At 39.7% G+C, this 115343-nt stretch carries 101 protein-coding genes, 1 tRNA gene, 2 pseudogenes and 1 riboswitch (1 of these 105 cut by a window edge); of the genes and pseudogenes, 45 read left to right on the top strand and 59 right to left on the bottom strand.

What is annotated here, in order from left to right:
* Positions 1–207, top strand: partial view of an SDR family oxidoreductase gene (locus tag B1C82_RS03335; protein ID WP_086446194.1) — the 3' end only. The gene continues 492 nt to the left of window position 1, outside the view; the window shows 207 of its 699 coding nt (coding positions 493–699); the start codon falls outside the window, past its left edge; the stop codon is at positions 205–207.
* Between the two features lie 200 nt (positions 208–407).
* Here the strand turns inward: B1C82_RS03335 and B1C82_RS03330 are convergent, their stop codons facing one another.
* Positions 408–1148: a LytR/AlgR family response regulator transcription factor gene (locus tag B1C82_RS03330; protein ID WP_086446193.1), complete on the bottom strand. Its 741-nt coding sequence runs from the start codon at positions 1146–1148 to the stop codon at positions 408–410.
* Complete coding sequence (locus B1C82_RS03325) at positions 1145–2110, bottom strand: sensor histidine kinase (protein ID WP_086446339.1); 966 nt, start codon at positions 2108–2110, stop codon at positions 1145–1147. Before B1C82_RS03325 ends, B1C82_RS03330 begins: the two co-directional genes overlap by 4 nt.
* Before the next feature lie 305 nt (positions 2111–2415).
* Here B1C82_RS03325 and B1C82_RS03315 point away from each other — a divergent pair, with 305 nt between their 5' ends.
* Positions 2416–3858 carry a TonB-dependent receptor gene (locus B1C82_RS03315; protein ID WP_086446191.1) on the top strand — a complete coding sequence of 481 codons (1443 nt, stop codon included), beginning with the start codon at positions 2416–2418 and terminating at the stop codon, positions 3856–3858.
* A gap of 10 nt (positions 3859–3868) precedes the next feature.
* The gene (locus B1C82_RS03310; RefSeq protein WP_086446190.1) at positions 3869–4603 is read left to right on the top strand and encodes a FecR family protein; all 735 of its coding nucleotides are present in this window, start codon (positions 3869–3871) and stop codon (positions 4601–4603) included.
* Positions 4604–4666: 63 nt separating this feature from the next.
* On the opposite strand, the gene B1C82_RS03305 is transcribed toward B1C82_RS03310, so the two are convergent.
* The 6 genes from B1C82_RS03305 to B1C82_RS03280 form a co-directional block, all read right to left on the bottom strand.
* Complete coding sequence (locus tag B1C82_RS03305) at positions 4667–7807, bottom strand: Ig-like domain-containing domain (protein WP_086446338.1); 3141 nt, start codon at positions 7805–7807, stop codon at positions 4667–4669.
* A 225-nt stretch (positions 7808–8032) separates the two neighbouring features.
* A complete protein-coding gene (locus B1C82_RS03300; protein ID WP_086446189.1) occupies positions 8033–11143 on the bottom strand; it encodes an Ig-like domain-containing domain in 3111 nt (1036 codons plus the stop codon).
* 32 nt (positions 11144–11175) lie between these two features.
* Entirely contained in the window at positions 11176–14799 is a 3624-nt protein-coding gene (locus B1C82_RS03295; protein ID WP_086446337.1) for a hypothetical protein, read from the bottom strand.
* 429 nt (positions 14800–15228) lie between these two features.
* Positions 15229–16299: a TMEM43 family protein gene (locus B1C82_RS03290; protein WP_086446188.1), complete on the bottom strand. Its 1071-nt coding sequence runs from the start codon at positions 16297–16299 to the stop codon at positions 15229–15231.
* A 355-nt stretch (positions 16300–16654) separates the two neighbouring features.
* Complete coding sequence (locus tag B1C82_RS03285; RefSeq protein WP_086446187.1) at positions 16655–17407, bottom strand: beta/alpha barrel domain-containing protein; 753 nt, start codon at positions 17405–17407, stop codon at positions 16655–16657.
* A gap of 3 nt (positions 17408–17410) precedes the next feature.
* Positions 17411–17749, bottom strand: a complete 339-nt coding sequence (locus B1C82_RS03280; protein ID WP_086446186.1) for an STAS domain-containing protein — start codon at positions 17747–17749, stop codon at positions 17411–17413.
* A gap of 74 nt (positions 17750–17823) precedes the next feature.
* Between B1C82_RS03280 and murD the strand changes: the two genes are divergently transcribed.
* Positions 17824–19173, top strand: coding sequence for a UDP-N-acetylmuramoyl-L-alanine--D-glutamate ligase (gene murD, locus B1C82_RS03275; protein ID WP_086446185.1), 1350 nt, complete (start codon positions 17824–17826; stop codon positions 19171–19173).
* Positions 19174–19175: 2 nt separating this feature from the next.
* On the opposite strand, the gene B1C82_RS03270 is transcribed toward murD, so the two are convergent.
* From B1C82_RS03270 to B1C82_RS03245, 6 genes are all read right to left on the bottom strand, one after another.
* Positions 19176–21158, bottom strand: coding sequence for an HD family phosphohydrolase (locus B1C82_RS03270; protein WP_086446184.1), 1983 nt, complete (start codon positions 21156–21158; stop codon positions 19176–19178).
* 95 nt (positions 21159–21253) lie between these two features.
* Positions 21254–23605 carry a patatin-like phospholipase family protein gene (locus tag B1C82_RS03265; RefSeq protein ID WP_086446183.1) on the bottom strand — a complete coding sequence of 784 codons (2352 nt, stop codon included), beginning with the start codon at positions 23603–23605 and terminating at the stop codon, positions 21254–21256.
* A 158-nt stretch (positions 23606–23763) separates the two neighbouring features.
* Complete coding sequence (gene flgE / locus B1C82_RS03260; RefSeq protein WP_086446182.1) at positions 23764–25158, bottom strand: flagellar hook protein FlgE; 1395 nt, start codon at positions 25156–25158, stop codon at positions 23764–23766.
* A gap of 30 nt (positions 25159–25188) precedes the next feature.
* Positions 25189–25914, bottom strand: coding sequence for a flagellar hook capping FlgD N-terminal domain-containing protein (locus B1C82_RS03255; protein WP_086446181.1), 726 nt, complete (start codon positions 25912–25914; stop codon positions 25189–25191).
* Between the two features lie 10 nt (positions 25915–25924).
* Complete coding sequence (locus B1C82_RS03250) at positions 25925–27403, bottom strand: flagellar hook-length control protein FliK (protein ID WP_086446180.1); 1479 nt, start codon at positions 27401–27403, stop codon at positions 25925–25927.
* 123 nt (positions 27404–27526) lie between these two features.
* Positions 27527–27724: a hypothetical protein gene (locus B1C82_RS03245; RefSeq protein WP_086446179.1), complete on the bottom strand. Its 198-nt coding sequence runs from the start codon at positions 27722–27724 to the stop codon at positions 27527–27529.
* A gap of 308 nt (positions 27725–28032) precedes the next feature.
* Here B1C82_RS03245 and B1C82_RS03240 point away from each other — a divergent pair, with 308 nt between their 5' ends.
* Together B1C82_RS03240 and B1C82_RS03235 are read left to right on the top strand one after the other, a co-directional pair.
* The gene (locus B1C82_RS03240) at positions 28033–28455 is read left to right on the top strand and encodes a hypothetical protein (RefSeq protein ID WP_086446178.1); all 423 of its coding nucleotides are present in this window, start codon (positions 28033–28035) and stop codon (positions 28453–28455) included.
* Positions 28452–28850 (top strand): hypothetical protein, encoded by a 399-nt coding sequence (locus B1C82_RS03235; protein WP_086446177.1) that lies wholly within the window; start codon positions 28452–28454, stop codon positions 28848–28850. The genes B1C82_RS03240 and B1C82_RS03235 overlap by 4 nt, the downstream gene beginning before the upstream one ends.
* An 8-nt stretch (positions 28851–28858) precedes the next feature.
* Here B1C82_RS03235 and carB read toward each other — a convergent pair whose 3' ends face one another.
* From carB to B1C82_RS03210, 5 genes are all read right to left on the bottom strand, one after another.
* On the bottom strand, positions 28859–32170 hold the full coding sequence (carB, locus tag B1C82_RS03230) for a carbamoyl-phosphate synthase large subunit (protein WP_086446176.1): 3312 nt from the start codon (positions 32168–32170) through the stop codon (positions 28859–28861).
* 70 nt (positions 32171–32240) lie between these two features.
* Entirely contained in the window at positions 32241–34502 is a 2262-nt protein-coding gene (locus B1C82_RS03225) for a sulfatase family protein (protein WP_086446175.1), read from the bottom strand.
* Entirely contained in the window at positions 34483–35067 is a 585-nt protein-coding gene (locus B1C82_RS03220) for an RsmD family RNA methyltransferase (protein WP_086446174.1), read from the bottom strand. Before B1C82_RS03220 ends, B1C82_RS03225 begins: the two co-directional genes overlap by 20 nt.
* The gene (locus tag B1C82_RS03215; RefSeq protein ID WP_167373744.1) at positions 35064–35666 is read right to left on the bottom strand and encodes a hypothetical protein; all 603 of its coding nucleotides are present in this window, start codon (positions 35664–35666) and stop codon (positions 35064–35066) included. Before B1C82_RS03215 ends, B1C82_RS03220 begins: the two co-directional genes overlap by 4 nt.
* Positions 35636–35827 carry a hypothetical protein gene (locus tag B1C82_RS03210; RefSeq protein WP_086446172.1) on the bottom strand — a complete coding sequence of 64 codons (192 nt, stop codon included), beginning with the start codon at positions 35825–35827 and terminating at the stop codon, positions 35636–35638. Before B1C82_RS03210 ends, B1C82_RS03215 begins: the two co-directional genes overlap by 31 nt.
* A 106-nt stretch (positions 35828–35933) precedes the next feature.
* On the opposite strand from B1C82_RS03210, the gene B1C82_RS03205 reads away from it, so the two are divergent.
* Entirely contained in the window at positions 35934–36926 is a 993-nt protein-coding gene (locus tag B1C82_RS03205; RefSeq protein WP_086446171.1) for a hypothetical protein, read from the top strand.
* 4 nt (positions 36927–36930) lie between these two features.
* Positions 36931–37290 carry an LIC12806 family lipoprotein gene (locus B1C82_RS03200; RefSeq protein ID WP_086446170.1) on the top strand — a complete coding sequence of 120 codons (360 nt, stop codon included), beginning with the start codon at positions 36931–36933 and terminating at the stop codon, positions 37288–37290.
* A 44-nt stretch (positions 37291–37334) separates the two neighbouring features.
* Here the strand turns inward: B1C82_RS03200 and B1C82_RS03195 are convergent, their stop codons facing one another.
* Both B1C82_RS03195 and B1C82_RS03190 read right to left on the bottom strand, forming a co-directional pair.
* Complete coding sequence (locus B1C82_RS03195; RefSeq protein WP_086446169.1) at positions 37335–37745, bottom strand: type II toxin-antitoxin system VapC family toxin; 411 nt, start codon at positions 37743–37745, stop codon at positions 37335–37337.
* The gene (locus B1C82_RS03190) at positions 37746–38033 is read right to left on the bottom strand and encodes a type II toxin-antitoxin system Phd/YefM family antitoxin (protein ID WP_234008459.1); all 288 of its coding nucleotides are present in this window, start codon (positions 38031–38033) and stop codon (positions 37746–37748) included.
* Positions 38034–38187: 154 nt separating this feature from the next.
* On the opposite strand from B1C82_RS03190, the gene B1C82_RS03185 reads away from it, so the two are divergent.
* A complete protein-coding gene (locus B1C82_RS03185) occupies positions 38188–40248 on the top strand; it encodes an adenylate/guanylate cyclase domain-containing protein (RefSeq protein WP_234008458.1) in 2061 nt (686 codons plus the stop codon).
* 36 nt (positions 40249–40284) lie between these two features.
* On the opposite strand, the gene B1C82_RS03180 is transcribed toward B1C82_RS03185, so the two are convergent.
* From B1C82_RS03180 to B1C82_RS03170, 3 genes are read right to left on the bottom strand one after another with little or no spacing between them, the layout of a single operon-like run.
* Positions 40285–41220, bottom strand: coding sequence for an energy transducer TonB (locus tag B1C82_RS03180; RefSeq protein WP_086446167.1), 936 nt, complete (start codon positions 41218–41220; stop codon positions 40285–40287).
* Positions 41198–42229 (bottom strand): Holliday junction branch migration DNA helicase RuvB, encoded by a 1032-nt coding sequence (gene ruvB / locus B1C82_RS03175; protein WP_086446166.1) that lies wholly within the window; start codon positions 42227–42229, stop codon positions 41198–41200. The genes B1C82_RS03180 and ruvB overlap by 23 nt, the downstream gene beginning before the upstream one ends.
* A 9-nt stretch (positions 42230–42238) precedes the next feature.
* Positions 42239–43378: a S1C family serine protease gene (locus tag B1C82_RS03170; protein WP_167373743.1), complete on the bottom strand. Its 1140-nt coding sequence runs from the start codon at positions 43376–43378 to the stop codon at positions 42239–42241.
* 93 nt (positions 43379–43471) lie between these two features.
* On the opposite strand from B1C82_RS03170, the gene tmk reads away from it, so the two are divergent.
* A complete protein-coding gene (tmk, locus tag B1C82_RS03165) occupies positions 43472–44065 on the top strand; it encodes a dTMP kinase (RefSeq protein WP_086446335.1) in 594 nt (197 codons plus the stop codon).
* Here the strand turns inward: tmk and B1C82_RS03160 are convergent.
* Both B1C82_RS03160 and omp85 read right to left on the bottom strand, forming a co-directional pair.
* Positions 44059–44403 (bottom strand): LIC10421/LIC12816 family protein, encoded by a 345-nt coding sequence (locus tag B1C82_RS03160; protein ID WP_086446164.1) that lies wholly within the window; start codon positions 44401–44403, stop codon positions 44059–44061. The genes tmk and B1C82_RS03160 overlap by 7 nt on opposite strands.
* 109 nt (positions 44404–44512) lie before the next feature.
* Positions 44513–45955, bottom strand: coding sequence for an Omp85 family outer membrane protein (omp85, locus tag B1C82_RS03155; protein ID WP_086446163.1), 1443 nt, complete (start codon positions 45953–45955; stop codon positions 44513–44515).
* Between the two features lie 143 nt (positions 45956–46098).
* On the opposite strand from omp85, the gene B1C82_RS03150 reads away from it, so the two are divergent.
* Positions 46099–46170 (top strand) — tRNA-Arg (locus B1C82_RS03150).
* A 33-nt stretch (positions 46171–46203) separates the two neighbouring features.
* On the opposite strand, the gene vapC is transcribed toward B1C82_RS03150, so the two are convergent.
* Together vapC and vapB are read right to left on the bottom strand one after the other, a co-directional pair.
* Complete coding sequence (vapC, locus tag B1C82_RS03145; RefSeq protein WP_086446162.1) at positions 46204–46605, bottom strand: type II toxin-antitoxin system tRNA(fMet)-specific endonuclease VapC; 402 nt, start codon at positions 46603–46605, stop codon at positions 46204–46206.
* Positions 46602–46832: a type II toxin-antitoxin system antitoxin VapB gene (vapB, locus tag B1C82_RS03140; RefSeq protein ID WP_086446161.1), complete on the bottom strand. Its 231-nt coding sequence runs from the start codon at positions 46830–46832 to the stop codon at positions 46602–46604. The genes vapC and vapB overlap by 4 nt, the downstream gene beginning before the upstream one ends.
* A 340-nt stretch (positions 46833–47172) precedes the next feature.
* On the opposite strand from vapB, the pseudogene B1C82_RS20920 reads away from it, so the two are divergent.
* The 5 genes and pseudogenes from B1C82_RS20920 to B1C82_RS03120 all read left to right on the top strand — a co-directional run.
* Positions 47173–47568 (top strand): annotated as a pseudogene (locus tag B1C82_RS20920) (ATP-binding cassette domain-containing protein); the annotation flags it as partial.
* Between the two features lie 444 nt (positions 47569–48012).
* Positions 48013–48535 (top strand): annotated as a pseudogene (locus tag B1C82_RS20915) (ATP-binding cassette domain-containing protein); the annotation flags it as partial.
* Positions 48536–48748: 213 nt separating this feature from the next.
* Positions 48749–50392, top strand: coding sequence for a DUF3556 domain-containing protein (locus tag B1C82_RS03130; protein WP_086446159.1), 1644 nt, complete (start codon positions 48749–48751; stop codon positions 50390–50392).
* The gene (locus B1C82_RS03125; RefSeq protein ID WP_086446158.1) at positions 50392–51843 is read left to right on the top strand and encodes a phytoene desaturase family protein; all 1452 of its coding nucleotides are present in this window, start codon (positions 50392–50394) and stop codon (positions 51841–51843) included. Before B1C82_RS03130 ends, B1C82_RS03125 begins: the two co-directional genes overlap by 1 nt.
* A 2-nt stretch (positions 51844–51845) precedes the next feature.
* Positions 51846–52487, top strand: a complete 642-nt coding sequence (locus B1C82_RS03120) for a TetR/AcrR family transcriptional regulator (RefSeq protein WP_086446157.1) — start codon at positions 51846–51848, stop codon at positions 52485–52487.
* Between the two features lie 5 nt (positions 52488–52492).
* On the opposite strand, the gene B1C82_RS03115 is transcribed toward B1C82_RS03120, so the two are convergent.
* From B1C82_RS03115 to B1C82_RS03100, 4 genes are all read right to left on the bottom strand, one after another.
* The gene (locus B1C82_RS03115; protein WP_086446156.1) at positions 52493–53161 is read right to left on the bottom strand and encodes a hypothetical protein; all 669 of its coding nucleotides are present in this window, start codon (positions 53159–53161) and stop codon (positions 52493–52495) included.
* 75 nt (positions 53162–53236) lie between these two features.
* Positions 53237–53674, bottom strand: coding sequence for a TIGR04452 family lipoprotein (locus tag B1C82_RS03110; protein WP_234008457.1), 438 nt, complete (start codon positions 53672–53674; stop codon positions 53237–53239).
* 50 nt (positions 53675–53724) lie between these two features.
* The gene (locus B1C82_RS03105) at positions 53725–54396 is read right to left on the bottom strand and encodes a hypothetical protein (RefSeq protein ID WP_086446154.1); all 672 of its coding nucleotides are present in this window, start codon (positions 54394–54396) and stop codon (positions 53725–53727) included.
* Positions 54397–54398: 2 nt separating this feature from the next.
* Entirely contained in the window at positions 54399–61598 is a 7200-nt protein-coding gene (locus B1C82_RS03100) for an RHS repeat-associated core domain-containing protein (RefSeq protein ID WP_086446153.1), read from the bottom strand.
* A gap of 437 nt (positions 61599–62035) precedes the next feature.
* Between B1C82_RS03100 and B1C82_RS03090 the strand changes: the two genes are divergently transcribed.
* From B1C82_RS03090 to B1C82_RS03080, 3 genes are read left to right on the top strand one after another with little or no spacing between them, the layout of a single operon-like run.
* Positions 62036–62905, top strand: a complete 870-nt coding sequence (locus B1C82_RS03090) for an LA_3334 family protein (protein WP_086446151.1) — start codon at positions 62036–62038, stop codon at positions 62903–62905.
* Positions 62902–64263, top strand: a complete 1362-nt coding sequence (locus B1C82_RS03085) for a Kelch repeat-containing protein (RefSeq protein ID WP_086446150.1) — start codon at positions 62902–62904, stop codon at positions 64261–64263. Before B1C82_RS03090 ends, B1C82_RS03085 begins: the two co-directional genes overlap by 4 nt.
* On the top strand, positions 64260–64871 hold the full coding sequence (locus B1C82_RS03080; protein ID WP_086446149.1) for a tetratricopeptide repeat protein: 612 nt from the start codon (positions 64260–64262) through the stop codon (positions 64869–64871). Before B1C82_RS03085 ends, B1C82_RS03080 begins: the two co-directional genes overlap by 4 nt.
* Here B1C82_RS03080 and B1C82_RS03075 read toward each other — a convergent pair.
* The 3 genes from B1C82_RS03075 to B1C82_RS03065 all read right to left on the bottom strand — a co-directional run bounded on the left by B1C82_RS03075 (position 64861) and on the right by B1C82_RS03065 (position 68857).
* Complete coding sequence (locus B1C82_RS03075) at positions 64861–65499, bottom strand: ankyrin repeat domain-containing protein (RefSeq protein ID WP_167373746.1); 639 nt, start codon at positions 65497–65499, stop codon at positions 64861–64863. The genes B1C82_RS03080 and B1C82_RS03075 overlap by 11 nt on opposite strands.
* A gap of 95 nt (positions 65500–65594) precedes the next feature.
* A complete protein-coding gene (locus tag B1C82_RS03070) occupies positions 65595–66755 on the bottom strand; it encodes a YncE family protein (RefSeq protein WP_086446148.1) in 1161 nt (386 codons plus the stop codon).
* Positions 66755–68857: a TonB-dependent receptor gene (locus B1C82_RS03065; RefSeq protein ID WP_086446147.1), complete on the bottom strand. Its 2103-nt coding sequence runs from the start codon at positions 68855–68857 to the stop codon at positions 66755–66757. Before B1C82_RS03065 ends, B1C82_RS03070 begins: the two co-directional genes overlap by 1 nt.
* Positions 68858–68883: 26 nt before the next feature.
* Positions 68884–69058, bottom strand: a riboswitch (cobalamin riboswitch).
* Between the two features lie 358 nt (positions 69059–69416).
* On the opposite strand from B1C82_RS03065, the gene lsa26 reads away from it, so the two are divergent.
* Positions 69417–70157, top strand: a complete 741-nt coding sequence (gene lsa26, locus B1C82_RS03060; RefSeq protein WP_086446146.1) for a surface adhesion protein Lsa26 — start codon at positions 69417–69419, stop codon at positions 70155–70157.
* A 135-nt stretch (positions 70158–70292) separates the two neighbouring features.
* On the opposite strand, the gene B1C82_RS03055 is transcribed toward lsa26, so the two are convergent.
* The 3 genes from B1C82_RS03055 to B1C82_RS03045 all read right to left on the bottom strand — a co-directional run bounded on the left by B1C82_RS03055 (position 70293) and on the right by B1C82_RS03045 (position 72420).
* On the bottom strand, positions 70293–70598 hold the full coding sequence (locus B1C82_RS03055; protein WP_086446145.1) for a hypothetical protein: 306 nt from the start codon (positions 70596–70598) through the stop codon (positions 70293–70295).
* Positions 70599–70808: 210 nt separating this feature from the next.
* Positions 70809–71855, bottom strand: coding sequence for a CapA family protein (locus B1C82_RS03050; protein ID WP_199775826.1), 1047 nt, complete (start codon positions 71853–71855; stop codon positions 70809–70811).
* A 61-nt stretch (positions 71856–71916) separates the two neighbouring features.
* Positions 71917–72420 (bottom strand): hypothetical protein, encoded by a 504-nt coding sequence (locus B1C82_RS03045; protein WP_086446144.1) that lies wholly within the window; start codon positions 72418–72420, stop codon positions 71917–71919.
* Positions 72421–72576: 156 nt separating this feature from the next.
* On the opposite strand from B1C82_RS03045, the gene B1C82_RS03040 reads away from it, so the two are divergent.
* A complete protein-coding gene (locus tag B1C82_RS03040; RefSeq protein ID WP_086446143.1) occupies positions 72577–73446 on the top strand; it encodes a class I SAM-dependent methyltransferase in 870 nt (289 codons plus the stop codon).
* A gap of 29 nt (positions 73447–73475) precedes the next feature.
* Here the strand turns inward: B1C82_RS03040 and B1C82_RS03035 are convergent, their stop codons facing one another.
* The 3 genes from B1C82_RS03035 to B1C82_RS03025 form a co-directional block, all read right to left on the bottom strand.
* Positions 73476–73997 carry a hypothetical protein gene (locus tag B1C82_RS03035; RefSeq protein ID WP_086446142.1) on the bottom strand — a complete coding sequence of 174 codons (522 nt, stop codon included), beginning with the start codon at positions 73995–73997 and terminating at the stop codon, positions 73476–73478.
* Positions 73998–74127: 130 nt separating this feature from the next.
* Complete coding sequence (locus tag B1C82_RS03030) at positions 74128–74859, bottom strand: LIC_13076 family protein (RefSeq protein ID WP_086446141.1); 732 nt, start codon at positions 74857–74859, stop codon at positions 74128–74130.
* A 37-nt stretch (positions 74860–74896) separates the two neighbouring features.
* Positions 74897–75397 carry a hypothetical protein gene (locus B1C82_RS03025; protein WP_086446140.1) on the bottom strand — a complete coding sequence of 167 codons (501 nt, stop codon included), beginning with the start codon at positions 75395–75397 and terminating at the stop codon, positions 74897–74899.
* A 105-nt stretch (positions 75398–75502) separates the two neighbouring features.
* Here B1C82_RS03025 and B1C82_RS03020 point away from each other — a divergent pair, with 105 nt between their 5' ends.
* Both B1C82_RS03020 and B1C82_RS03015 read left to right on the top strand, forming a co-directional pair.
* The gene (locus B1C82_RS03020) at positions 75503–76189 is read left to right on the top strand and encodes a hypothetical protein (protein WP_086446139.1); all 687 of its coding nucleotides are present in this window, start codon (positions 75503–75505) and stop codon (positions 76187–76189) included.
* Positions 76190–76192: 3 nt separating this feature from the next.
* Entirely contained in the window at positions 76193–77116 is a 924-nt protein-coding gene (locus tag B1C82_RS03015; protein ID WP_086446138.1) for a DMT family transporter, read from the top strand.
* Between the two features lie 11 nt (positions 77117–77127).
* Here B1C82_RS03015 and B1C82_RS03010 read toward each other — a convergent pair whose 3' ends face one another.
* Positions 77128–78858 (bottom strand): SpoIIE family protein phosphatase, encoded by a 1731-nt coding sequence (locus tag B1C82_RS03010; RefSeq protein WP_086446137.1) that lies wholly within the window; start codon positions 78856–78858, stop codon positions 77128–77130.
* Positions 78859–79000: 142 nt separating this feature from the next.
* Here B1C82_RS03010 and B1C82_RS20635 point away from each other — a divergent pair, with 142 nt between their 5' ends.
* From B1C82_RS20635 to B1C82_RS02995, 4 genes are all read left to right on the top strand, one after another.
* Positions 79001–79138 (top strand): hypothetical protein, encoded by a 138-nt coding sequence (locus B1C82_RS20635; RefSeq protein WP_165780257.1) that lies wholly within the window; start codon positions 79001–79003, stop codon positions 79136–79138.
* A 74-nt stretch (positions 79139–79212) separates the two neighbouring features.
* Positions 79213–79824, top strand: a complete 612-nt coding sequence (locus B1C82_RS03005; RefSeq protein WP_086446136.1) for a LemA family protein — start codon at positions 79213–79215, stop codon at positions 79822–79824.
* 14 nt (positions 79825–79838) lie between these two features.
* Complete coding sequence (locus B1C82_RS03000) at positions 79839–80735, top strand: TPM domain-containing protein (RefSeq protein WP_086446135.1); 897 nt, start codon at positions 79839–79841, stop codon at positions 80733–80735.
* A gap of 5 nt (positions 80736–80740) precedes the next feature.
* The gene (locus tag B1C82_RS02995) at positions 80741–81295 is read left to right on the top strand and encodes a TPM domain-containing protein (protein ID WP_086446134.1); all 555 of its coding nucleotides are present in this window, start codon (positions 80741–80743) and stop codon (positions 81293–81295) included.
* A 5-nt stretch (positions 81296–81300) separates the two neighbouring features.
* Here the strand turns inward: B1C82_RS02995 and B1C82_RS02990 are convergent, their stop codons facing one another.
* The 6 genes from B1C82_RS02990 to B1C82_RS20790 all read right to left on the bottom strand — a co-directional run bounded on the left by B1C82_RS02990 (position 81301) and on the right by B1C82_RS20790 (position 85723).
* Positions 81301–81699, bottom strand: coding sequence for a SufE family protein (locus tag B1C82_RS02990; RefSeq protein WP_086446133.1), 399 nt, complete (start codon positions 81697–81699; stop codon positions 81301–81303).
* A 153-nt stretch (positions 81700–81852) separates the two neighbouring features.
* Positions 81853–82746, bottom strand: coding sequence for a DUF4349 domain-containing protein (locus B1C82_RS02985; RefSeq protein ID WP_086446132.1), 894 nt, complete (start codon positions 82744–82746; stop codon positions 81853–81855).
* A 137-nt stretch (positions 82747–82883) separates the two neighbouring features.
* A complete protein-coding gene (locus B1C82_RS02980; RefSeq protein ID WP_086446131.1) occupies positions 82884–84299 on the bottom strand; it encodes a jacalin-like lectin in 1416 nt (471 codons plus the stop codon).
* 88 nt (positions 84300–84387) lie between these two features.
* Complete coding sequence (locus B1C82_RS02975) at positions 84388–85293, bottom strand: aldo/keto reductase (RefSeq protein ID WP_086446130.1); 906 nt, start codon at positions 85291–85293, stop codon at positions 84388–84390.
* Positions 85290–85445, bottom strand: a complete 156-nt coding sequence (locus B1C82_RS20795) for a hypothetical protein (RefSeq protein ID WP_234008455.1) — start codon at positions 85443–85445, stop codon at positions 85290–85292. Before B1C82_RS20795 ends, B1C82_RS02975 begins: the two co-directional genes overlap by 4 nt.
* Positions 85445–85723, bottom strand: a complete 279-nt coding sequence (locus B1C82_RS20790; RefSeq protein WP_234008454.1) for an LLM class oxidoreductase — start codon at positions 85721–85723, stop codon at positions 85445–85447. The genes B1C82_RS20795 and B1C82_RS20790 overlap by 1 nt, the downstream gene beginning before the upstream one ends.
* Before the next feature lie 108 nt (positions 85724–85831).
* On the opposite strand from B1C82_RS20790, the gene B1C82_RS02965 reads away from it, so the two are divergent.
* The 3 genes from B1C82_RS02965 to B1C82_RS02955 all read left to right on the top strand — a co-directional run bounded on the left by B1C82_RS02965 (position 85832) and on the right by B1C82_RS02955 (position 88528).
* The gene (locus B1C82_RS02965; protein ID WP_086446129.1) at positions 85832–86959 is read left to right on the top strand and encodes a TauD/TfdA family dioxygenase; all 1128 of its coding nucleotides are present in this window, start codon (positions 85832–85834) and stop codon (positions 86957–86959) included.
* 64 nt (positions 86960–87023) lie between these two features.
* Entirely contained in the window at positions 87024–87923 is a 900-nt protein-coding gene (locus B1C82_RS02960; RefSeq protein ID WP_086446128.1) for a bile acid:sodium symporter family protein, read from the top strand.
* The gene (locus B1C82_RS02955; protein ID WP_086446127.1) at positions 87923–88528 is read left to right on the top strand and encodes a 2-hydroxychromene-2-carboxylate isomerase; all 606 of its coding nucleotides are present in this window, start codon (positions 87923–87925) and stop codon (positions 88526–88528) included. Before B1C82_RS02960 ends, B1C82_RS02955 begins: the two co-directional genes overlap by 1 nt.
* Here the strand turns inward: B1C82_RS02955 and ygiD are convergent.
* Entirely contained in the window at positions 88521–89288 is a 768-nt protein-coding gene (ygiD, locus tag B1C82_RS02950) for a 4,5-DOPA-extradiol-dioxygenase (protein ID WP_086446126.1), read from the bottom strand. The genes B1C82_RS02955 and ygiD overlap by 8 nt on opposite strands.
* Positions 89289–89375: 87 nt before the next feature.
* Positions 89376–90425 carry an oxygen-dependent tRNA uridine(34) hydroxylase TrhO gene (gene trhO, locus B1C82_RS02945; RefSeq protein ID WP_086446125.1) on the bottom strand — a complete coding sequence of 350 codons (1050 nt, stop codon included), beginning with the start codon at positions 90423–90425 and terminating at the stop codon, positions 89376–89378.
* Positions 90426–90562: 137 nt separating this feature from the next.
* Between trhO and B1C82_RS02940 the strand changes: the two genes are divergently transcribed.
* The 3 genes from B1C82_RS02940 to B1C82_RS02930 all read left to right on the top strand — a co-directional run bounded on the left by B1C82_RS02940 (position 90563) and on the right by B1C82_RS02930 (position 94522).
* Complete coding sequence (locus tag B1C82_RS02940) at positions 90563–91321, top strand: DNA alkylation repair protein (protein ID WP_086446124.1); 759 nt, start codon at positions 90563–90565, stop codon at positions 91319–91321.
* A 185-nt stretch (positions 91322–91506) separates the two neighbouring features.
* A complete protein-coding gene (locus B1C82_RS02935; protein ID WP_086446123.1) occupies positions 91507–93057 on the top strand; it encodes a DEAD/DEAH box helicase in 1551 nt (516 codons plus the stop codon).
* A 112-nt stretch (positions 93058–93169) separates the two neighbouring features.
* Positions 93170–94522 carry a DNA recombination protein RmuC gene (locus B1C82_RS02930; protein ID WP_086446122.1) on the top strand — a complete coding sequence of 451 codons (1353 nt, stop codon included), beginning with the start codon at positions 93170–93172 and terminating at the stop codon, positions 94520–94522.
* A 9-nt stretch (positions 94523–94531) separates the two neighbouring features.
* On the opposite strand, the gene B1C82_RS02925 is transcribed toward B1C82_RS02930, so the two are convergent.
* Positions 94532–96613, bottom strand: coding sequence for an adenylate/guanylate cyclase domain-containing protein (locus B1C82_RS02925; RefSeq protein WP_086446121.1), 2082 nt, complete (start codon positions 96611–96613; stop codon positions 94532–94534).
* A gap of 104 nt (positions 96614–96717) precedes the next feature.
* Here B1C82_RS02925 and B1C82_RS02920 point away from each other — a divergent pair, with 104 nt between their 5' ends.
* Positions 96718–97686 carry an LIC12353 family lipoprotein gene (locus B1C82_RS02920; protein WP_086446120.1) on the top strand — a complete coding sequence of 323 codons (969 nt, stop codon included), beginning with the start codon at positions 96718–96720 and terminating at the stop codon, positions 97684–97686.
* A 60-nt stretch (positions 97687–97746) separates the two neighbouring features.
* Here the strand turns inward: B1C82_RS02920 and B1C82_RS02915 are convergent, their stop codons facing one another.
* From B1C82_RS02915 to B1C82_RS02890, 6 genes are all read right to left on the bottom strand, one after another.
* A complete protein-coding gene (locus B1C82_RS02915; protein WP_086446119.1) occupies positions 97747–98196 on the bottom strand; it encodes a MarR family winged helix-turn-helix transcriptional regulator in 450 nt (149 codons plus the stop codon).
* Entirely contained in the window at positions 98174–98614 is a 441-nt protein-coding gene (locus B1C82_RS02910; protein WP_086446118.1) for an EVE domain-containing protein, read from the bottom strand. Before B1C82_RS02910 ends, B1C82_RS02915 begins: the two co-directional genes overlap by 23 nt.
* Complete coding sequence (locus tag B1C82_RS02905; RefSeq protein ID WP_086446117.1) at positions 98611–99036, bottom strand: SRPBCC family protein; 426 nt, start codon at positions 99034–99036, stop codon at positions 98611–98613. Before B1C82_RS02905 ends, B1C82_RS02910 begins: the two co-directional genes overlap by 4 nt.
* Positions 99037–99195: 159 nt before the next feature.
* Positions 99196–100116, bottom strand: coding sequence for an esterase/lipase family protein (locus B1C82_RS02900; protein ID WP_086446116.1), 921 nt, complete (start codon positions 100114–100116; stop codon positions 99196–99198).
* Between the two features lie 440 nt (positions 100117–100556).
* The gene (gene typA / locus B1C82_RS02895) at positions 100557–102371 is read right to left on the bottom strand and encodes a translational GTPase TypA (RefSeq protein WP_086446115.1); all 1815 of its coding nucleotides are present in this window, start codon (positions 102369–102371) and stop codon (positions 100557–100559) included.
* A 126-nt stretch (positions 102372–102497) separates the two neighbouring features.
* Positions 102498–103355 carry a pirin family protein gene (locus B1C82_RS02890; RefSeq protein WP_086446114.1) on the bottom strand — a complete coding sequence of 286 codons (858 nt, stop codon included), beginning with the start codon at positions 103353–103355 and terminating at the stop codon, positions 102498–102500.
* Positions 103356–103532: 177 nt separating this feature from the next.
* On the opposite strand from B1C82_RS02890, the gene rplU reads away from it, so the two are divergent.
* The 10 genes from rplU to rsfS all read left to right on the top strand — a co-directional run bounded on the left by rplU (position 103533) and on the right by rsfS (position 110493).
* Positions 103533–103844 (top strand): 50S ribosomal protein L21, encoded by a 312-nt coding sequence (gene rplU, locus B1C82_RS02885; RefSeq protein WP_008593635.1) that lies wholly within the window; start codon positions 103533–103535, stop codon positions 103842–103844.
* Positions 103841–104161, top strand: a complete 321-nt coding sequence (locus B1C82_RS02880) for a ribosomal-processing cysteine protease Prp (RefSeq protein WP_086446113.1) — start codon at positions 103841–103843, stop codon at positions 104159–104161. The genes rplU and B1C82_RS02880 overlap by 4 nt, the downstream gene beginning before the upstream one ends.
* Before the next feature lie 2 nt (positions 104162–104163).
* The gene (gene rpmA / locus B1C82_RS02875; protein ID WP_086446112.1) at positions 104164–104418 is read left to right on the top strand and encodes a 50S ribosomal protein L27; all 255 of its coding nucleotides are present in this window, start codon (positions 104164–104166) and stop codon (positions 104416–104418) included.
* A 96-nt stretch (positions 104419–104514) separates the two neighbouring features.
* Entirely contained in the window at positions 104515–105570 is a 1056-nt protein-coding gene (gene obgE, locus B1C82_RS02870; protein ID WP_086446111.1) for a GTPase ObgE, read from the top strand.
* Positions 105551–106417, top strand: a complete 867-nt coding sequence (gene proB, locus B1C82_RS02865) for a glutamate 5-kinase (protein ID WP_199775830.1) — start codon at positions 105551–105553, stop codon at positions 106415–106417. Before obgE ends, proB begins: the two co-directional genes overlap by 20 nt.
* A complete protein-coding gene (locus B1C82_RS02860; RefSeq protein ID WP_086446109.1) occupies positions 106414–107676 on the top strand; it encodes a glutamate-5-semialdehyde dehydrogenase in 1263 nt (420 codons plus the stop codon). The genes proB and B1C82_RS02860 overlap by 4 nt, the downstream gene beginning before the upstream one ends.
* 19 nt (positions 107677–107695) lie before the next feature.
* Entirely contained in the window at positions 107696–108304 is a 609-nt protein-coding gene (locus tag B1C82_RS02855) for a nicotinate-nicotinamide nucleotide adenylyltransferase (RefSeq protein ID WP_086446108.1), read from the top strand.
* A gap of 24 nt (positions 108305–108328) precedes the next feature.
* A complete protein-coding gene (gene yqeK / locus B1C82_RS02850) occupies positions 108329–108922 on the top strand; it encodes a bis(5'-nucleosyl)-tetraphosphatase (symmetrical) YqeK (RefSeq protein WP_086446107.1) in 594 nt (197 codons plus the stop codon).
* Positions 108923–108964: 42 nt separating this feature from the next.
* Positions 108965–110113 carry an LCP family protein gene (locus tag B1C82_RS02845; protein WP_086446106.1) on the top strand — a complete coding sequence of 383 codons (1149 nt, stop codon included), beginning with the start codon at positions 108965–108967 and terminating at the stop codon, positions 110111–110113.
* A 2-nt stretch (positions 110114–110115) separates the two neighbouring features.
* Complete coding sequence (gene rsfS / locus B1C82_RS02840; RefSeq protein WP_086446105.1) at positions 110116–110493, top strand: ribosome silencing factor; 378 nt, start codon at positions 110116–110118, stop codon at positions 110491–110493.
* On the opposite strand, the gene B1C82_RS02835 is transcribed toward rsfS, so the two are convergent.
* Entirely contained in the window at positions 110490–112577 is a 2088-nt protein-coding gene (locus B1C82_RS02835; RefSeq protein WP_086446104.1) for a thioredoxin domain-containing protein, read from the bottom strand. The genes rsfS and B1C82_RS02835 overlap by 4 nt on opposite strands.
* 95 nt (positions 112578–112672) lie before the next feature.
* Between B1C82_RS02835 and B1C82_RS02830 the strand changes: the two genes are divergently transcribed.
* Positions 112673–114316 (top strand): TolC family protein, encoded by a 1644-nt coding sequence (locus tag B1C82_RS02830; RefSeq protein WP_086446103.1) that lies wholly within the window; start codon positions 112673–112675, stop codon positions 114314–114316.
* 14 nt (positions 114317–114330) lie between these two features.
* Here B1C82_RS02830 and B1C82_RS02825 read toward each other — a convergent pair whose 3' ends face one another.
* Entirely contained in the window at positions 114331–115269 is a 939-nt protein-coding gene (locus tag B1C82_RS02825; protein ID WP_086446102.1) for a cytochrome-c peroxidase, read from the bottom strand.
* Between the last annotated feature and the right edge of the window lie 74 nt (positions 115270–115343).

Raw genomic sequence — 115343 nt, 5'->3', positions numbered from 1 at the left:
CTGACTAGAATTCTTCATTCAGAATCTTCCGACAAAGATATTAAAGTGAATTCCGTATGTCCTGGTTGGGTTCGAACAGACATGGGCGGTAAATCAGCAACTCGTTCTGTAGAACATGGCGCTGAGACAATTGTTTGGGCGGCTCAATTAGACAAGAGTGGACCAAGTGGAATTTTTCTAAGAGATAAGAAGGAGATTCCTTGGTAAGGTTTTTGCGTACAGGATCACTTAGAAAGAATAGATTTTCCATTTGTTGGAATTCCAACATGGATTTGAAGTGAGGGATATTCTTGACGGAGAAATGGTTTTGTGATAGGGGTGTAAGCGCTCTCCCACGGGCCACTCCCCCCAATCCCAATGCAGGGCGGGGGCGCCCCCGAGCCCATGTTGGAATTCCAACATTCTCCCTACTTCCCGAAGAGGCCCTTGACTCCGTCCACGAATTCTCTTCCTACTGGAAGATTGGTCTCATCTTCGTCTTTCAGATAGATTGTATATGCCCCACCTGCTTGGGATTTTGCGGCAGAAACAAGATTTCGATTCACCATATGTTTTCTGTGGATGCGTAAAAAATCCGTTTTAGGTAATTCTTTTTCTAAGTCGCCCAATAGTTTGGCAGTTTCGTAATCTCCATCCTTAGTATGTAGAACAGAACGTTTTCCATTGGCGGTAAGATAATATAGATCTGCATACAAAACTCGGTGGATCAAGCCTCCATCACGAAAAACAAATACTGGATCCGGTTCTCCGCTTGCCCTGGAATTAGAAATGGACTTTAGCTGCAGATGATGAAGCGCCCTTTCCATACATGCGGAAAATCTTTCTTTTGTATAAGGTTTCAGAAGATAATCGCAGGCTCCCACTTCGAATGCTTTGAGTGTATGTTCTCTGTAAGCAGTTGTGAATACTAATACGGGAAGATTCTCCCCGATTTCTTCCAAAACTTGTAAGCCCGTTTTTTCAGGAAGATTAATGTCCAAAAACATTAAATCGAATTTTTCTTTTTTCAGAAGGTCAATTGCCTGGGAACCCGTTCTTGCGATCCCACCTACTTCAAACTGTGGCCAATATTCCAAAAATTTGCGGAGAAGGTCCCGAGCAGGGACCTCGTCTTCTATTACTAATACCTTATATAGCACGCTATTCATCTTGATGCGAATTCCAATCTTAATGTGGTGATTCCAGATTTATCTTTTTCTAATTTGAGTTCCGCTTCTCCGAAATTATACTCTAACCTGGATTTTATATTGTTTAAGGTGCGAGAAAATTCGGATTTTTTGTATTCCGGCAATAAATGATGTTCTTGCTTTTCGTTTCCGTTGTTTTTGATCTCTATTTTTATTCTTCCAAAACTTTCGGTAGCGCTAATCTCCAGGATCCCTGCCTCGGAGCGATTTTCTAATCCGTGCTTAAAGCTATTTTCAACTAATGGCTGTAAGGTGAGAGGAGGAATTCTAAGCCTAGAAAAGTCTCCCACTTTTTTGATCCTGATAGTCAGAGAGTCTGAAAATCGGATCCTCTGTAACTCCAAATAGTTCACAGTAAAGTCCCACTCTTCCGAAAAAGGGATCGTTTTTTCGAAGATCCTGTCAGATAAAAATCTGTAAGTTTCCGAAAGTAGAATGAGTGCGTTATCTGCTTTTTGTGGATCCGTTACGAGTAAGGAATGTATTGTATTTAAAGTATTGAACAAATAATGCGGATCCATCCGATTCTGAAAGGTCCGATATTGAATATCCTTCAACTCGCTTTCCATCTTCTTCCTTCTTTCGATCAGGATCTGCATGGATTTTTCTAAGAATGAAATAAATAAGGCTAATATTAAGCTACTTAGAAGAATATTGTATGATCCCCCATGAGGCCTCTCAACTCCTTCTCCAGCTAATAATAATACATGTATAATTCCCCCCGAAGCCACCCCCAACACAGAGGCGATCGCAGAGGCAACTACAAGAAAAGCACCTGTAAAAAATGCCCCTCTATTCATCCGATTTAGAAATTCTACCGAAAACTCCACTATCGAACATACACAATGTGTAGTTACCTGGGTAGCCAAGAACACCTTCCAAAAAGGAGCCTGGGAATTATGGGCGACTAACAATGAATTCATTGTGCCGATCACGGTGTTTATCGTTAACCAGAATAGTATCTTAAAAGTGCGCATAGAGAGAATGGTCGAAAATTTTTTTCCGGTTCCGACTCCACTGATCCTACATTCTTTTAACCCGTCGATTCCCTTTTTACAATCTTATTCCAGGGAAAGTATCGTTTATTCCAATCGAATAGAAACTACAGAAATCGGATCGACCCGTTTGTTAAATACAAAGTCTGGTAGACAAGAGAGTAAGGATAAGTTTATCTAAACGAAATTTTTTCTTTACGACTTTTGTCGGCAAGTAATCGAGGGGGACCTCTTTGAAAAGGACATCTATTCGAAAACTGATCACAGCTGCATGTTTTATTATGGGATCTGTACATTTATCCGCTGAGGAAATCGTTACCACTAAGAAAGACGAACCGGACGGTTTTTACGGTTTGAAGATAGGTGGTATCCTCTCCCCTTCTTATAATCAAAGAATGAAAGATGGTGGATCCGGTCTTACTAATGCTTATCCTAATGAAGAGCCGGGCTTCTCCACGCCTTGGACCCTTTTGACTATTAATAAAGAAATTAAGGAAACCGGGGTCAGCTTGGAATTATGGGGAGAATTATTACGTTCTGCTCAAGTAAGCGCAGATACGCGAATGGACGGAGGAGTGAAATCCAATCCGTATATTTTAGGGATCAGAAGGGCGCTTATCCGCAAGACCTGGGAGACTGGACTCGGAGAATATTCACTAACGTTCGGGATGCAGGAGCTTCCACATACATACACCCAATGGAAAAACTATTGGAGATGGAGATATGTAGACAAAGGGCCTCTCGAAAGTCTGGGGTTTGCACCCGCTCCCGCCGATGTTGGGTTAGGCGGTACCGGAAAGTGGGACACTTTATCCGCACAAGTTGTTCTTTCCAATGGAGAAGGTTACAGGCAAACCCAAAATACTGACTCCACTGGTTTCGATCTTTCTTCTAGACTTTCTTACGAGCCTAAGATTGGTGATGAGAACAGGATTGGTCTTCATTTTTTTTATAGATCCGCAAACTTAACAGGCACCACTTCTTCAGATTGTAAAGAAGGAACTGCATGTCTTGCCTCAGACAATAACCCATTAACCAACCTCAGAAAGGATGTTCGTTCCTTAGAAAGTGACTCTTATGCTGTTGAGGCTAATTTTGATCGTAAAAAAATTCTTAACTTCGGACTTGGATACGTGTTCAGAAAACAAAAAGGCGGAGAAGTCAGAGACGTTTCCAAACCATTCGGAGCTGTGACTCCAGGATTGGATTCTACAGGAACTGCAGCTTACGCCTGGTTGTCTTTAGGATGGGGGGATTTTAGGATCGTGGGCAGATTAGAAGGAGGGAGTGGAAGAGATGGAATGCTCGCCGCTAACCGAACTCGGATAAATCAGATCATGCCTGGAAGTCCTGAATCGGATTATTGGAATATACAAACCAATTCTATAGGGCCTTTAGTAAATTCTTCCGGCTACTCCGTCCGTTCCACTTTTAGAAGAGGTTCCGTATTCGCAGAATGGAATATTACGGATTCTTTACGTGTTTCTATTGGATACACTGAATCCAGGAATAGGGACAAAGACGGAGATAGAGAACAATCCTATGTGGATGGATCCGGAAATGAAAGGACCAAAGCGGAGTATTTACAACAATTCCAAGGCGGCGCAAATAACGGGATAGTATCCTACGGCCGCCTGACCAAAGAGTTAACTCTTTGGACCACCATCGAATTTTAAGGAGATATTTATGAAACTAAGAGTGTGGATGATCTTAAGCTTAATTCTTTCCATCGGTTCCTTGGTTTTAGTAAGCCAAGAGAACAAGGAGAAGGAGGCGAGAGTTTCTTTTCTGATTGGAAAAGTACAGTTACAAAAAGGCGGCAAGGGAAGTTGGAACGTTCTAAAACAAGGAGATATGGTTTCAGAAGGAGATATAGTTTCTACTGGAAACGCGTCAAAAACTACCCTTCTCTATAAAGGTTCCGAGTTCAAAGTCCTTCCGAATACAAAACTGAAAATTTCCAGTTTATACAACGAGTCAAAAGATGGCAAATTAGAAGTTCAAAGTGGATTTGCTTGGTTCCAATTGGTAAACCTGAAAGGTAGAAAATTCGAAGTTAGCACCCCTACTACCACTGCTGGAGTCAGAGGAACTGCATTCTCCGCATTCCATGATCATAAAACCAAGGATTCTTCCTTCTGCACTTGCGAAGGTAAGGTTTTAATGAATGGAACTGGAGATCCAAAAGATGGAACTATGCAGGAAAAAGGAAATGGCGGTTATTATCCCGGTAGCGGAGAAGAGCCTAAAAGAAGTTCTTATGATGGAATTATCGTAAAATTCAAATCTCTTCCTCCATTTAAGGACTTGATGAAAAAGAATATATCGTTAAAGAACTGTTTGTCCTGTCATACCCCTCAAGGTTGGACTCCGGAAGATTCTGTCCCAGGCGATGAGACTTACGGCGGCGGAAAAATGTAAATCTTTTATTAAGATTTTGGAATGTTTGAGAGGCTCAAGAATTCTTGAGCCTCTTTTTTTATCTTAAGGGCAGCTGATCGCATTTCCGGGGTTGGAAGCAAATGCGCCCTGGAACTGAAGTCCTCCGAATAGATAAGGATAAGCTTCCGAATTCGGAATCGGGATAGTAACCAATCTCAACTTATCTGTAGTAGATTGCAGATTACATTTATTTCCAGAGCTTACATTCGTAATTGCATCCAAGGTCAAGGAACTAGGTAAAGGGACTTGTCTCAATACGTTATTTACTAAAGGAACAATCAAAGAACGGATCAAAGGATCTACCACTTGGAAAATTCCCTTAGGATCCAAACCAAATGGATTAAATGTTGGTCCTTCCAGAATGTCCATTGTATAAGACATGCTAGCTTCATCTTTTCGGATCACAAGACTTAGCGCGTTCAAATTATTATATTGAGGTTTTCCTATAGGATCCGGATTTACAAAAGGTATGAAATTAAAGGATCCATCCCCTTTTATACTTACACGGACAGTATTCAAAAGATAACGACAACTATTTGCAGCATTATCTGCGGCAGCTGCACTACAAGGTACGACACTTCCATTACCTACATCAGTTCCTGGAAGTCTTCTGCCATATATCCTTAATTCCAAATCCGTAAAGTTCACTACCAGGGTAGGAAGAGAATTTGTTCCTCCAAATTTGAATTCACCGTTCGGAGCATGAATCGCATAGACATCAATGTCCACATCATCCATTGCACTTACGCTCGGAACAAACTTAGTGGGATCACCAGGTTTCAAACCTACTAAAGGCCTACCTGGAGATAAGATATTCAGTAAGGTCCCAACTTTCACTAACTCTTGTGTTAATTCAAAGAGAGGATCAGAACCCGCATACTGTTTGATCTGATTGATAAATTGTTTATTGATCCTTAAATTTAAGGCTCCATTTTGCCATAGGCTATAAGCTGCCTGCGTCACAGTATCCGCATTCAAAGTAAGGAGTAATCCAGGATTAGCATTACTTCTGGAGAATGGATATGTTTTTGCCATAGCAGTGCCCGTCGGAATAGGACGAGTACTGACAAAGCCAGTAGCTAATTGATGTCCATGATAATTAGGATCCGTATTAACAAGAGGAGTTTTGGCAACCAAAGATACACTTGCGGACGTTAAGATCCCTTTATTCGTTCCATCCGATTTTACTACTGCATCATTTTGAGCCATCAATCTTAGAGACAAAGGAAAATTGTTTAAAGGTGCGGGCAAATAATCCGGCAGAGTCACATCCAAGCCGGGATTATTCAAAGAAACTAATACTGCATTCATCGCCTCTACAGATACTCTTTCTACAATATCTCTCAACATGGATTGAGTGATGTAAGGTGTTGCCTGAGGAACTGCATTATTCGCTACACTTTCTGTAATCGGAGAAAGCCAAGAACCTAATGTGTCTGTAGCAGCGAGTAAATTTACGCCTGCTACATTTAAATTATTGGTCCACTCTGAAACGTAAAAGTTTCCATTGATCCCATCCGTAGGTGTATAAGGAGTTTTGATCGCGACTGCGATTTTTCCGGCAGAATCAAAACTTGCATTCGCTTTTGCTCTGGCTAAACGAGAAGTATACGGTGAGTTCGGATTCAAAGTTGCTGTGGTAGAAAATCCGTATGTATCATCATTTCCTAATAAACAAGCAAGACCCGTACAATCATGAGAATATCCGATCGTTGTGATATCTATCACTGACCTTTTCCCATTTAGGTCGACTCCCATTACTCCATCCGCCTGGACGTAGATTGAATCCGTAATATTTGTAGTATTATCTGGTGCTAAAGGCGGAACTACTACATTATTAATGTATACGTCCAACCACATTGGAAGATTTCCCAAGAAGCTTGCAGTAATATTAAATGCACCTGTATTTCCGGCAACCCCACAATAACCATTTCCGAATTGGCCTGCCATATCCCCATAGGTTTTTACGTAATTCACGGAGATCGGGAAATCGTTCGCAGTGATAGACCAAAAATCTATACACCTTCTATCCGAAAAGTTGCCATTACCATCAGGGTCCCGGAGAGGAGTAACATCCGTGGTTTTAGGAGATCCCGAAAAATCGTTAAATGTTTTGTTCGTGATCTTAAAATCGGCATGAGCAAATCTTTGAAGAATATTAGAGAATAGTTTTAAAGTCTGAGCCTCATCAAAAACTGCCGCAGAAGCATTGGTGATCAAAGCATATGGAGTAGAATTTACTTTTCCGTAATTAAATCCGAATGACCTGCGAAATGTTTTCCCATCTGCAGTGGAAATTTGAAATTCGTATGCATTTCCACCTTGGAAAGGTTTTAGCCCGGCCTTCGCTCCTGAAAAAGTATTCAAGTTCAAGGAAGAAGCCAGAGGTGCAGTCATGTCGCAAGGGGAAGCCGCACAAATCACATGCTCCGCAGTTGAACCCATATGTTTTAATTTGATACTTTGGATCTGGTTTGGATTACTCGGATTCGAAAAACTTGCATTCAGATTCATGGAGATCGTACCCGGAGTTGCATCCAAGTAAGTCAGGTCCTTTTGAGAATTTGCTGGACCTACCCCGGTACCATTTAAAGACATTGTAATATAATAATCTGGTTCGGTAGTAAAGCTAACTGTATAAGGCTGAAGACTTCCCCCTTCCAATCCTTTGGAGGCTGAAGTTAAGGTAAGCTTGTAAGTGGTATTTGCTTTTAATTCTCGATATGGATCAAATACCAATCTTCCTCCAGACTTCCAATAAAAAGTCCCTCCTTTTTCGGCAGAAGGTCCGGGGAGAAGTGTTCCGTTATCTTCAGTAAATACGAAGTCGGCCTTAACCGTACTTGAAACCATAGGTTCAGAAAAAACGATCTCTAAACTTTTGTAACGATCTACTTGAGTGAGACTAGCTAAGTTAAGAAGGACCTGAGGCCCGGTGGTTCCGAAATCTACAGGTAACGTTGCGGGTGTATCAGTTTCAGTATAATTAATATTATTAGAAGCTCCTGGGATTGAACCACCATCATCGATAGGGATTCCAATGGAACTTAAGAAGGAATCAAGCATACCTCCTCCTTTTTCGGAACCTTTACATCCCAAAAATAAAAGGGGTAACGCCAGACAGGTTATAACAACCGTCCGTTTAATATAAATTCTTTCTCTTTCACCCAATCCGGTAACCATCTTTTTTCTCCAGTTTTCAATCGCATGATTTCTTTCGAATTCGGCCAGAATCGGCACCCGTCAGTGCCTATCCAACCTCAGACCGGACCTTCTTCTTACGAAGAACTGCCCAGCCTTTAAGAGTTTATTTTCAATTTTGGAGAAAACTCTTGGTTTAGGATTTATTCTTTTTTTATAATATTACGTTTCTATACTTTATCCTCTTTTACTCACTCCTATATAACCTTAAGGACATTGCACCACTGTTCCAGGGTTTGTCGCAGCAGCTCCTTGGAACTGAAGACCGCCGAATAGATACGGATAAGGTTCCGTATTTGGGATCGGGATAGTGATCAGTTTCAATTTATCCGTAGTAGACTGAAGATTACATACGGCACCCGAAGAATAATTCGTGATCGCAGAAACATTCAGAGATTTAGGCAAAGGCACCTGTCTCAATACGTTATTTACTAATGGAATGATCAAGGAACGGATCAAAGGATCTACTACTTGAAAAATTCCTTTTGGATCCAATCCGAATGGATTCACAGAATTTCCTTCTAAGATATCCAGCGTATAAGCCATACTATTCTCATCTTTTTTGATCACGAGGCTCATAGCGTTCAAATTATTATACTGAGGTTTTCCAGTAGGATCCGGATTTACGAATGGAATAAAATTGAAGGAACCATCTCCCTTGATACTTACACGTACAGTATTCAAAAGATAACGGCAACTATTTGCAGCACTATCGGCCGCTGCAGAAGAACATGTAATCGAGTTTAAGTTAGGGTATCCGATTTGAGTACCATTTGGTCTTCTTCCATAAATTCTCAATTCTAGGTCAGTAAAGTTTACAACGAGAGCAGGAATAGAATTCGCTCCTCCGAACTTAAACTCACCGTTAGGTGCGTGGATCGCATACACGTCGATATCCACATCATCTCCAGATTTTACGTTTTGGATGAGTTTGGAAGGATCACTTGGATTTAAACCGACTAAAGTATTTCTTCCCGGAGCCAAGATATTCAACAAGGTTCCTACTTTTACCAACTCTTGCGTTAGCTGAAATAGAGGATCAGAACCTGCATACGCAGTAATTGAATCTATAAAAGGTTTATTGATCCTTAAATTTAAGGCACCATTTTGCCAGAGACTATAAGCAGCTTGAGTTACAGTATCCGCAGTCAGCGTTAAAAGAAGTCCAGGGTTAGTTGAACTTTTTGAGAACGGAAAAGTTTTGGTCAATGCATCTGCCGCAGGAATAGGACGGGTACTTACGAAACCAGAAGCCAATTGGTGCCCGTGATAATTCGGATCAGATATTCCAAGAGGAGTTTTTGCAACCAAAGCAACGGATGCAGAACCAACCAGTCCCTTGTTTGCTCCGGAAACAGTAGGAGCAACATCCGTCTGGAATTTCAATTTTAAAGAAAGCGGAAAACTTTGAAGTGGAGCAGGAAGATAATCCGGTAAAACAACATCCAATCCAGGGTTAGCCAAGGAAGTAACAACTGCATTTAACGCATTAGGTGCAACCTTCTGCACTACGTCTCTCAACATAGACTGAGTGATTGCAGGTTTTAAAGCAGGAACCATCCCATTCGCAATAGATGCAGTCACCGAGGATAAAAGGTCAGCTGCCCAAGAAGTGGAATCAATATAGTCTACAGAATCCAGATCGCCTGCGTTATTTTTCACACGTAAATGATCGGACCATTCTTTCGTATAAAAATTATCCGTAGCAACGTTTGTAGGAAGAGGAGCTGCAGTTAGAGGAGTTTTAATCGCAATATTAAATTCTCCATTAGTATCGACTAATGTGTTAGTGTTTGCGACTGCCGCACGAGGGTTAGCAGTTTCTCCCAAGTTTACTTCCGCAATTGTAGTAAAATAGAATCTATTTCCAGAACCAACCAGGCCCAAACCTATAGAGCTGCGGTTTCTTGCAATAATGGCAAGATTGATAATTGCCTTACGACCATTAATATTCACCTTCAGGTTATTGTTCGCAGGAACACTTAAACTTGCGGTAATCGTAGGGTCTGCCCCGGTAGTAGGAGGGATATTAACTCCAGTAATATACACGTCCATATCGAAGTCGGAACAACCCAAGAAACAACCGTTACCAACAAACGCTCCAGGATTTGCTCCCGCTCCACCGCAATAACCGTCTCCGTTTTCCGGATCAGTAGAATCTCCAAAGCTGCGGATAAAGTTCACCGCAGATCCGCCTGAGGAATAATAATCGATACAATGAGTAGTTCTTTTCGTTGTACTCTTAGGAGTATTCGAAAAATCTGAAAAAGATTTACCTGTGATTTTATAGTCATTCTTAGTAAATCTTTCCAAAATTTGGCCGAACAATTTTAAAGCCTGAGTTTCATCTACGATTACAGCAGCTCCATTAGTGATCATCGCATAAGGAGTGGTGTTTACTTTTCCATAATTGAATCCGAAAGATCTGCGGAATACCTTGCCGTTTGTAGTAGTGATCTCAAAAATATAAGCATTTCCACCTTGGAAAGGTTTCAGTCCCGCTTTTGCTCCAGAGAAAGTGTTCAAATTTAAAGAAGAAGCAAGTGGAACTGTCATGTCGCAGGGAGGAGCCGCACAAATAACGTGTTCTGCAGTAGAACTTAAATGTTTCAGTTTAATCGTCTGAATAGAATTTGTTCCGCTAATCGGAGAAGTAAAGCTCGCGTTTAAATTCATCGCGATTGTTCCAGGCGCAGCGTCTGTATAAGTTAAATCTTTAGAAGAATTCGCAGGACCAACTGCTGTTCCGTTTAACGTGGCTCCAATCAGATAATCCGGCTCTGTTGTAAATTCGATTGTATAAGGTTGTAGGTTTCCACCTTCTAAACCTTGAGAAGCATTAGTCAAAGTGAGCTGATAAGTGGTATTAGGTTTTAACTCTTTGTAAGGGTCAAAGATCAATCTTCCCCCGGATTTCCAATAAAAGGATCCTCCCTTTTCAACAGCGGGTCCTGGCAATAAGGTTCCGGTCTTTTCCTTCAGCACAAAATCAGAATTCACCGTGGATTGGGTCATTGGTTCAGAGAAAACGATCTCTAAACTTTTATAACGATCCACTTGGTCAGTAGAAGAAAGGTTTAATAATGCTTGGGGCCCTGCTGTTCCAAAATCAACAGGAAGAGTTGCAGGCTCATCTGTGTCCTTATAAGGAGTTAAGGATGCACTAGTAGGAAGACTTCCTCCGGAATCCGTAGCGATCCCCAGACTTGCAAAGATTGAATCTGAAAGGCTCCCCTGCTTTTCTGCTCCGCATCCGATGGATACGAAGAATACAGCGAAACTAATAATTAAAAATCCCTTAAATGTTTGCATCTTCATTTGTGTCGGTAGTCCCGTTATATATCTATTTTTCATCTTAGTGAGAATATCGCATTCATATCGTCCCAGTACGTCGACGTGGGCTGTCCATTATTCCAATTATCATAGAAGAAGGCATCAGATCCTGAGAAACGACGGCCTCTTTCATAAATATCTCCAAACAATCCAATCAACGTCCCTGCAGAATACAGGAATGCCCTGTTATCCATGAGTGGAGTTTGGATCATATCGGATCTTAGAAGTACTTTAGTATTTTCGAATAGTTCTTCTACAGAGTATTGAGAAGACATGTTCGCATTCTTTTCCAAGAAGGTAAAGAAGCTGCCAGGCTTACCTAATTGATAACCTGTTGCGTATAAATTCCTTCCGTAAGGAGCCATTGAATCCAAAACAGGAGGAAGGCTTGTTGTAACAATATCAGAAATAGTATAAGTTCTCGTATCCAGAGCAGAATTGTTCGGATCAGTATCATCTCCCACATAGAAGAGAGAAGAAAGAAGATCCAAAGTATTTGTAATTTCAGTCGCTGTGAGTTGGATATCCAACAAGAGATCCAGTAAGAAGTCCAAAGACTTCACCAAAGACCAACCGGAAGATCTGGAGATATAATCGCGAATTCTTCTGACTAGATCATCTACTTTCACCCAAGAAGGAGCGTATAGGTCGTTGCGAGGACGATCATCGTATTTATCTGCAACACGATATACCAACCAATCAATTCCTTCATCAATTGCGAATTGGTTCGGACAGTTGGTTTGAAAATTCGCCTCTCCGCCACAATCAGACCAAAGTTTTGTTTGGCCCAAAATCCCGGAAAGACCATCCATGATCTTATTTCTCGCATCTACCTTAGCAGGATCTCCAAGATTGGTAGTAAACTTGATCAGCCCGGAAAGAATATCAGTTTTACTTAATAGATCCAAAGGACCGTCAGTCATACGGTTACGATCAGTACTTGTAGGTGTAGATGTTCCTTCTATTAAAACGCTTAGGAGACTTCTGTAATTTTTAGAAGGTTTATATTCTACTGGAGTAGCAGCTGGGTTTCTCAACCCCGATCCAATTCCAACTACTCTGATCTGGATAAAACTAGGTTTTGCAGGAAGATTGTCGCCGGTTCTAAACGTCTCATCCTGGCCGAAAAAGACGTAAGGACGAGAGAATATTTCTGCAAGGCCAGTAAATAGTTTATAAGGATTTTTACCTGCAGTTCTGTTTGCAGGAATTTTAGCATCATCTCCTAAAGCCTTGGCCAAAGATACGATGAAAGGAGTAAGACGATTTCTTTTATTCCAGTTAGTATTAACTTGCGAAGCCGGAGTATCAGTAGTCCCCAAGAAACCAAGCTGCTTAATCACTCCAGCATTTTGAGATATTACGGGAGGAATCATTCCATACACAGTGGTAGGGTCAGGAATTAATAAAGGGAATAATGCAGAATATACAGCGGTGACCTGAAAACCTTCGTTACCAGCTAAACCATATCCCCAACCTTCTACTAAGAAAACGGAATCTCCAGGTTCATTAGAAAGATCTTGAAGGTCTGTATCCTGAACTACCCAAGGGCCTGCTTGGGTGCCTGAATCAAAGGACTTGAGTGGAGTTCCTTTTTTCTGCCAAAACCCATTAAAATTAGTACAATCATCTTTCAAAGGGCCACAATTAGGACTAAGGTTCATCATCCCCATGATCCCGTTTCCGATCGCAGTAATAAATAATGCTTCTTGGTAAGTAACCGTAGCGGCTAACTTAGCTCTTACAGGCAGAACTGCTACGAACCTTTTTTCGTAAAGGAGCCATTGTAGATTTTTATAAAACGCCTCTTCCGCACTTGCAACTAAGATAGGAGCGGGAGCAGTCTCAGTTATTGAATAATAACCTTTATTGGTTAACACAGCAGAAGCGGCAGTTTGATCCACTCCTCCAAGGTAAATTCTCCTTTCTCCACCTGTTCCCGGATCAATCTGTACGTAATATTTGGAAGTATTCCAGCTCGCTTGATACTGTAGAGGATTTCCGTTCGGAGCAATTGGCTGTCCACCGCCATCAGTTTGACTATAATAAGGACCATAACCTTCTAAGGTAACCTTAACGATCCAGTCGAGCATCCAAGGAACCGTTTTATTGTACAACTTATCGAAGGTTGCCTCTGAACTCGGATCAGTAATTTGTTGAGCTTCTCCGCGAGAAGCGGCTTCTAAAATAGAAAGTACTCTTGTATTGAAACCTATTTTATAAACGGAGCCATCGCGGAAAACCTTAGAACTCGTACGACTAAGTTCTGTAATATTCTTAAAATTGAATGAATCGTCAGATCCTATAACGGATCCCATGCTAAACATCGCATCACCCAATGTTAGCTCACCACCCGTCGTCACGGAGCCGGTATCAGTTAAAGCATTATTGTGGATTTGAGTCGTAGCTGGATTCCCGGAATCAACTGGATTCCATCTATAACCGTAATTATCAGCAAGAGTAAGAACGATAAACAGAGTTTCCAAGGAAGAAACCGGGCGACTTTCCACATCTGTTTGGCGATTTCTTCCGTCTCCATCTAACTGCAAAAGATCTTTAAAAGTTTGGCTGGAACCGGAAGAATTTCTCATAAAGTCAAGGAGATACGCATTTTTAGCGGTCTCTTTCAAAACGTTTACTGTTACATCTCCCTGAGCAAAAATTAATCCTTTGATCGTTACGAATAGATCTCTCAGCATCGTTCTCAATTCAGCAGGTTTTAAAGTACCACCTGGAGCATTATAAGCCGCGTTTGTTGAATATTCGTTAGCTGTCGGGTCTGCCGGAGAGATAGTATTTGCGGTGAAAAAGTTCTCAGCGTTTATTATAAAATTCTTAAATGAAGTCTGAGGAGTCATCTGGTCTTCAAAACCAGCAGCCTTATACATCATCTCGCCGAAATCGTAAACAAGAGAGATAAAACCTTCTTTTAATGTGCGATCCGTAAGAAGAGAAGGAGCAAAAAATCCTCCTAATAAATTCTCCAATCCTGTGCGGAACGTGGTGTTTTTACGCAATCCTTTATAAAGAAAATCTTCTACATCGTGGAGAGTATCTATAGAATCTGGATCCGTCAGAATATCCGCAGTATCGTGGATAGAAGTCGCAATTTGATTCGCAGTTTTAGTATTATATTCGATCAAAAGTTGATTCGCGCCGAGAGGCATAAGATTACGAACCACAGGTTTATTATAATGACGGATCTTCTCAAAAACGGGCTGGATCGAAGAATATGCAGCAGGATTAGAAGTCTGCATCTTCTCAATCATGTCCGCAAGGCCAAGAGAAAGGGTTTGGACACTTGTCCTACTTTGCAACATTGCAGATTCTAGGGCGCGAATTGTGCCCAAATTATCAGTTCTTGGCGCTTTAGAGAGTGCATCACCCAGCGCTTCATTAAAGCCAACTGGATCCAAATTGGTGAAAAAACTTTTCACCACTGGATAAGGATTCAAAAAACTGAATAAAGAAACACCTTTGTAATCATCAGTATTATCTGAAAATTGGGAGATCCCGTTTTTATCCGTTCCGGCATGGGAACAAGCAGCAGATAATGATAATATAAGAGAAATGAAAATTATATTTTTCTTAAAATCCAGGAGCCGAAATCTTCCCCCGGTGACATCTCCAAATGGCAGCATCTTCATCCCTTAAACCTCTCTGGGTCCATGTTCGCTTTTTTGAACAATTGTTATTTTTTAGAACCAGAACGGCCTCTATTTATACCGCGGTCCCAAAAAACCTTCAATCTTTTTTTATATCAATTGTTCGAATCGTGTATCGATCGCTATACTGGTACATACTATAACGGTATAGACAAGGATTTTTTTCACTATAATTGACGATTTTTAGGATAACGTGCGTTATTTTTAATAGACTTATGCGTCTCTTATTTTCTCAAAAACTCACTTAAAATCATGTTCTAAAGCATGATTTAATCCTGGTTTCGAATAAACGCACGTTTACTTTTTGGAAAGTTTTTATTGACAAGATGATAAATCCGAGCAGCAAAAAAATAAAAAAGGCCGAGAAATTCCCGGCCTTTTCTTTATTACATTTTTAATATGGAACTAAGCTGTTGCTGCCTTCTTCTTATAGATAGCATAACTGATTGCGGCAAGACCCAATATCAGCCAGATATACCAGAACTTCACGAGAAGAATGGTAATAGCGGTAATCACGAATGCTACAACTCCAAACACAACAGAAAGCGCAGCTTTTCCTAATTCGCCTACAAATGGAACAAAACTTAAAAGAGAAAGTAATGGTCCTGCGAGAAGATTAAAACTCACCCACATCGCAATAAAACATCCCAGTCTCATCAACCATTTAGTTGTATTATCGTCGCTTTGGATATCTTTCATAGTGGTTTGGTAATCGCCCACGGAAGCGTTTAGAAATTTATTACCCTCTTCGCTTGTGAATTCACCAATCGAGCTTCCGCTCACTGATCCAACAAAAGTCATACTTTCTTCAGGAACAGGAACCAGAGATACACTGATCCTCTCGCAACCTTCTGTTTGATCACTCGCACATTTTTGAGACAAGTAGATGTGATCTCCTTCAGCAATTCCCTTGGATAATTCTCCTGAGCCAGGACTCACAGAGGGTACAGCAGAAGTTAGATCCACTTTGCTTAAATTTACACTATAAGTTTTTCCATCGTCCGTTTTCACCTTCGCATCGGAAGCAACGGAACTTTTATCATCCACAGTAGCTTTATAGAAAGGTTTAGACTTACAGGCAGGATCTTTGAAATTTTTAGGATTTTTAGGAGAAGAGATCCAATCCAATTCGCAATCGTAGATCGTTTTTTTGGTTTTAGAATCTTCTTTGCTTGTTTCTTTCCAGGCATATACTTCGGAAGATTGAGAATAGGAAATATATTTTCCTGGTTTTACGAACTCGCCACCCAATGTATCAGCGCTCAGTTTACCTGTTACGTAAGATGCAACCCCAGCTTTTGCTTGGGACGCAGGCAGTGCACCTTTGAGAGCCGCACTCGCTTGCTCGCAAGTTTCCACTTGAAATATCAAATATAAGGAAAGAGGGAATAAAACTACCCCAGCCAACATTCCTTTGAATGAGTCACCAATCGATCCGAATATGCTCGAACCTTCCCCTGATTCTTCAAACGCCATGTAAAAACCTCCCAACTGGCCTTAAAAAAGACGAAAGGGCATTTTACATTCCACACAATTCATTAGGCAATATCTTTTTTCCAATAGGAAAAGGAGGAAGAATCTTCTTCAAACATACGTTTTAGAAAACTTAGAATGCGTTTTTGAAAAAAGTGAAAACAAGTTTCGCAGAGAGATGTTATTCGTATGTAGGAGCTCCTACAAATTCGAAGAGAAAGATTTCGTTGACGAAGGAAGGATTTTCTGATATTTGGGAAAGCGCCCTCCCACGGGCCACTCCCCCCTCCCGAACCTGGGCGGGGGCCGCCTTAGCTACAATGTTGGAGTTCCAACAAACTTGTTCCTGGTTGAGTTCTTAAAATAATTCCAGCCAAGCTTTACGGATATCAGCCTTTTCCATGAAGTAAGTCCCGATAAGAGCCGCATCCACATGAGAACGAAATTCATCCAAGTCCGCCTTGCTCTTAACCCCAGATTCCCCAACTTTTACGATATTGGGAGAAAGTTTAGAAGCTACCTTAGGAACAAGCTCCTGGTGGATGCTAAAATCATCCAGGTCACGGGTATTGATCCCAACGATGTTTGCACCCGCTTTAGCTGCGATGGTTGCTTCTTCTTCCGTATGGATCTCAGTGAGAACATCCATATTAAACCTTTTGGCTTCTTTAATAAGTTCAGCGAGTTTTTCAGGTGTGAGGATACGGACTATGAGTAAGATTGCAGCCGCTCCATATTCACGAGCTTCTGCCACTTGTTTTGCATCTATTATAAAATCTTTTCTTAATATAGGTATATTCACCTGAGAAGAAACATTTTTGAGATCTTCAAGGGATCCGCCAAAAAATTTCTTATCCGTAAGAACTGAGATAGCAGTGGCGCCACATTCTGAATAAGTTTTTGCAATAGTGACGGCATCATATTCTTGCCGGATGATTCCGGAAGAAGGACTCATCTTTTTACATTCAGAGATGATTGAAAATTTGCGAGAGCGCAGTGATTGCCACAAACCTACTCCGGAATATGGAGAAGGTTTGTATTCGGGAATCGTTTCGATTTCCCTTTTTTTTTCTTCTACGATTTCTTGGAGAACCCGATGTAATGCCATCATCGGTTATGCACGAAAGGTTCGAAGCGCCTCGTCCTCAGTTTCGCGGATATCAAATAGAGAGGTAAGTTCGATCACGTCGAAAATTCTTTTTACTGCCGGTTTGATCCCGCAGATTTTGAGACCGCCTTCTTTTGCGTTCAATTTTCTGAGTGTAGATATGCAAGCCCTGAATCCGGAGGAAGACATATAGTCTACGTCTTGCATGTTCAGAATAACCTTGGTATGTCCTTGGTTATCGATTAGATCGTTCAGATTTTCTTCCACCTCGTTTGCGATAGAAACGTCCAAACGTCCCTTGAGGTAAACTATTAGAACTCCGTCCTGTACCTTGTGATCGAGCAAAGGAACCTACCCTTAGCGATAATTTAGAGACAATTCTCGATGCAAAAAATAGCCTGTCAACCAAGTTCCCCAAGATGAAGAATTTTCCTACCTCCTTATTAGGCCAAAGAGTCCTGGTTCTCGGCGGGGGAGTTTCCGGCATGGCGGCTCTCCGACTCTTGAAAGAGAGACAGGCGAATGCTGTTCTTTGTAATTCGGAAGCCTTACCCAATTCTGATGTTACATTCGTAGGTGAAGATGTAATTTTAGCGGACCTTCTTCCAATCGCACTCATCGTAAAAAGTCCGGGCATTTCACCTTCTCATCCGGTAATTTCCCAAGCAAATTCTCTCGCAATTCCGGTAGTTTCCGAAGTAGAATTAGCGAGAGCGTTCTATTCCGGAAAATTGATTGGAGTCACAGGCACTGACGGAAAATCCACAACAACTTCTCTCACCACTCATCTAGTTTCTGCAGATTTTCCTGGAGCAACTGCAGGTGGAAATATCGGTTTGGCCTTCAGTGATTTTTGTCTAAAACCGGTTCCACTTTCAGTGTTGGAACTTTCAAGTTATCAGTTAGAAGATTCTGGCCCATTAGAACTTAACGTATCTGTAATATTAAACCTTGCCTCAGACCATTTAGAAAGGCATAAAAATTTAGATAATTATTTCGCAGCTAAGACTCGAATTGTAGATTTTTCTAATTCTCGTCATACACTTGTGACCAGTTCCAAACTTTTTAAAGAAAGGATCGAAAAGCTCGGATGGTCCTGCAAAATTTTGATCTTTGGCAGAGAATCGGGTAATGATGCGATCATTTCCGAAGAAGAAAGAACTATCAAAACAGCTAATGCAGTTTATGATGCTAAAAACTTTCCTCTTCCCGGGGGACACAATTTGGATAATTTGGCTGCTTCTATCCTAGCTGCCGAAGCGATCGGTGCAAAACCGGAACATATACAAAATTTAATCGGAACCTTTAAAGGCCTTCCTCATCGTTTCCAACATGCTGGTAAAGCGGCTGGTATTTCTTTTATCAATGATTCCAAGTCCACCAACCTTCACAGTATGCTTGCTGGTTTAAGCACTTGGAAGGATAAAAAGGGTATATTCCTGATCCTAGGAGGAAGACCAAAAGCAGAACCTCTGGAGCCGCTGAAAGAATTTTTAGCTTCAGGTATCGGTTGGGTTTTATTAATAGGAGAAGCAAGACAAACCTGGGCACCGGTGATTTCCCCTATTTTAGGTTCTCATCTGATCTTAGCGGACAATTTGGAAGAAGGTTTTTCCCAAATCAAAACGGCAGTTCGTTCTGGTAGAGCAAGGGTTTCGTCAGTAGTATTTTCTCCTGCATGTGCAAGCTTCGATCTATATAAGAATTTTGAGGAAAGAGGAGAACATTTTTTAAAATTAGTTTCCGATTGGACTAGAGAAGAACCTTAAATTTATCTAATATGTCCTTGGTGGTTTAATTTTTCCCAGACCTTAGATTCTACGAATACTTTTAATAGATCTCCATCTAAATGATTTTCCTTGGCTTCCATTTCTAAAATATCCAAGGCTCGATCTACTGGAACTGCTTTCTTATAAGGTCTATCTTGATCTGTTAACGCGTCAAATATGTCCGAGATAGTCATGATCCTAGATTGGATTGGAATATCTTCCCCAGAAAGACCTCTGGGATATCCAGTTCCATTTAATTTTTCATGGTGGGCATGAGCAATGGTTGGAACCATTTTTAGATCATTTGTCCAGGGGATCTTACTCAGGAACTGGAATGTATGCTCTACATGGGACTCAATTTCTTTTCTTTCATCAAAATCGAGAGAACCTTTTTTGATAGTTAGAAACCCAAACTCATAAGGAGAGATCAGTTCCACATTTTCTCCCTCGGTGGTGATGTATTGCATCTTTGCGATCTCTTCTAAAAATTGAGAATTCGCCTCTTCTAAAATAGAAGGCTCATTGCTTTGGCTGATAATCTGGAACATAGAGGTAAGTCTTTTACATTCTTCACTAAACTCGAACTCTATCGCTTTTTCAAAATCCATGTACCCTGTGGGTCCATGTTTTTTTAAATATTCTACTTTTCTTAAGTTCAATTTAGATTCGAAATCTTTCTTTAAGTAGCGGAATCTCCAGTCAATCAGACCGATCTCCAGATCTTCTAGTTTTTTGGCCTTTACTAAAACTTTTTCTCTAACCCCAACTTTTCCGAAATCATGAAGTAAAGAAGCATATCGGATCTCTTTAAGCTGTTCTTTGGAAAATTTAGTTTCCTTATATTTTCCGAAATCCACTCGATCCAATGTTTCAGCAAGTCCGACTGTCAACACAGCAACTCTGAAAGAGTGACCACTTGTGGTTGGATCCCTGGCTTCAATCGCGTTTACGGATGCGGTCACAAATCCTTCGAATAATGTCTCAATCTCTCTTAATAGATAATTGTTTTGGATTGCTACAGCTGCTTGCCCTGCGACTCCAAGAACCAATTGTGTGGAATAATCGTCGAAAGGCTGGATCTCATCTCCTTTCATTTGTTCCACAGTTAATTTTTGGCTAAAATTCCTTTTGCGGTTAATGAGCTGAAGAACACCTACTACATCTCCCCTATGACCTTTCATAGGAACAACCAGCATGGACTTTGTATGATAATTCGATAATATATCGAAATTATTATTAAAGAAGAATTCGGCATCCTCCGGTAAATCGTAAACATCTTGTATGTTCAGAACCTTACCGGTCTCGGCAACATAACCTGCAATACTGGATTTATTAATAGGAAGAATGAACTCTTCTGTATCGATACTCAATGCAGAAATTTTAAAACGTAAATTTCTGACAAATCCAATATCGTCTTGCTCTACAAGATACAAGGAACCTGAATCGGCATTACAAATTTCTCGTGCGCTGTATAAGATCTCTCTGAGAAGTTTATCGAAATCTTTTTCGTTAGCTAAACTGATACCGATCCGAGTCAGTCGATTGATCTCGTATTTTGCAGTATTGATCTTATGCAATAGATCAAACTGATCGGTAATCATATGCAGATGCAAAAACCCGTTCGCAAATGTTTTAGAAAGATAAAGGTCGGATGTAATCTCAGGTAATATTCCAAAGATCAGATCATCTTCGATCTCGGTATTTTTATAACCTTCATAACCTAGATCAGCGTTCAAAATGAACCTGGCCAGGATCAAAGGATTCATTCTTAACTGTTCCCTGATCTTACTATGCTCCAACTCTAATGTTTTGTCGGAGATATAAAATAAAACGTCTACGAATTGAGGAGTGTCTCTAATCTCTGTAGACTCAAAAAAGTCTTTCAGATTGATTAGCTCAGCCGTCATCTTGGTGCGGAGGATCGAAAGTCTTCCAGCAAGAGTCGCGGAATCCGTTACGATGTATTGCTTAAACTTGGATTCCATCCTGATTATCCCATCCTAAGCATCTTTTAAAATCGTGAAAAGGAGTTTTTTTCAAGTTTTGGCATCGAGCAATCCTTCCAAAAACGCCGTTTGGTCTAATTCTTCCTTTCTGAATATACTTTATCTTTAATAGTCTTGGCCCAGTCCTTTACGGATTTTTGAGAATGTTCGTAGCCTATCTCATATAATCTTTTGTATTCATCCCAATCGAATGTAGAAAAATCTCTCACAGGCAATTCGACGAATATATCAGAATTTTCTTTTGTTTTAAGAAGATTATTTCGACTGGATAATAACATAGATCTCATAAACAACTCACCTATATGAGGGAAAGAATATCTATCTTCCTTTTTCATAAACTGATTTCCTAAAAGTTTAATGGCAGAAGGTCCTTCTCCAGGAAATCTGGACTCAACTAATAATCCATAAGTTTGGTCTTTATTCGGTTGAGAGCCTGCTCCTAAGTCCACAGAGATCAAAACATCTGCCCCCTTCCTTCTAACTAAAGAACCAGGAAGATTATCCCAAAGACCTCCATCCACATACAAAGCACCGTCAGTGAAAAACGGAGGAAAAATTCCAGGTATAGAAGTACTAGCTCTAATTGCTTTCCAAACTTCTCCCTCTTCGAATACTTTCGGCTTTGAATTCGTAAGGTCACAAGCCACTGCTAAAAAAGGAACCAATAGAGTTTCTATCTTTCTATTTCCAAAAAATTCTTTGATGGCCCTGGAATATCTGGCACCTCTAAGAATGGAAACAAACGGAAGAGTATAATCTCTGGTAAGTTTTGCTTCAATCCAAACCTCTTTAATCAACCGGAGAGATTCGTCAAATCCATACCCCATTGCAAATAGTCCGGCCATGATCGAACCTGAACTTGTACCTCCGATCAGATCGATCGGTATACCTGCTTCCGTTAAGGATCTGAGTAATCCTAAATGTGCGAAGCCCTTTGCTCCTCCACCGGAAAGAGCAACTCCAACAGACCTGCTCTCCAATCTTCTTGCGATACGATCAAATTCTCCTGCCCTGTCCTTTCTTAAGATAAGTTTTTGGCCAGGCAATTCATGTAGGGTATTTTCCAATTCTTCCCAACGATTATAAGAATCCTCCAAATAGATTACAGATTCTTTTGTGGTTTCACCCAGGCTTTCTCCTTGGATCAGATTCCAAGAATAAGAATTTTTTAATATTGGTCTTCCTGCTTCGCTAAGAAGAAGGATACGATCCGCCTGTCTAAGACTTGCTTCCGTCCAAAGCGGATCTCCAGAAGGAGCTACTTCAAAGACTACGTTATCGTATTCTTTCTCTAATCCTCCAAACCAAGAAAGAATATCAGGAATCCCAAAACGCATTCCATTTTTCTGATGTATCTTCTTATCTTTTAAAAATTTAGAAAGTTTTTCCTCGTTAACAGGAAGCGCAGAACCGAACGATTTTAAGGATTTAGAAAGTTCGTTTGAAAAATGTCTGAGAGGAAATCCTTCTGTAACCGGGACCAATGCAATAGTATGAACTTTTCTACCAAAGCGGGAAGATTCCTTATTCTTTTGTCCAAGCCTCCTGGCAATTGTTTCAGTCACGTGAAATAAAGCTTCAGGAGATTCGGAGATAAATTTTCTAAAACCATTTCTGGAAATTTGAATTACTTGAGAAGAACGAACTGCATATACGGAAGCAGAACGGGGCTCTCCGGTAAGTAGTGACATCTCTCCGATAATATCACCTTTGGCAAATTCTCCTTCGCCAGTGATATTTCCTTGGTCGTCGGAAACACTATATCTAAATCTTCCAGATAATATTACAAAAAGTGAATTTCCAGGCTCCCCCTGGAGCATAAGTCTTTCTCCACCCGGGACATATAACCATCTCAAATACGGAGTCAATTCCCCTATCTTTCTACGGTCTATGTGAAATAATAATTCTAGATTAGAAATAAATCCTAACAGTTCCTTATGACTAGGTTCATAAGACGCCATTCTGAAAAATCTTTTAGTCTCTAATCTTTCCTTCCAACGTTTAGAAGTTTCTGGATTTTCAGCTTCCCATTTATGCCAATTCTTAGTGCTGATTCTCAAAAGTTTGGAGTCAGTTTCGGTTCTTACTCCGAATTTCCCTTCTTTCCAATGGAAGAACCCAGCCTCTCCAAAATGTGAAGCAGGTCCCAAACTTCGGATCATCAACTCCTCTCCAGAAGAAGCCTTGGTAAATTCTTCACATTTTCCCTCTAAGAGAAAATAGAACCAGGTGGAAGATTTTTCTGAAGCAATTAGAACTGTGCCCGAATTTATGGATTTATATTCGAAAAGTCCCGCAAACGATGAGGTTTCTTCCTGGTTCCAGTCCCGGAACAATTCCTGGTTGGCCGAGAATATAGATCCAAAACGACTGTTCTTTCCTTCGGATTTGCTTTTTGTTCTGACTTTTTTCTTTTTTTCTCTCACTGCGTTAGTCTCTGGTATAATGTAAAAAAACAAGCTAAGTAGATGGAAATAGATACTGCAATCTGAAATATGTTCTTAAGCGATTTGCAAAAGAAAAACGCCCGAAGGAAAGTATCCAACGGGCGCAAACAAAATGAATAGGAGATCTAAGTTAACGATTAACGTTTCAGACCCAGGACTTCCTGTAACATTTGGTCTGTAGTAGTGATCGTCCTGGAGTTCGCTTGGAAACCTCTTTGAGTAACGATCATATCAGTAAACTGATCGGAAAGATCCACATTCGACATTTCTAATAGACCTGCGTTGATCTTCCCTCTACCTGCGATGCCAGCTTCTCCAATCAAAGGTTCCCCTGAGTTATTAGAGAATGCGAACATTGTATCCCCTGCCTTATCCAAACCAGCTGGGTTATTAAAAACTGCAGTTGCAATTCTTGCTAAAGGTTGTTTGATCCCGTTGGAATAAACTCCCGTAACAGTTCCTGAATTATCAATAGAGAAGGACTCTAGATATCCCATAGTATATCCGTCTTGTTTCACAGCTTTGGTGGTAAAGTCGGAAGAGAATTGAGTAATCCCGTCCACCATTCCAGCCTCACCTAAAGCAAGATCAAAACTTTGAACTTGCGGATTGCCAGGAAGTTTGAACGAAACTTTTGCATTTAATTTTCCTGTGTTCATCACGTCCGTTCCGTCAGAAACATAAACGATCTTTCCATCAGGAGTAAATCCGAACTCAAGTTCAGTGAGTCCAGGCATTTGAGTATTTTGTCCACCAGTTGCTGCAACATCTACTGAAAGCTGAGTAGAGTCAGTCAAGGAGGTTCTCGCTTTCCAAGTATTCTCGCGCACTTTATAGAATTCCATTTTGAATTCTCTCTCAGCACCCTGGTCATCGAAAACTTTAATAGTAGTTACATGTCCTCGTCTCGCCTTTGGATCCGGATCATTGATCATAGCAGTGATCTCTTCCGGAGTTGCGTCAGGCGGAACAGCTTGCACGGAAGAATTCAAGTTAGATCTGAAGTCAACCTTGGAAGTAGCTCTTGCTGGTTCTTTAGAATATACAGGGATTACGATGTCTTCGATAGAAGCGGATGAATTGATATACTTATTCCCTTTTTCATCTAAGCGGGAATTCCAACCTTGCACCTTTAAACCGTTTGCAGGGTTTACATAATAACCATTCTTATCTAAGTTAAATGCACCAGCTCTGGTATAGAATTGTTTGTCTCCATCTTTAACGATGAAAAAACCTTCTCCCGAGATTGCCACGTCAGTATTTTTACCCGTGGTTTGCAAAGCTCCTTGGGTCATGATCTTATCGATCGCAGCAATTAAAGCTCCAAGACCAACTTGTTGAGGGTTCACCCCTCCAATGTTTTCCTTAGGTTCAGAAGCTCCTCTCAACTCTTGGGAGATCATATCCTGGAAAGTAACACGTTCGGTTTTAAAACCGTGGGTGTTCACATTAGAAATATTGTTACCGATTACATCCATCCGAACTTGGTGGTTTTTTAAACCGGAAACTCCTGAATAAAGGGATCTCATCATGGCGCTTATACCTCGAAATTTTCTATTTAATTAATAATTGCTATCGTTCGGTTTTCCAGGAAAACTCCAGCCTGGAGCTCCGGAACTTGTTTCTTCAAAACTAGATTCATTCTGGCTTTGTGATGCTTCTGGAAATTGTTGAGCTTGCATTGATTGTGATGTAGGAGTTCCAACCGAACCCGAAGATCCATTTGAAGGAGTTCCTACAACACCAGGAGTCCCAGTCTTCGGAGCAGAAGCTCCTTGCTGTCCTTCTGCCTGATTGATAATTGCAGGATCAGTGATCAAAGTGATCGCATCGATTTCTACAGTTCTACCGTTCACTCTTACGAAAGACTTGCCTTCTCCGTCAAAGAACAATGCACCTGCAGTGCCCACTACGTTTTCTCCGGTAACAAAATCAGGACCGGAAACAATCTTACCTACAAGAGAGAAACTTTGACGATTGGTCATCTTTCCAATCCCTTGCGAAATATTATTCATTTGCTCTAAAGAAGAGAACTGTGCCATCTGAGCGATAAAGTCCTGGTCCTTAACAGGATTGGTTGGATCCTGAGAAGAAAGTTGAGTGATCAATAGTTTTAGAAAATCATCTTTTCCTAATGCTTTCGCGGTGGAACGAATTTCAATTCCTTGGAGACCACTCTTTTCTTCTTTCTCCAATTTATCAAAATGCTTCCTTAAATCGTAGCTTCTGTCTCCTTCGAGATAACGACTACGTGTAGCTTCGTTAGAAACTGCGTTTGCTTCAGGCATGATCCTCTCCTTAAACCAAGATGTTTAAGCGTTTATCAGTATTCTTTTCGGCGAATTCTGAATTTTCTATAGAGTCCATTTCTGAAACTTCTTCCAAATTGGAAGAATTCGAAAAACCAGAAGTTTCAAATCCCCAACCTTCCTGGTCAAATGATTGAGAAGAATTTTGTCCGTCCCAACTCATTCGTAATGAATCCTCTGACTCAACGATCAAAGATTGGAGATCCAATCCTTGCTCTTTAAAATCTTTGCGAAGTTGTTCCAGATCACCTGCGAATAATTTTCTCACCTGATCCGACTCTACTAAAATTTTACCTTGGACCTTATCATCTTCTACAGTAATACGTAAGGAAACTCTTCCTAACTCTCTCGGGTTTAACCTAAGAGTTGCTTCCGATCGTCCATTCTCGACTATATTCAATTTTGCTGATTGAACCAATCTCTGGAAATTTTCCTTCATCTGAGAACGATCCATAGTAGATCCCGGGTTCGTTTTAGAAGGTTTGGAATTTTGCCCTGAAACTTCTTGGTTTTTTTCTACAATACCAAGCCCTGCTTTTAAGAGTGTAAACGTCGTTTCATTTCCATTTCTTTGGGAGAAGTCCTGGTTCCCGGAACCTTTACCGGAAGTATCTGACTTGGAAGCTTCTTCGACCTGAGCCGCTTTTGCCGCTTGGTTTTTGGAAACCATAGAAAGAGTTTCTTGTTTTTTCTCTCTGGTGATCTTCCAGTTCTCGGATTCAGGTATAAAATTTTCTTTATGAGAATCTTTTAATACGGTTAGGATCTTCTCTTCGTTTGCTGGTTTGGAAAATTTTCGTGCTTCTTCCAAATTTTTCAAACCTTCGTCCAGGCTTTCTCTTTCTGGAGTTTTTTTGGTTTCTTTAAGATTGCGTTTTTCTTCGGTCTGATTAGATTTTAAAACGGAAACATTTCCCGACTCTTCTTTTTGTTCTGCCTTAGGTAATTCTTCTTTGGAATGTTTTTGGATCTTTTTGAATGATATAGATTCTTCTTGGTTTGCAGCGCTTGCGATCTCTTTCTCTTTTTTAGCCTCGAGTCCAGCTAAGAAAACACTCATCTGAGTAATAAAAGGAGAATCTAATTCTTCTGATTCAAACTCTGCATCGATCTCTTCTTCAAGGTCAGAATTGTTTTCTTTTAGCTCGACCTTCTGGGCTTTCTTCTCGGAAAGACGAACTAATTTCTCATTCTCGTCTTCTTCCGAATCAGTCTTTTCAACATCATCCTCTTCGGATCTAACAAATAATTCAGGCTCTTTGGACTCTTCCACTTCAGACGATTTTTCTTCCTTTATCTCAGACTTCTGCCCTTCTTCCAAAACCTTTTGAGAGCGAAGTTGGATGGACTTCATTAGGTCCATAAAACTCACTGATGGGGCGGAAGCTTTTTCAGAAACGTTAGATACCTTTGGTTCCGTCGGTGAATATCCTTCTTCTCTGCCTGGTCCTTCCGTTCTGATCTGCATAGCTTGCCCCTTGCAGTATAAGGATCGAAAGATCTACAGATTCCTTGATATAATTATAAGATTATCTTCTTCCTTTATTTGATTATGTCGTATTGAAACCGCCTCTTGCAGGAACTCCGACTCTCAATTATAACCTGCAAGCTCTTCCAAGATCCAAGCATGGGCATCTTGGACAGTTTTATGTAGGTCCTCCAACTTATGAAGGTCCATTTTCAGAGAGCCATTTTCAAAGTGCAGATGCACATGTCCGCAATTGGCACATAGATCCACTATAAAGTAGTTCCTCTCAGAAATCCGGATCGGGCGGCAGTATTCTTCCATTATTGTCCTCTTTACTCGAAGCTTCATTTTTTAGTCAAAAATTGTCAAATTGATTTTGAGACTCATTATTGACAAATAATATCAGTCTGACTGAAATTGATAAAAATGGGAAAAGATTGGGCGGCTCCACTCGCATCGCTGCCGCGGGTAATGGCAACAATCTTTAGTAAGTCCTGGCAGCAATATCCAATTTGTATAAAACAAACTTAGAGATCCTATTACAGATTCATGAAAATAAAAGATCTTCAGAAAAACTGCTTGGCTCCGGATCATGAGCGACTAACGTTAATATTGCATTTTCGAGAATTATGATTAAGAAAAAAAGAACTCTTCTCAAGGCCGCGACCTTTTTATTCATATCATTCTTTATGAATGATTGTAAATGCCCTATTCCTTGCGGAGGAAAGGTAACAAGTCAAGATGAAAGAGCATTGATATATTTACTCCTTGTCCAAACTCCACCATTCTCAGGATCCTGTGAATTACAAAATGATTGTATAGATTTTAAGAATGCAACTCAGGAAACCCTTCATATTAATATCTGTGATTCTCAAGGAGGTATTTACAAACGAAATATAAGCTGCGATTTATCCGGAAAATCTGCCGAATGCTCTTTGCTTAAGGAAACTTCTCTTTTTAGATTAAAATATTATTATGGAAGTTCATGGAACGCAACAGATGCAACCGAGCATTGCCAAACAGACTTAAAGGGATTGTATTCTAATTTATGAAAAATAGAACTTCTTTTAAAATCCTATTTCCAATCTTGCTATTACTGATATTTGCTTTGTATTTATCTGCTCCTTTTCCCAATGATTCTCCCGGATGTTGCAGCATAGAGCCTAACCCCATTATAGATTTTGCTTCCGATACAACAGCATGCGACAACCCCGAGTCATCTAGTTGCACCGAATTTTCTTCAGTAGAAATTACTTCTATAAAAAGACTTTGTGCTTTATATCTTCCTAACTCAAGCCAGATGGAAAGATGTCCCAAAACTAGAATTACGACCTGCTATGTAAGAGGGAGTAGTGTCAAAAAAATCTATTTAGCAACCGGCTCCACTCCTTGGGATCTCAGCTCTGCCGAAACAGACTGTTCTAACCTAGGAGGAAGTTTAGAATAATTTAATTCTTATTTAGGGCTATGGATCTCTTGTAGAGAACGAATGGTGAAACCTTTATCGATCATTTCCACCATACCTTTGATGAGAGCCTTAGCAGCACTTGCAGTAGTCAAACAAGGGATCTTATAACGGATCGCTGCTTGGCGGATGGCAAAACTATCATCTCTAGTCACTCTACTAAGAGGTGTATTCAGTATAAGATGGATCTTATTCTCTCTGATATAATCTAATGCAGTCGGGAACTGATTATCATACACTTTATTGATCTTAGAAGATAGTATTCCGTTTTCGGATAAGAACTTATGAGTTCCTTCAGTAGCAATCAGAATGAATCCTAAATCGGAAAGATCCTTGATATACTTCAGTAGGTCCTTTTTGTCCTTATCGTTTACAGAAACGAATACAGTTCCCTGAGAAGGAAGTTCTTCTCCCGCCATATATTGGGATTTTAAGAATGCTTCTCCAGCAGTGTCGGCGATTCCCATCACCTCTCCTGTGGATCTCATCTCAGGTCCAAGGATCGTATCCACTCCAGGGAATTTATTAAAAGGTAATACAGCTTCCTTCACATTTATAGTCGGGAACGCCATTTCTTTTGGAAGAGGAAGTTGTTTTAAAGTCTCTCCCATCATGATACGAGTGGCGTATTTTACGATAGGATGGCCAAGAGCTTTAGATACGAAAGGAACAGTTCTGGAAGCTCGAGGATTTACCTCGATCACATATACAACTTCTTCCTTAACTGCGTATTGGATATTAATAAGCCCTTTGACTTGAAGCTCCAATGCCAGAGCCTTAGTTGCACTTTTAATATCATCCAATACTTTTTTAGATAAGGATTGAGGAGGAAGAACACATGCAGAATCTCCAGAATGGATCCCTGCTTCTTCGATATGCTCCATGATCCCAGCGATGAATACGTCTTTGCCATCGCAAAGTGCATCTACATCCACTTCTACTGCATCTTCTAAGAAGGAATCTATAAGAAGCGGTCTGTCTTCTGAAATTTCTTCAGCCTTCTCCATATACTTATCCAACTCTTTTTCTTCGTTGATGATAAGCATTGCTCTTCCGCCGAGTACATAACTTGGGCGAACAAGCACAGGATAAGTGATATTATTTGCGATCTTTCTAGCTTCTTCCATAGAAGTAGCTATTCCGTTCTTAGGTGAGATCAATTTTAGTCTATCTAATACTTCTGCGAAACGTTTTCTATCTTCCGCTCTATCTATAGAATCCGGACTCGTTCCTAAAATTGGAACTCCCCTACTTTCCAGATCTTTTGCAAGTTTGAGCGGTGTTTGTCCACCGAATTGGATAATAACTCCATCCGGTTTTTCCTTCTTATAGATCTGAATTACATCCTCTAAGGTTAGAGGTTCGAAGTATAATCTGTCGGAAGTATCGTAATCTGTAGAAACAGTTTCCGGGTTGGAATTCACCATGATGGATTCCACTCCCAGATCCTGTAGAGCAAAGGAAGCGTGGCAGCAACAATAATCGAATTCGATCCCTTGTCCGATCCTATTAGGTCCGCCGCCCAAAATGATTACCGATTTTTTAGAAGTTACGTTTGTTTCATCTTCTTCATCATAAGAAGAATAAAAATAAGGAGTATAAGCCTCAAACTCGCCGGCACAGGTGTCGATCCGCTTATAAATAGGTTCTATTTTAGAAGATTCTAATGCTGCTTCCAGGCTCCTTTCTTCTTTTTTAAGAATGGAACCTATCTCCGCTTTTTTCTTATCAGGAGTTTGGGAAGAAGAGAGTATCTTTTCTATCTCTGCTTTTTTAGCAAGGAATGCTAATTGCCTATTAGAGAATCCTGCTTTTTTCAGTTTCCCTAAGACAGAATTTCCTTTTTGTACAAATTCTTTTTCTAAATTCTGCAGATCTTCGAATTGGTATAAAAACCAAGGATCTATTTTGCAAAGATTATGGATCTGCTCTACACTATAACCTTCTTCTAATGCTTTTTTAACATAGAAGATACGTTTGTCGTTAGGTCTGCGTAAAAGAGAGTCTATTCTTTCTTTTCTCTGAGCAGCAGATAGAGTATGGAACTCAACTAGTTCTGCAAAATTTCCATCTGAACCAAAACCGAATCGATCAATCTCCAAAGAGCGCATCGCCTTTTGGAAACTTTCTTTAAAAGTTCTTCCGATCGCCATGGCTTCTCCCACGGCTTTCATCTGGACTCCAAGTGTATCATCAGTTCCAGGGAACTTCTCGAAAGCAAACCTAGGAATCTTAGTCACCACATAGTCAATAGATGGCTCGAAAGAAGCAGGAGTAACTCTTGTAATATCGTTTTTGATCTCATCCAAAGAATATCCGATGGAGAGTAATGCAGCGATCTTTGCGATCGGGAATCCTGTAGCTTTAGAAGCAAGTGCGGAAGATCTAGAAACACGAGGGTTCATCTCGATCACGATTACATCGCCATCTTCAGGATTCACTGCAAATTGGATATTGGATCCACCTGTTTCCACTCCGATCTCTCGGATGATACTGATGGACATATCTCTTAAATTTTGGTATTCCTTATCGGAAAGAGTTTGCTGAGGAGCCACTGTGATTGAGTCACCAGTATGAACTCCCATTGGATCAATATTCTCAATTGAACAAATGATGACTACGTTATCCGCGAGGTCTCTCATAACCTCTAACTCGAATTCTTTCCAACCGAGAACGGATTGTTCTAATAATACTTGGCTAATTGGAGAAGCCTTAAGACCTCTACCAACCACTTCGTCGAAGGTTTCTTCGTCATAAGCAATCCCTCCTCCGGTTCCACCCAGAGTGAATGCAGGTCTTACGATCAGAGGAAGTCCTATCTGAGCCTTGATCTCTGCTGCTTCCTTTAGATTGTTTGCGAGCCCGGAACGAGGGACTTTTACCCCTATCTTCTCCATTGCTCTTTTGAAAAGTTCTCTATCTTCAGCTTTTTTGATCGCGTCTATTTTAGCGCCGATAAGCTCTACATTATATTTTTCTAATATTCCAGCGTTATGGCAGGCCAATGCAAGATTTAATGCGGTTTGACCTCCTACAGTAGGTAGGATGGCATCCGGCTTTTCTTTTTCCAAAATTTTTTGGACGACCGCAACAGTCAGAGGTTCCACATAAGTGGCATCCGCAAGATCTGGATCAGTCATGATAGTAGCAGGATTGGAATTGAGAAGAATAACTCGAATTCCTTTTTCTCGAAGGGCTTTGGCGGCCTGGGTGCCGGAATAGTCGAATTCACAGGCTTGGCCGATAACGATCGGCCCGGATCCCAGGATCAGAACGGAGCGGAGATCTTCCCTTTTGGGCATATTATTTCCAGCATTTTTATTCTAGCCTGTACTTCAAGTCTTTCCGAACAAGAAAGAAAAAACAGTTCGATCAAAGTTCTGATTTTGGCAAGAAATAGTCTCCCGCCTTCTTCCATTTCCCTGAACCTATCAGTAGGAGCTCCAACTGACGCTGTAAATCACCACAATAAGAAGCAGGAAGTGGTTTTGTATTCCATGGGTCGGAAATCCTATCATAACAGGTATACAAAACCCCGCTGGGGCTTGGCACATAGATCAGTTTTTTAGTCCGAGTTTGGAGCATTCTGTGTTTGGAAAAAAGAACAGTCTCTTTTGCATAAGGATCTGAGACAGTTACACTATTTCCGTCATCCGGATCGATTGTATGAAGTTCGAGAATATTCGGATAATGGATCCTATCCTTCTGGAAAAAATGATCTCCTCGGTCCGAAAACCAAATCCCGGTCTCAGAATACACAGATCGGTCCTCTGCCCAAGTGTCCGCTTTGGGAAGTTTGGTTAGATCTCGACCTCTGAGAGAAAATTCGGGGGTTCTAGGAATTCCAACAACGGACAAGATTGTAGGGAATACATCCACTGAACTTGTAATCCCCTTAAAATTACGGACTTCTCTTCTTGCAAAAGATTTAGGGAATTTGATAATAAGCGGAATTTTTGTTACGCCCTCCCCTCTCAAATGTTCTCCGTGACCATGGCTATGATCCTCTTCAAACAAGGACTCTCCATGATCCGAGGTGAGAATGATGAGTGTATCGTCGTATAACCTTCTTCTTTTTAACTCTTCCAAAATTTTCCCGACGGAAAAATCAAAAGCAGTTAATGAAGCAGAATAAATAGATCGGATCTGTTCCTGTTCTTTTTTATCAGGTTTCTCCGAATTACTCGGATCCACAAAACGAAAATATTTAGAAGGTCCGTAATAGTTCGGATCAGTATTTTTATAAAAAGGATAAGGAGGACTATAAGGGAAATGAGTTACAGAAGAAAAATACAGAGTAAAAAAAGGACGATCCTTTTTATCGAACACAGAGAATAGATCCGGGAGAATGCGGGAATCATCCCCAAGACTTGGAAGAGATCTGATAGAAGAAAGATACTCACCTCCTCCCAAAAAAGTCCCTGTCAAAACAGGCAGAAAAAATACCTGAGACTCAATTGTTCTTTGTTGGGTCAAAGTTTCGGCGCTAAAATTGGGAGCATCTACATTTTGAAATCCCCAATTCGCTCTTGGAAAAATATCTCCTGCAAAAGAAGAAACTACGTAAGTTCTATGTGTTTTTCCTAAAATACCCGGAAGTGTAGCAACAGAATTTCCCAACTTAGAACGATCTTCTTTATCTGGGAACATATCCTGGATACCATGTTCAAAAGAATATTTTCCGGTTAGAAAGTCCGCCCAAGAAGGAAATGTCCTAGGAATCGTAGAATGATGATCCAAAAACACAAGTGATTCAGAAGCAAGCTGATCTATATTCGGAGTTTTATCTTTCTCTCCTCTTACAAATCCCAACTGGTCTTGGCGAATACTATCGGCAGAAATGATAAGTATATTCGTATTGGAAGAATTCGTTACCGCTTCTTTAGATACATCCCTCTTTTCTTGAATTCCGGTAAAAAAAGAAAATCCAAAACCCAAAAGTGCAATTGTAACAAAGGCCAAATCTTTCTTAGAACGAGAAAACTGAATGTCAAAGGAATAAAATGCCGAGGCGACTAAAATTCCCCAAGCAGATCCCAAAAGATGAAAAGAATAAAATAATATTATAAAAACAGAATACCGAACTAACGATTCGTAAGATTTAGATTTCCAAAAAGAAAATCCCGTTCGAGCGACCTGGATAGCTAAAAATAAAAAAAGAGTAATTTTGAAGAAGAAGGGAGAAAAATGATCCGTAATAAAATATAGAAATCCGACCATCCAAGAATGTCTATAATAGAAAAATTCTCCATATACTTGTGGGTATTCAGAAACAGATCCACAAAACAAAAGAAACAAAACTAAAAATAGAATTAGATAAATCTTATATATTCTAATTTTCTTTTCTTTTTTCCATTCAGAAAAATCCGGACCTAAGAATATGATCGATATCCCAACAAAAAAAGCAAAGGAAGAAGCAAATACTCCACCCAAGTCTTTCAGCAATAAAGGAATAAGCCCATAAAAAAGAGAAATAAATTCGCTAATATCCACGCCCATAACGTGCAAAGACGTATTGGTGAGCAGACAAAGAAGGGTAAGAATAAACACAAAAACTCCGGAATGGATCCAAGGATTTCCGGAGTAATATTCTGATTTGATTAGGTTCTTAAGTTTAAGCCAGAACTCTGACATTCAAAGTATTCCTTCCAAAGGAACGAGGAGTAAATCCTTCCCAGTTCAAAGGAAGTGGAGACTGAACAATAATTGCCGCTACACCTGGCTCATTTTGGGCAATCTCTTCTACTACGTTTTTCAATTTTTCAGTCTTCTTATCCCAGAAAGAATAAGGAGGATCCATAAAATACACCTTTGTTTTTTCAGGAATATCGAATCCAGAATGGAATCTGAAAGCGTCTTTACGTAAAACTAAATGAGGTTTTCCTAATTTATCCAAAACACCTTTCAAGCTTTCGAATCTGTCCCAGGCAAGCTCCAAAAACACTGCTCTCGCAAAACCTCTACTCAAGGATTCGATCCCCATTTGGCCAGAACCCGCAAATAGATCCACAAACGCAGCATCTTCTAAATTCAAACGACCTTGAAGCTGCAAAGATTCAATGATATCAAATAATGATTTCTTAATGATCGCAGGAGTAAAATTACTTTTACCCTCAGGACTAACTGGAGAAGGGATCAATCTCCCTTTCAATTCCCCGGTTTGGATCCTTAAACCCTTTGATTTTTTTCCAGGTTTCATTTTTCCTCTTTTCTCTTTTCCAGACCTATTTCCAAAATCCGGATCCGTTTTCCCAATTTAGAATCGGAGGGAACCGATTTGAGCCTAGCTAAAACAGAACTTGCCGCCTCATATTCCTGAGAAGAATACAATATGCAGGCGTATGTGTAAACACCTTCGGAATATCGAACGGAGGACTCCCCTTTGGTTAGGAAAATTTTTCCCCAACGAGCGCCTGATTCGTACGACTCTAAAACCAATGCACGTTCTAAAAATAAAAAAACAGAATTATAAAAAATTGAAGGCTGTTCCTTAGATCTGGAATAAATACTTAAAAGAGTTTTATCTATTTCTTCCAAACTGGATTCAGAAGCTACATATAACAAAAGGATCTTATAATCCAATTCACCGGACCTAAGACCAGATCTGGAAACTTTTACTAATGTATCGTAGTTTCCTTTTTTATAATATTCATATACTTGATCAAAATCAACTGAATGAATAGAATTCGAAAATAAATATATTACAGTAAGTGTTAGGAAAGCGGCCCGAAATGATGCTTTGGGAAAAAAGCCGGACCGCAAAAAGATTAAAGTTCGATTACGTTTGAAGAGCCACACATGGAGCAGATATGATTTTCTGGGCCGTCAAAAGATCCGTCTGCATCATCTTCCCAACGATGATCACAATCCTCGCATACAAAAGTTACTGCGTCCTCGTCGAGGTAATCCTCGTCACCCTCTGTTTCGTAATCCTCGTCAAAATCATAATTATAAGGCATATTTACACGGAATCCAGGAGGGGTCGGAGAGTCAAGCTAGAGTAGCAATTCCAACCCCAAAAAATAAGTGAAAGGTCCAGGCTTTTTTTAGAATCTGACTTTATACATGCTCTACCAAGCCAACCACAGAAGTTACAGAAAAAAAGCGAATTACAAGCCGTTAGTGTTCTTTTTGATCCTGCTAGGTTTGGCGGGGATCGCATTTTTTTTCAGGCAAGATATTAAAAACCTATTTGCCGGAGACAGACGTCTACTTCTCGAAAAAGAAAGAAAACTACTCCAAGAAGGGATCGTAAAAGGTGAGCCCAAAGAGGGAGAGATCAAAGAGTTTAAGTCTACCGCAAAAGATTTTGTGACTTCTAACCCAAAAGAAGGGATCTCTTACCATTATGCGGCCCTTTCTGGATATTATGAATTCTTACTATTAGGTTTTAGATTCGATTCGGTCACTCTTTCTAAGATTGCATACACTGGTTTCCAAGAGTTCTTAGAACAAGATAGCTCTTATCTTCCTCTTGTAGAAGATTCTTACAGACAAGCACTTAGGGCGCAAGCAATCGATCCTGAATTCTTAGAATCGACTGACAATCGTTATCTGATTGCCTTTGGAGAATCCATCCGACAAAAACTAAGTCGATCCGCATTGAATAAACTTCTGATATCCATTGAGCCTGAAAAATTAAGCCCCGAATTGAAATCTGGTTATGCTTGGACCTGTTTGGTAGGAAGTTCTCTTTCCGGAAATACGGAATTTTTGAAAAAGATACTCTCCCAACAAGATATCTCAGGTTCATTACTTCTTTCTGCGAGGGAATCCGACTTTTTGATCGCATTGTCTGAATTTCGAGCAGGGCAGTATGTTTCTTCCTTAAATTATTTAAGAAGGGTCAAAAATATAAATGAGGACTTTTTAACCGGAAGTTCAAAAATTTTAGAAGCGCGGATCTTCTATTACCAAAATCTTTCGCCAAAAGCAATCGTACTATTAGAAGAATATTATCCAAATTCGGGAGATAGAAAAGAAGAAGTATTAAATCTCGCAAGAGAGATACTTTCCAAAAACCAAACTCTGAAAACAAAACTTCCGGTAGAGGATTAAGAAAATGAAATATTTTTTCTCTATTATACTTTTAATATTTGTGGGATGTGGAGTAAAACCTGTTCCACCTCCTGCGGGAAAATTCTGTGAGCCTATGCTCAAAAACACACAATGTGTATATCTAGATTTCAGAAATGGGAAGGCAGTATTAGAAGATAAAGAATATCCCATGAAATCCACAAGCACACTGAATTTTTCTTATAAAGTTGACGAAGTTTTTTACGAAGTAGAAGTCCTAAATGAAAATCGGGTCAAGATCACAGGCACAAACGGATTTCAAAAAACATTATTAAAATTAAAAGATAAAGACGAGAGAAAGAAAGAATACGCCAAACTTTGGAAAGCGATTAAAGATTTGTTTTGATTTAAAAAACTCATTCGATTCTTGAAACGAAATTTTAGATACTCTTATATAGAGATCACCTTTAGGTTTCCTTTTTTACCGTATTTAATGATTTCTTTATCCTTAGTAACAAGTTCTGCATTTAAAACTCTCGCAGTTGCCACAATGATTCTATCTGCCGGATCACCATGAAAGGAATCTGGTAAATTTATACTCTCTACAATTACCTCAGGAGTTAAACGATAAGGTTGAATTCCTGGAGCTTGATAGGCATCCTGCAGCCATCGATTCAAGGTCCCAGAGATCTGTATCCTTTTTTTGGCAACGAGCATCCCCACTTCCCAACCGGATATTTCCGAAATAAAAATACCTCTGTTTGGAATAAGCCTATATAATTTCCGAAGAAGGGGTTCTTTTTCCATTTTAGGATCCCCTTCCATAAGCCAAATCCAAGCATGAGTATCTAGAACGATCATCTATTTTGAATCTGCGTCCCAACGTAATCCTAAACTAGGAACAATATCCTCATTCTCTTGGATCCGTCCTTTTAGGTAACCGAATAAGCGAGCCGCAGTACTATCTTTGATAGTTACTAGTTTGGCCACAGGTTTCCCGTGTTTAGTGATGATCACTTCTTCCTGGGTTTCTTGGACTCTATCCATTAAACTCAGGCATTTGGTTTTGAATTCAGCAGCGGAGAGTTGCATACTGGCAAAATTATAATATGACCAGTCGCTGATGTCCAGTTTTTTTATCCGGAACATTGATTCCGCGAGAATTTTCAAAAATCTTCTTAGAAAAGCGATTTAACTTTCTCACTACTCGAATGAGCGATACGAACATTCTTCTGTGAAATAATTTCAGAAGAATCGACCGAATTATAAAAAATGCTCGCTGGAACAGGTTTTTTCTCCCCTATTGATTCCTACGCATATGAGTGATTCAGGTCGTACAACTCGCTTTTTCATTTTAGGAATTCTACTTTGTTTTTTATCCTTCTCCGCTTGTGCCCAAGCAAAAGGTAAAGAAAGACCTAAAGCAGAAAATGGAATATTAGATCTAAGCAATTGGGATTTTGAAAAAGACGGGACGGTAGAATTAAACGGAGACTGGAGATACTATTGGAAGGAACTCATTCCTCCTAAAAGTTTCGAAGACGATCTTGTCTCAGATCCGAGTGGATTTATTCCTGTTCCTGGTGTTTGGAACGGTCATCTTTTAAAAGGAGAGCCTTTACCTGCCATTGGATACATCACCTATCATCTAAGATTATATCTACCTGAACATACTCCCGATCTTGCGATTCGAATCGACGACGGACAAGGTTCTGCATATTCCTTATACTGGAATGGTAAGTTAGTCGCTTATAATGGACATCCAGGTCCTTCTCCTGAAGAAGAAAAGCCGGAGTATCTTGCCCAAACAAGTTCTGTTTCTCATTCCAAACAGGTGGATATAGTGATGCATATTTCGAATCACTACCACCGGAACGGCGGCTTTCAAATGCCGATCTTGCTTGGAGACTCTTCTCAAATTTTTGCAGCAAGAGACAGGAACAGAATGACGAGTGCATTTTTGGGTGGAGCGTTACTCATCATGGGCTTGTATCATATGGGTCTTTTTCTATTCCGTAAAAAGGAAATGGAGATTCTTTGGTTCTCCCTTACCTGTCTTGCGATCACTTCTAGAGTATTTTTCAGCGGAGATAGATTTATAGGAGAAGTTCTCAGGGATGCTCCTTGGAATATCATGGTCAGAATAGAATATCTCTCCTTCTATTTAGGCGTACCATTTATGGCAATGTTTATGAGAACTTTGTATCCTGCTCAGTTCAGAAAGACCTCCATGATTGTCATTTTTACCTTATCCATTCCTCCATGCCTTTCCATTATAGTGCTTCCTCCTGCCCTTTTCAGTTATACTCTCCCTTATTACCAAGCACTGATCGTATTCTCAGGAATTTATGGCATGATAATGTTGACGATCGCGATATTCAAAGGTTTACAAGGCGCAAAACTAATGTTACTCGGCTTAGGAATCTTCTTCGCAGCAGTATTGAACGATTTTATTTTTTATCAATTTCATATTGGACCAGGTTATCTAACTCCTGCAGGTCTTTTCCTATTGACGTTTGCAGATGCAGCTACATTGGGCAGAAGGATCGCAACGGCGTTCAATACCAGCGAAGAATTATCAGTCAATTTGGAGAAGAAGGTAGTAGAAAGAACTAAAGAACTCGCTGAAGAAAGAGACCGCACAGATTTACTATTATTGAATATTCTTCCTAAACCAGTAGCAGAAGAATTAAAATCCAAAGGATCCGTAACTCCTGTATATTACGAATCTGCCAGTATACTATTCACAGATTTTGTAGGATTTACTAAAATTGCAGCAGAGATGTTACCAAAAGATCTGGTAGAAGATCTACATAATTGTTTTTCCGAATTCGATTCTATCGTTTCCCGTTTAGGTTTAGAAAAATTGAAAACAATCGGTGACTCCTATATGTGTGCAGGAGGAATTCCAAATACAAACTTCACTCATGCAGTGGATAATTGTTTAGCTGGATTAGAATTTCTCAGATTTATGCAAAGGATGGCAGTGTCCAAATCAGAAATGGGGCTTCCTTTCTGGGAATTAAGAGTGGGTGTTCATACAGGACCAGTTACCTCAGGAGTGATCGGCTCCAATAAATTCGCGTATGATGTTTGGGGAGATGCGGTCAATCTTGCGAGCAGAATGGAATCCTCGGGTAAACCAGGACATTTAAATATTTCAGGCTCCACTTACGAACTAGTAAAGGATTTTTTTGTATGTGAGCATAGAGGAAAGGTCCAAGCAAAAGGAAAGGGAGAAGTGGACATGTATTTTGTAAATTCTATTCGCATGGAACTTTCAGTGGACGCAAAAGGAATTTCTCCGAACGACAAATTTGAATCTTTAAGAAACGAATTAAACCTGAAATTAAGTGCGGTTTGATTTTAGAAGTTTCAGGCAAACGAAATGTGGGAGTTATTATCTTCTATAAATACGCGGGAAGATAAAAGTAATACCGTAAATCATCCCTTGCGCTTTTACATCTTCAGGGACTTTTCCGAAGTTTTGTCCTCTAAGAGCATCTACACAAGATTGATCCACAAGAGATTGTCCTTGGGAAGAGATTAATTTTGTATCGATGACCTGGCCTGCATCGTTCAGCAAGAATTGCACTTTTGCTTCTCCGGGTTCTATCGCTTCTCGGATCACAGTTCCAGCTCCGTCGCGATATCCGAAGTTTCCCCCACCCGGAGGAGAAAAACTTTGTTCAATTTGGCGGAGCATTCTTTTGAAATATTCATAACCTACTAACTTTTTAGTAGGAACACTCATAGAAGAACTTCCATCCCAACGAAATAACATATCTTGTTGGAAACGATAATTGAATGGAATTTTTGTCATTCTTCCGGTAGCGGGAGTCTGCTCCGGAGTTTGTTCATTCGGATTTGTAAATTCTACGGGATCTTGTTTTAGAATAGCTACTTCGTATACTTTTTCTTCTTCCGTTTTCTTTTGGGAATTTTGAGGACTTGCCTTGGATGGATTTCTAAAAATATTCCCCATCACAAATTCACGGAAAGGAGAAAGTGTATGAAATCCTTTCTCCTTGGTAATCCCCCCGGAACCTGCGGACTCTACGTTAGATAGCGCTTTGTATTCGTCCTTAATCCTTTTGTCTACGAATTCCTGTTCCAATAGTACTTCGTATATTTTTTCTCGTTCCGCTCTTTCTTTTACCTGAACGATTGGGTCTTCTCCCAAGATCTTAAATAGAATATTACGTGTGAATAAGTGAGCTACTAAAAAAGAAGCGAATGCAAATACGAAAAACGCAGCGAATAGAAGTCGACGATCGTCTTCTCCTAAATCTCCTCTATTATCTATTTCACTTTTAAAAAAGGCCGGGAGCCGCATCTTCTTCTATTCTTTTGCCAAAAGCCGGAGGGACTTTGTCCATCAGCTTATAAGCCTTCTCCGTGGCTACTCTACCGGAGGAGGTTCTATTGATCAAGCCAACTCTTACCATATAGGATTCGTAATGGTCTTCTAAAGTCCTTTCTTCTTCTCCGATTACTGCGGCGATCGGCTTTAGGCCCACAGGACCACCCTTGTAGCGATCAATCATACATTCCAAAATCTGGCGGTCCATTCTATCCAGGCCCAATTCGTCTATTCCTAGACGGGAAAATGCCTCTTCGCAGGCGGGAATACGGATCGTTTTTTCCCCTTTTACCTCAGCAAAATCCCTTACTCTTTTGAGAAGATGGTTCGCAATCCTCGGGGTTTTTCTGGACCTTCTTCCTATCTCGAAGGCAGCGTTCTCTTCTATTTCGTAACCCAGGATCTTGGAGGATCTTAGGACGATATCTTTCATTTCAGCATCGTCATAATATTCCAAACGGAAATGGATCCCGAATCTGCTCTTAAGTGGATCGGAAATGAGTCCGCTACGAGTTGTGGCCCCGATCAAAGTGAATGGTTTTAATTTGATCTGAATTGTTTGAGCGGTGATGCCTTCTCCCACAAGAAGATCGATCATGAAATTTTCCATCGCAGGATATAGGATCTCTTCTACCTTGCGGCCTAGGGAATGTATTTCATCTATAAATAATATATCTCTCTCTTCTAGATCTGTGAGTAATTTCGCGAGGTCTGCCCCTCTTGTCAAAACGGGAGCAGAAGTTACTACGATCCGAGTACCAAGCTCTTGAGAAATAATGCCTGCGAGTGTAGTCTTGCCAAGACCAGGAGGCCCGGATAAGAGTACATGATCCAGGGCCTGGCCTCTTTTTTTGGCGGCTCCTACGAAGACGCCTAGATTGGACAGGATCTCTTTTTGTCCTATAAACTCGGAGAATAAGGAGGGACGAAGAGATATCTCATCGTCGAATTTATCCTCCGGATTTAAGGTATGTCCCGCCAAAAGATTTAATCACTCCGCCAGCTTAACAGAAATTTTTAAGATCTGGCCTTTTCTAAATACAACTATAGAAACACGTTGTCCCACTTTAGAGGCTCTGATCTTAGAAACCACATCATTTGCGTTCTTGATCTTAGCTCCGTCTATTTCCAGGATTACGTCCTCTACGTCTATGCCTGCTTCTGCGGCAGCGCTACCGTTCTGGACCTGGCGAACGAATGCACCTTCCGGTCCGGAAAGTTTGAGTTCTTTTGCGGTTTCTTCAGTAAGATCATCTAACGCGACTCCGAGTCTTGCACGTTTGACTTTTCCGCCCGATTTTAATTCTTCTACGATTGCCTTAGCTTCGTTGATAGGAATCGCAAATCCTAAGCCGATAGATCCACCACTAGGGGATACGATCATCCGGTTGATACCTACCACTCTTCCGTTGATATCCAGAAGTGGTCCTCCAGAGTTTCCTTGGTTGATTGCAGCATCTGTCTGGATATAGTGAACCCCAGAATTATCGATACCACCTCTTCCCACTTTGGAGATCACACCAACAGTCATGGATTGTTCCAAACCGAACGGAGCGCCGATTGCGATTGCCCAATCCCCCACTTTTACCGCGGAAGAATCACCGATCTCGATCGGTTGTAGATCTTGGTTTGCTTCTACCTTTAGAAGTGCAACGTCTATCATTGGGTCAGTTCCAATCAGCTTAGCTGAGACGGGCTCTTTTACATTCTTAAAAACTACTTTAAATTTATCGAAATTACGAACCACGTGATCGTTAGTGAGAATATATCCTTCTTTATTGAGGATAAAACCAGAGCCTAGGCCGCTCACTTTTCTTTTCTGGTTCCTTACGCGTCCTTGTGGACCGTAAAAAAATTCCTGGAATGGATCGTTGTATTGAGGAACGTTTACTGTCCCTTCCGTTGCGATGAGTACAACACTTGGAGAAACATTTTCGTAAACTTCTTCGAAAGCTTTCTGAATGGAGATTGCAGCTTTCGCGGACGCACTCGGTTCTCTATCCGATTTTGCATTTAAAAATAATGCACTATCGTTGCCTGTTCCGCAATACACGATTGGAGAAAGGATCACTCCGGCCATTACGGATATGCCTATCACCAGGAAATTTTTGAATCTGTCGGTTTTTTTCATGGATTCCTGCCCTCGGGAATGGGATTCCGGTAGATGAGCTTTCAGCATTCGAAGCAAAACCACTCATGTCAAGTGGCTTTCCAATTCAAAGACATGGCACAAATACCTGGATTTTACGTTTTTGAAGGTTTAGACGGAAGTGGAAAAAGTACCCTTTCCGTCCGAGTTTTAGACCTTCTCACCTCCAAACATGTTCCAGCAATTTGTTTTGCGGAACCAACTCGGTACGAATCCGGGATTTATCTTAGAAAATTTTTAAGCGGAGAAATTGAACTTTCTCCTGAAAAACAGATCGAAGCATTTTTAGAAGACAGAGAAGTTTCGCTGAGTCGGAATATTCTACCTTCTATCGCCCAAAAAAAGATCGTGTTACTGGATCGATATATGTATTCCACTGCGGCTTATCAGTCGGGTGATTTTTTTTCCGCAAAAGAGATCCTGAAAAAGAATTTAGACAGAGGATTTCCCGAACCCGAAAAAGTTTTTTATTTGGAAATTGATCCAGAAGAAGCTTTAGCGAGATTAAAAGGAAGGGATACCACTAAGGATAGATTCGAAACGATCAGCGCTTTGACTAAGATCAAAAAAGCTTATGAAGAAATTCTTCCGGAGAATACGATCCGATTGGATGCAAAATTACCAACGGAAGAATTATTAAAACTAGTAACCGAAAAAATCTCTTATTGAACCGAAGATTGTTGCAGAGTTTTTAAGGTCTCTTCATGGATAGAAGCTTCCTTGTCCAGTTGTGCAGCCAATTCCACTAACTTCTTCTTACGAGCCTGGGAAGAATGATGTTTTGGCTCCGTAGAAGCAAGCTCTCTCAGGTGAGTCGCCTCATTTCTTTTCTTCTTAGAAAGATTGGTCAGGTATTTTTGAAGTGCATCTTTTTGTTCTTGGGTGGATAAGGTTTCCACTAATGCCTTTTCGATCAGTTTTGTTTCTTCTTCTGCGGAGAAGGAAGAAAGTGCAAATGGAAACAGGGACAGAATTGAAATTAGTCCGACAAGTAATTGGATCTTCATCTTGACTCTCTTTGGTTGTTCTAAGGCCGATTTTTGTTTTTGGTCCGGCCGAACTCAAGTGTTTACAAGATACAAATCCTGAACAGCAAATTTCTATATTCTAAAATTCCTAGAAAATCTGGCCTATGTCGATGAATAACTGAGAATCTTCTCTGGACTTAGCATAATCGATCAGTATCACTGTGGCCTGATTCCAGATAATCCTTAAACCTGTCCCATAAGAAAATTTATAACCTTGGGTGCTGATATCATGATATCCATTCCAAACTCTCCCAAAATCATAAAATGGAACTAAACTCAAAGTGATCAACTGGTCCCAAAATTTGAATGTACCAAATCTCCAACGGATCTCTAAATTTCCAAAACCGATCATCGGAGCGATAAATCTTTCCTGTCTATAACCTCTAAGAGTTTGTAAACCACCTAGTCCGTTAATCGGTCCGTCAATGGACCACATATAACGATATTCTGAAAAAGGAACTTCTCCTTTAGAATAATGAAGTCCTGCTCTTCCCGCGACTACAAGTTCTTCGAAAAGTTTTGGAAAAGGCATATAGAAAAATTTACCTTGGGTAAAAAACTTCTCAAACTCGAAATCTGAACCGGCACGTTTAGAAGAAGAAGAATAATTCATCTCTAATAAAACACCAGAATCCGGATCAGGTTCAAAATCTCTTGTATCATAAGCAAGGCCGATGTGGATATAATTTACATTTCCACCATGATAACCATTGATAAGACCTGCTTGGTAGTCTTTGGTTAGTTTTGATATTCCGTTCGGATAAGATGAACCCCAGCCAGTAGTAGGATCTCTAGCGACAGAATAATAATCTCCATTCGTTGCAATTCTTCCATTCGGATAATCATAAGTACGGATCACATTCTGAGAAAACTCAGGAGCAACAATCCAACGAAAAGCACCCCAAAAAGTTTTATCCACTGAGAATGTAGCAGTCGTGGAACGAAATTCGTAAGTATTATATAAACGATTGCTTTCATATGGATAAACAGATCCAGGAGAAGAAGGTCTGCGATACGAAAGTGCATCTTCAAGATCAGAAAAGTTACCGCCATTTTTTAGTTCACCCGTAGGCTGATTCCTATCTCTATATTGGATTTCGCGTAAGGTATCAGTCCCGATCCCGAAGTATTGAGAGTTCTTGTTTGTACTATAAGAAACACTCGTCTTTAATCGATAAGCGGTATCAAAAAGAAAGGGACTATCAAAAGTGAATTCATAATAGTCTGCACCTTTCGTGGTCTTGTAAGCTTGAGCACCGAATCTATATTTGTAAGGTTGGAATTCAAAATAAGGATCAGAACGATTTCCATTTTGATATAAAAATCCTCTGGCACCGTAACCCTGTCCTCTTACCGGATCTTCTGAAAAAACAGGAAGACCAGTTGCATACCAACCGCTTCTTTTTTCTTCCAACTCTTGTTTGGAGAGACGTTTGGATTCGTTTAGGTCGATTGCAACCTTCTCCCCTTCCGAAAAAATCGAAACAGGCACCAAGATGCAGGCTATAAAAAAATGCCGAAGAGAAAACAAATACAACCGCCTAAGGGCAAGTTGAATAAGAGATAGAATATGTAAGCCAAAAACCTCTGAAACTTTACTGACATTTACGTAAAATCCAAGCTCCAGGAATCAGATTGACTGCACGGGCAATTCTCAAAAACTCACCAACATAAGTACCTATAGCTCAACGGATAGAGTACAGGCCTCCGGAGCCTGGGGTCCGGGTTCGAGTCCCGGTAGGTACAGAGATTGCGTAACGGCGAGTCCCGCCAAGTGCATTATAGCCAATTCTCTAATTTTAGCTCTTTAATCCTTTTGAATTCTTTTTCATTATTAGTAACAAGGATATGATCATTAGAAACCGCTTGAGACGCTATTAATAGATCAAAAGGACCTATCGATTTCCCCGATTTCTCTAAACTGAAACGTAATTTAGCAGCGATTGCTGATGAATTGCTATCAAATGGTAAGATATTCAAATACCCGATAAAATCGGCTAAAGCTCTTCTATTCTTCTCTTTATGAAGGCTCTTTTCAATTCCAAAGTATAATTCAAATTCAGTAATGGAAGAGATATAGATATTCTCTAAAGCTACTTTCTTAAATTTCTTATAAACTGAATCAGGTCTTCGGTTTATGATATAAATGCAAATGTTCGTATCTAAAAGATACTTATTCATATAGGATCGCGCCTATCGTAATCTTTAGGCTGATCCCTTTCTATTTTGAAGTCATCGGAAAATTCATTTAGAGTATTCCAAAGTCTATCAACAGCATCCTCTATAGGAGTCAATACTACGATTTCTCCTTCCCTATGGATATAGACTTCTTTTCCTTTAAATCTAAATTCTTTGGGAAGACGAACTGCCTGGCTGTCCCCATTTTTAAATATTTTGGCCCGATTCATATATATACTAAAATATATATTTTTAACAGTGTCAAGATCTTCTAACGAAAATATTTTCGAAAACTATGCGACAGCGATGCGAAGGGCTTTAGTCACGAAGTGACGAGGGCGACTGCCCGAGCCCGTAGCAGCGCGGTCCGAGCGAAAGCGAGGGGTCGCCAATAACTATCCCTATTTTTAAAGACCTAGCCCAGATAACGCATTTTATAATTTCTTGCAATTTTAATGCTTCTTCCTTAGTCTAATAATCCTCTGGGCAACCGGAGTCTTATGGCATCCTAAACAAACCCACCCAAATCTATTTTCTATAATCTGCGCGTGATCGCGCAAAGGGTTTGTTATGCAATCATGTATCGTCGCAAATGACGTATCTTTCGAATTTTCGGACGGACGTATCTTATTTCAAAATCTACATTTTTCTCTTGGACAAGAACATACCGCTCTCGTGGGCCCAAATGGTATCGGAAAGACATACCTAGCTAAATTGCTCGTTGGGGAGATAGAAGTTAGTAAAGGAAAAATTTCCAGAAATTCCGCGATCTCTTATATTCCTCAAAGAGAGAAATCGGAACAGATCACTGTAGAAGAATATCTACAGAATTATTCCTGGTCTCCCTTGGGAGAAAAACTTCTGACTGGAATCGATCGAAAAAATTCTTGCAACCAACTGAGCGGAGGAGAATGGATGAGAGTCCGACTCGCTGAGAAGTTGGAGGACCAATTTTTAATCTTGGACGAGCCTACAAACGATCTGGATCAAGATGCAAAAAAAGTTTTGATCCGATTCCTAAAAGAATATGAATACGGGTATTTACTCATTTCTCATGATAGAGAATGCTTAAAACTCTGCGAAACTATTTTAGAATTATCGAATCTAGGATTAAATAAATACGGCGGTGGTTGGCGTTCCTACGAAGAAACCAAGGAAATAGAACGAAACAATTCAATAGCCGCCTTAGAAAAAGCAAGAAGAGATAGAGACGCAGCTCAAGCAGAAAGAATAGAAAATCTAGAAAGACAGGAAAAAAGGAATCGTAAGGGAGCAAAGTCCGCCTCAAAAGGAGGAACACCTAAAATATTATTAGGAGCCAGGAAAAGAAATGCACAAGCCACTTCTGGAAAATTGAATACATCCAGTTTAGAAAAAGCAAATGAAAAGATCTTAGAAGTATATGAAGCGATGGATCGATTGAAAATAGATCCAATCATGTATGCAAATCTTTCCGGAAAGGAGATACCTTCCCAAAAATTAGTGGCAGAAGCGAATGATTTCAATATCCGATTCCAAGATTGGATCTATGAGAAAGATTTAAACTTCTCTTGGAAAGGAAATGTACGAATTGCAATCAAAGGAGGGAACGGATCCGGAAAATCTACTTTATTACAAGCATTACTCGGCTCCGCCTTCGAAACGAAAGGATCAATTATATTAGGAAAACTAAGTACTCTGTATATTGACCAAAGATGTAGCCAACTGGATGATTCTAAATCTATCTATGAAAATGTGAGGGATGTTTCTACCTTAGAAGAAAGTGAGATCCGGAGTGGATTAGCGAAATTTCTCTTTTTCAAGGATACAGTCTTTCAAAAAGTACATACTCTCAGCGGCGGAGAAAGATTGAGGGCTGCATTGGCAAGAGGGCTCTTAAGCACTGAAAAACCCGAACTTCTTCTCTTAGATGAACCTACAAATAATCTGGATCTGGGAAATATTGAGTTTTTAGAAAACCTGATTAGGGAATTCAAAGCGGCGGTTTTAGTCATTTCTCACGACGATTTCTTCTTAGAAAACTGCGGTATCCACGAAGAATTGGCTATAAAACACATTCCAAATGTGACCAATTAGTCATTTTTTGTTGACATTTCTTTCGGCTCCCGTATATCACTCCCTCTAAATATAGAATACGGAGAGAAAGATGTTCCTTCCTAAAGCTCCCCCCTATGACGCCTTAGCCTGGGCGAAAATGTCGTTCGCGGATCGGGCCCGTTTGTCTTGCCAAGCCTGGGCTGTCCAAGGTTATGGCTCCCCTCTCGGAGCATATATCGTTTACGTCTTAAAGATAGCATTATACATCGCAGGCTGGATTTATTTCTGCTCTTTCAGTCCAGGGCTCGGAGAATGGGGAACCATCTCTTGGTGGTTTGTTCCGGTGGCTTTTCAAAAAGCAATTGTATGGAGTTTGTTATTCGAAGTTTTGGGACTTGGATGTGGAAGCGGTCCTTTAACCGGAAGATATTTCCCTCCTGTTGGCGGGTTCTTATATTTTTTAAGACCTAAGACTACCAAAATGCCTTTATTCGAAGGAGCTCCAATCATCGGAGGAAAAACAAGAGGGATTCTGGAAATCGTAGCTTACGCTTCTGTTTTAGTTTATTCCGTTTTATGTTTGATCCACCCTGCTCCAGGTTTCGAACAATTTTTACCGATCATCATCAGTTTAGTGATTGCTGGAATATTAGATAAAACTGTTTTTCTTGCAGCAAGAGCAGAACATTATTGGGTAACGATAGTTGTATTTGCATTCGCACAGAATTGGATAGCAGGTGCGATGATAGTTCAACTTTCTATCTGGTTATTTGCAGGGTTTTCTAAACTCAACTCTCACTTCCCAAGTGTAGTTTGTGTGATGGCAAGTAATAGCCCCTTCACTCCATTTGCTTGGTTTAGAAAAGCAATGTATAAAAATTATCCGGAAGATCTACGTCCTTCTTCTACTGCAGTAGCAAAAGCGAATATGGGGATCGTGTTGGAAATGGGGACTCCGATCGTTCTATTCACCGCGATCATGACAGGTTCGCAAACAGTGCTATACTTAGGACTCGGAATGATGGTATTCCTACATAGTTATATCACCAGTAACTTCCCAATGGGAGTTCCAATAGAATGGAACTTCTTAGTAGTCTATTCAGGCTTCTTCTTATTTGGAGCAAACCCTAACGTCACTCCATTCCAATTAGATTCTGCACCTGTTGCAGCATTCTTATTCGTGTTCTCTTTAGCTCTTCCGATCATCGGAAACATCAGACCTGATTGGGTATCCTTCTTACTTGCAATGAGATATTACGCAGGAAACTGGGCAGTCAGCGTATGGATGTTCAAAGAAGATAGTTATAAAAAATTAGAGAAACTTACTAAAACCTCAGGATGGTTGTACGACCAATTGGATATGTTCTACGAAAGAAAAGTATCCGTAGGTTTAGTGAGTAAAGTTATGGCATTCCGACTCATGCACTTACACGGAAAAGCTTTCCAGAAATTAGTACCAAAAGCAGTAAAGAACTTCGAAAAGTACGAATGGGTAGAAGGTGAACTAGTAGCAGGAATGGTAGTAGGCTGGAACTTCGGAGAAGGTCACTTGCATAGTGAACAACTTCTGAGATCCGTTCAAGCACAATGTGGATTCAAAGATGAAGAACTACGTTGTATCTTTATAGAAGGTCAACCATTAGGAAAATCTACTATTAACTATAGGATTCATGACGCTGAAAAGGGTTTGATAGAAGACGGAAAGATAGAAGTTGCCGATTTGAAGGAACTCCAACCTTGGCCGACTAAATAATGGATTTTAGCTCCGAAGAATATGATATTTGTATCATAGGTTCCGGCCCGAACGGATTGGCAGCAGCCTCCGTTCTGGCGGGTTCCGGACTTTCAGTTTTGATATTGGAAGCTTCGGATACAATAGGCGGCGGTTTGCGAACCAAGGAATTAACCTTACCAGGTTTTCATCATGATGTTTGTTCCGCTGCTCATCCTATGGGAATTTTATCTCCTTATCTAAAAACACTTCCTCTGGAAAAACATGGACTCAGATGGATAGAACCGCCTGCTTCCGTAGCCCATCCTTTGGATGGGGAATCTGCTGTATTACTAAAACTTTCTTTAGAAGAAACTGCGAAAGAATTAGGAGTAGATAGAAAGTCTTATATAAATCTAATCTCTCCATTTTTAAAAAATCCGGAAGGACTTTTGTCTGACGCGTTAGCTCCTCTTGGAATCCCAAAACATCCATTTCTATTGGCGAGATTCGGGCTACTCGGCATCCGATCTGCAAAATCACTTGCAAACTCTTGGTTTAAAGAAGAAAGAGCCAAGGCATTATTTGCAGGCTGTGCGGGCCATTCTATCTTTCCCTTGGAAAAATTATTAAGCGGAGCACTTGGACTTTTGTTTTCTTTGACCGGACATGTTCGTTCTTGGCCGGTAGTACAAGGTGGATCTGCGATGATCGCAAAATCTATGGAATCTTATCTAAAAGGACTTGGAGTAAAAATCCAAACGAATTATAAGATCTCCAGTCTCGGGCAACTTCCTAAAGCGAAAGTTATCCTATTTGATACAAGTCCTGACCAATTAGGGTCAGTCGCAGGAAATACATTATCTTCTTCTTATATTAGCAGGATCTCATCTTATAATTACGGGCCAGGAGTATTCAAGATGGATTGGGCATTAGATGGGCCCATTCCCTGGAAAGATCCCAATTGTTTGCAAGCATCTACCGTGCATATAGGTGGAAAACTTTCCGAAATTGCAAAGGCAGAATCAGAAGTCTGGTCTGGGAAACATCCGGATCGTCCGTATATGTTAGTTGTCCAACAAAGCCAATTTGATCCGACAAGAGCTCCGAAAGGAAAACACACTGGCTATGCATATTGCCATGTTCCATCAGGCTCCACAAAGGACATGACTGAAGTTTTAGAAAATCAGATCGAAAGATTCGCACCCGGTTTCAAGGACAGAATATTAGCCAGACATTCAATGAATACAAAGGACTTTTATTCTTATAATCTAAACTATGTGGGTGGAGCGATCACAGGAGGAGCCGCGGATCTACCTCAAGCATTCTTTAGACCGATTGCAAGAATGAATCCATATACCACTCCAAATCCGCATATTTATATTTGTTCCGGATCCACTCCTCCAGGAGGAGGGGTGCATGGAATGTGTGGATACTACGCAGCCAAAACAGTATTAAAAAAAATTCATAAACTAAAGTCGATTCGATACTAAAGATGAAATTAGAAACTTCCGGGTCCAGAAGACAGGACAATAAAACAAAAAACAGGAACGCGATATTAAACGCAGCTCGCAGAGTTTTCGCTACGATTGGATTCGAGGCATGTTCCACCCGAGAAATTATTCGAGAAAGCGGTCTGGCACAGGGTACATTCTATAATTATTATAAAGATAAAGAATCCGTAATGCAAGATATCGCAGACGAATTGGCAGAAGGTATTCGAAAAGGAATTAGAGAGGCCAGGGCAAAAGCAGAAACCCCTTTAGCTTTTTTGAGCGACGCTTATTTTGCGGTCTTCCATGTGATGATGCAAGATAGAATCCATTTGGATTTATTAACTAGGAATAGAGATATTATTCGCGGTTACCTTTTCCAAGGAGGTTCCATGACTTACATCTTAGAAGAATTGGATAGTGACTTAGAAAGAATGGTAGGGCAAGGCGGGTTTCCCGCACATCCAATCCGAATCACCTCGGTCATGATGGTGGCCGCAGGTTTCGAAGCAATGGTTTTACTTGCAAAAGAAGACGGTTATAATCTTAGAAAATTATCCGATTATTTAGGTCTCCTTTTCCAAGGAGGGATTCATAATGTTTCCAAGGTAATCCAAGAAGACAAGGAATTGATCGGGAGTTAAGAAACTTACGAATCAAATCCTAGATTACAACTCGGCTCAGGTTCTCCTGGACGATTTTGTCCAATCTCAAAACTAAATTCGTAACCGCGAGACCATCCATCGAAAACTTTTTCTGTACCAGTCCACTGAGGTTGGTACAATTTTTCCCCAGTCTTCTTATCAAATATCGGGACTATTTTCATATTTACAGACTCATCTTCATTAAGATCAAATTCTCGCTCTACCATTCTTTCTCTTGTATCTTCAAAATCAGAAATATGGAATCTAAACTTATTTTTGCCCGGTGGAAGTGGCATCCAATATTCGCAATCGTAAGCAAAACTCATACGTCGATCCCCAAATAGAATTTGATCAATTTTATCCGTATAAAGACCATCTTTCTTATTTATATAACGATCCTCCGGAGGATTTATACTTCGAGGAATACGATCATTCTTAGAGTGCGGAAAATGAGTGTTTGGATCTAACCACGCAACATTCAATCCAAACGTATTATGTTGGAAGAAGACCCAATCCGGTTCATAAGCCTTTCGATTTTTATAGTTTTTCACTTCAAATTTTAAATAATTCTGATGAAATTCTTTGGGTCTCCATCCATCGGGACTCTCTGTAACACAGGAAAAATGTACGACACAAAAACTTAGGAATAAAAGTAAGAGTATTCGATTTTTCATGTTAGATATATCGAAAATCTTTCCCGAAACAGACAGCGGATAACCAGGAGAAAATCGAATTAAAAAATATTTATTTTATTTTCCGCTATTCGAGCTCTTGCCAATATTTCTATCCAGGAACATATCATTCGGACTTAATCTACAAGTGCGATTGGTCATAAATGTTGTAAATGAATCATAATCTACTATAACTCCTAAGAATTGGATTACTTGAGCACAATCATCCACATCTTTCTTTTTATAATATTTTGATTCATCTATATTAAAAACCGTTTCATCTATAAAAGAAGCCAATATAACTTGTGCAAGTACATAGGAGCTCAATTGGGATCCTGTATAACCTTGGTCCTTAAAGTAAGCACTTGCAGTTAGATAGTCCCCGATTTTTGCAGCAGCGAGTAGTTTATCTTTTGCAACATCACCCTTGTAAGTATCGGTTAAGCCTAATGTATCTATTGCGATACAATTCGTTATAGAAAATATGATCAACATTGTGATATAGATTCGTTTCATTGTTTTCATTTACCTATTTTTTAATAATTTAAAATTAATTCTTTATATGATCAGGGCCCAACCCCTAGATCGCAAACGGGCTCTTGTTCACCAGGACGATTCTTTTCTATCGTGAATTCAATAATGAATCCTTGTCTAGTAAGTTCAGGATCTGTGGAATACCAACCTGAAATTCGATTTAATGGGTCGGATCCTTTCGTCCTCATAGCAGGAGTGACCTTCATTCTAACGGAATGTCCTTCCGGAAGATCAAATTCAGGCCAAGCCCCATCCCTTCTACCTTCGTTTTCATCAATTATGTAAAAATCGTATTCGTTTTTTCCCGGTAGAAGAGGCATCCAATACTCGCAGTCATAAGCGAAATAATCTCGTCTATCACCTTCCATTATTTGCCTAATTCTGTTTCGATTAAGAAGATCTTTTTTGTTTATATAATAATCTTCCGGCGGATTAATTGATCGAGGGATTCTATCATTTTTCGTATAAGGAAAATGGACATCTGGATCCAACCATTTTAGAACAAAATAATATTGATTTATCTTATAGAAAGTCCTATGCGGCTCATAATTTTTTCTATCTTTATAATTTTTGATCTCGAATTTTAGATAATTCTGATGAAACTCTTTAGGAGTCCAGCCTCGATCATAACCACCCAATCCGGCTAAAGACACACAACGAAAAAAGCTAAATAGTAAGATAAAAAACAGTGGAAGAACTTTCATTCTTATAAAGTTCCCCCGCAAGTCTGGTGAGTAGCATTGCCGGCTTTCACAATCAAACCGAGTGGAATATCTTTATCCCAGATGAGTTTAATTCCATAACTTAAAAGATCAATGCCTACCGATTGCCAATCTTGCTCTAAAATACTTTTTCCAGTTAGTGCATAACCGCCATATTTAACGATATCTTTAATAATTGCGGCGTCTGCTACAACTGCGTTATAACCCAGATATCCATAAAACCCAGCAACAGCCAACATCTGCCCTGCAACAGAATAACAAGCAGCGATCCTGGCATTCTTTTCATCCCAATGTATATTATTGAAACTTGATTTAGAATATCCGCCTGCTACATACGCTTGAAAAGTAAAAGGAGATAATGTAGCTCCTACAATCCCCATTCCAACTCCAAGAGCGAACAAGGCGGTAATTGGGATCATCGCGATCACGAATAATGCAGTTCCAACTGCAATGGCAAGAGCTGAAATTGCTAAAATAGATGCAACAGCCAATGCTCCGATAGGGACAAGCACTGCTGCTCCTGCTGCGGATGTAGCCAAAGCAAGCGCAAGAAAAGAAGTAGCAATCCCTGTAGCCGCTGCAATAGTCGCGACAGTAAATCCTAATGTAAGCGCAGCTGCGCCAGCTAAGGCTGCCACTCCGAACGAGACTCCCGCCACCGTAGCTGCGGAAATTGATCCCAATGAGGAGGCACTTAATCCAACTCCCATTGATCCCGCTAAATTCATTGCGAGTATCGTGGCTGCTGCACTTGCTCCCATCCCCACCCCGAGTGCAAGCCCAAGCCCAGTGGCGACGGCAGTGGTTGCCGCCATAGATGCAGCTGCACCAGCTCCTAAAGCAGTCCCCACTATCCCTACTGGATTTAACGCCATAGCGATACCTGCGCCTGCGTCACTCCAGCGCTGAGAACTTACATAGAATGCATTTCTAAAGAAGGTGCTTAAAGAAAGATTAAAATTCAAAAACCCAAGTCCATTTCTTTCCAAGAAACTACTTAAGATGCTATTACCGCTTGGATCAGTGTATCTAACCGGGTTTCCTTCAGTATACATATACAGATCCATTCCCATTGGCCTTGTTGTGTCCATAACAGAGTCGGCTTGTAAAAACCTTCCTAGGACGGGATCGTAATACCTTGCTTTGAAATAATAAAGACCAGTTTCCTTATCTTCTTCTTGTCCGTTATATTTATAACGAAATACATCAGGCCCAGAGGAATCATTTCGTTGGATTTCTCCATAAGGTTTATAAGAAATATGTGAAGCTCCTCCTTGGTCACCACCAGCGATCCGGTTTCCATTTCCATCTGTGGCCATTGTGATAGAACCTAAATGATCCGGATGAAGAAATAAGAAACCGCCAACCGGAAGTCCCGCTCCAGATCCAGGCCCTCCGGGTTCATATGGTGTATTTACATTCGGAGTATTGGAATCGAATTGAGGGGGAATTAGCCAAGGGGGATTTCCATTACCACCTGGCATCAAAACAGAGCAATTGGAAAAAGAAACGATCAAGATTGGAGAAGTAAATTTTAATAAAGATCTCCAAACTCCTTCTCTTATGGAAAGAAGTCCAAATCCTAAACCTAAAATAATCGTTATATACAAAAATCCTAAATTAGTTCCTGGAACTAAGAATAGATATTTAATCCCTCGAATTGAATTATCTTTTGCAGCCCAGGCCAATGTTTTCCAAGCAGTCTCGATTCCCGATAGTCCGGAGATAATAGTATCAGCTTGGTAACTTACAAGAACCGCATCTGTTCTGGTCCATTGCGCCACCAGATCTCCCGAATTCCCTCGGAAGTATAAAGTATGTTGGGGAGATTTTCCCGGAGAGATTGCAACCTCATACAATCCGCCCAAACTGATTGTCTTACTGGAATCACTAACTTTTAGCTTTCGTATCCTGGTCCCCGAGAAATCATAATCGAATCGGATACTATCCTGGTCTTCCGTTTGGATCTCTTTCAATTTTTGGAAAGGATCGTAACGAAAATTTTCTCCATTTCGAGAGATGATATTTCCAGAACCATCATACGAATACTGGTACGAATGATTTTGTCCGGTTACCTTGGTAACCGCATTCTTATGCGAAGGATTTTCATAAGAATAGGATAAGCTCCCTTTCTGTAATAATCTCCCTGAATCAGAATATGTATATTCTTCTGTTCCATACACTCCGGAAGCAGCCACCAATCTATTGATGGAATCGTATTGAAAATTCTGTGTTCTAACCGGATTCTTCTTATCTAAGATAGAAAGATAATTTCCGAATTGATCATAATTATATTCTATATTTTGGTAAATCTCGGTATCTTTAACGGAAATAAATCTACTAGGTCTTCGTTTTACTAAATCATAATATATATCAGTCCTAACACCATTTCCTAATTGTCTCTGGATCTTAAGTTCCCCATCTTCTAAGATTGGCCCTTGGTATTGAACGATAGGAAAATCGGAACCGCTTCCATCTCCTGGAGTCAAAGTGATCCCAGAGAGAAATCCTGCTTCGGAATATAAATTTTTTGCAATACTTCCATCCGGATAAATGGTTTCTTCTATTTGGTTTTGAAGATTGAATTTTTTACGGATTACAAATTCGAGATCTTCTTCCGCTATTTTTTTTACGAGTAAGTTTTGGTTCCCTCTTAGATCGTATCCAAACTCGGTTGTTCCAAGTGGATCAGTAACCTTTGTCAATCTCCCGATCCCATTCTCTTTTTCTGGATCGTCGTATTCATATGTATAATAAACTGCGCCCGTTTCAGGAGAATCCCCTTTGACCTGGGAAACTCTGCCTAGGCTATCGTAGAAATATTGTATGATAGAACCGTTTTGATATTTTTGTTTGGATAATTTTCCAGAATTTGGATCATACACATAGTCTATCTTGCCGGAATCAGGATGAATAACCTTTGTCTTTCTTCCTCCGAAGTCCGTTTCAATATAAGTAGTGCCGCTTTCAGGATCAATGATCTCAGAAATTCTTCCTGCAGAATCATACGAATAACGTGTCGTCTTTCCTTGTTGTGTAGAAGAAACCACCTGACCTAATGAATTTTTCTCTTCAATGGTTTCTTTAATTAGATTTCCATTAAGAAGTTCCCTGGATCTGGAGACCAAACCGGTAATCTCAGATTCGATTACTGTTCCATCATTCCTTTCACTTTTGATTTGATTGCCTAATTGGTCGTAAGTATAATTTGTCCAGGAGAAAGGATTGGATCCTTCTATATAAGGGTCAATTTTCTTGGTAACCTGACCCTCTAAATTTCGATGAGTTTCCTCTACCAAAACGTATCCATTCACGAGGATGCTTCTTCTTTTAGATATCTTAGTAATATTATTACTCAAATCTTCCTGCCAAGTCTCTCCATTACTACGACGGAAGATTTTTCGGACAAGCTGATTCTCTAGGTCCCCGGTGTTTTCATATTCGATTTTTTCAGACCAATCATTTTCCCCTGGTAGATAACTTTTTAAAGGCCTCCCCTGGGAATCATATTCAGTTCTGGAAATTCCTCCGTTTTCGTCTGTGCTGGATAATTCCAAACCATTCGAAAAATCATATGTTTTTAATGTGACCTGACCTAATCCGTTGGTCATCTTAAGAGGGAATTTATGTAGAACATTATCATATTCTACAGCGATCAAGTTTCCGTTAGACTCTTTTACAAGGCTTGGATTCCCAAAAGGGTCATATGCTTGTATAGATTCAGTTTTCCAACTACCAGGACTCATCTCCTCTTTTATCGCAGAGATTTGAAAATTAGAATATTCTATTATTCTATGAGAAACTAAATCTCCATTTTTCAAAACCTGAATATCTTTTGGTCTTCCTAATACACCTTCATTCCAATCGTTCAGATAAGAAACTTTTTCGCTCGCAGTGATGCCGTTAATACTAGTATCTTTGAGAACAATATTCCCATAACTATCATATGTTTTAGTTATAGAAGAGGATTGAAATAGCTGTCCCCCTTGGTATATATTTTCCAAACTATCCGATTCCTGGATTAGAATTCCGCCGATTGAGGATAAGGATTTTTGAAAAGTTTTATAAGATTCTGAAATTTTGATCCCATTTCTAAATTTTGTTTGTGCTGTAGGAATTCCAGCAGCCTCCAAAAATGGAGATTCGTATTTTGTTTCCGTAATAGAGTTGGAGATTGTATTCTTCTCTTCTATCTTCTGAAACCCTAAGAATCCAGAATTTCTAAATCCGCCTCTATAAAATCTAGAGGAGAAATACTTGTACGAATTCTCTCCAAAGATCGTAGACCCAGATTTCTGAGAAAGTTTGACCGTAAGAAAATCAGGAATTGCTAAAGTAAAAATTTCAGGGTGATTTGGATCGAGTATAGCCTCTCCGTTTGCAGATGGATGATTTTTAGAAAGTGAATATTCCAACTTAACACTTACATTTCCATCGGAAACATAAGAACCATTTTCAATCTTAGTCAAAAGGCCGGCAGGAACTGTAGGACGGAATTTCAAAAGATGTAATTCCAAATTGGATTCATGAGGAAATTGGCGATAAGCATATGTATTCACAAATGGAATACTGGACGGCACTGAATACCTCATTTGTCTTTTATCCGCATTCATACCTAAAAGTTCAGGCTTTCCGTCCCCATTAATATCCAATGGCAGCAGATACCCTCCAGTCGTCCAAGACTCGTCCCCATCAGCGGAATAAAATAAATTTCCATCCGAATCTGTTTTAGAATAAGAAACAATCAGTTTAGATTCAGAGGAATCGTATCGAAGGAAATCAGCTCTTCCATCTCCATTTAGATCTATGAAGTCTTTCCTATTTCTCCAATTGAAATAAGCATTCTCAGAAGAAGTTCCGGAGGTGCTTTCAGAAGAAAGATAATCTTTCAAATCAATAGGAATTTCATAATATGTGATATTCGTAATGTTTATTGAAAAATTTCTAACAGTTACAACCTGAGGCAGAGAATCAGCATCTTCATTGTCTGGTTCCTCCGTAGTATTTACGTTTGCTCGAAGAATATCAGGAACTCCATCTCCATTTAAGTCTTTGGCCAAATCCTCATTCCAATATAAAGAAAAACCGGGAAGATAACTAGCCCCCGAAGTATCATAAACTTCTACCGTGAAAAATGGATTGTTTAGATCAGAATAGTTATAAGTAACCTTATCCTTAATTCCATCCCCAGTAAGATCGATTTCCACGTAAGCCTGAGCATCAGAAGAAGAAGTTTGTTTTTCTTTCGAAGCATACGCTCCGTTCACGTCAACTGTCTGAAATGCTCCACCTCCATTCGTTCTAAACTTTCTTCCATCGAATGGATAATAATGAATGGTACCTTGGCTTGTTGCACCTGAGAAAAATGCGAAATCAGGATATCCATCTCCATTTAAATCCGAAATGAATTGGTCTCCATCATTTCCAAAGGATGATCTAGAAATTTCGGTTTCTTCTAATGCCACCAAATTTCCATTCTTAAAATCATAGAATGTTACAATCAATCTTGGATCAGATGCTCCATTAATCCTAAGTAAATCCGGGATCCCATTCCTATCCATATCAGCAAGTCCTTGGAAAGAATCCCCTGGATCTGTAATATTCAATAATTGTGATTTTTGAAAACCTGAACCACTAGAAACATAGATTTGGATTTTAGAAGAAGTTTTCGCCTGCAAAAAATCTGTCCTGCCATCCCCATTTATATCCGCTAAAAAATGATAAGGTTTACTTTGTTGTAAGTTTTCTGCGATCAGTTCAGAATATTCTACTGAGTTTAGATCTGGACCATAATACACGATCCCCTTAGCACCGTTTGATTTTAGAACTAAGAAGTCAGTCTTTCCATCTCCATTAAAATCTCCTGGAAAAATTTTACCTTCTGTAGTGACTCCGATCGGACTTCCTTTAAATTCTCCGCTCACAGAGATTGGATCCAAGTTTTCATTATCCCAGGAAGAAAGTTTAGACACTGAAAATCTTTGGTTATCCATATCTCCCAAGATGCGAACCATTTCAGGACTTCCGTCCCCATCCACATCTGCAGGAACTGCAAAGGACATTTCAACACCATTCTTACATACATCTTGGAAGCTCTCTATCCCTGCCTGACAAATAGAAGGAGCAGAGTAATGGCTTGCGACAATGCAACCCCAATCGGCAGTGCAAGCGCAGAATGCAGCAGTGGTCTCGCAAAATGACTTCACACTCGGATTAGAAGCTCTATAAGAATTTTGGAATGTTTTTCCGGCAGATTTCACATATTGAGCATCATTTGATCTGCTCGAATAAGAAAATGTAATCGGCTTATAATTTTTGCGATGAAAAGAAGAAAGAAATGTCTCCCCGTTTACAATATCATAATCAAACTCATAAACTTCGCTTAAATTTTCAGAACCGGAAGAGTCTTTTGCATATACTTCAATTTTTTCTAGTCTTTTCTTACGAGAAAGTGATTTGGTTAGGAAAAAGACCTTTTCTCCAAATCTTTCAGAATAGTCTTCATAGATAAAAAGGATTCGTCCATTTCCTCTGGAATACACGATCTCTTGAGGTAAAATATCAGCAGATTGTAAATTTTCCGGATCGTATTGAATATCATAACCATTCCCGAATCTATCCCGAACCTTATCTAAATAGAAAGCGATTGGCACTCCATCCGAATCCAATCTTGAATTTGAACCTCCAGAGAAGTTTTTGCCGTATTCATATATTATACCGCTCTTATCTCGGACTTTCCATGCAGAACCATCGAACTCTAGTTTGGAAAAACTTTCGAATTTGAATTTATAATTTCCATTAGAGTCCGAGATCATTTCACCAAATTGAGAAGAAGTGTATCCATCGGAAGGTGCAAAATGAACTCCCAGACTGGGATTTTTAGAGATCTGAGGAAAACCACCCAAGGACCAACCCTTTCCGAGGATCCCAGAAGCTGATCCAGAATATTGGATATTAATTGCAGGGACCAGATCCCCAGCTCCAGGAGGAACTTGGATAGAAAGTGAAAATCCAGGTTTTCCATAAGAGTTTACACTAACGTCTGGAAATGGCAGAGGTATCTCAGTCTCCAACCCGAAAAACGTGGAGAAAAAAGAGTAAATTGGGCGCAGAGGATTCCAAGCTAATAGCAGAATTGCACTGCAAAATATAATAATTACATAATATCTTCCGGTCCTAAACATTAGCTTGCCAAATCCTTAATTAAATTCCGAAACTTTGTTCCGGTCTGGAATTAGCCGAGCTGTGAGCGGTTCACCTAAAGGTGATCTTTATATATAAAAGCACTAACACGTTTAAAATTTCCAATGTCAAACATAAATATCCTAATTTAGGATATTAAAAGACACAATATTCATAATATTTTTTCAAATATCCTAAATCAGGTTTCAGATAATTTGCTTAATTTTGAATTTGGAATCTATATTCCGCGTTAAATCCCAGTTTCTTAAAAAAAGAAGTATTCACGAAGAAAACATACATTATTTTAAATATACCAATTTGGGATATTTCACAGGAATTCAAAATAATTTTCTTTCTTTTTACTCGAAGAAGCCACATTCCATCCAAATAAGGATGATCCGAATTTTTATTTCGATCTTCTTCAGCTGAAATTCAATTTATGTTCAAAAAGTTTGCATTTGTTTTTTACGGGATCTTCTTCCTTCCTTCTTATCTTTTCTCTACTGAAATATTATTCAAGAATGGCGACGCCTTTATTACCGAAGAAGTTTCTGAAGAATCAGAGTTCATTCTTATTTCTTGGAAGGAGAAAAAATACAAAATCCCCAGATCGGATCTCCAACGAATTGATCCAAGAAGGAAGGGACCGGATTCTTCCTATCGTTATTCTGAATTCAAATTAACTGATGGAACCCAACTCAAAGGGATCTTGATCGAAAAAAGGGAAAACAAACTTATCTTAAAAACGGAACTTGGTTTTGCCGAGTTGGATAAAAGTAAAATTCTTTCTCATACTTTTGATGAGGTCTCCTCGGAGCCGCCTACTCTTCCGGAGAGTTATCTATTAGAAGCTTCTAAACAAAGAGATTGGAGAATAGGATTATCCGGATCTGGATATTATTCCTTGGGAACATGGGGACAGGCATTTCCTGTCACTTATGGAGGAGGAGCATTTTTGGAAAGAGATACTAACTCTAAGTTTTGGTTCTATGGTGTTTTGTCTGAAGCTTCTTTCGGGAAAGGAAAGAACGGAAACTTAAGTATCTGGAGCCAGTCTATATATCTTGGTAAATATTATGGAAATTCTTCTCCTTATTGGTTAGCAGGAGCCGGTTTCAGTACTATGACACGGACTGGAGAAGAAAGGACTTCCGCAATCAATCCCGATTTAATTTTTGAGTTCGGCTGGAATTGGCAGACTGAATCCAGGTCTTCTATCCGGATAGGTATTCGCTCTCAATGTAGTTTAGAAGAAGATGTAAACTTTTGTAGATCTGGCTTTCGGTTTTCTTGGGGGTTTGCACTATGAAAAGAATATATTCTGTTTTTATAATTTTACTTTTCTGTCTTCATTTTCAATTTTGCACCAGTTCCGGTTTATCTGAAATTTTAGGAGAAGAATCTGCCCGAGCCGAATATGCATTTGTAGCCAAGTTAGGACCTAACTCTGCAGTTGTTTCCTGGAATTGCTCGAAAACATCTAAAGGTACAATGTATGCAAACGACGGAATCATTCCAAGTATTCAATCTTCTAAATCTCATTTTTTAGAATGGAACAACTTATCTGCAAATACTTCCTACAGAGTAATCTTAACCTGTGGATCTCAAAAGATAGAAGAAGGAAGTATTTTAGAATTTACTACATGGATCTCGAATGATCCTCCTAAAACTCGAGGAATTTGGATCCTAGGCGGAATTGGAAATGATGGGCTCCCAATCAAGGAAGTAGATCTATTTGATCCAGTAACAGATATTTGGTATCCTTCTATTACAAACGTTCCTACTCCCAGAGCATACGCATCCATCGTGCATCATAAAAATAAAATATATGTGATAGGAGGGATGGAAAATATTTCCGGAACCTACGTAACTTCTTCCAAGGTCGAAGTGTATTATCCTTATGCAGATCTTTGGGAGACAAAGGCTTCGTTACCATCCGGGTCTATCGGTGCAGTGGTTGGTTCTATAGGAGATGAGATATATATTCTTTCCGGTTCGAATTCCACTGACATGACGAATGGTCCAGTATTTAATACAATTCTAAAGTTCTATCCTGAACTCGGGACGAATGGCCAATGGATCTCTTTTTCTTCCGCTTCTACTATATTCAGTAGAGTTGATATGTCTGGTTGTGCAATCAATGGGGTAATTTTTTATACTGGTGGTAGGACTTACAACAGCGGAAGTGCAAACTCAAGCACAGATGGTTTTGCTGCTTCTGCAAATACAACAACTTCATTCGGTGAACCTAGTTTAGGAGAATCTAAACATGGAGCAGGTGGAGTTTGTATTTTACCTTCTTCCCTGGATCCATATCCTGCAGACGGAGTTTATTTTGCGGTTATAGGAGGTTCAACAGGTTCAGGAAATGTATTCCAACCTGCAACTTCTATTATTCCTACGAATAGAACTGAGTTTTATCAATTAGGTTCGTCTTCTTTTTCTTTGGGCCCAAGTCTTCCTTCTTCTCTTTATTTTCCAGCAGTTCAAACTTCTTACGAGACACGTAAAATTTTTTCTTTTGGCGGAGCTTCTTCCATTAATATTCCTGAAAATACTGTGTATTCTTTGGATTCTGGGAATCCTTTAGGTTCCGCTTGGGTAACTCATTCTCTGCCTATGCCAAGAAGAAGATACGCTCATAAAGCGATTCGGATCGACAGATGAGAGAAGTATTCAGGAAATTTGCATTTTTTAGGATATCGGTCTTCTCTATTCTAATCATCTCTCCTTTGTTTTTACTCTCTGAAGAAACATCTGTATTAGATAAATGGATCCAAGAAGGAAACATTCTATTAGAATCCAAACAATTCGAAGAAGCTTACATATTGGCAAATTCTATCTTAGAATCGGATCCTTCAAACTCGAAGGCTGAATTTATCTTAACTCAGGCTTGGATTGGAATTGGCATAGAGGAAAAGAAGAAGGGAAACTTTCTTAAGGCAAAAGAATATTTAGAAAAGGCCTATGAAAAATGGCCTTTGAATGAAAGTATTCGGAAGGAACTTGCAGAGTTAGAAAATTCTAAGCGCCAATATAAAAAACAAACTTCAGCATTTAGGAACAATTCCCTCGCAGAGAGGATATCCAACAAAAGTTCAGAAGATTTAATAATTAGTATCAACCTTCTTCGCTTAGAAATTGAAAAACTGAAAGGTGAATTGGAAACGGAAAGGAAAATGAAAGCGCAAGATAACCATATGAATTGGATCTATATACTTTTCGGATCACAAATAGCGTTACTATTTGCAATCCTTATAAAAATTAAGCGCTAAAAGCGACTCCCCTTTCTGCTGCAATCTCTCTTGCAGTTTTGCCATCTTCTGTTTTAAGATCCGGATTTGCTCCCTTCTTCAATAATAAAGAAACAATTTGTTCATTTCCCTGTCTGGAAGCAGCGATATGAAGCGGAGAGAAGCCACCGTCTTGGGTAAAGTTTGGATCAGCACCATGTTCTAAAAGTAACTCAACAGCATCGACTCTCCAAGAAGCGACGGCAGAATGTAATGCAGTATTACCGATTGATAATTTACTTTTGGATTTAGCGTGGATGTCCGCTCCCTTCTCTAATAAATATTGTATGATGGAAAGCCTTCCAAAATGAGATGCAAGATGTAAAGATGTCCAGCCATCAGGACTATAAGAATGAACAATACTTGGATTGAGTTCTACGAGTATTTTAACACGCTCCTCGTCTCCCAACGCAGCAGCCTCGAATAGATTGAGTGGAATTCCCAGGTTAAGATAAGAATTTATAATATCTTCTTTGCCGTAATATAGAGCAAAAAGTACAGGAGTAATCCCTTCCGGATTTTGTTTGGAGGCTAGATCCGGGTTTTCTCTTAAAGAATAAATAACCTGGGCCTTGTGGCCCGCGGCAATCATTTGGAACATATCGGAAATCAAGGAATAGGCCTCCGAAAAACAACGATGGATCATCCATTCTTTTAAAGCTTTGTCAATCCGGTTTCGACTTAGGGTAAAGAATTCTATCGGAATTATTCTTTGAGCTGTATCAAGTCGAAAGGTTGGAGGTCCACAGAGATTGGTGCCGGGGTTAAGAGCCGATTATCTCTGGTATCGAACATTGTCACTCCGGGTTGAGTGAACTGGGTATTGGAAACGTAAAGTATTCCGTCATCCGCTAGTAGGATTGTAGTCAAACTAGCGTCATACGAAGAAGGAATAAAAAGCAAAGTTGACAGTTTGTGCCCGGTGCTTGGATTAAAGACTTGTAATGTTTTATTAAAAGAAGCATCCAGAACACTTGCGTAACCCAATTGTTCGTTTTTGATCTGCACACCGAGTATATCTCCACCGGCTGCACTTTCTGGAAATAGCAAGCCCGAGCGAAAAGTTCTGGAAGAAAGTCTAAATGCGACCACCCCGCCGTCAATCTGACTTAAAAAACCCATTCTATTCGCTGCAGCAAAAACCAAATGGGTCTCTCCGAAAAGTTCCAACATCTGAGGCTTGCCAACAGGATTCGGAATTGGGAATGTATAAGTAGCAATAATAGAATCTGTTACAGTATCAATTTCCAAAAGAAGAGATCCCCAGCTCCCCGGGGGAAAATATCCGCTCGGATCATTTCGATCTAATCTTTGTAATACAATAAAAAGGCTTGTGCCTACTATCTGCATTCCTGACATTTCAGGCAGATTATCAGGGATAGAGCTAGGTTCGGAATATCCTCCCAGATCTATTTGCCCAAGACTTGCCCCAGTCAAAGGATGAATAATTTTTAATATTCTAGATCCATAAAGTGAAACATAAGCCTTATTCTGGCCTACGATCGCAATATCAGCCGGATTTGTTCCCGCTCCCATGGACCATTCTGCCCTTGTCTGGAATCCGAAATCTGGATCTAAAACTTGAACGCTATCCCGATTCAAACGATTTAGAATATAGACATTACCATTTCCGAATCTTGCGACTGCATCAGAATGGATAGGTGTCAGTCCAGGATAAGAAAGTAGAAGTTCTGGATTTAATACTTTAAACCTACCACCGCTTGCAAAGTCTGTGGTCACTACTCCGATATTATTAGGAAGATTTGGAGTTAAAAATAAAGTATATAAAGGAGGTCTTTCTATATCTCCGCAAAAGGAAAAAAAGATAATAAAGCAAGGTAGAATGATACGTGCTGCAAATTTCATCAAAACCTTCCACTTAATGTAATAAACCAATTTCTTCCTGGGAGCGGATATCCTACAATATCCTCCACTCTCTTATCTCCCATATTCCTAAGATCTATACTTAAGAGTAGTTCTTTGGGAGTTTTTTCCCCTTTCTTATTAGGATCTTCTTCCTCAGGAGAAGTATATAATACAAGTGTAAGGTATGCGTTCCAAATTTGGCGAGCTGGTTGATAATTCACATATTCGTTTGTCCTGTCTTTGAATACAGCACCAACATATACACCTTCAAAACCAAGTTCCCAGGTTTTTCCTCTATATGCAATTGTTCCGGAGATCTCATGTTTTGGCCTAAGAGGAAGATATTTACCATTTAAATAAGGAGCAGGAGAAGTATTGATCGCTTCTTGGTAAGTATACTCTAACAAAAATTTCCAACCCTTATATTCCGTTTTATGAGAGACTTCTGCCCCATCAATCCTTGCTGAATCCACATTTTCCGGTCTCAAAGTGAATTGAGAATTCGGAATGAATAGGATCATATCCTTGATCCTTTTTCTAAAATAGGAAATTGTAATATTTGATTTTAGTTCACCGTTTTTATATCTTCCGGTAATTCCAGCATCACCGTTTTCACTTCTCTCCGGCTTAAGAGAATCGTTTGCTATGATTGTCCCGACTTCTCCGAAAAGTTCCAAGAAGCTTGGGATCCGATACTGTTTCGCAATATTGGATTTGAATTCCAAAGAATAATTATCTTTCTCCCAAAACCTCCAGAGAAGGCCTACTTTAGGATTAGAAAATTCAGTGGTCTTGATGGCAGGTGCGAATGGATCTTGTTTTCTATACCAAGGTTCGTCGGACTGAAATTTGTCCCTATAAGAATCCCAAGAAACTCCAGGGGTCATTACTAACTTCCCATCTAAGAATCGAAACTCGTCTTCTACTTGAAAAGTTGTATAGGTCCTTGTTTTTCCAGGTTCGTACTTTAGATCTATATTCTGAGGAGTGCTTCTGGATCTTTCGAAAGTTTCTCTCTCTACTCCCGCATGAAATTTCAAAATTTGATAATATTCTAATAGATATAAGGTAGGAGTGACCTGAAACCCGGACTGTCCCATATGAGCAGTAGAGTTAGGAGTTCCTTTGGAAAATTCCGATTTTGGGTCGAATAGGTCGTCATTCGTAAATGAAGTAAAAGTTCTAGTCTCTAATCTTAATAATCCGTCGAGTAAACCTTTTGTATCCGTTCCTAAAGAAGAAGTATTTCTAAGATATCTACGATGGACTTGTTGAGTTTGGTTACTTGCAGGTCCAGGAATTCCATGGAATCTATAATTTAGATCATTCCAAAATTTGATCTTAGTTGCCCCGATATCACCACTGAGCCCGATCATCCCGGAAGTTCTTTCATACTGAGCGTTCCTTCTTCTATCAATCGTATCGTCCAAAGGATTTACGAGCAAGGTCCCATGATTGTTTAGATAAGAAAAATTTTGGTCTGATTTTTCACCTAGTAAGAATACGCTGGTTCCTATTCCGCCATAAGTTCCAGTATGCGTTATGCTCCCCTTTCCAGTATTAAAACTTCCTGCTCCTATGTTAACACGAGTTTTAGGAGGACCGGTTCCGGTTCTTGTGACTAAGTTCACACTTCCGCCAATTGCTGAACCGGAAAATCCTACAGGAGCACCACTTCTATATACTTCTATACTTTGCAAATTATCAAAAGGAAGGTCCGCAAGGTTTACTTCTCCCCCTTGCGCATTATTAAAAGGAACTCCATCTATAAAGATCCTAGTTTGATTAGGATTTGTTCCTCTAAGAGAAAGAGTAGAATAAGAGCCTAGGCCTCCGTATCTTCTGATCCTTACTCCTGCTTCTCTTTCTAAAACGTCCGGAAGATTCGTATAACGTGCATTGTATTGGTCCAGATCAATGGAAGTCTGAAAACCGGTTGGGTTCTTTCTGAAATTTTCCGGTTGAGAATTTGAACCGGTCTTTCCCACCACTTTTAAAGTGGAAGTTTCCGCTTTCTGAGGCTCTTGGGAAAAAATTTGGACGGAAAATAAAAAGAGCCCTAGATGAAGTATCTTACTGAATGGTTTGGGTCTTTTATACATTGAGGCCTTAACTCCCGAAAGCCAGAGAATTGAAAGCAGACCTGATAGGTTTTCTGACTTACGCCCGATTCGAACCCTTCCCGTCTTTCGACAGTGGTTTTGTCCGACCGTTTCGGCGTTTACAGCTGCGGGTACAGCTCCGGATTTTCACCGGATTCCCTTTTCCGATCTACTTGCAAGACCAGGTTCCCAACCCGACTCGGAGGAGCAATCTCAAAAAGGTTTGGCCGCCTCTTGCTAACGCAAGACCGGGCTGCTCCGGGCTCGGACATACGTCCTCGTCCTTCGCCGGAGCTCAGGACGCTTCGCGCCCTACACATCCCTGGCGGGTAAGTGAAATACAACATTAACGTAGTGCCTTTTTCGTAGTACATTTTTTGCACACAGAGGCGCAAAGACGCAGAGCAGAAAAGAATTCGCTTTGCAGGAATTCCTACATTTTCAAATTCAGAAAGAAATATTTTCTTGATGTAAGATAAAAACCGGAAAGGATTCACGAATTCGCGACCCAAAGGGAATCCCTTAGGGTCTACCTACATAACGGGAGCATCGAACTCGAATGAAACGCATTCCATCCTTAAGATTTCTTTTATTAGGAATCTTTCTTTTAACTACCTCGTCCTTATCAGCAGCGGGAACTTATTCCGAAGGTTGGACAGTTGCAAAATTGATCCAATTCGAAAGCAGAGGGGTCATCTTTGAATCTTACGAAGGTCTTTTAGAAGTTTATACTATAAACGATTCAGAAGCTTGCGACGAAATGAAGGACGAATGTTTTGTTCCGGCAAAACAAAAAATCGAATTCAGCGTACGTCCAGAGAACGCGGATGTAGTTAACTTCTTAAGTAAAAGCCTAAACCAGGAAATTTTAGTCCAATATAGGGTTCACAGATTTGAAGCAGTCGCATTATCTTCCGATTACGAAGTAGTTGGAGCACAACTCCAGGAAAAATCTCTTCCTAAAGGTTTGCCTGACAAGATCGTAAGCAAAGCTAAGTCTGGAGGAAAAAGAAATTTTTCCGTTACTGGTCGTATTCTAAGTTTAGAATATAAGGGAACTATGATTGGAACTTGGGAAGGATTATATCTGGATGAGACCAGAAATAAAGTTCATCCTTTTTCAATCACAGATGAAGAGATCGCGGCCTTTGCTACAAACACTCTTAAATTTGGGCTTAGATATTTCTTGGGAATTTCTGTGGCTTACGTGACAGGTTGGAGAGATTCTTCTTATGATATTTATGAGATCAACTTCAAATCACCTGCAGGGGCATTGGAACCGGCAGGCAAAACACAATAATTTGCATTAAGGATTCATTAAGTATGAAGACCGATTAGGAATTCCTATATCGGTCTTTTTTATTTAGAAATTATTCAATTAAATCAGATAGAATTCCGCCCAAAATAAAATTCATATGAGGCACCGATTTAACGGCTACTCATAGGCCTGCTCTTCTTCCAAAATATTTCCCAAAAAACTCAATAGTTTGTAAATATCATTTAAAAAATTTGGATCTTCAACGTAAGAACCCAAAGTGTCAGCGATTCCCTTAGATTCATTTTTCAACCAAACGAGAGATTTAATATCTTTTTCAAAAATTCCAGACTTAATTCGACTTAAAACCATCAAATCTCTTTGAAAGAATTTTTTATCTCGATATATGGAACTGAACTCATTTATGCGGCCATCAATGTAATAATATAGCTCAATGGCCTTTTCTTGATTTTCTTTTCTATTCATTTAAGGGAAATTCGGATTTTTATTTTTGAATCTCAATTTGATCTCCATGTTGGAATTCCAACATGGATTCGAAAGGCGGCCCCACCCGGCTTTGGGTGGAGGAGGCGGGTTAGTGGGAGAAGCCTTTCCCCCTATATCATAAAATCTTAAAATCCGCAATTAAAAAATTGTCATCGAATTTGTAGGAGCTCCTACATAAAAAATCTCAATTTAAGGAAGGAAACTTCCATCGGATTGGATTTTCGGCCCTTTTCCGGGAAAATCAGATTTAGTCAAAGATTGGATTAGTTCAGTCGTCTTAGCATCCGGATCCGGAGCAGGAATTCCGTTTTGACTTAATTGCAGCGGATGGATCTTGCCTTTGATAAAATTCCCTTGTTTGTCTAGATCTGCTTCTAAGACTAAAGAATAACCGCCGTATCCTTTCGTAGAAAACACTCTATACCCTAAGAAGTTTCCTAAAGAATAAGCGATCAATTTCCCTTTATATAATTCGAATGCTCTAGGCAAATGAGGACCATGTCCAATAAATAAATCTGCACCTGCATCGATCAAAGCATGAGAAAGAGCGACAAGGTTTCCCCTATATTCTCCGTAAAATCTCTCTTGTTCATTTTTTACATGTAAAGCTGGGCCACCTTCCGCGCCACCGTGAACTGAGATGAAAACTAATTGTGCTTTTTTCTTCGCTTCTTTTACGAGAGCCACACCTTCTTCAATATGATTTACATGATTATGGGCGCTTTCCATATGGCTGAATCCAATCCAAGCTACGGAAATTCCTTTTACGTTCATATAAGTGATCGCACCTTTTTTTCCGGTGAATCTAACTCCCGCCTCTGAAAGATTTTTACCTGTATCTTCGAAACCTTGCTGGTGGAAATCTAAACTATGGTTATTTGCGATGGAAACTATATCGAATCCAACATCCTTTAGAATTTTTGCATATGATGGAGGAGTTCTGAAAGCGAATATAAGAGGACGATTTATATTTTTAGCACAATGCGGATAATCTGTCAGAGTACTTTCGAAGTTCGCAAATAGTATATCTGCCCCTCTCAAACTTGGTTCCACTTGAGAGAACAAGGTATTTCTAGGATCGGAAGGAAGTTTATTCTCGGGATAATTGGTCCCCATGACCAAATCTCCTACCGCTTTGATCTTCAAGGTTTCAGGTTCTACTGATTCAACTGGCTGGCATTGGGAGAATAAAAGAGAAAGTCCTAAAAGAGAGGACAATGCAAGGATTCTATACATAGGGGAAGGATTTTAGAAACCCTATCCCTGGCAAAGCGGTTTTTCTAAACTTTCTATCCTTTCAAGGACCCACGACAACAGCAGTAGGTTGAATTAACAAAGGAAGAGATCCAGCATATGCACCTATTATTAAACCGGAAGTTTGAGAAGTTACTTCTCCGCTGACAGTATAGTTTACTATACATGCTCCAGCATTCACGGTATCAAAGCTCAAGTTTACGGGACTATATGGAGGAGTAAAAGAAAAAGGCCAAAAATTCGGAGATGTACCATTAGGGCAAGAAGACACATCTATATCAAAACCTACTGACACATCCTTACTAGTCCAATCAGACGGAACAGATCTAAGTGCTACCTGATAACCAACGCTTCCACCTTCAGTAGAAGTTACTGCTATCGGCGTAAATATAAGTAAAGAATTGCCTCCTGCTAGTGCTAGGGAGAGTAGTGCCGCGGCTTGTTTTTCCGGATCCTTTTTATCTTCTTCCGAAAGACCTAAAAATTCTTTGCCTATATCTGTTCCAGTAAGCACAAGTCCACAACTTACGTTATAGGTTAGTAGCATAAAGAAGACAAAACTTGTTATAATTTTTTTCTAAGGCAAAGAGAAGTTCGCATATTCTATGTTTAACAATAAATTTACTTAAAAAGCAAGCCTTAAAAATCGAACCAGCCTTCCATTTTATGTTGGAAAACCCTATAAATCACCGATCCTTATAATATGCAATCCATCCCTTGCAATACTTGCTCTAATTCCGAATTCACCCCACTCTTCTCCAAGGCCAGTCCAAAAGGAGAGATCTTTCAAATAGTAGAATGCAATAATTGCAAATTAGTTCAGGTAAATCCTCAACCTAGCTTGAAAGAAGTTTCCAAGTATTATGAAGATTCTTACTTCACCCAAAGGACTGATAGAGGTTACGATAATTATTATTCAGAAGAAACCAAAAAAGAGATAGCAAGAGTATTCAATTTAAATTTGAAAGATCTAGGTTTCTTTGACTGGGAAAGAATGTTAGGTCCAGAAAGATCCGCGTTAGACGTAGGCTGTGCTGCAGGCTATTTCTTAGATTATCTTAAAAGCCGAAATTGGAAAACCAAAGGATTGGATATTGCGAGCGGCCCAGTCCATTTCGCAAAAGAAACTTTAGGTTTAGATGTGGAACAAAAAGATTTTCTGACTTGGGACTTAGATGGAAAAGAAAAATTCGACCTAATCACTCTCTGGGCAAGCATAGAACATCTCCATCATCCCAAAGAAACACTTCAGAAAATTCTAAAACACTTAAAACCAGGCGGAAGAATGATCCTTTCTACCTGCAGATACGGAATTCTCGCAAAATATCTGGGACCTAAATGGAGATATCTAAATGTTCCAGAACATCTTTATTATTATAGTTTGCCTGGTATCATTTCTTTAGGAAACGAATTGGGTTATATTCCACTCGGCCATATTTCTTATGGTAGCGGACTTACTGCCAAGAAGGGTTCAGGAATTTTCTATAAGACTTCAAAGAAGGTTGCGGACTGGGCGGTCAAAAAATTCGACCAAGGCGATATGATGGCGGTTTGTTTCGGTGTAGCGAGGTAACAATCCGCGAGAACAAATTTTAACTCAAGCTAAGGGGTTACAATTACGCTTAAATTTCCTAGGTTTGTCCCTACACTCGGAAGTCCGGATCCGATGGCCGTATTAACAATATGCGATACTTCGCCGGTTCCGGTAATAAAACAGTTAAAAGGAACATCGGCAAAAGTCAAAGGGTACTGGTCGTCATTAAATACTGCAAACACTCCTTCTTGTGGAGCACATTCCATTATCCCATTCCAGACCAGATCGAGACGTAACTCCCCTGTGCCTGAACCAGGCCAGTAATGAACAGTAATATCATAGGATGCTTTCCCAATGGATGCGGAAAATGCCAAAGGAGAAGGAGAAAAACTAAGAAAACCGCCCGAATTCCCGCTTAACAAACCTAAGGTAACCAACATTGAATTGTTATTATTTTCTTGAGAGGCTTTGGCAGCCTCCTCTTCGGCTTGGTATCCTAAAGCGAGTCCACAATCCAAAACTAGGATCACAAACAAAAATATTATAAATTTATAAAGTAAAGAATTGAATAAAAAACGCCAAGATAACATTTGCGAATTCCCTTAGCAAGTATGATAAGCGAATATAAGGCTGATACACAAGTAGGATTTTTGTGATAGGTAAATTTATTGACTGAAAACGAGAATCCGCATCCCTCAAAGAAGGGATGCGTTATTAAGATTAATGTTTTTCTTTAACCGGCTCTTTTACTGGAGGAGTATCTTTTACTTTAATGATCTTAGTTGCAAAGATCACTTTATACACTTCCTTTTTCAAAAGAGTAAACTCATGCTTTTGTCCGTTAGAATCTTCCGTTTCTAATTTGAGGGAATCCACATCTTGCCCCACTACTCTAGCTTCGGTTGTTTTACCAGTTCTTAAGATGATCATGCTATAATTCTTACCCGCATGCTCTGCTGGACTTGTCTTATCCAGATATTTACGTAGAGCATCTTCCAATTCTTTTTCGGTTTTGGCGAAGAACTCTGCATGAGCCCTTGTCTTTTCTTCTTCGAAGAATTTTTCGTATTGGTCTTTATGAACGAATCTGGTTCCCAAATCGCATTCATTAACTGTAACTTTATAGAATGTTATAGTGCTAAAAAAACCTGTAAGTATATTCAGGGTCGCCTGCCATCCGTTTACGGAATGTTCTGCGAAGTAGACTTTACCTTCTTTCTTTTCTATCTCAATATCCCTCGAACCAGGGATACGCCATAGACCATAAAAAGCGAACCAACGATTATAATGCGTTACTTCTTCGCAGGGCTTACTTCCCGCTTCCAGGCCTAGTTTATCTTCTCCTGCGAATTCTATCCTTTTATCTAAAGTACAGTTTTGGAGGAACAATGCGGTTATACCGATTAGGGTAATAATTTTACAAAAATTCGAATATCGTCTACTTGGAAGCATACGACATGTTCAATACGCTATAATAACGTAATCAAATCTATTTTAATTCTGATCGATTTTTTTTGGGAGAAAGTGCAGAAGTCTTTTTTGTCTTAGGATTTGAAGTTATGACCACAGGCCATAGAGCCTTTTTCTGAGGTTTATCCTTAAACAATCTTATAAAAAAGTAAAATGGTACTGCGATTGCCAGAAATAGAAAAAGATATCTAGGCAGAGTGGATTCTAGAATGGATTCGCGTATTAAACCTAAGGCACGTCCCTCGTTTTCGGGAATTTTATTTCGATAATCGGAGCCGTATTCGTAAGCATATACTTTCAATTTCAAGCCTCTCCAAGCCTTTTCGATCGGATTCAACCTATTTTCATATGCAGATTCCGAACTGACTCGATCTATCTTTAAAACGCTCCCAAGCATTGCGCTGATCAGAAAAAAGCAGAATGGAATTCCTACAAGAACGAGGAATAAAGGAGAAGAAGATCTCTTGTTTGAAGGGACCTTCTTCGTTTGCTTTTTATTCTTTAATTTTGCTGAGCTCATTTACTTAAAACTTGGACTGCTCCAAGGCAAGCTTCCTCTATTAGTATCGAACGAAAGTCCTTGCTTTTCCAAGGAGTTTTTCTAAGGTTCTAAAGAATTGCAAACATGCGACATATTTGCTTCCTTCTTCTTATCTTATTAACCTCCTGCACTACAGTTGGATTCCATAAATCTTCCGTGAGAGAGACTTATGAATACGGAAAAATGAAATTCGTCCGAGTATGCGTATGGAAGGATGAAAACGTTTCGACCGAAAGAATGGACTATTTATTCAATTCTTGGAATGAAGAATTGGTCCTATATAATCTACAAGCAAAGGTTGCTCAAGTAAAAGATTGGAAAAGGCCTGGATGGACAGGCAAAGCAATCATGGAAGAACTTTATAATGCAGAATTGCCTGATGGTTGTGATCGGATCTTGGCATTGGCAGGAGTTCGATTCTCAGACATCGCTTACGAATTTGCTTCTTATATTTTAGCTCTATTCTTTATTCCTACCTTCGAAGTATTGGGAGCAGTGGACAGCCCTACCGGAACCAGAGGATTTGTCTTAGCCCATACTGCTTCGCTTGGACATCTACTCGTTGGCGGAGCGTCCAATACAATGGTCCACGAAGGGTATCACTTATTAGGCTGCGGCCATGCATTCTATCTTTCTGAATGTTACGGCCAAATTCGGGATCTAAAAGCAGCTTCCGAAATTGCGGGAGACTCTTTCTTTCCTGCAATTCACCCTGGAGGAGGATTCATCACTTCCAGAAAACAATTGAATTATTTCTTTTTAGGACGTTAAACATTGAAGTCCACTCTGACTTTTAGATCCAACGAAGAGACTTTAGGATACCTATATGCTCTGGCGGGAACCGTATTATTCTCCTCTAAGGGAGTGCTCGTAAAATTAGTTTATAAATTTGGAATAGACTCAGTCACGGTGCTCGCACTCAGAATGATATTTGCAATTCCATTCTTCGCTTTCGTTCTTTACCAAGAAACTTCTAAAAGATCAGACAATCCAATTTCCCGAAACGATTATGGGATTGTGGTTTTACTCGCATTCATCGGCTATTATATGGCCAGCTTCTTTGATTTCTGGGGATTGGAATACTTATCCGCTTCTATGGAAAGGTTAGTTTTGTTCACATTCCCGGCACTTGTTTTACTTTTAGGCTTTGTTTTTCTAAAGAAGAAGGTTCACAAAATCGAAATCTATTCTGTAGCTCTCACATACTCAGGCATACTATTGGCATTTTTGCCAGACGCGGAAACTCAAGGAAAATCCGCATGGATCGGAGCGACACTAGTATTTCTATCCGCATTAGCTTATGCAGTTTATATAATAGGAAGTGGGCAAATGATCCCTAAACTGGGATCTCGAAAATTCACCGCCCTATTAATGATCTGGTCAGGCGTTTTCGTGCTCATCCACTTTTTTTTCACAAAGAATTATGAAATCCTAATGCATCAACCTTGGCAGGTTTATGGATATGGATTTGCCTTAGGATTTTTGACAACAGTAGTTCCTGCATTCTTAACAACTGCAGGAATCCAAAGAATAGGTTCCAATAAGGCGTCCATCGCTGGAAGTGTAGGTCCCGTATTTACTTTGTTTTTGGCAGCAATCCTCTTAGGAGAGATCATCACCTGGGAAAACGTGGCCGGGACGATCATAGTTCTTTCAGGAGTATTTTTATTAGGCAGAAAAAAGAAGGTTACCGAGTAAAATTAAGGCCACTACCCATTAATATCAATAACTAACATAGCCATATCATCTCCAAATACACCTTCAGAAAATTGGAATACTTCTGAGACAACTTGATCCAAATACTCGTCTAGGTTTCCAAGATCTCTATGTTGAAGCAGAATGTCCTGAAAACCAGGCAGATCCAATATTCTACCCTCAGCATTAAACACTTCATACATTCCATCAGAATAGAATACGATTCTATCATCTTTTTGTAATTTAATCGATTCGTTAAAATATTCTATAGAATCAAAGATCAGAAGAGGAAGATTCATACCTTTCAGTTCTATCTTCTCTTCTCCTCTGAACAGCACGATGGGAGGATGGCCTGCGTAAGAGTAGACTAACTTTTTCTCTAAAGGAAAAAACCTAGCCCAGACAGCGGCGATATGATGTTCCACCACCATAGGTTTTAGATCTTTTACGAACTGCTGGATACCTTCTGCCGGAGAAAGTCCTGCTTTTGCATGATGCCTAAAGGAAAGTACTGCCATCCCCGAAACCATGGCAGAAGAGATCCCATGACCGGAAACATCACCGAACAAAATATCCAGCACTCCGGTTTCATGTTGGATATACGTTATGATATCTCCTCCTACTTTTTCGAAAGGACGGAAATAACTATCCATTTTATAAAAAGGTGAACTAGGAAATTCTCTAGAGACTAAAGATCTTTGAGTCAGACGCGCCAATTCCAGATCGTGATTCATTCTTTCATAAAAATCGTTCAGATCTGATTCTCTTTTTTGTCTATCGAATGCAAGAACGATCAAGTCGCCTACGAGTCTCAAAACATAAATATCTTCTTCCGTCCAAAGTTTTTGTCCTTTCACAGAATCGAATCCGATAAAGCCAAGCTCTTCATCACGCGAAGAAAGTCCGACCACTACTAAGGAACGAGTCCCCCTTCTCTCTAAAAGATTTCTTAAAGAAGCATGTGTAGAAGGAACATTATCCAAAGAATCATAAACAATATGACCCTTATTACTAATCGTGTCGTAATCCGATTTAGGAAATGTTTCTATAGGAAGATTTTGTAATAGATGGATCCTATGTTCTATTCCATCTGCGCACCATTCATTCGTGTTTGAGATGGTAAGACCCGCATGAGTGTATAAAAATAAAAATGCTCTGTCTGCCCCACAGAATTTTCCAAGTTCGCCTAAGGCATGGTTCACTGCTTCCGTTGTGTTTCCAGGTTCTACGCTTAAAAAATATCGGGAAAGTTGCGTGAGTAAACTTTCTAATGCAATTGTTCTCTTGAGTCTGGACTCTGCTGCACGGATGGAGGTTACGTCCTTCTGCACTCCCCAAGCTCGTAGTAAAAACCCTTTCTCCACTACCCCCAAAGCTGTGCTTAGAAAATATTTACGTTTTCCTTTTCGATCTACTTCTTCTGATTCACTATCATGGGTCTTGTAGCCGGAGCGTACAAATTCCATAATACCGAACACATTCACCTTGTTAGGTGGTCCAACAAGGTCTTTTAAAAGAACACCTTTGATCTCTTCTGCGTTATGATACCCGTAGATCCTGGCCATGGTATCGTTGCAATGAGTGAGTCTCGCATTCTCATAGATCAACCGACACTGTTCCTCAATCGGAAAAGTGGTATCTAAAGGAGAATCCAACTCGTAGGACCAAATCCCTTCCGGGGACCTACGAAAATAACCGTCTACCTTCTCGATTTCCTCGAGTCGGGTTTTGTAATCCAATTCCATTCGTACCAGGCGGTCCTTGCCATTTTTCTATTTATTATCGGGTGAAGCAGCCGGGGAATTTTCCCGGTTTTTTTTATTTTCTGCCCGCCCGATTTGTCCGGGGCCCGCTGTATCTTTATATACGGACCACAAGGAGGCGCCAATGAAAACCGAACATAGAAACTCGATCAACCAAGAAAAAATATCCGCTCTGGCAGAAATGCTCGCAGATAAGCTCATCGAAGAAATCCGCAAAAGAGCCTTGGAAAAACACCAAAATTTCCCAAAAGAGGCGGCATAAAACAGAATGTTGCCAGAAAAAACCGATTGCCAAGGGACGTTTTCCTTACAGAATTCCGCAGGTCGGAGGTGGGAATGTCCCAAGGCGATTTTTTTCGGATCCGTAAAAGTTTTCTGATCGGTTTTATCGGTCTGACCCTGTTTTTCACAAACTCATGCGGTTATAACACGATCCAAGTCCAAGACGAGCAGGTAAAAGCTGCTTGGTCAGAAGTAATCAATATGTACCAGAGAAGAGCGGATCTCATCCCGAACCTGGTCAATACAGTAAAAGGTTACGCCGCTCAAGAAAAAGAAGTATTGATCGAGGTCACAAGAGCCAGAGCCAGTGTAGGTTCCGTCCAAGCAACACCTGAAGTACTAAATAATCCTGAACTGTTTGCAAAATTCAATCAGGCACAAGGACAAATGACCTCTGCATTATCCAGATTGATGGTGGTTGTAGAAAAATATCCGGACCTAAAATCGGACAAAAGTTTTATAGGCTTACAAGCTCAGTTAGAAGGTACTGAAAACAGGATCGCTGTTGCAAGAAACCGATATATCACTTCTGTTCAAGAATATAACATCACAGTCAGAACATTTCCAAACGTGATCACCGCTAAAATTTTCGGTTACGATGTGAAGCCGAATTTCAGCGTAGAAAACGAAAAAGAGATTTCTAAACCTCCTCAAGTCCAATTCTAAAAAATAGATTTCAGATGAGACGGTTGTTTTTTCTTCCATTTTTATTATTCAGTACCGGGATTTTCGCGGATCAGATCCCTATTCCCAAATTGGCGCATAGGGTCACAGACCTGACTTCTACATTAAGCGAAGAAGAAGTTTCTAATTTAGAAAATAAACTTAGAGACTTCGAAAAACGTAAAGGAAGCCAGGTGGTTTTGGTCATCATACCAACAACGGGTGATGAGACAATAGAGCAGTATTCTATTCGTTTAGCTGAAGATTGGAAAATAGGAAGAAAAGGTACTGCAGACGGAGTTATCTTTTTAGTCGCAAAAGACGATCGAAAAATGCGTTTTGAGATCGGACGAGGATTAGAAGGAGCCATACCGGACGTAGTCAGTAAAAGAATCCAGTTAGAATACGTTAGACCCCTATTCAAAGAAGGTAAATATTTCGAAGGAATTGACCAAGGAATCGAAAAGATACTCGGGCTTATCGACGGAGAACAATTGCCTGAACCAAGCTCCACCAGTTACGGATCATCAAACGCAGAAACAGAAGATGATAATTTCGGACTTTATATAGGAGCCTTGGTCGTAATAGGGATCGTAGTTGGATTCTTATTTAGAAAATTATTTAGCCTACTCCAAGCGGGAGTTGCTACTTACGCAGGATATTGGGTGGGGGGATTATTAGGTTTTTCTTTAGAAGTAATGCTTCCACTTTTGGTAATATTCTTTATACTGCTATGTATCATCTATATAGCGGCCAAAAATCCAGGTTCTGGTGGAGGAAGTGGATGGTCCGGAAGTTCTTGGAGCTCCTATAGTTCCGGTGACTCTGGCTGGGGTTCTTCTTCATCTTCAGGTGATTCTTTCAGCGGCGGAGGAGGAGATTTTAGCGGAGGAGGATCCTCTTCGGATTGGTAATTCTTATGAGCAAAAATCCTTCTTTAATCGAAAGACTTATACGCAATATTTTTGCAGGGTTCCTAGACTTATTCAGAATAGGAAATGGACCTCTATCAGGTTTTACTTTATTAAGAAAATATTTTAGTCCCAAGGAACTGAGAGAGATCACATCTGCAGTTGCAGATTCCGAAAAAACTCACAGAGGGGAATTAAAAGTAGCGGTCGAAACAAAGATCCCGATTTTCCAAATATTCTCCGGCAAAACCGCAAGAGATAGAGCGATAGAGATGTTCTCTTTCTTAAAAGTTTGGGACACAGAAGAAAATACAGGAATACTGATCTATATTCTTCTTTCTGAAAAGAAAATCGTAACCTTAGCAGATCGTGGTATTTACAAAAAGATAGGGCAAGAAAAATTGAATCTGATCTCTACTAAGATAGGAGAAGGTTTTAAATCCGGTGTTCCTAAAAATGCGATACTGACAGGGATTAAAGAACTAACGGAAGAACTGAGTAAACATTTTCCTGCCGGAAAGAAAAATCCGAACGAGGTCTCGAACGAACCTTATATAAGTTAGAAATATTAAAAACTTCTAATTCTATTAACCATAGAGTAGAGACCATTTCTACGGCTCATGGAAAGATGTTTATCCAGTCCGATCTCTTTTAGGAATTCTAAAGATGCAGACTTAATCTCTTCTTTTGTTCTTCCCGAAAAAACTCGTAAGAGTAATGCGATCATTCCTTTGGTGATCGCAGAATCGCTATCCGCTTGGATAAATAATTTGCCTTCTTTTTCTTCCGGAACAACCCAAACCCTGGATTGGCAACCTGGGACCAATCTATCTTCTGTTTTTAATTCCGGAGCCAAAACAGGAAGCTCGTCCCCTATCTCGATCAGCATCTGGTATCTTTCTTCCCAGTCTGCAGCTTCCGAGAACTCGGCGATAATTTCTTTTTGAGCTTCTTCCAGAGTCGGCATTCTTTTCCCCCAGGCACTTTTCTTCTAGGCTAAAAACCATGGTTTCCCCGGAAACAAAATAATCTGGAATTAAAGCATTTTTCAGAAATGATATCTGGGCCGCAGGACTTTTAATCTCTGCGACCCTTTGGTTATACTTTATATTTTCTTAATTTATTTGAACCATTTATTTTTGGCATATTTAATGAAGTATAGAATTCCAGCCGCGATCAATGCTAAAGGAATAATATAGATTAAAGATAGGATCAGTTTTAATCCGAGACTCGCCAAATCGATAAATGCATCTCCAAAACTTGGAACTTCTACCGCTTTAGGTTTTTTAGGACCGTACATATGGATACTGATTTTCGCCCAATTGACCCTATCTAGTATCTTCCATTTTTCGAACTCAGCAGAGTCTGCAGAATCTTCTGATTGCCCTATAAGTTCTTCAATCTCGGCTGCATTTCTTGGAGTGGATCTTGCACCAAGATCTGTTCTTCTTGCAATCCTGATCTTCTCCCTTTTTGCATGGATCTGCTCTAATGTATAATTTTCAGTATGATCTTCTACCTGTATATTTTCAGAAGTGAGAGTTCCTATTTTCTCCAATTCCATCAAGACCTGATATAGGTCGGCTGATTTTACATGAATGACTGCAGTCATACTTGGTTCAGTATCTCCTCCCCAATTCTGAAGACTTTCGCTCTGAACAAATCCATACTTACCTGAAAGTTCTAATAAGAATTTTCGAGCCGCGATAAAATCTTTCGTTTCGAAATTTAGATCTACCTTATATTCTAAAAGACGACCGATCTTCAGATTTCCGATCTTAGGAGTAGCAAAGGTCTTGATCTGGTCCTCTGGTGCTTCTTCCCTTTCGCCTGCCTTACCGGTAAGTTTTTTCTCGACCTCTTGCATTGGCTGTCCATCTGCAGAAGGCATAGGTGCAGATGCAGATCTAGAGAGCTGTAGATCGGAAACGTCCCCCGATTGCTTTTGGGAATTCTCAGCCTTACATACGAACAGAAAGGCAATGATTAAGATTGAAGTTAGAAAGCGAAACATTCATTTCTCCTAAAAATCCTATACGCCCTGAAACGAACCTCGGACATATTTAGGAAACTTTTTATTTAGAAACAAATGGATCGCTTTTTATTCCTCGATTTTTATCGAATGTTCGGCCTAAATACTTTCCCCATCATTTATAGAACAGGGGCAAAGATGACACCTAGTGTATCTATTTCATCCCCACTCCTACCATGAAATCCTATAATTCCCCATCCGTTAGGTGCTGAATAAGTAGTGCAGCTTGAAGTAGTAGATCCTCCTGTTAAGAATCTTCCTAGGCTTGTGCGAAATTGAGCATAAAAAATACGAGTATGACTATTTTTTACACCACTGCAAAGTTTTACTTGGTCTAAATACTCTCCCGATCCCAGACTCAAACTTTGTAAACTTCCCCCTGTTCCTCCATGGCTTAAAACTGTTCCATTCGTTAATTGTAAAGAAACCGCATCCACTCTTGATCCGGATCTTAAACTTAATTTAGATACAGATGGAGAAGAAGGAAGAGAATTCACATCATTGAATGCAGTTCCATGAGGTCCACCAAAGGAATCACTATACAATAAATTCTGAAAAAGAGAATAATTGAATGTAGAAGAGACTGCATAATGGTCTGAAAGAGGAACTCCTGTCACCGGATGCACAAATCTTGCCTCTTCTATCAAATAAGAACTAGGAGATAAAGAAATATAGGAATTCCCACGATAGAATATTTTATCCACTATCTCGCATCCTGCACTTGTTCTATGACCTTCGCAGTCCGTCAAAGCATCTGCTCCTTGTGTTGGATATGATCCACCTCGGATCAGCTGAATCCAAACATCAGTAAATCCGCGATTAATAAACTCTCTGATATTGTCGCCCGATCTGGTGTATCTCGTATTCGTGTCTCCCATCACGATCACTGCATTTCCTGCAGAATTGGATTCTATAAAATTCAGAATTTGTAATACATTAGATCTTCTAGCTGCGAGGTCGGCGTCTTCTGTACTTGCGTTCGTATGTAAATTATACACGTCCAAAAATACTCCGGGTGCTACCTTATGCCTTGCTAAAGTAAAACCTTTAGGAGTTAAACAATCCGTTCCATTACATGCATCCCAATCCACTCTTTGGAAATCCGAAAATGGAAAATAGGACAATGTATTCAAACCATCTCCAATCCCCATTCCACCACTTGTGGCGGATCTATAAGGATGCACATCGTTTGCATACAAACTTGCATGGTAATTAAAATCCTCTTGGACTTGAATCAGATCAAATGGAGTCATCAAGGGCCCCATATAAGGAGTGTTCTCACTTGGGTTCGAACTGGAAAAAGGTTCCAGGAGCCCTGCCACATTATAAGTGAGTAAAGAGAATGTTCCGGTGCCATTTACAGTATCGATAACCGCAAGGTCCGAATAGTTTGTTCCAATTTTCGTTTGGTCCGTTTTCTGGATCAGTCCTAATAAACTTTCCGTGTTTACAGCCTTCTCCCCGTTACAATTGAGCAGGAATATTAAAATCCCTGTCAAAAGAGAAAGGCTCTTTCTGCTTTGTTCGATTTTCATTTGGTTCTCCGTTTTGATATCGAACGAGCAGTATAAATATAAGTATTATATTCTAATTAGAAATTTCTTATATGGTCATTTTTTTATATTAAGGAACTCTTTTGCCTGTTCCAGCTTCTAAAACTTGGAACCATTCTTCTCTTTCTAACTGAACTTGAAATGATTTAATCGCCGATCTGATTCGATCCGGTTCGTTCGTCCCTAAAACTGGGACCAATTGTGCAGGATGATAGAGATACCAGGAGAATAATACTGCATCTATAGTTACATTCTTCTTCTTTGCCAGCTCTTCTAATGTTTTATATAAAACAGTTTCTTGTTCGGTTTTAGGTCGGAAGATCCTACCGCCTGCCGTGGGAGACCAAATCATAGGCTTAATATTTAATTCTTGGGCCTGATCAAATACTCCATTCACCAAAGGATCAGGATAAAATGGATGAAACTCTACTTGGTTTGTAACCAAAGGAAAATCCAATCTAGATTGCAAAAGTGAAAATTGCGAAGGAGTAAAATTCGAAACTCCGAAATATAGAACTTTGCCGCTTTCTTTCAGGGATCTAAAAGTTTTAGCAACCTCGTCTGCATTCATCAAAGGATCAGGTCGATGGATTAAGAGCAGATCTAGTTTATCTACATTTAGCTTTTTTAATGAATTTTCAGCAGAGCTTATTAGATATTTACCAGAAGTATCATAATGTTTTACTGAAATTCCTGAACGATTTGGCCCCGGAAGCTGAATTCCAGCCTTAGTCACTATCTTGATCTTATCTTTTAACCCAGGCTTAGACTTTAATGCTAAGCCGAATCTCTCTTCGTTTCCGTATTCGCCATATAGATCCGCATGATCAAAAGTATCTATTCCGGAATCCAGACAAACTTCTATCTTTTCTAAAATTCGATCGGTGCCTGATCCCTTTGGATCTGAGTGTAATCTCCAACAACCATAAACGAATCTGGAAAAACTTGGGCCTTCATTAGAAAGTGAAATTTTCATTTTCTTTCTCCAGTTGTTAAAGGAGTGACCGGTTCTCTTTCCGGAATTCTTCCTTGGGCTTTCGGTAATGAAACTGTTTTGATAAGGGGCAAAACTTTTTCTACGAATATTTTACATTTGTCTGCGAATCTATCTTCAGTTTCGGGCCACATCAAAAAAACATCGCAGTATTCTGCGCATAACCGTCTTGAGTCTTCTGAAATTCCACGAAGTATAATAAAGGACTTCCGTTTGTTTGGTAAGAAGAAGGAAGAAGAATATTCTGATAACCAAGTTCATCTACGAGTTGGATGATTTCTGCACAATGTTCGAAGCTATATCTTAGTTTTGGGTCGGGAACACCCAGATATTCATAGTCTCCGTTACAGAGATAGCAAAACCATGCCATCTCCACCCAAGAATCTTCCCAACGAATTTTAATAGAACTCACGGTATACCTATTTTAGAAGAAGCCACCGAATCAAGATGGAAATGAAAAGACTTGCCTTTCCATTCTACAGTTTTATAAAAGTTTTCATTCTCTAACGGGAGAGCCTTTATGAAAACAAATACAATTTCCCGATCTGGCAAATCCGCAATTAAGAAAGTTTCCGCTAACAAAACTAAGCCGAAAGGTATAGGAAGGGTAGAAAAATCTTTTTTCCCAGGAAAAGAACTTCCTAGGATTTACGGCCCTGGTGACACGAACGCTTTAGAGTCCGGATTTTTACCTGCATGGATCTCTAAAAATAAAAAGTCGATCGAGACTGACCTTTTGGAATACGGCGCAGTATTATTCAGAGGTTTTCAAATTTCTTCTGCCCAAGAATTCGAAGACGTTGCGCTTAGTTTAGATAAAAATCTGAAAACCGATTATTTGGGAACTTCTCCCAGAAACAAAGTTACTCAGTTTGTCCATACCGCAAGTGAACTTCCTCCTCATTATCCTATCATGCAGCATGCTGAGATGAGTTTTTTGGACAAACCTCCCCGCAAACTAATGTTCTTCTGCGCGGTTGCGCCCAAGGAGCATGGAGAAACTCCGATCGCAGATCTACGAAAAATCTACGAGGACCTGGATCCTGATCTACTGAAAAAGTTTGAAACTAAGGGAGTCAAATATATCCGCAAATACGACGGCCCTAACGCTTCTCGTTATAATCTTTGGAAAACAAAACGTTGGGACGAGATGTTCTCAACCAAAGAAAAAAAACAAGTCGAGAAGATTGCCGCGCAACAAAGATTCCAAGTAGAATGGTTGCCTGAAGATGGATTAAAACTCACTAATAAACAGGTTGCAGTACGTAAACACCCAATCGCCAAAACTAAAGCTTGGCATAATCATAGCCAAGTATTTCACCAAGATGCAGCCAGATTAGAATATGCAAAAATCCTAAAACAGCAAGGAACCATCCGAAGCTTTATCTTGGCAGGAGTTCTGTATGTTCTTACATTCTTAAAAAAGAAGTTAGTGGAACCTAAGGACCAGGATACAAATGTGATCTTCGGAGATGATTCCGAGATAAGTGTTTCCGAGATAGGCAAAGTCAGCCAAACATTCTGGAAACATCTATCCATATTCTCCTGGCAAAAAGGGGACGTTCTTTTGATAGACAATTATTCTGTTTCCCACGGAAGATTACCATTCTCCGGTCCAAGGGAAATTTTAGTCACCTGGACGGACTAAAATATAGTTTAAAAAAATCTAAAATATTAAACGCGGCGGACGACTCGTCTGCCGAAGGAAATACATGCAAGATTACGATTTAGTCAGATTGAATTTCAGTCCAGGTGGACTCTTTGTCTTGAATATTTGTCTTGGACTCATCATGTATGGGGTCTCTTTAGAATTGACCATCGCTGATTTTACAAATTTAAGAAAACAGCCTAAAGCAGCCATTGTTGGTCTCTTCTCCCAATTAGTATTATTACCCGCAATCACAGTAGGATTACTTTATATTCTAAAACCTCATCCGGGTTTAGCTCTTGGAATGATTTTAGTGGCAGCTTGTCCTGGCGGGAATATGTCCAATTTTATCAGTCTGCTCGCAAAAGGAAATGTTCCTCTTTCCATTTCGCTAACTGCAACCACGACAGTCCTTGCTTGGTTCTTTACTCCATTTAACTTTTTCTTCTGGGGAAAACTATATTCTCCTGCTGCAGACAGATTAAAAGAGATCAGCTTAAATCCGGCAGATGTATTTCTTTCTATTTTTCTAATATTGGTCTTACCTTTAGTTTTAGGAGCTTTAACGAATCATTTTCTACCAAAGGTTGCGTCTTCTTTAAAAAAACCGATGAGAATTGGATCTACAGTTCTATTGGGTGTTTTTATATTGATTGCATTTGTTGGTAACTGGAGATCTTTCGTCGAGTTCGGACCGATTTTGTTTTGGCTTGTACTTCTTCATAACGGATCGGCGTTGACAGTAGGATATCTTGCCTCTTGGATCGCAGGTCTTGCTCATAAAGAAAGAAAAACAATCTCCTTAGAAACCGGACTCCAAAACTCTGGACTTGGTCTTATCTTAATTTTTACATTCTTTCAAGGAATAGGATCTATGGCACTCATCGCTGCTTGGTGGGGGGTATGGCATTTGATTAGCGGACTTTTCTTAGCTGCTATCTGGGGAAGAGAAAAAACAACTTAATGCCAAAGCCTGTTCTTTCCTTCTGGTTTGAATTTGCTAGCACCTATTCTTACTTAACAGTGGGAAGGATCAAATCGTTAGCAGACAAAGAAGGTATTCAATTAGAATGGAAACCTTTTTTGCTCGGACCAATTTTTAAAGACCAAGGAATGTCCGATTCTCCTTTTAATCTTTTTCCCACAAAGGGAAAGTATATGTGGAAGGATTTAGAGAGAAGGACCAAAAAATATGGGCTTCCTTTTTCTAAACCCGATATTTTTCCTCAAAACGGTCTGAAAGCGGCTCGGATCACGATCGCAAATCTAGATAAACCTTGGATCTACGATTTTATATTAGAAGTTTTTAAAGTAGAATTCTCTAAAAATTTGGACATCTCAGATGTCACTATTCTTTCTGAGCTCTTACGATCCTTGGACCAAAATCCGGAAAATATACTCTCCTCTTCTGAATTGGAAAAAAACAAAAACAAACTCAGGGAAAATACAGAACAAGCCAGGAAGCTCGGAATATTTGGAGCACCCAGTTTTATTGCAAACGGAGAATTATTCTGGGGAGACGATCGTTTAGAAGATGCGATCGCTTTTTTAAAGAACGTCCCTAATTAATTTTCATACTAGTTAACGATACCGAACTCTGGATGATATCATTATAAAAATGGATCTCTTCCTTCTCTCCTGCCAAAGCTAATGCATATAACATAGGAAAATAATGTTCAGGAGTCGGAATGGCAATCTGTACAGCAGTTCCTAATTTTTGGTAATTTGCTAAACTCTTCCAATCTCTTTTTTGGATTAGGTCCTTGAAGGTTTCATTAGCATCCAATGCCCAGTCGTGAGCTTTATCTTGGTTTTTCCAATCATAAAGACGTAAGTTATGGACCAAATCCCCACTTCCCAAGACAAGCACACCTTGTTCCCTCAACTTGGACAAAGACTTTGCAAATTCGTAATGCCATTCACCAGACTTGGTCGCATCCAAACTCAATTGAACTACTGGAATATTTGCCTTTGGATACATGTTTCGAAGCACACTCCAAGTTCCGTGATCCAATCCCCAAGAATCATCTTGGATCACTTGTGCATCTTTGGACTTAGAAAGTTCTTCTGCGAGTTTTGGATCTCCAGGCGCAGAATATTGTACATCAAATAATTCCTGAGGAAATCCGTAGAAATCATGAATGGTAGGAGGAGACTGATTAGAGGTTACGTATGTTCCTCTAGTAAACCAATGAGCAGAAATACTTAAGATTGCCTTAGGCTCCGGAAAATCTTTGGTAGATTCCGCCCAGGTGTCGGCTAACGGATTTGGACCGAGAGCGTTCATTGGACTTCCATGGCCTACAAAAAATACCGGTAATTTCTGCATAATATCCTTCTTTGTTATTAGACTCCTTGTAATTAAAAATATTACAAGATGTCTAAATTTTTCCCCGGAAAATAAGAATGATCCGACTTATTTTCCTTTGTAAAGTTCGAAAACCTTAGGTCTGATTTTTGATTTGGAAAAATGTTGGTTAGAAGCCGCTTTACCTTTTCTTAGTTTTTTCTGCTCTTCTGGAGGCAAAGCTGCAATCTTTTGGCATTCGGTAGAACAACAATTATCGAATTTTTCTGCACAAGATTCACATTGGATAAATAGAATGTGACAGGCTGGATTTGCACAATTGATATGCCTTGCGGATTTTTGATCACACTGGTGGCATTCACTTAGTATTTCTTCTCCCACAGTTTCCTGGAGTCTCGCGTCGAACACGAAATTTTTTCCCTTAAACTTGGAGTCCAATCCCTTCTCTTTAATTTCAGAAGCGTAAGAAATAATTCCGCCATGTAACTGATATACATTTTGAAATCCATGATGTTTAAGATAAGCGGAAGCCTTCTCGCACCGGATCCCGCCGGTGCAATACATTATGATTTCTTTATCCTTTTTATCATGAAGAAGGTCTATGATCAAAGGTAATTCTTCTCTAAAAGTATCCGCTTGAGGAAGTAACGCTCCTTCGAAATGACCTATTTCTGATTCATAATGGTTGCGAACATCCACAACAATCGTTTCGGAAGATTCTAATTTTTTATTAAATTCTTCGGCGTTTAAGTGGGTACCTACATTCGTTACATCAAAAGTATCATCTGCAAGACCATCTGCCACGATCTTATTGCGAACTCGGATGTCCAATTTTAAGAATGAATACGACTTTTGTTCTACTGCAACCTTGAATGGAACATCTTTGAATTCTTTTCTCGCATCTATTGAGTCTCTGAATTTTTGAAAATTGAATTCAGGCACTGATAATTGAGCATTGATCCCTTCTCTTGCGAGATAGATCCTTCCCAAAACTCCCAAAGATTCCCATTCTCTATATAGTTCATTACGGAGAAGGTTAGGATCTTCTAAAATCACATATTTATAAAAGGAAATAGTAGTACGCTGGAAGTCCTCTGCCTCTATCTTTTTCTTTAAAATATCCTTACTATAAATATTATGAAGAGGTTTATGTTTCATATGAGAGCAGATCTTTCCTAATAATTAGGATTTGTTGGACCTCCTAACTGGCAAGCCCAAAAACCGGAATTTGGAACATGACATTTATCCTTCTATAATGCTTGCCCTCCCCTTCTGACAAAATTAGATTTTGTCCCATGCCTAAATCTAAATCACCGGTTCCAAAGAAATTATTAGGAGGAGAAAATTCCAAGGCGGAAGACGTGACCCGCGAAGTCCGAAAACTCGCCGATCCAAAAGCAGTCGAAATACTCTCCCGATTTTTCAAAACAGGAAAGGGTCAATATGGAGAGGGTGATCTATTCCTAGGAATAAAGGTCCCACCTTTACGCAAAATTTCCAAATTATACAAGGGACTTCCTTTGTCTGAACTTCAGAAAATCGTAAAATCAACGTACCATGAAGAAAGACTTTTAGGATTTTTTATTCTTTGCGAGAAGTTCCAAAAAACGCCTGAAGGAGGTCGTAAGGAACTGCACTTATTCTATTTAAAAAACTTAAAATACGTGAATAATTGGGATATCGTAGATCTAAGTTCCAGAGAAATGATCGGTGATTATCTTTTAGATAAGAAAAGAGACATCCTATACAAACTCGTTAAATCGAATAATATGTGGGAAAGAAGGGTCGCAATCATTTCCACTTATGCATTTATTCGCAAAGGAGACTTTAAAGACACCTTAAAGATCTCCGAAAACCTCTTAACGGATAAAGAAGATCTAATTCATAAAGCTGTGGGCTGGATGCTAAGAGAAGTTGGTAATAGAAGTCTTAAACCGGAGACTGACTTTTTAGATAAACATGCCCATAAGATGCCCAGGACCATGCTTAGATATGCGATTGAAAAGTTTCCTACTAAGTTAAAGTTGAAATATATGAAGGTTCGAAAGGAATAAAAGACCTTTAATGCTATGCTGCATAAGCGGTTTTGAATTCATGGAAGAAACGATACTAGAGCCTAAATCTTTCCTTTATGTTTAAGTAGGACCATTCATTCTACAAAGATCCAAGCTCTTAGCCAGACAGGCACAATCGTAGGGACACCGTGAAAATTTACACGGAGATATCCCAGGAGCAATCTTTGAAACCCAAAAAAACCTTTAATGAACTCGGGCTATCCGAGGACGTCCTAAACGCAGTATCCGATCTTGGATTTACTGAACCTTCTTCCATTCAATCCGAGGCAATTCCTCTTATTCTTTCCGGAAAAGATGTAATCGGTCATTCCCGAACTGGAACCGGTAAAACAGCAGCATTTGCAATTCCAAGTTTAGAAATATTAGAAGAAGGAGAACAATCTCCACAAGTACTAGTACTCTGTCCTACCAGAGAATTGGTAGTTCAAGTTGCAGAAGAATATAGAAAATTAGGAAAATATAAAGAAGATTTTCAAGTTGTCGCAATCTATGGTGGAGATGATATCACCAAACAATTCAAGGCATTAAAAAGAAAACCACAAGTGATCGTTGGAACTCCAGGAAGGACCATGGATCATATGGACAGAAAGACCTTGGATCTAAGAGAGATCAAAATGGTGATCCTGGACGAAGCTGACGAAATGTTAGACATGGGATTTTTAGAGGATATGGAAATCATCCTCGCAAAAGTTCCGGAAGAAAGACAAACAATCCTATTCTCTGCAACTCTATCTGCAAAAGTTATGGGAATCACTAAAAAGTTCCAAAATTCTCCTAAGATCGTAGATGTTACAGGTGGAAAAGCGGACAGACCAAAGATCAAACAGATCTATTTCGAAATGAGAGAAGGCCTCAAATCTGAAGCTTTAATCCGTCTTTTAGAATTCCACACTCCTAAAGCATCATTAGTATTTTGTAATACAAAAGTCAGAGTGGATGAACTTGTAGAATTTCTGAAGTCCAAAGGTGTATTCTCAGAAGGATTACATGGAGATCTTTCCCAAAACCAAAGGAATAAGGTAATGTCCGGATTCCGTTCAGGATTAGTTACCGTTCTTGTGGCAACAGACGTAGCCGGAAGAGGAATTGATGTAAGCGATGTAGAAGCAGTAGTCAATTACGATATCCCAAGAGACTCTGAAGACTATGTTCACCGTATCGGAAGAACAGGAAGAGCCGGAAGAAAAGGACTCGCACTCAGTTTTGTTTCCAATAAAGAATTTAGAACATTACGCAAGATCAGAGAAGATCACGAATTCGAAATGGAACTCGGAAAAGTTCCTGATATTGCAGAACTAACCGAGAAGAAATTTTTGGAATTTTCTCATATAGTTAAAGAAGTTGCGGAAGAAGGAGATGTTTCTGAATATTCCAAACTTGTAAAGAAACTCACCTCTGAAGGAGTTCCTGCAGAACGTTTAGCAGCTGCACTTTTTAAATTGGCACTTGCGGAGAAGTCGGAAAAATTCGACTCGGACGTACGTTTCGACCAAGACCAAAGAGGTTTCAGAGAAAAGGAAAATTCCTCCCGTAATGACCGAGACAGACGTTTTGGAGGAAAATCAAATCAGAAAGGAAAACGGGATCATAAGGATAAAAATCGAAACTCCAATCGATTCCACCGTGGTGGCAGTAGCAACAGCAGCGGAAGTAAAAAAGGTTCCAGCTCTGGTTCCAGTTCCGGTGGACCTTCTCGCAAAAAAGGAAAACGTTAATTTTTTAAATTTTTTCAAAGGACCCTAGATTTGTCCGGGGTCCCCATAAAATGGAAATTCTATCCTGGAAATAGGTATCCTGAATTGTACCGAATTCCAAAAAGGAGTCAAAATGGAATTTGCAATCGTATTACTCGTAGGTCTTTTCATTGGCTTTGGTCTAGCATTCTTCTTAGCCAAAGCTCTTTATTCAAAAGAGTCAGGGATCAATCCGAGTGAACATGAAAAACTAAAATTAGAAAAAGCGGGACTTCTCACCTCCGAACAAAGATCCAAGGAAAGGATACTTCAGTTAGAAAAAGAGTTTAAAGAGAATTCTGAAAAAACGGAAAAAGCAATCGGCTATTACCAGGCCATGAAAAAGGAATCCGATCTTTTAAAGGAAAGATTGGAGAACCAAAAAAAAGAATTCGAAGAACTCATGTCCAAACTGGATGAAAAGTTCAAACATGCGGCCAATCAAGCTCTCTTAGATAATTCCCAAAAATTCAATCAACAAACTCACGAAAAGATGAATGATCTACTTCGTCCCTTTAAGGAAGAAATAGAAAAATTCGGAGTGAAGGTAGAACTTTCACACAAAGAGCATAAGGATGATACGGCGAACCTAAAGGCTCAAATTAATAATCTATTAGAAATGAATAAAACACTTTCGGAAGACGCTAAAAGTTTGGCTTCCGCTCTGAAAGGAAATTCGAAAACCCAAGGAGATTGGGGAGAAGGTATTTTGGAGAATATACTTCAAAATAGCGGCCTAGTCAAAGGAAGAGAATATACAGCTCAAGAATCTGTACAAACAGAAGATGGAAGATTGAGACCGGATATAGTAGTCAAACTGCCTTCCGGAAAATCAATCGTAATAGATTCCAAGGTTTCCCTGACAGCTTACGTAGAATATGCTTCCGCAGAGACGGAAGACGTAAAAAAAGCAGCACTCCAAAGACATTTAAAAAGTTTATATGAACATGTCTCAGGACTATACAAGAAAAACTACCAATCTCTCTATGGAATAGAATCTCTAGACTTTGTACTGATGTTCCTGCCAGTGGAACCTTCTTATTATGAAGCTGTCCGAACAGATCCTAAATTTTTGGAAGATGCATACGCTAAAAATATTCTGATAGTAACTCCTTCTACCCTAATGGTTTCCTTAAAGATGGTAGCAAATCTTTGGAGAAAGGAAAAACAAAACAAAAACTCAGAACAGATCGCAGAAGAATCTGGTAAGATGTATGATAAGATCGTAGAGATCGTTACCGCATTGGAAGTTTTAGGAAAATCTATAGATAAGTCCAGAGACAACTACGATGCTGTCCTCGGAAAATTAAAATCAGGCAGAGGAAATCTTTTAGGAAGAGCGGAAAATATTCGCAAATTAGGAGCCAAAGTTCGCAAGTCTTTGGATTCTGCTTCAGAAGATTCTCAGGACGATGCAGAAGAAACTCTATTTTTAAATGGAGAATAATCTGAAAAATTAAGCCAGATCCGGACCGGGCTGCACTTTTACAGCGGAAGAATAAATTTGTTCCGTGCAACGTTTTAAGTATAAGTTCGCAGCCCTGTCTCCTGAATAAATTCTTAAAGCCTCTCTGAAAGATTCTCCAGAATCTAAATATTTCCCGAAATAAAACAGTTCCACACCCCTTTCAAAATCACTTTTGGATTTTAGGAATGCTTCCTTTTCGGTTTTGCTTAAATGATCTCCGAGCTCATAAATTGCTCTATGTTCTTTTTTTCCTCTAAACTTAAGTTTATCCAATTTACGAAGTAAAAAGTTTTCGGGAAATTTTAGTTTAGAATAAGTATCTTCACTTATCAATATACTAGAACCATAATATTTATTTAAAGTCTCCAACTTGGAAGCAAGATGGACTGCATCAGAGATAACAGTGCTTTCCATACGGTCTCCTGAACCAACAAGTCCCATCATCAAGGAACCAGTATGAATGCCTATCCCAACTCCGATCGCACGATTTCCTTGGTCCATTCTTCTTTGATTATAATCTAAAATACGATTTTGCATGGAAATAGCAGCATTCACAGCATCGTCTGCACTTTCTGGAAAAAGAGCCATGATAGCATCTCCAAAATACTTATCCACAAAACCATGATTAGAATGAATAAGAGGCTCCATCTCCGAAATATAAGAATTTAATAATTCAAAACTTTCTTTGGAATCCAGACTTTCCGAAATTTCAGTAAAAGATCTGATATCGGCAAACAAGATGGTCATTTCCTTTTTGATCTGGTCACCTGGCCTCATATCCTCCAGCTTTCCCTTTCCTAAAAATTCCAAAAAGCTGATAGGAACAAATCTGCTATAAGTCTCGTTCAGACGTTGTAGACGATCCGAAAGTTTCTCTTTTTCACTGTATAGATCTCTGTATCTGGAAGATAAAATAAATGTTTGAGTAAGAATGGCAACAAACAGACCAATCGGAATAATAAATCTTGCAAATATGATCTGTCTGGCTGCCAGCATATCAAAAATCCCGGCCACAATCAAAGCAAAGATCGCAAATCCAATAACAAGAGAATATTGTTCTTTGTGGATAATTGCCCTAAAAAGCACCACAATTGCAAATGCAACACCTACTAAAAATACAAACTGAAAATATGGGACAGGAATAGAAGGGATAGGGAAAGGAAAAATTGTACTTAATGAAAATGTAAACGAGATTATATAGAATAATAACATCCATTTCCGAGGGAAATATGCGGGAAAGGAATGTCGGACAAAATGCAGTCCCAAAGGTAAGGCTGCATACATGGTTAGATATTCCAAGTTCATGGAAAGTGGATAATCCGCCCAAGGAAAATAGAATTGGATCAGTTTTTCTTCAGTAACGAATATCCGAAGGAATAAACAAAAACAAAATAATGCAAAGACGAGAGGAGTGCGATCCTTCCTCCTTAGAAAGAAAAGCCCAAGATGATAGATGGTAGACATGAAAAAAAGTCCGGACAGAAAAAGATCCCAATCCCTAAGCATTAGAGTTTCTTTATAAAGTATCCTTGCATCACCAAAACGGATATCGAACCAAAGACCGGTCAACCTATGATGAAAATTAGAAATTTTGAAACTAATATCCACTTCTTTAGTGGATTCATCCCATTCATAATAAACCGGTCTATTGTCAGGAGCGCTCGTCTCGAAAGAAGTTCCAGGCTCTCCTGAACTACCGACAGAAACACCATTGATCAAAATTTCAAAAGCAGTTGCCTGGTGTTTGGAATAAATCCCCAAACGTCCATGCTTCTCCGGAAGAAGTATTTTCAATTTAAGAAGTGCGTAACCGGTGCCTGGCCAAACTCCTGGAATTTTACGAAATTCTGGAGGCTTTTCAGAATGAGGATCAGGTTGAAAAGTATTTGGAAAAAAAGCCCACTCTCCCTGCAGATTGAATGTTGGATTGGATCTATAATCCCAATGGGTTAAATCCAAGATCCCTTTTTGAGCAACTGGTGCATCCGCAGATGAGCACGAAACTAAGAAGATATAGAAAATTATAGAAAGTAAATATTGAGATCGGAAAACTGTCGGCTCAGAGTCCATCGTTTTAATCAATCATTGATCTATGAAAACGACAGGTTTGTCAAGATAATATGAATTCCATTTTTTTTCTTTACCCTTTTCAGTAGAAAACTAACGTAATTCAAATGTTTCGAAACCGTTTCAAAAGATCCCTAATTCTTCTAACCTTGCTTGGCATCCTAATAAACTGCGGAGATAGTTTAAAAGGTAAGCCCACACCCGCTCTCCCGGAACTGGCAGGATTTTATGTGAACGAAAAATCTAAAGAATGGTTCCAAAACGGAAAAATCAAAATACAAACTCTTTGGATCCGACGTACCGCAAAAGGAGAAATGGAATTTAACCATCAAATATTGATAAGACTCCAATTCAGCGTGAGTGAAAACAGAGAAGAGTTAAAAGTTAAATCCGGAAAACTACAAACTAGCGATAGAGAACTTTTATTTTTTGAAACGAATGGTAAAGAATTCCATCGCAATTATCACGGCCTAAATACTAAAGATCCTAAAAGTTGGGCTGTCCGTTCCTTCGGTCCATTTATGAAAGTAAAAGATTTTAACAAATTAATAGGAGAAGGTACTGGACGATCTGCTGAACTCGCTCAGGACAAAAACTCAATCGTATTTTCCAACGGAGATGTTTATAGAAGGATAGGAAATCCTCTCCTGGGTAGGATCTCCATCAATTTAGGAAAATTTAAGAAAACCATAGATAACGAAGTAGCAGGAGTAATATTATTTCCCTTAGACGCTGAGGCATTTCCTCAAACGGACGGAAAACAAAACTTCTTCGCGTTATTCTCCACTACGGACAATATAGTTGCAGGAACTCCAATCAAGATCGCTGAATTTCCTGGCCAAGTACAAGAAGTTTTCGAACACGTGGCCGTAGTAGAATTGAATAAAATGAAACCAGGAATTTCAGCACCGAGTATCCAAAACTTCTCTTCTATAATTTTAGATGGGGTTGTGGATTCTAAAACAATTTCTCAAAAAGAAAGCACTGACGAACTGATCCGAAGACTAAAACAAGACCCGAATGTTTCAAAAGAGGAACTGATCCGGGAGCTGGAAAAACTTAAGAGCAAAGAATAAAGTCGCCTCGTTTGTTTCAAAGACCCAGACCTTGCGAAAAGATCATGATACTTTCCCAAATTATTTCCGGGAAAGTATCTGGAGCCCTACCACGATGTTCTTTCTTTTCCCGCCTAAAATAGAAAAGAAATCCTCATCAAAATCTTCCACCACTTTGACCGCCTGTTTTAAGACCTTTTGTCCATCCGAAGTTGTCTTCACTAATTTTGCACGGGTATCAGTTTCATGAGAGATACGTTTTACTAACTTTTTAGATTCAAGAGTTCTAAGTACGGTAGAAGTAGTCATAGGATCCGTCTTGGCACGATCTGCAATTTTGATCTGAGTAGTCTCTTCTTCGTGGAGTTCCAACCAATGTGTTACTGCCAAAAGAACAAACTGAGCATGAGTGAGATCCAAAGGTTCTAAAACCTTTCGAATCTCCCTCTGCCAAAGATTCGTAACCTGCCATAATAAGAATCCAGGACTCTCGTCGGATTTATCGTATCTAAAAATCTTTTCCTTTGACACTTAAACCCATCCTCTGCGAAATCAGCCCGAAATCTTCAGGCCCAATTTCCAAAATGCCGAAACGGAATGGAAAACCCCAGGACTTTTTATTTTGGATAAATTCCAAAGAATCTATTAAAGGAAAAATATCAGCCTCCTGCACAGGAAAATATTTTACGTTCCTGCGAAAAGGACAGAAGTCAGGGCTCATCTGAAACGGATAAACTGAATCATCATCAATCTGCCCAAGAGAAGTAAATTTACGGTATGGAGTTTTAGCCCCAAAGATCTCTTTGGAAGAATATACTAAAACCCAATCTCCCTTTTTCATTCTAGCCAAAGGAGCCTTCTTACCGTGACAGGCTTGTACGATTCCTTGGGACATTCCCAAAAGGGAATGCTCCTTGGAAGCTACTATGATCCAATATCTGGGGCTCATCCGATTTCTTTCCTAACTAGTTCAGAAAATCTACGGATCTCTTCTTCCATTCCTTTCGCCTGCTCTTCTCCTAAGATCTTTTTCCAGAGAAATCCTAATGGCCCAGAGATGCTTAGCTCTACTTTGATCTCAGTTCCTTCTTGGCTGGGCTTAAAGAAATGTATAAATTTCATCTTTGCTCCAGCAAGACTGGTCACATCTCCGAATACGAAAGGTTTTTCTGATTCTGTGATCAAAACCTTACACGCAAATCCTCCCTTTGGCTTCAGAACAAATTCTTTACCTACGGAGACTTCTCCTTCTATCTTAGTCCACTCAATGTCCGAGTCCCATTTGGACCAATTGGAAACGTCTGATCTGGCTTCCCAAAGTGATTTTGCATCGATCCCTTTTACAGTTGTATTGTATTCATACTTCCACATTTCATTCCTCCATATAGTAAGTATACTTACTATATGGACTCCTTATATAATAAGCGGACATATTATGCAAGCAATAATAAGTGCACTTATTATATTCAGGGCAAAAAAAACGCCTCCGAACGGAGGCGCATTCTATTTTACGAGATCGAAACTGGCTTCTTATTGATTACTTTTTGCGTTGGAAGCCATTTTTAAGTAATAACCATTAGTATCATACCAAGTTTGTCCAAGGTATAATGCATTGGTTGCCTCTAAGTGATCCACACCTGTAGTAAGTACTCCGTAAGAAGGACCACCTTTCCAGGTTCCCCATCTTTGTGAGTCGTCTGGAACCACACCGTCATTCCAGATGCTTTGTCCATAGAAAGGAGCTCCGATGGAACAAATAGGTGCGAGAAGTCCCATTGCAGGGTGTTGGATAAGATCATTACCGATCATATAAGATCCGTAAGAGAAATACTTAACTCCAGAAGCGTTTGGAACACTCGCATTAAATGCAGTTGCACCGCTCACAGTAAGAAGTTTTAATGCAGCAACTACGTTTTGGCTGGATTGTCCGTAAACTACTCCTACCAATGCATTAATCACAGTTCCTACATAAGGAAGTGCCCAACTCGGGATCACAGCCTCTATCACGCTCGCAACCGGGCTTCCTTTATGAGGAGTGTTGATTGTGGTGAGAGTTGCTACTTTACTTGCAAAACTAAGATTCGAAACAAGATAACGAGCGTCCAATCCACCTTGTGAATGTCCAAGGATATGAACTTTTCCGGTGTAGTTATTTGCTGCCATTGCAGTTTGGATTGCCGTTTTTAACTGAGCTGCTCTTGCTGCAGAAGAGTTTGTAGCAGTTACAGTAGGAGTAAGAACAGTGGCTCCTTGGGATTGAAGATAGGCTGCGTTTCCACCCCAATAATCAACAATACCAGTAGATTTACCCCAACCGAAAATACCATGAGTCAATACGATTGGATAAGCTCCAGCTAGAGGTTTACTTGAAGATCCTCCACCAGACGCGCTCACTGCTCCCGCTGCTAGGAATAGAACCCCAGCTACCATTAACTTTGCTCTTTTTAACATTCTCCTTAACCCTCTTCTTTTAAACTATTCTCTCTACGGATCTCACTTCCCTGGGCTTTGCCTCTTTAGGAAGGAGTTCTTTTTATATATAACAAACAGTTGAATTAATTTTTTAATTTCGAACGTTTGCTATTTGAACTCTTGTCCAGCTTTTTCTGAACTCAAGTTCACAAAGGGAAATATAGAACAGTGTTAAATTGTCAATTGAGAAAATAAGAGAATTATAAGTGCAGATGAAAAAATATTCTTAAATCGATCGTTCGATTAAGAATAAATATTAAGAATATTCTAAAATTATAATATGTTTTATACCATTTGGTGTAATGAATCTTTTGTAACGATTGTTACAAAAGATCAAACAAAGAACACATTATAGAAAAGTACACAAAAAAGGCCCGCCTAAAGCGAGCCTTCTTCTTTAAATAACTTTTCGAAAGGGATTATTTGGCAGCACGCTTTCTTGCATTTGCATCCAAATGTCTCTTACGAAGACGCATACTCTGAGGAGTTACTTCCAAAAGTTCATCATCGTCCAAGAACTCGATATTCTGCTCTAAGCTGAACCTACGAGGAGGAACCAATCTGATCGCCTCATCTGCTCCGGAAGATCTTACGTTAGTCAGTTTTTTCTCTTTAACTGGGTTCACTTCCAGGTCATTATCTCTGGAGTGGATACCTATAATCATTCCTGGATATACAGGAGTTTGAGGATCGATTAGTAACTCTCCCCTTTCCTGAATTTTCCAAAGTGCATATCCTGTAGTTTCTCCGGAGTCCATGGAAATCAGTGCACCGTTCTTTCTTCCAGGAATTTCGCCCTTATAGTTGTCGAATCTTAGGAATCGGCTGGATGCTACTCCCTCACCTTTAGTTTCAGTTACGAAGTAACCTCTGAATCCGATAATACCTCTTGTAGGAATTACAAATTCCACTCTGGTCATTCCGGACGGATGAGCATCCATCAACTGAAGCTCTCCCTTTCTACGGTTTAATTCTGCAATAATACTTCCGGTGAATTGGTCAGGTAGATCCATTACTAGATACTCGTAAGGCTCTAACTTTTCTCCGTTTTCTCCCTTCTTGATGATTACCTCAGGACGGGAAACTTGTAGTTCGAAACCTTCTCTTCTCATGGTCTCAATGAGTACAGAAAGATGTAATTCGCCTCGGCCTAAGACCTTGAAGCGGTCTTTATCTTCTGTTTCTTCCAAACGCATTGCTACGTTTGTTTCTAATTCTCTGTCCAGACGTTCGCGGATATTTCTGGTAGTTACGAACTTACCTTCCTTACTCGCAAATGGAGAATTGTTTACCATAAAATACATGGATACAGTTGGCTCTTCTACTTCGATAGCAGGCATTGGAGCTGCTTTTCCAGGCTCACAAACTGTGTCCCCGATAAATACATCAGGTAGTCCTGCAATGGAAACGATATCTCCAGCTTCAGCTTCATCGATCTCGTTTCTTTTGAGTCCTTCGAAGTTATAAAGTTTAGTGATCTTTAAAACTTGGGTTTCGTCCCTGCCATTTGGTTTAGGGGAAACTTGGATTACGCTCATTCCTTTTTGGAGTTTACCGTTATAGATCTTACCGATCGCAATACGGCCTACGTAATCATTATAATCTAAGGAAGTAACTTGGAATTGTAGAGGAGCTTCTATATTTGCTTTAACAGGAGGAACATGGGAAAGTACAGTATCTAAAAGTGGATCCAAATTGGTTCCAGGAGCATCTTCTAATTGGCTTACTGCCCAACCTTGTTTTGCAGAAGCATATACGATTGGAAAATCCAATTGTTCATTGGTAGCTCCTAAATCGCTGAATAAGTCAAAAACCATATCGACTACAGCGTCAGGACGAGCTCCATCTCTATCGATTTTGTTAATAACTAAGATAGGTCTATGTCCTAACTGTAAGGACTTTCCTAATACGAATCTGGTTTGAGGCATGGGTCCGTCGAATGCGTCTACAAGAAGAAGACAAGAATCCGCTGTGGAAAGAACTCGCTCCACTTCTCCTCCGAAATCCGCGTGACCAGGAGTATCCACCACATTGATTCGAGTACCTTTATAAACAACTGCAGTGTTTTTGGCCTTGATTGTGATCCCTTTTTCTTTTTCGAGATCATTACTATCCATGATTCTTTCACCGTCTTCTTTTGCAGTAACTGCGCCTGTTTGGCGTAAAATACCGTCTAGAAGGGTTGTTTTACCGTGGTCAACGTGTGCGATAATGGCGATATTGCGGATTTCCATGCTATGACCAAAATTTACGTAAGGGCCAGGGTGACAAGGTGGAATTTTAGGAAATTCTTTTCAATAGGATGAAAAAGAACGCATTAGATCGCTATTAATAACCGGTTTTAAACGATCCTAGGATTTTTAATGTTCAGGTAATGGGATCCTTTCGGTCTCCCCTGGTACATGCGCAAATCGATCTTCTTTCCAATCCACTTTTGCTTGTTCTATCCTTTCCAAAGAACTGGATACAAAGTTCCAATACATATGCCTTGGAGTCGAAAGTGGAGTTCCGCCGAGTAAAACAATACGAGAAGTTTCTTCCGCTCTGAATTTTACTGCTCCACCTTTTGGATAGATGGCCATATCTCCTATGGAAACGATCTTTCCTTCTGCGTCAGCCTTACCTCTAGCAACATAAATGCCAGCTTCTTGTTCAGCTGGAACTGGAAGTTCTACTTCTGCGCCGGCCTCAACTTCCAGGTCAGCATAGAATAAAGGAGAATATACTTTAACCGGAGAAACTTCTCCCATAAAAGAACCTGCGATCAGCCTGAGTTCCCAACCTCCGCCACTGACTGTAGGCAATTCTTCTCTTTCATGATGAAAGAATTCAGGAGAAGTCTCTTCGAATTCTTTGGGCAATGCCACCCAGGTTTGGATACCTTCTAAAATATTAAATTCAGGATCTAGTTTGGATCTTTCGCTATGTACGATTCCGGAACCGGCAGTCATCCAGTTAACTTCGAAAGGGCGGATATCTTCTACCTTTCCTATGCTGTCTCTATGAGTGATCACTCCGTCATAAAGATAAGTGACTGTTGCAAGACCTATATGAGGATGAGGACGGACTACAATTTCAGCTCCAGTCTTGATGGGAAGAGGACCCATATGGTCCAGAAAAACGAAAGGACCCACATTTCTGGCTTCGATCTGTGGAAGCACCCTTCTTACAAAAAAACCGTCTCCCAAATCTTTTTTCTTAGCGATAAGATATCTCATAATAGTATAGACTATTAGATCTGAGTCCCAGAAATCTAAGCAAGATTTAAAACCCGAATAACGGAACTGCTTTAGCGAAAGACAATCTTCTTCCTTGCAAATCGTACCCCAAAACCCTTGACACCGGCTCCGACCGGTCAAAACTGGTCAAAACTCGAGAAAACTAGGCCAGTAATCATGTTCGCGATCATCTCTGTCGGCAATCGACAATTCAAAGTCACTCAGGATCTTGAATTCCTGACTGAAAAAACCGGTAAAAATGCTGGTGACACCTTCGATGCTAAGGTTCTACTATTCGCTGAAAATAATAAGGTCCATATCGGATCTCCGGAACTCAAATCCGCTAAAGTCTCCCTGAAAGTATTGGAAGACGTAAAGGGAGAAAAAGTAAGAGGATACGTTTACAAAAAACGTAAAAACTCTCAGAGAACCTGGGGACATAGACAACAACTGCAAAAAGTTAAGGTAGTTTCTCTTTCGGCAGTTTGATCCGGATTAAGATACTCCGAAAAGGAGAAGAAATCCTTGGTTTGGAATCTTCCGGGCACGCTTCTAAGATGCACGGATCCAAAGGACAAAATCTTCTCTGCGCCGCTGTCGGAGTACTCATCCAAACTCTTTACTTACATTTAAGTAAAGAAGGTTTGGCGGAAGAAGCGGTAATCGGAGACGGACTCTTGGACTTCAAGATCGTCTCCGGAAAAACGACTGATCTAATTGTTCGTACGAGTTTCGATCTCGTGAAAAGTGGATTGGTCAACTTGAAGGAACAATATCCTTCAGAAATTGAACTCATAGGAGAATAAACATGGCACATAAGAAAGGTGGCGGTTCATCCAAAAACGGACGCGATTCCCAATCCAAACGTCTTGGTGTAAAACGTTTCGGAGGAGAGTTGGTTTTAGCGGGCAATATTCTTGTTCGTCAAAGAGGAACCAGACTGAATCCAGGAAAAAACGTGGGTGTTGGTAAAGATCACACACTTTACTCTCTAGTAGAAGGTCACGTTAAATTTGAACAAGTTTCCAAAACTAAAATGCAAGTTTCCGTTTACCCGAAATAAGCATTAGATCTCAGATTTAGTGCGTGGAAAAAGAAAGGCCTTCCGGGGATTTTTTCCTCGAGCCTTTCTTTTTTTATTTTAGGGCCCTTATTCAACATGGAAAAGTTTTTAGATGAAGTTTTGATCGAAGTTACCGCCGGACATGGTGGAGCCGGATCCATGCATTTCAGAAGAGAGAAGTATGTGGAATTCGGAGGACCTGATGGTGGTGACGGAGGAATTGGCGGTAATATAATTATGCGCGCCAATCTTTCCATGGTTACCTTAGATCGTTATCTTACTAAAAGAAGATTTAGAGCCCAGGACGGATTTCCTGGAGAAGGTAACGAAAGATCCGGCAAAAAGGGAGAAGATCTAATTCTTTTTGTCCCTCTCGGAACTCAAGTATTCGACGAAGAAAGCGGAGAACTACTTTACGATTTCGTAAAGGACGACGGAGAATTTCTGGTCGTCAAAGGTGGAAGAGGAGGAAAAGGGAATACCCATTTCAAATCTTCTACACACCAAACTCCTAAATTTTCTCAACCTGGAGAAGATGGAGAATACAAACATTTACGCCTAAGCCTCAAACTTCTGGCGGATGTAGGAATTGTAGGACTTCCTAACGCAGGCAAATCTACCCTACTCTCTAAAATTACGGAAGCTCACCCTAAGATTGCAGGATATGCGTTCACTACTCTTGCTCCCAACCTAGGCGTAGTTAAAAGAAAGGGAGATATCTACCGTTACACTATGGCGGATATTCCCGGGATTATAGAAGGCGCAAGTAAAGGTGTAGGCCTTGGACTTTCCTTTTTAAGACATATAGAAAGAGTAAAAGGTATATTATACGTTTTTGATGCAGCTGCATTAGATATTATAGAAGATTTCAAAATGCTTCAGGCAGAGTTGAGATCATATAATCCGGAACTTCTAAACCGACCGCATTTGATCGTTTTAAATAAAATAGATATCTGGGAAGACCAGAGTTTTACGGAAGAACTACTTAAGTCTGTTTCTTCTTTGGGAAGGGTGATCCCCATTTCTGCTCAAGAAGAACTTAATTTAGAAGAATTACTTTCCGTAATGGATTCCACTTTCTTCCAAAAAGAATTGGAAGAATTACATTTTAACGAAGAAGAACACCGGGAAAATTCAGATGAATCGAAATGATCTGAACGAGAGAATTAAAACATCCAATAAAATAGTAATAAAGATAGGTTCCGCAAGACTTTCTGGCTCAGAAGAGGAAGTGAATGATTTCCTCTTTAGTCTGGTTTCGGACATACGCTACCTTAGAGATCTTGGAAAACAAGTGATCTTAGTTTCCTCCGGAGCGATCGCAAGAGGAAGAAAACTTTTATCCGCACTTTCCAACCCGGCAGAAGCTGGAGAATCTCTCCCCGAAAAGCAAGCTCTGGCTGCAATGGGCCAAAACCGCTTAGTGAACTTATACGATAGTTTTTTTTCTAAGGTTAATCTTCCTATCGCTCAGATTCTTTTCGGCGTCCTCGACATGGAGAATCCGGAAGGATTTAAAAATCTGAAAAATACTTTCGGACAACTTCTGAATTGGGGCATTCTACCGATTGTAAACGAGAACGATTCAGTCGCCACTGAAGAAGTAAAATTCGGAGATAACGACGTTCTTTCTGCGATCGTAAGTCTAATCGTAGAAGCAGATCTTTTGATCATTCTCACAGGTGTAGAAGGTTTTTTAAAAGACGGAAAACTGATCCCATTCTTGGAAGAAGTAGGAAAATCCGAACTTTCTCAAGCGGGAGGCCCAAGCGGCCCAGGTACAGGCGGAATGTATACCAAGCTAAAGGCAGCTTCTATCTCCAGCGAGGCAGGAATTCCTTGCGGAATCATAGATGGGAATCTCAAAAATTGCGTGCGTGAGTTTATAGAAACAAATACACTCGGGACATTGGTTGTCTCGAACGGTAAAAAGAAAAACTTTACGGAGGAGGAAATTAAATCCATTCTCCGAGCCAAACGTAACGGAGGTCAGGAATGATCCAACGATCCGCAGAATCCATCTACGTAGACGAACTTTGTAAATCCGCGAAAGATGCTTATAGACAAATTCGATCCATCCATACTTCCCAAAAGAATAAGGTTTTGGAAAAACTAGCTTCTGCATTGGTCTCCCGAAAATCTGAAATTCTAAAAGAGAATCTTAAGGATCTAGAAGCAGGAAAATCAAAAGGATTGTCTTCCGCACTTTTGGACAGATTAACCTTGGATGAAAAAAGGATCCAAGGCCTCGCTAATGCAGTTTTAGAAATTAAGGCTCTTCCGGATCCAGTAGGCGAAACTGTAAGAGGAACTACCCTTCCAAATGGAATTCGTTTAAATACAAAAAGAGTTCCCTTAGGTGTGGTGATGGTAATCTACGAATCCAGACCAAATGTTACGATTGATGTGGGAGCTTTATCTTTCAAATCAGGGAACGCATGTATTTTACGTGGCGGTTCAGAAGCGATCTACTCCAACACAATACTTGCAAAAATTTTCCAAGATTGTTTAAAAGAAGAAGGTCTGCCTCCGAATGCAGTAACCTTCGTAGATAGAACGGAAAGAGAATATATGATCCCTTTCCTAAAACAAACATCTTATATTGATATAGTAGTTCCTAGAGGCGGAGAAGGTCTCATCCGTTTTGTTTCGGAAAATTCTCTCATCCCTGTGGTAAAACATGATAAGGGAGTGGTGAATCTTTATATAGATAAATCAGCAGATCCTGAAAAAGTTTTACCGATCGCAATCAATTCCAAGGTGCAAAGACCTGGAGTTTGTAATGCTGCAGAAAACTTAATTATACATTCCGAATATCCTTATACGAAAGAATTATTAGAGGGCCTCGCATCTAAAGGTGTACAACTTCTTTTAGATCCGAGATCACTTGCGATCTATCCGAAAGGCCAAGCAGTTAAGGAAGAAGATTATCTAGAAGAATTTTTGGATCTAAGATTCTCCGTAAAAACAGTAGATAAGATAGAGGAAGCAATCGAATTTATTGAGGCAACAAGCTCAGGTCACACAGAAGCGATCATAACAGAAGACATTAGCGCTGCGAACTTTTTTAGTCGTTCCTTGGATTCTGCTGCGATCTTTGTGAATATCTCTACTCGTTTTCATGATGGAGGAGAATTCGGCCTCGGAGCGGAAGTAGGAATTTCAACAGGAAAACTGCACGTAAGAGGACCGATGGGACTTGTTCATCTTACAACAACCACTACATATGCGGAAGGAGAAGGACAGGTCCGAGGATAAGGGACCTTCTACTTCTCTAATGAACTCTTCCGGTCTGGTCGGAGTTTTTGGGGGGAGCTTTGATCCTCCTCATCTAGGTCATGCAGAAGTTGCGTCCAGTTTTTGGGAAAATTTTCCGAATGCAAAAGAACTTTTGATCGTTCCGAACCATACCTCCCCCTGGAAACAAAATAAAAAAACTCCTCCAGAGCTAATCCTGGATCTTGTTAAAGCTCAGTTCAAAAATTTCCCGAATACTATAGTTTGGGATTGGGAGATAAAAAGAGAAACTCCCAGTTATACCGAGGAAACTATTTTAGAACTTTTGAATATAAAACCGGATGCGGAGCTCGCACTGTTAATTGGAGAGGATAATTATTCGGAATTCCATAAATGGAATAACTGGGAGAATATTTTGGATAGGGTGTATTCTCTTTTGGTCTTCCGAAGATTTTCAGAGTCTATTCCCCAAAATGAAAATCTGCAGAATTTTCAAAATAAGATCGTATTTTTACAAAATCGGATTATAGAAGCGGCTTCTACGAACTTAAGAGAAGAACTTCCTAAATGTATTTTGGAGAATAGTAAACCGATTGCATTGTCGGATGAAGTGTGGAATATCATACTAAAGAATAAATCATATTGTTAAACGGTCCTTTCCAACCTGAACCAGATGCTTCCGAATACTACCATAGAACAAATAAAATATTTTACCGATATTGTCCCGAATGAGATCACTAAGACCCGTTGGGAGCATAGTCTTCGTGTGGCAGAGATCGCAGAAGAACTCGCGAGCATCCATTCTCCGAATGAAACCAAGGAAGCTTATTTAGCTGGCGTGGTTCACGATATTACTAAGCAAAAAACTAAAGAATTCCATTTAGAACTTTTTACTAAAGTGAACGATTCTGAATCTCCTAAACTTCCGGAAGCAGCCTGGCATTCCAGATCGGCTCCTTACTATTTAGAAACGGAATATGGCTTAAAAACAAGATCCGTTTTGGATGCAGTGAAACACCATACTCTTGGCGGAGACGACCTGAATCTTTTGGATTATATCTTATATGCGGCTGACTTTTTGGGTTCCGAATTTGCAGAAAGACAAACGGAATATTCGGAATGGAGAAACGAGGCCAAGAAAAATCTATACTCTGCCGTTTTGAATAAGGCGGCCCATACCATGCAGAACCTCTTAGATCATAAACGAGAAATCCATAAAAGAACCATCTCCATGTATCATTTCGCCTTGGGAAAATTATCCAATTGACAGGGTTATTTTTTCTTTCTGAATGGAATCCGAGGCTTTGATTTGAGTCCTAACAAACCGATTCGACCTTTTAATCTGATTCCATTATGGATAGCCGCAGGCTTTCTATTTTTGGCCTTACTATTTTTCCTATTTCGTAATTTCAGAAGAACAGGCCTAGACGAAAAGATCAGTTCAGGTAAACCGATCCATATACTTTTCCATGCCGTTGGGAACGACGATGTATATGAATTCGGATTTTTAGCGACTATCTTCCCTTCCCAAGAAAGAGTCGGCTTATTTTTCTTTCATCCTATTACTACATTTGAAGATCCGGAAGATAGTTTAGAACAAATTAAATCCAAGGCAACATCTGCAGTTAAGGATGCAGTTCAAGATATCTTAGGTTCCAAGCCAAATTATACTGTAAAGATCAATGCTTCTTCCTTTATTAAGATTGTAGATATCTTAGGCGGAGTGAATTTATACACTGATAATCGCACAAATAGAATTTCTCCTTCTTATGTAAGAGAACCCGGTTTGTATTCTTATTCCGGAGAAGATGCGTATGATTACGTTTCTTACATGGATAAGAAAGAAACTTTGGACTATCTGGATCGGATCAGCAGACAAGAAAGTGCTGTTTTATCTATTTACGAAACATTATACGAAAACAAAGAACTTCTGAATTCATTTTGGTCGGAGATGGTTTTTAACCTGATAGATTCCGATTTTTCCAAAGAAGATTTTTACACTCTTCTAAAATTTGCTACTTCTCATAGACTTGCATTCGGAATTACAGAACTTCCGGGTGAGCCGTCATTGGATCCAAAAACTAGACGTTTATTCTTAACAGCGGATCCAGCCAGAGCTTCCGTTGCTATCCGTAAATTTCATAAAGATGTTTCCGCCGAGATCTTTACGGATGGGGAATATGCAAGAACGGAAGTATTGAATGGAACCGATGTGGCTGGTCTTGCAAAAGACGTAAGAACTACGTTAGCAGACAAAAGGATCAAAGTCCTTTCAGTTGATAACGCTTGGACCAAAGATATCAAAAAAACGATTATCTTGGATCGTTCCGGGAATACTGCAGTGGCGGATAAAATTTCCTCCATATTAGAAAAAACAAAAGTATATCATGTATTAAGAAAGGACCTAGGGCTGGACTCCACAGTTCTATTAGGGTCCGATATAGAGCCTAAAAAATAAATATGAGTCCTTCTCCTAAAAATAACCCGGAAAACACAATGGAAATCCTGAAAACTATCCATAAGATCATGCAGGATAAAAAATGCGAAGAGATCGCGGTCTTGAACCTGGAATCTGTGCATTCATACTTAAGTTTCTTTTTGATCTGCACCGTGAACTCAGCAGTGCAAGCGAACGCTGTAGCGAGAGAGATCAAAAAAGCATTAAAAGGTTTTAAACTCCCCCATAAGGAAACCGATAAAACGGGAACATCCTCCTCTTCCGGTTGGACCCTGCTGGACTACGGCGAATTTATAGTCCATATAATGACTCCGGAAAAAAGAGAATATTATAATCTAGACAGACTTTGGAGAGATGCGGAGAGAATAGAACTCTCTTAATTTTCTACCAATCTTGCTCTTAAGCTAGACCAATCCGATACAGGAAGTTCACAGTGAAATCCTACGCAAACGTATGCTTTCACTCCTCCTCCTGAATTTCTGTTTTTTAGAAGCAGGAATTTTTCTCCATTCTCTTTTGCTTCCTTATCGTTAGCCCATACAAGTACCGTTTCCGGCAAAAATAAGGAGCCAACTCCTTTCCAAATAGGTAATAATTCTTCTTGGGAGGAATATACTACCGCAAGTTCTCTTCCCGGAGATTTTCTAAGCCATAATGCGGAAAGCATATATGGATAACTCATCGGATAAGCTTCTAATTCAGGTTTGAAATAGGAAAAGATAGAGTCCGCATATTGCAGATATTTTTCAGAATCCACCACTCCTAACTTAGAAAGTAAAACGAATGCAGTCGCAAAGGAACTATTTGCGGAAGGTTCCACTCCATCATACCCGTCTACGGTCCTTCTGAGCAATACCTCTCCGTCTATTCCCGAATCAAAGAACACGCCGGAAGGACTTCTGAAAAGTCGGATCGCTTCTTCGGTATATCGGATCGCATTCTCCAAATATCTGAATCCTTTTCCTGCTTGGAATAGATACAAAGAAGCTAATACGAACTCGGCATAATCAGTACTGTATGCGAGGAATCTTGCTTCTCCTTCTCTAAATCTTCTGAGCAATCTTCCGTCTTCTCTGATTAGATTATTTTCTAAGAACTTATATGTTTCTTCTGCTTCTCTTAATAGATCTCCGTCTCCGAAAGCCATTGCAGCTTTTGTCACTGCCTTAATATACAAGCAGTTCCAAGAGAATAAGATCTTATCGTCCCTAAGAGGCCTGATCCTTGTAGAACGTTTTTCTAAAAGTTTTTTCCTATTTCTGGAAATAATCTCTTCCAACTCGGAAGGCTCCAATCCATGTAGCCTGGAGAAATTCATTCTGAATGTTTCGTGTAGAATATTTTTCTCTTCGAAATTTCCTTTTTCTGTAATATTCCAAAATTCATCTAAAAGAGAAGAGTCCTGCCCACAGACTTCTCTCACTTCTTCTTTTGTCCAAAGATAGAATAGCCCCTCTTCTCCTTCTGAATCCGCATCTTCTGCGCTTGAGATCCCACCGCCAGGCAATCTCATATCCCTGCGCAGATACTCAATTACATCGTACGCATAATTTTTATATTTTTCCTCTCCCACTGCTTGGTAACATTCTACTAAGGCTTCCAAGAAAAGTGAGTTATCATATAGCATCTTTTCGAAATGTGGGACTAACCAATGATGGTCGGTGGAATACCTGCAAAGTCCCCCGCCGATTTGGTCATAGATCCCACCTTTTTTCATGGCAGTCAGTGTCTCTTCTACCATTTCGAGAGCTTTAGGTTCTCCGGTAGATTTATGATAACGTAATAAAAAGCTAAGCCCCATGCTTGGCGGAAATTTATTTACGGAATTGGATTTGAAACCCGCATAATCTTGATCGTAAAATCGATCATATAATAAAAATCCATTCTCGAATACTTCCGGTCCTGGAGAAGCAGCTAGCGTTTCCCCTGCAAGTGCTCTGGCCTCTTCTGACTCCCTTAAATGTTTAGTCAGGTCTTCGGAAGCCTCTAGTAATTCTTCTTTTTTATCCTTCCATAATCCTGTTAAAATTCCTAAAACTTCCGTGAAACTTTTTCTACCGTATTTTGGGACCGGAGGAAAATAGGTGCCACCTGTAATCGGTTTACCTTCAGGCGTTAGGAACATATTTAAAGGCCAGCCTCCCTGCTGTCCCATGGCATGTAACGCATCCATATAGATCCGATCCACATCAGGCCTTTCTTCTCGATCTACCTTAATAGAAACGTAATCTCTATTCAAAACTTCAGCAGTGGTTTCATTCTCAAACGATTCCTTCTCCATTACATGGCACCAATGGCAGGTGGCGTAACCAATGGATAAGAAGATCAATTTATTCTCTGATTTTGCCTTTGCAAATGCCTCTTCGGACCAAGGAAACCAATCCACTGGATTGGTTGAATGTTGGAGTAGATAAGGACTTTTTTCAGACGCGAGTCGGTTCAATTTTTTATCTGGAGTTTTCATCGATTTTAAGCTGTCTAGACTTTTACTTTAGATTTTTCGATTTGGCAAATTCTTCCGAACCAAAAACCATGCTCCGTAGGAAGACCAACGAAACTATGCTTAGGCCTGCAAATATTCCTTGGTTAAGGAAATTTTATCTGCGACTCTTGCTTGTCGGAGCTTTCAGTTTTCCAGCTTCCTACTTCGCCCAAGAGTTAGACCCTTCCCTTCAAAATAGGCCTAGAGTTCTTAAACTTACTCTGAAAGAAGCGGTCAATTATGTCCTAGCGAATAATATCACAGTTAGAAACGCTGGGATGGAATTCGTGAAAGCAGATACTGCCGAATTAAAAAATCTATCTCAATATGCATGGACGCTGGTCGGCGGTTTTTCGAAAACAAAAACTAATCTTCCTCTTAATAATAATAACGTTCTCTCTGGAACAAAGATCTCAAATGATCGGATAAACGTAGGGATCCAAAAAAACTTCCAAACCCTGACCTATTTTAGTCTGGAACTTAGCCATACACGATTCGATGCGGATGCATTTGAGACTCAGGCTGCTGCTGCCAGACTAGGCGCAGTAGGTTCTTATTTAGCTGCTCCTCCTCAATATACAGATGCCCTGACTGTAACTCTTGGTCAGGAACTTTTGAAGTATTCTTTCGGCCAGACTGAGAAAGAAAAACAAAAGGTCTTACAACAAAACGCAGTGATTCGTAGAGACGAGTTAGTCAATATTCTTGCTCAGCTTGTAGTTAAAACCCTGGTAGACTATTGGAGCTTGAGTGTTTACGATTCTCAGGTAGAAACTTTCGATAGATTAGAGAAGAATACTAAAAACATCAGAGATCTTACTGTCAGAAAACGTAATCTAGGTCTTTCCGAAGGATTCGAGGTCAACCAATGGAATAGTGCTCTCACTCAAACTGAAAATAGTTTAGAAAGAGCAAGGCTTGCTAGATCAGAAGCAGAAAGAAATTTGATCCGAGTCCTGAACGTGGACCCAAGTTCTAAAATTTCAGGGATCACTGATCTTCAGGAAAAAGTTCCAAACGATATCAATCCTACTAAAGATTATCAATATGCATTGGATCATAGGATCGATCTAAAAAATTTAATCCGCCAAAGACAGATCGCGGAGTTAGAACTGAAGATCAAGAATGCAGAAGACATGCCTTCTTTAAAAATTACAGGAAGTTATTCTACAAGAGGACAGACTTTCTTAAATCCTCAGACGAACTATGTGAATCCAGACACAGGAATGATGTCTTTTAAGTATCCGGAAAAAACTTTAAACTTCGCATTATCTTATCCTTTATTCGATACGGGAATTCAAACAGATATTAGGGATGCAAAGCTCAAACTGGATATCCTGTCAAAACAAGAAACAGAACTTAGAACTCTGATCAAAGAAGAGTTAGATAATAGATATTATGCAATCGTTGCGGGGCAGGAACTTTTAGAAACTGCAAACACTCGTAAAGAAGAAGCAGAGAAATTTTACAAAGGTGTCCAAGCACGTTTTAATCAAGGAAGATTCACTGCAGTGTTGGTGAAATCCGCTCTGGACGGTTTAATCCAAGCAGAGTTACAAGTAGCTCAAGCAAGGATCAACTTTAACGTGGATATCATCCGTTATGAACTTGCAAGGAACTCTGTTTTCGAAAAGTTCGGAGTGAATGTGGATGAGATTGTAGATACAATCATCAAAAACGAAGTAGCTAGAGCACAGCAAGCTACACCTTCCGATAAATAATCTAAAATTATATATTAGGCTTTCGGGATAGAAGGGATTTCCAACTGGATTGGCTCCCCTTCTAATGCTTTTAAGAACTCGATCAAATCTTTCTTGTCCTGATCGGAAAGTTCAGCAGGTTTCAACATAGGATCATGAACCGCTTTGGAATGGCCACCTTCCGCAAAATGGTTCACTGTATCTTCTATCGATCCAAAAATCCCATTATGCATGAATGTTTTCTTTTTGGTAACATCCCTTAATGTTGGAGTTCTAACCTTATCTTTGATCCCAGCAAGACCAGTCGTATGCAATTTAGAATCGGAGAAGTTAGGGCCCTGGTGACATTGGATACATTTTGCTTTATTCTGAAAAACATCCCAACCTCTAATCTGTGCAGGAGTGAGTGCTGTCTCTTCCCCCATTACAAATTTATCAAAACTTGAATTTTTACTTACTATGGTTCTTTGGAAGGTAGAAAGAGCTAATACAATTCTTTCCCCTGAAATTTCAGGATCTCCATAAGCTTTCTCAAAAAGTTCCTTATAACCCTGGATAGAAGAAATCCGTTGGATGAGTTTTGTTTCATTCTGGAATAATAGTTTGGAATGCACTTTGTCTTTTACAAGATCTTCTAACTCTTTTGCTTCCGGGTCTTTAAATACATCTTTATATAATGCAACATTTGTGAGAGAAGGAGCTGGATTATGGATCTTGGTTCGAGGAAAACCTTCGGAAGGAGAAGCAGTATTATGGCAACTTGCACAACTTACATCTTGGTTGAAAGAAAGCCTAGAATCGAAATATAGAGTCTTCCCCAATTCCACTTTTTCTTGATTGAATGGGTTGTTACTAGGATGAATTACATTCTTAACAACGAATCCTTCCAATTCAGGGATTGGCTTTTTTTCCTTACATACAATCAATCCTAAGATCGAAATCATGAATAAGATCAGGAAAAAAATACGCTTCATGTCCTTATCCAGGATGCTTAAAAGAATGCCTCTGTCAATCTCCTAATCAAGAACTAGTCTAAAAGTCTTCTGAG

It is taken from the genome of Leptospira venezuelensis, from assembly GCF_002150035.1.
Taxonomy (GTDB): domain Bacteria; phylum Spirochaetota; class Leptospiria; order Leptospirales; family Leptospiraceae; genus Leptospira_B; species Leptospira_B venezuelensis.
This window is presented reverse-complemented; position numbering and strand designations above follow the sequence as displayed.

Excerpts from the sequence above, each read along its gene's own strand:
- vapC (WP_086446162.1), bottom strand. The coding sequence starts at position 46,605 with ATGAATAAGTATCTTTTAGATACGAACATTTGCATTTATATCATAAAC.
- B1C82_RS03180 (WP_086446167.1), bottom strand. The coding sequence starts at position 41,220 with ATGCGGCTCCCGGCCTTTTTTAAAAGTGAAATAGATAATAGAGGAGAT.
- B1C82_RS03190 (WP_234008459.1), bottom strand. The coding sequence starts at position 38,033 with ATGTTCCGGATAAAAAAACTGGACATCAGCGACTGGTCATATTATAAT.
- B1C82_RS03085 (WP_086446150.1), top strand. The coding sequence starts at position 62,902 with ATGAAAAGAATATATTCTGTTTTTATAATTTTACTTTTCTGTCTTCAT.
- B1C82_RS03125 (WP_086446158.1), top strand. The coding sequence starts at position 50,392 with ATGGATTTTAGCTCCGAAGAATATGATATTTGTATCATAGGTTCCGGC.
- B1C82_RS02830 (WP_086446103.1), top strand. The coding sequence starts at position 112,673 with ATGCTTAGGCCTGCAAATATTCCTTGGTTAAGGAAATTTTATCTGCGA.
- B1C82_RS02995 (WP_086446134.1), top strand. The coding sequence starts at position 80,741 with ATGAGCAAAAATCCTTCTTTAATCGAAAGACTTATACGCAATATTTTT.
- ygiD (WP_086446126.1), bottom strand. The coding sequence starts at position 89,288 with ATGCAGAAATTACCGGTATTTTTTGTAGGCCATGGAAGTCCAATGAAC.
- tmk (WP_086446335.1), top strand. The coding sequence starts at position 43,472 with ATGGCACAAATACCTGGATTTTACGTTTTTGAAGGTTTAGACGGAAGT.
- B1C82_RS03325 (WP_086446339.1), bottom strand. The coding sequence starts at position 2,110 with ATGAATTCATTGTTAGTCGCCCATAATTCCCAGGCTCCTTTTTGGAAG.
- B1C82_RS03305 (WP_086446338.1), bottom strand. The coding sequence starts at position 7,807 with ATGGTTACCGGATTGGGTGAAAGAGAAAGAATTTATATTAAACGGACG.
- B1C82_RS03255 (WP_086446181.1), bottom strand. The coding sequence starts at position 25,914 with ATGCCTGAAGCAAACGCAGTTTCTAACGAAGCTACACGTAGTCGTTAT.
- B1C82_RS03080 (WP_086446149.1), top strand. The coding sequence starts at position 64,260 with ATGAGAGAAGTATTCAGGAAATTTGCATTTTTTAGGATATCGGTCTTC.
- B1C82_RS02990 (WP_086446133.1), bottom strand. The coding sequence starts at position 81,699 with ATGCCGACTCTGGAAGAAGCTCAAAAAGAAATTATCGCCGAGTTCTCG.
- murD (WP_086446185.1), top strand. The coding sequence starts at position 17,824 with ATGAAGAATTTTCCTACCTCCTTATTAGGCCAAAGAGTCCTGGTTCTC.
- B1C82_RS03110 (WP_234008457.1), bottom strand. The coding sequence starts at position 53,674 with ATGAAACGAATCTATATCACAATGTTGATCATATTTTCTATAACGAAT.
- B1C82_RS02835 (WP_086446104.1), bottom strand. The coding sequence starts at position 112,577 with ATGAAAACTCCAGATAAAAAATTGAACCGACTCGCGTCTGAAAAAAGT.
- B1C82_RS02825 (WP_086446102.1), bottom strand. The coding sequence starts at position 115,269 with ATGAAGCGTATTTTTTTCCTGATCTTATTCATGATTTCGATCTTAGGA.
- B1C82_RS03300 (WP_086446189.1), bottom strand. The coding sequence starts at position 11,143 with ATGAAGATGCAAACATTTAAGGGATTTTTAATTATTAGTTTCGCTGTA.
- B1C82_RS02960 (WP_086446128.1), top strand. The coding sequence starts at position 87,024 with ATGCAAGATTACGATTTAGTCAGATTGAATTTCAGTCCAGGTGGACTC.
- B1C82_RS03225 (WP_086446175.1), bottom strand. The coding sequence starts at position 34,502 with ATGTCAGAGTTCTGGCTTAAACTTAAGAACCTAATCAAATCAGAATAT.
- B1C82_RS03200 (WP_086446170.1), top strand. The coding sequence starts at position 36,931 with ATGAAATATTTTTTCTCTATTATACTTTTAATATTTGTGGGATGTGGA.
- B1C82_RS03245 (WP_086446179.1), bottom strand. The coding sequence starts at position 27,724 with ATGGAAGAATACTGCCGCCCGATCCGGATTTCTGAGAGGAACTACTTT.
- B1C82_RS03005 (WP_086446136.1), top strand. The coding sequence starts at position 79,213 with ATGTCCCAAGGCGATTTTTTTCGGATCCGTAAAAGTTTTCTGATCGGT.
- B1C82_RS02900 (WP_086446116.1), bottom strand. The coding sequence starts at position 100,116 with ATGTTAAAAAGAGCAAAGTTAATGGTAGCTGGGGTTCTATTCCTAGCA.
- B1C82_RS20795 (WP_234008455.1), bottom strand. The coding sequence starts at position 85,445 with ATGTGGCCCGAAACTGAAGATAGATTCGCAGACAAATGTAAAATATTC.
- B1C82_RS03115 (WP_086446156.1), bottom strand. The coding sequence starts at position 53,161 with ATGAAAAATCGAATACTCTTACTTTTATTCCTAAGTTTTTGTGTCGTA.
- B1C82_RS02910 (WP_086446118.1), bottom strand. The coding sequence starts at position 98,614 with ATGAGCCCCAGATATTGGATCATAGTAGCTTCCAAGGAGCATTCCCTT.
- B1C82_RS03240 (WP_086446178.1), top strand. The coding sequence starts at position 28,033 with ATGATTAAGAAAAAAAGAACTCTTCTCAAGGCCGCGACCTTTTTATTC.
- B1C82_RS02965 (WP_086446129.1), top strand. The coding sequence starts at position 85,832 with ATGAAAACAAATACAATTTCCCGATCTGGCAAATCCGCAATTAAGAAA.
- B1C82_RS02925 (WP_086446121.1), bottom strand. The coding sequence starts at position 96,613 with ATGGACTCTGAGCCGACAGTTTTCCGATCTCAATATTTACTTTCTATA.
- B1C82_RS02975 (WP_086446130.1), bottom strand. The coding sequence starts at position 85,293 with ATGAAAATTTCACTTTCTAATGAAGGCCCAAGTTTTTCCAGATTCGTT.
- B1C82_RS02855 (WP_086446108.1), top strand. The coding sequence starts at position 107,696 with ATGAACTCTTCCGGTCTGGTCGGAGTTTTTGGGGGGAGCTTTGATCCT.
- B1C82_RS03120 (WP_086446157.1), top strand. The coding sequence starts at position 51,846 with ATGAAATTAGAAACTTCCGGGTCCAGAAGACAGGACAATAAAACAAAA.
- B1C82_RS03025 (WP_086446140.1), bottom strand. The coding sequence starts at position 75,397 with ATGAGCTCAGCAAAATTAAAGAATAAAAAGCAAACGAAGAAGGTCCCT.
- B1C82_RS02890 (WP_086446114.1), bottom strand. The coding sequence starts at position 103,355 with ATGAGATATCTTATCGCTAAGAAAAAAGATTTGGGAGACGGTTTTTTT.
- flgE (WP_086446182.1), bottom strand. The coding sequence starts at position 25,158 with ATGATGAGATCCCTTTATTCAGGAGTTTCCGGTTTAAAAAACCACCAA.
- obgE (WP_086446111.1), top strand. The coding sequence starts at position 104,515 with ATGGAAAAGTTTTTAGATGAAGTTTTGATCGAAGTTACCGCCGGACAT.
- B1C82_RS03235 (WP_086446177.1), top strand. The coding sequence starts at position 28,452 with ATGAAAAATAGAACTTCTTTTAAAATCCTATTTCCAATCTTGCTATTA.
- B1C82_RS03040 (WP_086446143.1), top strand. The coding sequence starts at position 72,577 with ATGCAATCCATCCCTTGCAATACTTGCTCTAATTCCGAATTCACCCCA.
- B1C82_RS03270 (WP_086446184.1), bottom strand. The coding sequence starts at position 21,158 with ATGGAATCCAAGTTTAAGCAATACATCGTAACGGATTCCGCGACTCTT.
- B1C82_RS03310 (WP_086446190.1), top strand. The coding sequence starts at position 3,869 with ATGAAACTAAGAGTGTGGATGATCTTAAGCTTAATTCTTTCCATCGGT.
- B1C82_RS03130 (WP_086446159.1), top strand. The coding sequence starts at position 48,749 with ATGTTCCTTCCTAAAGCTCCCCCCTATGACGCCTTAGCCTGGGCGAAA.
- lsa26 (WP_086446146.1), top strand. The coding sequence starts at position 69,417 with ATGAAACGCATTCCATCCTTAAGATTTCTTTTATTAGGAATCTTTCTT.
- B1C82_RS02940 (WP_086446124.1), top strand. The coding sequence starts at position 90,563 with ATGCCTAAATCTAAATCACCGGTTCCAAAGAAATTATTAGGAGGAGAA.
- B1C82_RS03050 (WP_199775826.1), bottom strand. The coding sequence starts at position 71,855 with ATGTATAGAATCCTTGCATTGTCCTCTCTTTTAGGACTTTCTCTTTTA.
- rpmA (WP_086446112.1), top strand. The coding sequence starts at position 104,164 with ATGGCACATAAGAAAGGTGGCGGTTCATCCAAAAACGGACGCGATTCC.
- B1C82_RS03030 (WP_086446141.1), bottom strand. The coding sequence starts at position 74,859 with ATGCTTCCAAGTAGACGATATTCGAATTTTTGTAAAATTATTACCCTA.
- B1C82_RS02860 (WP_086446109.1), top strand. The coding sequence starts at position 106,414 with ATGATCCAACGATCCGCAGAATCCATCTACGTAGACGAACTTTGTAAA.
- B1C82_RS02920 (WP_086446120.1), top strand. The coding sequence starts at position 96,718 with ATGTTTCGAAACCGTTTCAAAAGATCCCTAATTCTTCTAACCTTGCTT.
- B1C82_RS03220 (WP_086446174.1), bottom strand. The coding sequence starts at position 35,067 with ATGAAACCTGGAAAAAAATCAAAGGGTTTAAGGATCCAAACCGGGGAA.
- B1C82_RS02985 (WP_086446132.1), bottom strand. The coding sequence starts at position 82,746 with ATGTTTCGCTTTCTAACTTCAATCTTAATCATTGCCTTTCTGTTCGTA.
- B1C82_RS03285 (WP_086446187.1), bottom strand. The coding sequence starts at position 17,407 with ATGATGGCATTACATCGGGTTCTCCAAGAAATCGTAGAAGAAAAAAAA.
- B1C82_RS03070 (WP_086446148.1), bottom strand. The coding sequence starts at position 66,755 with ATGAAATTTGCAGCACGTATCATTCTACCTTGCTTTATTATCTTTTTT.
- B1C82_RS03205 (WP_086446171.1), top strand. The coding sequence starts at position 35,934 with ATGCTCTACCAAGCCAACCACAGAAGTTACAGAAAAAAAGCGAATTAC.
- B1C82_RS03290 (WP_086446188.1), bottom strand. The coding sequence starts at position 16,299 with ATGGCGTTTGAAGAATCAGGGGAAGGTTCGAGCATATTCGGATCGATT.
- B1C82_RS03100 (WP_086446153.1), bottom strand. The coding sequence starts at position 61,598 with ATGTTTAGGACCGGAAGATATTATGTAATTATTATATTTTGCAGTGCA.
- B1C82_RS03010 (WP_086446137.1), bottom strand. The coding sequence starts at position 78,858 with ATGGAATTGGATTACAAAACCCGACTCGAGGAAATCGAGAAGGTAGAC.
- typA (WP_086446115.1), bottom strand. The coding sequence starts at position 102,371 with ATGGAAATCCGCAATATCGCCATTATCGCACACGTTGACCACGGTAAA.
- B1C82_RS02930 (WP_086446122.1), top strand. The coding sequence starts at position 93,170 with ATGGAATTTGCAATCGTATTACTCGTAGGTCTTTTCATTGGCTTTGGT.
- trhO (WP_086446125.1), bottom strand. The coding sequence starts at position 90,425 with ATGAAACATAAACCTCTTCATAATATTTATAGTAAGGATATTTTAAAG.
- B1C82_RS03250 (WP_086446180.1), bottom strand. The coding sequence starts at position 27,403 with ATGCAGATCAGAACGGAAGGACCAGGCAGAGAAGAAGGATATTCACCG.
- yqeK (WP_086446107.1), top strand. The coding sequence starts at position 108,329 with ATGCTTCCGAATACTACCATAGAACAAATAAAATATTTTACCGATATT.
- B1C82_RS03000 (WP_086446135.1), top strand. The coding sequence starts at position 79,839 with ATGAGACGGTTGTTTTTTCTTCCATTTTTATTATTCAGTACCGGGATT.
- rsfS (WP_086446105.1), top strand. The coding sequence starts at position 110,116 with ATGAGTCCTTCTCCTAAAAATAACCCGGAAAACACAATGGAAATCCTG.
- B1C82_RS02980 (WP_086446131.1), bottom strand. The coding sequence starts at position 84,299 with ATGAAAATCGAACAAAGCAGAAAGAGCCTTTCTCTTTTGACAGGGATT.
- B1C82_RS20635 (WP_165780257.1), top strand. The coding sequence starts at position 79,001 with ATGAAAACCGAACATAGAAACTCGATCAACCAAGAAAAAATATCCGCT.
- B1C82_RS03105 (WP_086446154.1), bottom strand. The coding sequence starts at position 54,396 with ATGAAAGTTCTTCCACTGTTTTTTATCTTACTATTTAGCTTTTTTCGT.
- vapB (WP_086446161.1), bottom strand. The coding sequence starts at position 46,832 with ATGAATCGGGCCAAAATATTTAAAAATGGGGACAGCCAGGCAGTTCGT.
- B1C82_RS02905 (WP_086446117.1), bottom strand. The coding sequence starts at position 99,036 with ATGTGGAAGTATGAATACAATACAACTGTAAAAGGGATCGATGCAAAA.
- B1C82_RS03065 (WP_086446147.1), bottom strand. The coding sequence starts at position 68,857 with ATGTATAAAAGACCCAAACCATTCAGTAAGATACTTCATCTAGGGCTC.
- B1C82_RS03035 (WP_086446142.1), bottom strand. The coding sequence starts at position 73,997 with ATGTTATCTTGGCGTTTTTTATTCAATTCTTTACTTTATAAATTTATA.
- B1C82_RS03160 (WP_086446164.1), bottom strand. The coding sequence starts at position 44,403 with ATGAAGATCCAATTACTTGTCGGACTAATTTCAATTCTGTCCCTGTTT.
- B1C82_RS03330 (WP_086446193.1), bottom strand. The coding sequence starts at position 1,148 with ATGAATAGCGTGCTATATAAGGTATTAGTAATAGAAGACGAGGTCCCT.
- carB (WP_086446176.1), bottom strand. The coding sequence starts at position 32,170 with ATGCCCAAAAGGGAAGATCTCCGCTCCGTTCTGATCCTGGGATCCGGG.
- B1C82_RS03210 (WP_086446172.1), bottom strand. The coding sequence starts at position 35,827 with ATGCCTTATAATTATGATTTTGACGAGGATTACGAAACAGAGGGTGAC.
- B1C82_RS03055 (WP_086446145.1), bottom strand. The coding sequence starts at position 70,598 with ATGAATAGAAAAGAAAATCAAGAAAAGGCCATTGAGCTATATTATTAC.
- B1C82_RS03020 (WP_086446139.1), top strand. The coding sequence starts at position 75,503 with ATGCGACATATTTGCTTCCTTCTTCTTATCTTATTAACCTCCTGCACT.
- B1C82_RS03295 (WP_086446337.1), bottom strand. The coding sequence starts at position 14,799 with ATGCTGCCATTTGGAGATGTCACCGGGGGAAGATTTCGGCTCCTGGAT.
- B1C82_RS03090 (WP_086446151.1), top strand. The coding sequence starts at position 62,036 with ATGTTCAAAAAGTTTGCATTTGTTTTTTACGGGATCTTCTTCCTTCCT.
- B1C82_RS03045 (WP_086446144.1), bottom strand. The coding sequence starts at position 72,420 with ATGCTACTAACCTATAACGTAAGTTGTGGACTTGTGCTTACTGGAACA.
- B1C82_RS02955 (WP_086446127.1), top strand. The coding sequence starts at position 87,923 with ATGCCAAAGCCTGTTCTTTCCTTCTGGTTTGAATTTGCTAGCACCTAT.
- rplU (WP_008593635.1), top strand. The coding sequence starts at position 103,533 with ATGTTCGCGATCATCTCTGTCGGCAATCGACAATTCAAAGTCACTCAG.
- B1C82_RS03170 (WP_167373743.1), bottom strand. The coding sequence starts at position 43,378 with ATGAAAAAAACCGACAGATTCAAAAATTTCCTGGTGATAGGCATATCC.
- B1C82_RS03195 (WP_086446169.1), bottom strand. The coding sequence starts at position 37,745 with ATGATCGTTCTAGATACTCATGCTTGGATTTGGCTTATGGAAGGGGAT.